The organism is Streptomyces sp. CB01580 (genome assembly GCF_001905795.1).
Taxonomy (GTDB): Bacteria; Actinomycetota; Actinomycetes; order Streptomycetales; family Streptomycetaceae; genus Streptomyces.
Genome location: NZ_LIXJ01000012.1, coordinates 115,344 through 221,511 on the forward strand (window position 1 = coordinate 115,344; position 106,168 = coordinate 221,511).

A 106,168-nucleotide genomic window follows, 5' to 3' on the forward strand; every position below is an offset into this window, starting at 1 on the left:
GAAAGTTCCTGGTTAACCCTTCGGGTAGCGGACCGTCTTCCACGATGCGTACGATCTCGAGTGCGTCTTCGGCGTGTTCCATGTACGCGGCGAGTGGGCCACGTTCATATTTTTCTGTTCGCATGGAACCATTCGCTTGGACCTGCTCCACTGTCTCGCGAACTCTGCTTTCGTATTCGGTTTCCACTTCTCCTCCGGGGGGCCACTCGTATGGTGGTTTCGTCGGGTGAAGGTCAGTCGAACCTGAGCCTCTTGCTCGCGTCGGCATTCATGAGTTCCGTGCTGAGGTGCGGCAGTCTCCGGATGGCGTCATTAAGGTCAACGAATTGTGTTTTCTTCGACTCTTTCTTGATGTTTTCTGCATCCACTCTCCCTATCCCGAGGGATGTGAATACGGTGAACTTAACTCCTCGCGCGTTGATTCTTAGCACGTCATTATGTAGCGCCTCCGGCGGGTCCTGCCTGTCGGAGAAAGAACTAGTACCGCCACCGCTGGGCGAACGTTCGTTCCATGTTCCGCCGGAGTGGTCATAGCCACCCCACTTGACCCCGATACTCTTCGGGAAACCCGCATGCGTCGCGTAGTAGCTGAGATTCACCTTGTACCAGACCATGCGCTCGAACGCCGGATCAGAGGGTGACTTGTCGAGGGATTTGCGGGCCGGGTTCTCCACGGCACGCAGGAACATCGGGTTGTTGACGAAACCCCTCGCGGGGACCAGGTTCGAGTCGACCGCGTCGCCGCCGAGGAAGGTGGGAAGCAGATGCATCTTCACCCAGGCGTTCTTGTCCGCCGATGTGTTGTAGCTGGCGGCTGTACTCCATCCGGTCAGGGTCGCACCGTCGTATGTGCTTGCTTCGGTCCCCCGCTTGATGCCCTTGTTGATATAACTCGCCTTGAAGGAGTGGGCGACGATGCCGTTCTCCATCGGCGGGAGAACCGGAGGAGGCAGCGGGGGTGTGGCGCCCGGCCGACGGGCCAGTAGTCCGGCGAGCTGGGAAAGGGCTGCGAGGAGGTCTTCGTAAGCTCTCTGGCTCCTGTTTGCCCCTGCGGGCAGGGAACGAAAACCGCGATGTAGCGACTCGACTTCCCCCTTCTTCTGCCTGGCTTCCTCAAGTGCGGTGTGGGACTCGCTTCCCCCGCTCTCGCCAGAGGCCCTCAGTTCGGCTTCCCACTCCTTCAGGTATTTACCGATCTCCTGTGGGGTGCTGTGCACCACAAGGCTGGCGTCCGCCGTCTTCCTATCGAACTGGACCTTGTGGCTCTCCTTGTCGCGCGACTGAAAGCCCTTCTTTGGGGGCGGGTACACTGAAGAAACCTTCTCGTCACTCTTCCCTGCCCCCGTGGTGCCCTTCTTCTTGAACTTGTTCTTGAGCTTTCCCCAGATCCTCTTCCCGGCCTTGGTAACGAGGCCAACGATTTTGTCGATGGCGCGATTGACGGGCCGGGAGACGGCGTGGAAGACGCTCTTCACCTTGTTGGCGAGGCTGCCGATGCCGAGGAGGGAGGCGAGGAATCCGATGAGGAGGGGGACGCTGGCGGCCAGGGCGGCCTCGATCATCTTGGGGACGCCTGCCTGACCGCCGTTGGCTATGGCGACGACGGAATCCAGGACCGCGTTGACGAATTCGACGATCTGGGCGCCCTGGTTCACGATGAACGTGACGATGTCGATGATTCCCTTGACCGCGCGGACGAAGGCGGAGGCGGGGTTGAGGAGGGAGACGATCCAGGTGATCCCGGCGATGATGACGGTGGGGATCAGATAGCTGGTGAGTTTCTGGAGAATGGTGGCCTTGAGGTCGCCGGCCTCGGCCTGGATTTCCTTGACGGCGCCCGCGGGGCCCTCGGCGGCGAGTTTCTTCGCGACGGGGAGGGAGGTCTCGACGGCGGTGAGGGCCTGGTCGGGGACGCCCTTGCGGGTGATGCGGGCGCGGATGTTGGCCCAGGTCAGGCCCAGGAGTGAGCCGATGAGCTGGATGATGCCCTTGAGGTCGAAGCGCTGGGGGAGTTCGAGTCCGGCCTTGACGGCGGTGCCCAGGAGCCAGGAGACGACGCCGGTCTTGAGATGGTCGGCGACGTTGGTGATGAAGAGCTGGAGTCCGGCGCCGACGGCGTGGACGAGGTTGTTCAGGAACCCGATGGGGTCCTTGATGATCTTCATGATCGCGGAGGCGGCCTTGGCCAGGATGCCGAGGAGGAGGTTCTTCAGCTCATTGATCGTCTTGAGGACGCCGACGATCGCGTCCTTCGCCTTGTCGATCAGGCCCTTGTTGGCTTCCTGGAGCTTCTTGATCTCCTCGTCGATCTTGTTCAGGGCGGCGGTGTACTTGTTCGCGAGATCCTGGACGAGCTGTTGGGACTTCTCGTCGACGGTCGATTCGAGATCGTCGAACTTGCCCGCGAAGTCCTTGGCCGCGTCCTGGCCGAACTGGCGCAGATCGGCGGGGAGTCTGTCGACCTCGGCCTTGAGCTCGGCGCGGCCCTTGGCGATGCGGGCCTTCGCGCGGCCGAGTTCGGTGCCGATGAGGTCGGCGACCGACGAGATGACCGCCTGCATCTTCGTGACGTAGAGCTTGCGGGCCTCCTGGTAGAGGTTGTTGGCCTCCGTCGGCAGGCCCGCGAACTTGTCCTTGACCCAGCGGGCCTTGCCCGTCAGGCCCGAGTAGCGCTTGTCCTTGTACGCCTTCATACGGCGCTTGTGGTCGGCGGTGAACGCGTCCCGCGCGGCCTTCTCCCCGGCCGTGAACGCCGTGTCGACCTTCTTGTCCAGACCGGACAGGGTCTCCTCGACGTCCTTCTTCGTGGTGTCGTAGACCTTCTGGAGCTTCGCGGTGACCTCGGCGCGCCGTTTCTCGTCCCGCGTCTTTGTCTCGCCCTTGCCGCTGTCGACCTGCTTCCCGGCGGCGCTCCGGGCCGCGGTCAGGTTGGTCATGGCCTGTGTCCCGGCCGCTGCCGCGCCCGCCTCGGCCGTGGACAGCTGCTGGTTCTCGGCGCCGCGGGCCCGGGAGGGGGCTTTCGCGGAGTCCGCCTCGGCCGTCTTCTTCGCCGACAGGGCCCCGTCGAACGCCGGCTCGTTGCCCTTGGCCAGCTGTTCCTCGGTGACGTCGGCGTCCGCGAGGGCCTTGTCGTTGGCGGCGGGACCCTGGGAGAAGTCCGTGACGGCCGCGGGCTGTCTCTCGGGGGTGGCGTCCGCGGCGGAGGGTGCGCCGGGGTTGGCGGGCGGCTGGTCCGGGGTCATCGGGGTGACCGGTTTGTCCTTGGCCGCCGCGGTGTCCGGCGGGGCCTTGGTCGCCGTTTCGATGTCCTTGGCGGAGGACTCCTTGCCGTCCGAGACCTTTCCGTCGACCTCCGACTTGATCCTGTCGGCCTTGCCGGACTTGGAGAACTTGTCGGCCTCGTCGAGGTTCTTCGGTGCCTGGGCGTCGATCGCCTTGTTCACCGCGTCGACGAACGCCTGCTTGTTGAACTCGCCCGGCTTCGCGGCGTCCATCTTCTCCGCGTTCGCCGCCTTGCCCTGGGCCTCCTTGTCGTCCGGGGGCGCGACCGCCGCGTCCTGCGCGGACTTCGACTCCGCGGCGGCCGGGGCGTGGGTGGCCAGACGGGTCTTCTTCGCCGCGACGTCCGACTGCACCCGGCGGAAGCCCGGAGCCTGGGCGGGGGAGGGCTTGACGGGGGCCGTGTAGCGCTGGGCCACCAGACGCGAGACGGCCGCGTTCCCGGCGGCGCGTTGCAGCCGTTGCAGACTCCGCGGATCAGGCCCGGGGGCCGGACGGTCGCCCGGCGGGCGCTGCGGTGGGGGAGCCGTCGTACGGGACACCCCCGTACGCGCGGGAACGGGCTGGGCGCGGGCAGCGCCGGGGTCCCGCTCCGGAACCGCCTTCATCCGCCCTCCCGGCCCACCGCTTCCCGGACAGTCGGCACTTCACGGGCACGGGACCCTGCCGCCGCCCCAGGGTGCGGGGGCGTGAATATGCGTACGAAGGCCACGGGGGCCGGTCAACGGGCAGGGCGCGGCGGCGTGCACGGGTGGGGACGTTGCCTGATCGGGCAGCGGCCCGTGCACGGGCGGGCGGCCGTGCGTCCGTTCCCGGTGATCGCGGCTGTCACGAGAATTGCGGGCGTTCCCCGGCCAAGGAGAAGCTCATATGCCGTCGTACCTGTCCCCGGGCGTCTACGTCGAGGAGATCGAGTCCGGGTCCCGGCCGATCGAAGGGGTGGGCACCTCGGTCGCCGCCTTCGTCGGCTTCGCGTGCAAGGGCCCGTTCGACGAGCCGACGCTGATCACGAACTGGAGCCAGTTCGTGGCCACGTTCGGCGACTTCGTCGACGGCACGTATCTCGCCTCCGCCGTTCACGGGTTCTTCTCCAACGGCGGAGGCGTCTGCTACGTGGTGCGCGTCGGCGACGGCACCGAACCTCCGGCGGAGGACGTGGACGACGGGTCGGCCGCCGGGAAGCTGCCACCCGGGTCGGAGACGCGGCTCGGGCCGTACGTGGTGAAGCCCCGGCCCGGCGCGGTCGGTGAGATCACCGTGGAGGTGGCCACGGCGGAGGGGGACGATCCGCCCTCCGACGTGTTCCGGCTCGTCGTGAAGCGGGACGGGCAGGTGGCCGAGACGTACCCCGACGTCACGACCAAACGCAGCAAGGAGAACGTCGCCACCCGGGTCAACGCCGCCTCGGAACTGATCGAGATACGGGAGTCGGGGCGCGGTGCCGCCCCCGCCCGGCCCGAACCGCAGACCGTCGTCCTGGCCCCCGCCGCGCCCGCGCCGGCCGACGCCGGGGCGCTGACCCCCGAGGTGTACGTCGGTGATTCCGACCGCCGTACCGGCCTGGGGGGCCTGGAGGCGGTGGAAGAGATCACCACGGTCGCCGTGCCGGACCTGATGAGCGCGTACGAGCGCGGACTGCTGGACCTGGAGTCCGTCATCGCCGTACAGCAGGGGATCATCACCCATTGCGAGCTGATGGGCGACCGCGTCGCCATCCTCGACCCGCCGCCCGGACTCTCCCCGCAGCAGATCCGCGCCTGGCGCACCGACCGGGCCAACTTCGACTCCAAGTACGCCACGCTCTACTACCCGTGGATCCGGGTCGCCGACGCCTCCTCGGGGCGCGCGCGACTCGTACCGCCGAGCGGCCACATCGCCGGGGTGTGGGCGCGCAACGACGAGTCGCGCGGGGTGCACAAGGCCCCCGCCAACGAGGTCGTGCGCGGGGCGGTCGCGCTCCAGACGCAGCTGACCAAGGGCGAGCACGACCAGCTCAACCCCATCGGACTGAACTGCATCCGGTCCTTCCCGGGCCGTGGCATCCGCATCTGGGGCGCGCGCACGCTGGCCTCCGATCCGGCCTGGCGCTACCTGAACGTCCGGCGCCTCTTCAACTACCTGGAGGAGTCGATCCTCGCCGGTACGCAATGGGTCGTCTTCGAGCCGAACGACGACGCCCTGTGGGCCCGTATCCGGCGCACGGTCTCGGCGTTCCTGGTCAACGAGTGGCGCAAGGGGGCGCTGTTCGGGCTCACCCCGGAAGAGGCGTTCTACGTCAAGTGCGACCGCGAGACCAATCCGCCGGAGAGCATCGACGCGGGCCAGGTCGTCTGCGAGATCGGGGTGGCGCCGGTCAAGCCCGCCGAGTTCGTCGTCTTCCGCCTGTCCCAACTGAGCGAGGGCAGCGGCGGCGTCGACGAGTGACGGGGCGTGATGGATGTCCTGCCCCGCCGGCGACACGCGCGGTACGGGCGGACTGAGCGGTTGAAACGGCAAGAGCGGAAAAGGAGCCTGTTGTGCCACTTCCCGATCTCGACAGCACCGTCGGCGCGTCCTTCGGCCTCGAATTCGACAGCGTCGTCATCAAGCAGATCACCGAGGTCAGTGGTCTGAAGATGGAGCAGGACGTCATCGAGCTGAAGCAGAACACCGCCGACGGCCGCTACGCCATCAAGAAGCTCCCCGGCCGGCCGAAGGCCGGTGAGGTGACCGTGACCCGGGGCCTCACCGAGGACAACAGTTTCGAACGCTGGATCAAGGACTCGCGGTTCGGGCGGATGCCGATGGCCCGGCGGAACGGAGCGGTCATCGTCTACGACCACGAGGGCGTCCCCATCAAGCGCTACAAGCTCATCAACGCCTGGCCGAAGTCCCTCGAAATCGGCACCCTCAAGGCCGGTGACACCTCGGTGCTGACGGAGAAGCTCGCCATCACGTACGAGAGCATGGAAGTCGACTGATGCGGCGTACGGCACCGGCTCCCGCCCCCGTCCACCCGCACGCCTCCGCGCCGGACACGGGCGAGGGAGCCCCTCGGCGGACGGACGGGCGGGACCCGGCCGATCGGGGCGGGGCGGCCGGTCGACGGGACACGCTGCGCACGGAGTTCTCCTTCCAGCTGCCGCGCGGGTACGTCGACGAGGCGGGCGTCGTGCACCGCACCGGAGTCATGCGGCTCGCCACGGCGCGCGACGAACTCGTGCCGCTGCGGGACGACCGGGTGCGCGAGAACTCCGCGTACCTCTCGGTCGTGCTCATCGCCCGGGTCGTCACCCGGATCGGCACGATCGACGACGTCCACCCCGGCATCATCGAGGACCTCTTCGCCTCCGACCTGGCCTTTCTCCAGGACTTCTACCGGCGGATCAACGCCGAGGGACACACCCGCGCGGCCGTCACCTGTCCGGCCTGCCAGGAGGAGTTCGCGGTGAACCTCGCCGGTGGCCGCCTGGGGGAATCGTGACGTACGCGGCCGACCTGCTCTACGAGGAGGTCGCGTACCTCGCCTACCACTTCCACTGGCCGCTCGATGAGCTGCTGGATCTGGAGCATCCGGAACGTCTGAGGTTCGTCGTGCAGGTCGCCCGCCTCAACGGGCAGTAGCGACGGACAGGAGCGAGGAACGCGGGGAGCGCGGGGAGGGCGGAGGAGTTCATGGGGCTGATGTCCTGGCTGCGCGACGGCGGTTCCCGGCTGCGCGGCGGCGCGCGTGCGGAGGACGACGGGCGTACGGAGAAGGGCGGGGCGGGTACGGACCACGACGTACGGGCGGAGTACGGTCACGACGTACGGGCGGACCACGGTCACGACGTACGGGCGGAGCACGGCGTGTCGCGCGAGCGGGCCGACCTTTCCGAACTCCCGCCGATCCAGCGGACCTTGACCGGTCAGAGCCTGATCACGAATCCGTCCGGGTTCCAGGAGACGCTCTCCACCCGGCGCGATGTCGCGCTCGGTACGCCGCTCGGCCATCTGGTCGGTCCGGACGCGCCCACGGGGCTCGTGCACGGGGTCACCGCCCCGGCACCGGCGGAACACGGTGGCGATTCTGTGCAGCGGTCGGGCCGCGTACCGGAGGAGGTGCGGGGAGGGCTGTCGGCCCGGGGCAGGCCCTTGCCGGTGGCTCCGTCCGCTTCCGTCGGCGCCACGATGCCCGGCTTGGTCGACGTGCAGCGGGCCACGGGCGCCGGGTCGGCGGCGATGACGTCGGCCGGGGAATCGGCCGCGGTGGAGCTGCCCGTACGTCGTCTGGTGGGCGAACGGGCCGTCGCCGCGCTGCCGGACGGCCCCGGCGCCGCGCCCGTGTCCGCGCCCGACGGCGTACCGGTGCCGCCGCCCGTTCAGCGTGCGGCAATGCCTCCGGCCGGTGAACGGGCCCGGCGCGCGCCCGGCCTCGGGGCGCCGCTGCAGGCCCTGCCGCCCACCGCGCAGCGCCGGGCCGCCGCGACCGACGCGGGGACGGAGCCGGGAACGGGTACACGGACGGGGACGGGCGCGGATGGCGGGGCCGTTCTGCCGGTGGTGCCCACCGGGCCTGTCGTGTCCGTGGCGCGGAGTGCGGAGAACGGCGACGGTTCCGGTGCGACCGCGGGGGCACCCGGCCCGTCCGACGCCTCCGTGCGCCGGGAGACGTCCGGCCCCGAGGCGCCCACCGCGCCGCTGCTCGGCGACGACCCCCTCCTGGCCGTCCCGGCGGAGTCCGCTCCCGCGACCGGCGGGCCGGTGCAGCGCCGCACCGACCCGCTCGTTCGCCGCACCGACCCGCTCGTTCCCGCACCTCTGTCGCCACTCCCTGCCTCCGGGCCGGTCGCACCGCTGCTGGCCGACCGGCCGCTGACACCGCCGTCCGTCCACGGGAGTTCCATCGGCGGTGGTGCGCCCCCTGCCGCCGTACAGCGTCTCGGCCCGGCGGACGGTCCCGCGGGCACCGGTCACGGACCGGGATCCGGAACCGGATCCGGAGCCACGCCCGGATCCGGGACCGGTGGCGACCCCGATGCCGTTCCGGTGCGCTGGACGTCCGAGGGGACGCGATCCCCGAGAGACCCGTGGGCGGCGACGGTGTCCTTGTCGGACGCGGTGCCGGTGCAGCGTGGGAGTACGCCGTCGCCGAATGCTCCGGGGAGCGCCTCGGGTGCCCGCTCCCGGCCGCTGCCCGGTGTGCAGCGGCAGTCGGTCGGCGGGCCGCCGGTGCCCCGTTCGGCGGGTGCCGCCGGCGGTCGTGCCGCCCCCGTCTCCTCGATGTCCGCCGACGGGTTCACGACTGCGGGGGCCGTCGCCGTCGCCGCGGGGGTGGCCCAGCGGATGGCGGACGGCAGCGTGGTGTTCGGGTCACCGGCGTCGACGTACACGTCCTCGGCGTACACCCCACCGGCGTACTCGGCGCCGGTCGTCCAGCGCGAGACGGAGAGCGAGGAACCACCCCCTCCGGAGCCGGAACCGGGGCCCGCGCCGGAACCGGAACCGGAACCAGAACCGGAACCGGCGCCCGAGCCCGCCGGCATCACCGCCGGGGGCCCCGCCCCGCCGGGGTCCCACCCCCCGGCCCCCGGCGGGGCTCCGCCCGTCGTCACCGACGAACTGGTCCGGGCCCTGTACCCGCCGCTCAGCCGCCTGCTCAAGGCCGATCTGCGGCTGGAGCGCGAACGGGCCGGTTTCCTCATCAACACCAGGCACTGAATCGCCGGGCCCTGAGGCACCCGGACCCGAGCCACCCGGCACTGAAGCACCCGGCAGCGACGAGCAGCGATGAGCAGCGATGAGCAGCGACGAGCAGCGATGACCAGCGATGAGCAGCGACGAGCAGCGATGACCAGCGATGAGCAGGGACGAACAGCAGCCGCACCACAGGGAATTGAGAGGTACGTGCCATGGCCACCGCCCCGAACGAGGACCCCGCCGTCAGCGTCTGCTTCGTCGTGACGATCGACGACATCGAGCTCGGGTCGTTCAACACCTGCGACGGGCTGGGCTGTGAGGTGGTGCTCGAAACACGGGAGGAGGGCGGCAACAACGGGCACGTGTGGCAGCTGCCGACCCGCCTGAAGTACTCTAACGTGAAGCTCTCCCGGCCGCTGACCAAGGAGACCGAGAAGGTCGCCCGCTGGTTCGCCACCATGACGACCGGGTTCAGCCGCAAGACCGCGCACATCGAGGCACGGACCGGGGACGGGCAGAAGGTGGCCCAGTGGGGGCTGCTGGAGGTGGTGCCGGTCCGCTGGACCGGACCCTCCTTCAACCCCGAGTCGCCCAAGGTCGCGATGGAGACCATCGAGATCGCCCACCACGGCTACGTGATGGAGGGCTGATCGTCGTGAGCGGTGCGGGTCCCATCGCGTTCAGCGCCGCCGGTACGTCCGGGGCCTCGGCCGCCGCGAAGGCGGGCGGGGGCGGCTTTGCCCGGCCCAAGCTGGAACACGCCTACCTGGAGCTGCGGACGCCGCCGACCGGAGGCGGGCTCACCCCCGGTGCGCCCTGCGGGCGGATCGACTTCCAGTTCAACCCGAAGGAGCTGAGCCTCACCAAGGCCGCGTCCTGGAAGCGGAGCCCTGCCAAGGGCGCCAAGAGTTCGGGCCCGCCCGAGTACCAGGGCTCGCAGCCCAGCAAGCTCACGGTCGAGATGTTCTTCGACGCGGGCGACACCCACGACACCCGGGTGGTGACGGCGGTGGAGCAGCTGTTCGCGTGCTGCGTGCCGACGAACGAGACCCGCCAGCAGCAGCGTTCGTCGCCGCCCTGGGTGGTGTTCCACTGGGGCGGACTGACCGGGTTCCCCGGATACGTCAGCCAAGTGCAGGCGAAATACACCCTGTTCACCACGTCGGGCGTGCCGATCCGGGCCGTCTGCCAGGTGACGATGGAGGAGATCAGCGGCGAGACGCCGGGACAGAACCCGACCTCGGGCGCCCTCGCGGCCCGCCGGGTCCACCGGCTGGACGCGGGCGACTCGCTGCCGTCGCTGGCCCAGCGCGAGTACGGGGACCCGGCCGCCTGGCGGGTGATCGCGGAGGCGAACGGGATCGACGACCCGATGCGGCTGGCCCCGGGGCGGCAACTGCTGCTCCCCGCGCTGGACGAGCTGAAGCGACTGGAGGAGGCGGAACGGGCCCGGGACGGGGGTCGGTCCTGATGGCGCCGCCGGGTGTCGCGACCGCGCTGGTGGTGGAGTTCGGGGGCCGTCCGCTGCCGCCGAAGTTCGTGAACACGCTGGTCGAGGGGTACGTCGACGACAGCCGAACGCTCCCCGACCTGTTCCTGCTGCGCTTCCGCGACCCGGACCGGGTGCTGCTGGAACAGGCCGGGCTGAAGATCGGCACCGAGGCCCGCCTGCTGGCCCGCGCGGGCGGCGACACGGCCCCGAAGCCCCTGCTGAAGGGGGTGGTCACCGCCCTGGAGGTGGAACTCGACGAGACCGGCACCTTCACCGTCGTACGCGGGCTCGACGAATCGCACCGGCTGTTCCGCGGGCGCCGGGTGGCCAGCTACCAGAACATGACGCTCGCCGACATCTGCGCCCAGGTCGCCCAGCGCGCCGGACTGAAACCGGGGAACGTGGACGTGGCCGGGCCGGTACTCGAACACGTCGCCCAACCCAACGTCACCGACTGGGAGTTCGTCAGCGCGCTCGCCGAGGAGGCGGGCGTCCAGGCGTACGTACTGGACGGGCAACTGCACATCACCCGCCCGGTGGAGGCGAGCGGCGCGCCCGACGGATCCGCCCGGGCCGACCGGGACCCGCTGGTCCTGGAGATGGGCAGCAACCTGCTGCGCTGCCGGGCCGGGGTGTCGTCCGCCGAGCAGGTCTCCGAGGTCGAGGTGCGCGGCTGGGACGTGAGGACGAAGCAGCCGCTCGTGGGGCGGGCACCGGCCGGGAAGTCGGCGACGCTGGAGCTGGGGGTGAGTGCCGCCGATGTGACCGCGCCGTTCGGTGAGGCGCGCTTCGTGGTGACGGACACGGCGTACGGGGCGCAGGCGCAGGTGGACCAGGCGGCGAAGGCGCTGGCGGAACGGATCGCCGGATCGTTCGCGGAGCTGGAGGCGGTGATCCGGGGAAATCCGGAGGTGCGGGCGGGCAGCGCGGTGGCGCTCAACGCGGTGGGCGCGCCGTTCGAGGGCCGGTACACGGTCACCACATCGCGGCACGTCTTCGACCCGGTGCGCGGCTACGAGACGTGGCTCACGGTCTCCGGGCAGCAGGAGCGTTCGCTGTTCGGGCTGACCGGCGGAGGTCCGGGCTCCGGCACGTCCGGTGCTGCGGCCGGGGGCGGGGCACGCTGTGCGGGGCTGGTCAACGGGACGGTCACGGACACCCAGGACCCGGACGGCTCGGGCCGGGTGAAGGTGCGCTTCCCCTGGCTGTCGGACGAGTACGCGAGCGACTGGGCGCGTACGGCGCAGTCGGGCGGGACGAGCGGCGGCGAGGCGTTCATCCCGGAGGTGGGGGACGAGGTCCTGGTCGGGTTCGAGCACGGGCATCTGGACCGCCCGTACGTCCTCGCCGGTCTGTACAACGGGAAGGACCGGCCCTCGCAGGGCAGCGGAGCCGGGAGCGGGGGAGCTGGCGCCGGCGGAAGCGGAGCAGTCGGCGGAGGTGGTGGCGGGGGCGGTGCGGGAGGCGGGCCGGGGGGCGCGGCCGGCTCCGTGTCCGGCCCGCCGGACACGTCCGGCGCCGCGGCGGGGTCCTCCGGGGCAGCCGGGCCCTCCGGCGGCACCCCGCTGGTCGACCCGACCAGTGGAGCGGTCAACCGCCGCTCGATCGCCTCCAAGAGCGGCAACCAGCTGGAGATCCTGGACGGCGCGGACGGACCGCAGGGCGTACGCCTGCTCACCGGCGACGGCAAGCTGAAGATCGACCTCGACCGCAGGGGGACCGCCATCGTCATCAACAGCGACGGCAGCGTGACCATCGAGGCCAAGCAGCAGGTGTCCATCAGAGCGGCCCGCGGCGTCGCGCTGGACGGCGGGCAGGGAGCGCTCGAACTCAGCGGCGACAGCGTCACGTTGACGTCCCGCGGCGGGGTGCGGGTGGACGGCGGCAACGGGGAGGTCGAGCTCTCCACCGGCGGCACGGTGAAGGTCCGGGGCGCGCAGGTCGCCGTCGACGGAACGCAGCGCACCGACATCAAGGGCGGCGGCTCCCTGGCCATCAACGCGCCCCTGGTGAAGATCAATTGACGTCCCGTACGGCAGCGCGCGCCCGCCGAACCGGCGGAGGCACCGACCGAACGGGCGGACACGGCGAAGAAGTCGGATACGGCGAACGAGCCGAGCGAGAGGAGCGGAGTTCCATGTCAGCAAGCGCGGCGGCAGCCGCACGGGTCGGCGATCCCACCGGACACCCGGGCATCGTCGGACCGCCCGGTGTCCCGTCCGTGCTCATCGGCGGGCTGCCCGCCGCCACGGTCGGCACCCCGCACCAGTGCGCCGCGCCCCCGCCCGCCGTGCACCCGCCGTCCGCGATCATGCCGCCCGGCAGCACCACGGTGCTGATCGGCGGGCAGCCCGCCGCCCGGGTCGGGGACCTCGCGGGCTGCGGCTCGCCCGTCGTGTCCGGCTGTCCGACCGTGCTGATCGGGGGCTGAGCGGACATGGGCCAGCAGTTCATCGGCGCGGGCTGGGCGTTCCCGCCGCGTACGGACGCCACCGGGTCCATCGCCCTGGTGCGCGGAGAGCACGAGCTGGAGGAGTCGATCCGGCTGATCCTGGCGACCTCGCCGGGCGAACGGCCCATGCGGCCGGAGTTCGGCTGCGCCATCAACGACTACGTGTTCGCCCCGGCGGACGCGGGCACGGCCGGGCAGCTCGCGTACGAGGTGCGCCTGGCGCTGGACCGGTGGGAGCCCCGGATCGAGGTCACGGAGGTCGTCGTGCGCTTCGACGAGGCCGATGAAGGAGTGCTGTACATCGACATCGGCTACACCGTGCGCGGCGCCAACGACCCCCGGAACCTGGTCTTCCCGTTCTATGTGATCCCGGAGCACGAGGAGGTGGACGGCCGGTGACGCTGTCCGTTCCGCATCTGGAGGAGGTGGACGGCGCGTGACGCTGCCCAGTCCGCATCTGGACGACCGCCGCTTCCAGGGCCTGGTCGACGAGGCGAAACGGCTCGTCCAGCAACGCTGCCCCGAGTGGACCGACCACAATGTGTCCGATCCCGGCGTGACCCTCATCGAGGCGTTCGCGACCATGGTCGACCAGCTGGTCTACCGGGTGAACCGGGTGCCGGAGAAGAGCTACCTGACCTTCCTCGACCTGATCGGGGTCCGGCTGCACCCGCCCACCGCCGCCCGCACCGACGTGACGTTCCGGCTCTCCGCGCCCCGGCCCGAACCGGTGCGGGTACGGGCCGGTACGGAGGTGGCGACCGTCCGCACCGAGACCGAGGAAGCGGTCGTCTTCACGACCGGCGACGAACTGTCCATCGTGCCCTGCGAGTTCGCGCACCTCGCGACCTGGCCGACGACGGGCGACGCCGTCGACCGCACCGAGGAGCTCGCGCTCGGCCGGACCGTCCCGTGCTTCGGGACCACGCCCGCGCCCGGCGACGCCCTGTACGTGGGTCTGTCGGTGGCCGTCCCGTCGGGCGTCGTCGTGCTGCGGCTGGACTGCGCGGTCGAGGGCGTCGGCGTCGACCCGCTGCGCCCGCCGCTGCTCTGGGAGGCATGGGACGGCAGTGCCTGGGCGGTCTGCGAGGTCGAGAAGGACGACACCGGCGGCTTCAACAGGTCCGGGGAGCTGATCCTGCACCTCCCGCGGGGGCACACCCCGGCCGTCGTCGTGCGCCGGACCGGCGGCTGGCTGCGCTGTCGGCTGGTGGAGGCCGAGCCGGGACAGCCCACCTACATGGCGCCCCCGGTGGTGCGCGGCGTCACCGCGTTCACGATCGGGGCCACCGTCGGGGCGGTGCACGCCGAGACCGTGACCGACGAGGTGCTGGGCCAGGCCGAGGGCGTACCGGGGCAGAGCCTCACGGTGAGCCGTCCGCCCGTCGTCCCCGGCGACTTCGTCGTCGAGGTGGCCGATCCGGCGGGCGGCCCGCACGGCACGGAGTGGACCCGCGTCGACGACTTCGCGCACTCCGGTCCCGGCGACCGGCACATCACCCTCGACCCCAACTCGGGCCGGGTGGAGTTCGGCCCGGCGGTACGGGAACGGGACGGGTCCATCCGCTACTACGGGGCGGTCCCGCCGAAGGGCGCCACCGTGCGCGTGCGCGCGTACCGCACCGGCGGTGGCCTGCGCGGCAACGTCGCCCGCGGCACGCTCCGGGTGCTGCGCAGCGCCATTCCGTACGTGGCCCGGGTGGAGAACCGGCGGCCCGCGCTCGGCGGGGTCGACGGCGAGACGGTGGACAGCGCCCGGGTGCGCGGCCCGATGACGCTGCGGACCCTGCACCGGGCCGTCGTCCCGCACGACTACGAGCTCCTGGCCCGCGAGGTCGCCCCGGATGCGTCCCGGGTGCAGTGCGTCCCGGCCGGTGGCGACGCGGATGTGGAGGCGGGCGGGGTGCGGCTGCTCGTCGTGCCGGCCGGGCGCAGTGACGAGCAGGGCCGCATCCAGTTCGACGAGCTGATCCCGCCCCAGCACACCCTCGCCCTGATCGCGGGCCATCTGGACGAACGGCGGCCCATCGGCGCCCGGCTGGTGGTCGAACCGCCCTACTACCAGGGGGTCACCGTGGTCGCCTCGGCCCAGGCCCGCAGGGGCGCGGTGCCGGAACGGGTGCGGGAGGAGGCACTGGCGGCCCTCTACCGCTACTTCAACCCGCTCAGCGGTGGACCGGGCGGCGACGGCTGGCCGTTCGGGCGGCCGATCCAGTCGGGTGAGGCGTTCGCCGTACTGCAGCAGGTGGCGGGGGTGGACCTGGTGGAGGACGTACGCCTCTTCCCCGCCGACCCCGTGACCGGACAACGCGGCGAACCCACCACCAAGATCGTGCTCGACCGGCACGCGCTGGTCTTCAGCTACGAGCACCAGCTCCGGGTACGGGAGGGCTGACCGCCATGCGCACAGGCGTGACCGGGCTGCCGACCCCGCACCCGCTGATCGAGCAACTTCCCGCGGTCTACCTGGACGAGGACTTCCTGCGACGGTTCCTCGCCGCGCTCGACGACGTGCTCGCCCCGGTCCTGCTCGCCATCGACAACCTGCCCGCCCACCTCGACCCGCGCAGCGCGCCGGAGGACTTCCTGTCCTGGCTGGCCCAGTGGGTGGCCGTCGACCCGCACGAGGACCAGCCGGTCGAGCGGCGCCGCGGGGCGGTGCGGGGCGCGGTCGAACGCCACAGCAGGCGCGGCACCCGGCGCGGGCTGGCGGAGGCGGTGTTCCTGGAGACCGGGATCGAACCGGACATCGTCGAGAGCGGCGGCACGGCGTGGTCGCAGACCCCGCACACCCGGTTCCCCGGCGGACCCCGGCCGTGGGTGACCGTACGGATCCGGGCCGAGCGGCCCGAACCGGTCGACCAGGTGCGGCTGGAGGAGCTGATCCGTACGGAGATACCGGCGCATGTGGGCTTCGACCTGGAGGTGTCGTGATCTGCGAGACGTGCGGCCAGAACAACGCACCGGGCACGCAGTTCTGCACGTCGTGCCAGGCGTTCCTGGAGTGGGAGGGGGGTTCGGGGAGTACGGGTGGGTCGGGTGGTCCGGGTGGTTCGGACGGTGCGGGCGGTTCTGGGGGCCCGGGTGGTTCGAGCAGTGCGGCTGGTGCGGGTGATGCGGGGCCTTCCGCTGCCGGGACGGGGACTGCTCCGCAGCCGACGCCGCAGCCCCGAACGCAACCACAGCCCCGACGTGATTCGCAGCCACAGCCGAACCCTCAGCCACAGCATCAATCCACGCCCCAGCCGTCTCTGATACCGCCACCACACCCACCGGCCTCACCGGCCTCACCGGCCTCACCGGCCTCACCGGCCTCACCGGCCTCACCGGCCTCACCGGCCTCACCGGCCCCACGGCCACCGTCCTCGCCCCCCGCCGCCACGGCCGCCCCGCGCCGCCCCGGCGACGAGAGGGACGCACACGAGCCGGGGCCCGAGGCGTTCCCCGACGTGCCGCCGACACCCGCGCCCGCGTCTTTGAGCCGGTCGCCCGGGGCTCCGATCCGCTGCCCCAACTGCCGTACGGAGAACGCCCCGGACCGCACCCTGTGTGTCCACTGTGCCCTGCTCCTCGACCCGGGCCCGCCGCCGGAGGTCCGGCCGCCCTGGTGGCGTCGGATCGTGCGGAGGCGACCGCGTCGGGCCCCCGTCGCCGGTGCCCGGCCGAAGCGCCGACTGTGGCGCCGTCCGGGCCTGGCGCTCCCGGTCGTGCTGGTCCTGGTGGCGTGCGGGATCTGGTTCGCCCTTCCGCATGTGCCGGGCTGGTTCGGCCTCGCCAAGGACGAGACGGGGGCGCCGGAGGCGGTGCCGCCCACCCGGTTCCGGGCCTCCAGCCGGGCGGCCGGGCATCCGGCGGGTGCCGCGTTCGACGGTTTCAACAACCGCTACTGGGCTCCCGCGGCGGCGGGCCCCGACACCGGCGTGGGGGAGTACCTGGAGTGCGACTTCGAGCAGCCGGTCCGGGTGCTGAAGCTGGTCGTCTTCTCCGGCACGTCGACGAAACTGGACGAATTCCTCACCCAGGCACGTCCGGCCAGGATCACCGTCCGGCTCACCTCCGCCGACGGCGACCAGGTCGACAAGGTGATCAGGGTCAAGGACCAGCCCGGTCAGCAGACCTTCGACCTGCGGGGTTCGAAGGTGGTACGGGCCCGGCTCACGATGGACGAGGCGTACGGAGCGGGCGCCGGCAAGCACCTGGCCGTCGCCGAGGTCGAGTTCTTCGGACGGCGGTCCTGAGGGCCCGCCCCGGCCCGGTGCCGAGCAGCGTGGCGCGGAATCGGGCCCCGGCGCGGCGCTATGTGGCGCGCAGCGCGACCAGGGCGTCCGCCTGGGAGAGTCCGCTCTCCTCGACCACGCCGCGCACGCTCTGCGCCTCGCGCACGAGCGCGAACCGGACCCGCCCGCCGGGGTCGGTCCGGTAGCCGTACACGGCGGGCCGGGGCAGCGAGTTGTACGAGAAGTGCGAGGAGAAGTAGTACGCCCCGGTGTCGTAGAGCGCCACCACGTCGCCCGGCTCGACGGCCGGGAGTGCGCGTGCGGTCGCGGTCAGGTCCCCGGCGAAGCAGCACGGCCCCGCGATGTCGACGACCTCGGCCGGGCCCCGCTTCGGGCGGCCCTCGGCGTCGAACACCCCGACGCGCAGCGGCCAGGCGTCGGGCATGAAGGCCGTACGGGTCGCCACCTGGGCCCCGGCGTGCGTGACCGCGATCCGCCGGCCCCCGGCCGACTTGGTGTACTCGACGACCGTGCCGATGGTGCCGCTCTTGGCGAGCAGCGACCGGCCGAACTCGGTGACCAGGGTGTATCGGCCGTCGAACAACCCGGGTGCGGCGCCGCGGAGTTCGGCCACGTAGTCCGCGTACGTCGGCCGGTCGTCCTCGTCGTCGAAGTTGACGGGCAGGCCGCCGCCGATGTCGAGTCCGGTGATCTGTGCACGGCCGAGCTCCGCGTTGACGCGCTCGGCGAGTTCGTACGCGGCCCGCACGCCCTCGGCGATGAGCGGCAGCGGGCAGCCTTGGGAACCGACGTGGGCGTGCAGCCGGTCGAGCCACGGGCGGTGCGCGAAGGCGTCGATCACCGCGTCGACGGCCCCCGGGTCGCGCAGCGCGATCCCGAACTTGGAGGTCGCGGTCGCGGTGCTCATCGCCCCGATGGCTCCCGCGCCCACCTGGGGGTTCACCCGCAGCCCGATGGGCCCGGCGGCCTCCCGCCCGGCCAACAGACGGTCGACGCGGGCCAGTTCCTGGAAGTTGTCCAGGTTGATCGCGATGCCGCGGGCGAGGGCGAACTCCAGCTCCTCGACCGTCTTCGCGGGGCTGTCGAAGACCAGCCGGTCGTACGTGAACCCGGCGGCCAGGGCCTGCTCCAGCTCCCCCGGCGAAGCCACCTCGCAGCCCATCCCCGCGTCCGCGAGCAGCCGCAGCACCGGCACCAGGCCGCACGCCTTCGCCGCGAACGTGTGGTGCACCGGGGCCGGCCCCTCGAACGCCTCGTTCAGTGCCCCGACCGCGGCGAGCACGCCGTCCACGTCGAGCAGGCCGACCAGGGGCGACCGGGGGCCGAGCAGACCGTCCTCGACGGCACGTGCCAGCGCGGCCTCGCGGGCGCGGGCCCGCCGATGGGAAGAACGCGAAGCGCCCGAGGAAGCGCCGGAAGAAGAACCGGTACTGGTAGAGGAACCGGGAGTCGACATGAACCACCCTCCAGACGTCGGTCGGGCGCGGCCTCGTCGAGCGGCCGGCCGTCGTGCACAGCTTCACCGTGCGGCACCCGGCACGTCTTCGTCCCGTACGACCACGGACGGGTGACGGCGATGTCCCGTACGACAAGGAAACGATCAGGAGGGCGGGGCGCTCACCGTGTGTGCCGGGCGAGCCGCAGCCCGATGTCCGCCAGGAGCCGCAGGGTGGGGTCGTCGAGGTCGAGGCCGAACAGTTCGCGGGCCCGTCGCAGCCGGTACCGCAAGGTGTTCGCATGCACGTTCAGGAGCCGGGCGGCCACGCCCGTGTCCCCGAACGCGTCCAGGTAGGCGGCCACCGACGCACCGTAAGCGGAACCGTGCGCGCGGTCGTGCTCCGTCATCGCGTGCACGGGCCCCGACAGGGTCTCCCACAACGGCCCGACCCGGTCGAGCACCCGCAACAGTGCCGCCTCGGGAACCACCTCGTCGTACGCCGCCGCTGCCGACACCGCCCCCGCCCCTGCCGCCGTGCCCGGCCCGTCCCCCGTGGCAGGCCCCCGCGCGGCCCGTTGCCGCAGCACCCGCACCACCAGTTCCGCGGCCTCGCGCGACGCGGGCAGCTCCGACAGGTCCGCGGCGACCGGCCCGACGCCCGTGAACACCACCCCGCGTGACACCGAGCGGGCCGCCGGCAGCAGTCCGCGCGCCGGATCGGTCTCGCCCTCGGCCGCCGGGACCAGGACGTGGAGCCGCCGCCCGGTCCGCGCGGTCACGCACCCCGGCCGATAGGCCGTGGCCTGCAACGCGAGCACGTCCAGTACCCGCTGCTCGGAGGCGCTCCCGGAAACGGGAACGGGCGAAACGGGTGGCGGGGCAGGAGCGGAAGTCGGGCTCGGGAGGGAAGACGAGCCGGGCACGGCCCGGGCCGCCCGGCCGCCGTACACCTCCGCGCCCACCACCGTGGAGGGGTCCGCGCCCATCACCGCGGACGGGTGCACCTCCGCGACCATCACCGCGTACGGCCGTCCCGGGACGAGCCCGGCCTCGCGCGCGGCCCGCGCCGCGTACGCGCTGTCCTCCGCGTACGTGCGGTGCTCCAGAAGGGCGTGCACCGCCTCCTCCCGCGCCCGCGCCGCCGCCCGGCCCCAGGTCCGGTGGTGCGACAGATGGGGTACGGCTGCCCGTGCCGCCGTACGCAGCGCCTCCGCCGCGCCTGCGGCGAGCGGCCTGCCGTCCGCGGCGGCCCAGAGCGAGCCGAGCACCTCGGAGCCGTCCCGCACCGCGATGACCAGCCGTTCGGCGTAACGGCCGTCGGCGGGCAGGCGCACCACGCCGTCGGTGTTCCACAGGGTCCGGAAGAAGCCGCTCTCCCGCAGCTCGTGGACGCGCCAACGCGGAACCTCCTGACCGAGGATCGTCAGCCGCCGCATCGGATCGGGTTCGTGCTCCAGCCGTGAGTACGCGAGGACACGGGACTGCGGGTCCTCGATCGTGATCGCTCCGCCGACCAGGTCCGCCACCGTGTTGGCCAGCCCCGGCAGATCGCCGAGCCGCAGCCCTCCCACCTCTCCCACTTCTCCTGCCTCCCCTGGCTCTCCCGGCTCTCCCGCTCCTCTTGTCACTCCCACGTCTCCCACCCCGTCCACCCTGTCCGCCCCGTCCGCCCCATTCGTTCCGTCCATGTCGTCCGGGCCGCTGAACGCCGGAGCGGTGCGCGGCCGGCCCAGCACCTCCGTCCGTCCGAGGTCCGGCCGCCGCGTCAGCAACGCCGTACGTCCCGCGCCCGCCGCCTCCGGCAACGCCGACGACGCCCCACGGGATCCCCGCCGCATCATCACGGCGGCGGCCCCGGCCCGTTCGGCGTCCCGCGGCACATCGACCGCCCCCGGCGAGCGACTTCCACGCCGACGGAGAGCAGGATCACGCCGGCCGCCACCGACCGGGCGCCGCCGCCCCGGTCCCCGACCTCGATCCCGGGTTCGGTCCCGGTTCCGGGGTTCAGTCCCGGTCCCGGCTCCGGTCCCCGACCCCGTCGAAGGCGATGTTCAGATGTCGGGGCCCGCGCAGCACGGCGTTGCGCCGGTAGGGCGGCGGGTCCTCCACCAGACGCGGGTTGTCGAGCCTGCGGACCAGCTCGGTGAGGGCGATCTGGGCCTCCAGGCGGGCGAGGGGTGCGCCGAAACAGGCGTGGATACCGCTGCCGAAACCGAGGTGCTGGTTGTCCTCACGGTCGGGGTCGAAAAGGTCCGGGTCGGCGAACCGTCGGGGGTCGCGGTTGCCGGAGGCCAGCACGAGCCAGAGGGCGGAGCCCTTGGTGATGGTGGTGCCGCACAGGTCGATGTCCGCGAGCACGGTGCGCTGCGGCAGTAGTTGAACGGGCGGTTCGAAGCGCAGGAGTTCCTCCACGACCGGACCGGCGAGCCGGGGGTCGGTGCGCAGCCGTTCCAGCACCTCGGGGTTGCGCAGCAGGGTGAGCATCCCGTTGGTGATCAGGTTGACCGTGGTCTCGTGACCGGCGATCAGCAGCAGGGAGGCGGTGCTGAGCACCTCCATGCGGCTCATCCGCCCGTCCGGGCCCTGATGGTTGACCAGTGCGGAGAGCAGGTCGTCGCCGGGAGCGTCGCCGCGTTCGTCGATGAGCTGCGACAGATACGCGCCCAGCTCGGTACGGGCCCGCTGGGTGACGCGGCGTCGCTCCTCGGGGTCCTGTCCCGGCACCGGGTCGAGCCCGGCGGCGATGGTGTCGGCCCAGGTGTGGAAGCGCGCCTCGTCCTCGCGGGGAACGCCCAGCAGTCGGCAGATCACGGTGACGGGGAACGGGTACGAGAAGTCGTCGACGAGGTCGACCTGCTTCCGGTCCCCGAACGCGTCGATGAGCCCGGAGACGATGCCGGCCAGTTCGCCCCGCATGTCGTTGATGCGCCGGGGAGTCTCCGGCGGCCCGAACGGGCGCATGGTCATACGGCGCAGCCGGTCGTGCTCGGGAGGGTCGAGCCGGAGGAAGGAGGGCGGCAGCACGGACGTGTCGTCGTCCGGGAGCAGGACCCCGGCGACGCCGGGGGAGAGGTTGCGGGCGTCCGAGCTGACCCGGGGGTCGTGCAGCAGGCCCTTGATCTCCCAGTACGTGCTGACGACGAACAGGCCGTCGCCGCCCTGGACGACCGGTGTTCTGCGGAGTTCGGAGTACAGCGGATAGGGGTCGGCACGGTTGTCGTAGGAGAGGATCTGCCGCAGGAGTTCTTCGTGCGTCATGGTGGCGGTCCTTGGGAGGGGGCTGCGGGCCGGGCCCGGGGAACGTGTCCGTCCGGTCCTGTGGGGGACGTGCCCCGTCCGGGAAACCGTGTCCGGGGCCGGTCCGGGCCCGGGGCGACGGGACCGTCCGGGGCCGAGTGCCCGGATTCAGGCCCGGGCGGGGGTGAACGTGATCTGCTGGTCGGTCGGTGAGTAGCCGCTCACGGTCACGGACGGTCCGTGCGTGGGCAGGGAGGGGTCCGGGAATTCGGCCGGGACCGGTCGCAGACCCTCGGGACGGAGGTCCACGGAGGTGTACGGCGGCGGGAACGGCGCGGCCGACTCGATCTGCCGCTGATAGAACTCCAGCCACTTCGTCTGGTCGAACGCGACGGCGGCGATGACCCGGTCCTGGTACCCGTACACGCAGGTGAAGCGGCGATCGGCGAGCGATCCCTGGGCGACGACGATCTCCTCGCCCAGGGACGGGACACCGACCGACTTGATGTTGACACCGAACTGGGCGGACCAGAACGCCGGGACCCACAGGTGCGGGCGGCGCTGCGAACTGCTGCTGATCATGTTGTGCGCCGCGGTCTCGGCCTGCGCGACGGCGTTGCCCCAGTGTTCGAGGGACAGGAACTGGTACCCGAACAGCGCGTGCGGGGACCGGGCGACGTCCCCGGCCACGAACACGTCGTCGGTGACGATGCCGCGTACGTCGAACGCCCGGCACCCGGCGTCGCAGGCGATCCCGCGCGGACCGGCGCCCAGCCCGGAACCGGCCAGCCATTCGGTGTTGCGGGACGCGCCGAGCGAGACCACCGCGACATCGGCGTCGAGAGCGGTGCCGTCGGACAGATGGGCCCGCCGCAGGCGCCCCGCCGCGTCGCCCTCCAGGGCCGTGACCATGATCCCGCAGCGCAGGTCCACCCCGTGCGCGCGTTGCAGCTCCGCGGCCACCCGGCCCACCACCCCGCCGAGCGCGCCCACGAGCGGGGCGGCACCCCGCTCGGCCACGGTCACCGGCAGCCCGCGTTCGCGACAGGCCGACGCGATCTCCGAGCCGGTGAACCCGGCGCCGATGACGAGCACCCGGCGGGGCGACGCGGCCAGTCGCCGCCGCAGCCGGGCCGCGTCCTCGCGGGTGCGCAGGACGAAGACCCCGTCGAGCCGGGCCTCCGCCTCGTGCGGCCAGGGGCGGGCGTGCACCCCGGTGGCGATCAGCAACCGGTCGTACGGCACCTCGTCCCCGTCGGCCAGGCGCACCCGTTTGGCCGCCATGTCGAGGCCGGTTGCGGCGACCCCGAGCCGCCAGTGCGCGTCGAGCGCCACGCGCCGGGGCAGCGCGGTGCGCTCGGGGGCCGCCCGGCCCAGCAGCACCTGCTTGGAGAGCGGCGGCCGGTCGTACGGCTCGTGGGGCTCGTCACCGATCAGCGTGAGCGATCCGGCGAAGCCCTCCTCGCGCAGCGTCTCCGCGGCCCGGAGCCCGGCCAGCGAGGCGCCGACGATCACGATGCGCCCCTCGCGCCTCAGCCATTCCAGCGACATGTCACCGGACACCGGACCTCCCCCCTCCCGCGCCGCCCTGTTCGAGCGCCGCGTCGCCGAGGCCGTCCTCGACCAGGATCGCCTGCACCGGGCACGCGGTGGCGGCGCGCAGCACCTGGTCCCGCTGCGCCTCGTCGGCATGCGGGTTGTACAGCAGCGCCTCGTCGCCGTGCATGGCGAAGACGTCGGGTGCGAGGAAGGCGCACTGCGCGTAGCCCTGGCACCGGTTGAGATCGACGACAAGCCTCATCAAGGGGCCGCCTTTCCGAGTAGTACCCTCGCGCCTCAGCCTGGGAGGACCGCCGTGGTTCCGCGAGCAATGGCGACCCGATGGAGTCAACGCCCCCACCGGCCGCGCTGCGCACCCACACGTGCACGCATCGTTCCGCCGCACCCGATCCCGCCCCAGAAATGCCGGAGAGGCGCAAATAAGTAGAGCAGCCCCTTGACGCGGACGGAAACGGGAGGAAAATAGTCAATACACCAGAAAACCAGAGTGAGCCGCACCGTCGGAGAAGACGTTCATCGACACGCGTGACTCACTTGTTGGCTCTGGCCAGGCCCCCGGCGGATCCGCTCGATCCCGGAGTTCTCAACGACGGTTGAAACCCGCGAGACCGAGAAGGACTACCGGGGACTGTTTATGCCCGGACCCGTTTCCCGCCCCGGGAACATTTTCCGGCGGGCGGCCATCGGCGCTCGGCCCCGACCGCGTTCCTGATCCCCCGATCCAGCCGGCTTCCCGATCTGGCCGGTTCGGCTACCGGGAATGCCGACGCATCCCGTTCCGTGCTCTGCGCCGTACCCGTACCTGCCACGGGTTCCGCGGCATCGGTCCCACATGGCCCCGGACGAGTCCGAGGGTTCCCGCGAGACCGCCTGCGAACGCCTGAAACCCATGTGTACGGTCCCGCCCGCCACAAGACGCGAGCATGCGTGCGGGCTCGACCGGAGGGCTTCCCAGGCCCACGCCAATCCGTCCCGTACGAGCCCCGTCGGGGCTTCGGGGCCGACGAACGCAGGTGCCGTCCGGCTTCGCCGACCGACCCCCGCCGCGCGAGTTTTCCTTCCACCACGTCGTAGGCCACGTACTGAAGCGCGTACGAGCGCTGACGTTCACATCTTCGACCGTGAGTGCCGCAACGGCCGGCCCTGGTCCGCGCGCTGCCGGAAAACACCACGCGCGGAGGCGCTACGCGCACGGGAAAGCAGCATGCGTACGGAAGTCCGCGTGCCGCTACCGGTGCCCGGACCATCACCGAGCGCGCGAAGCGGCGTGCGACTTCGCCGGACTCGTCGACGCCGCGTGAACGCACTGAAGGAGATTCCGCCATGCATCTGATCTTCGTGAACTATCGCACCGAGGATGAGGAGGCCACTGCCACTCTCGTCGAGCGGGAACTCTCCCGGATCTTCGGCGACGAGAACGTCTTCCGCGCGAGCAAGTCCATTGGCCCGGGAAGCCGTTATCCCCAGGAGATCCTCACCGCTGTCCGCCACTGCCGCGTGCTGCTGGCCGTTGTCGGCCCCCGCTGGCTGGAGGCGCGGTCGGCCGGCGGCGCAGCCGCGCTGGAGAACCCGGACGACTGGACACGCCGGGAGATTCTGGAGGCGTTCGTGTCCGGAGCCGTTGTCATCCCCGTCCTCGTCGCCCGCACGGAACGTCTCCGGGCCGCGGATCTCCCGCCGGAGCTCGGCGTTCTCGCGGATTGCCAGTACCGCCGCTTCGACCACCGCAACGCCGACGCCGATCTCTCGCGGCTGGCCGACGACCTCATCGGCCTGCTTCCCGAACTCGCCGAAGCGGCACGGAGGAATGGATACGCGCCGAGGGCTTCGGCGAGAGCAGAGGGCGAACGAGTCGGTGACGACCAGGAGAACGGGACCGCCCGGGTGTGTGCCGATGTGATCAACCACCGTCAGCGCGGTGGCATCGGCAACCTCAACGGTGACTTTTCCGGGACGTTCATCAGCGAGCCACAAGGGCCTGTCCATACCGGGAACGGACACATCTTCCAGACACCCGAGCCCCACCCGGACCCGAGGTTCTCCCGAGCCGGACGCGACATCGCCCATGGGGCCGACAACCGTGGAGCGAGCCGACGGCGATCGATCCGGGGCCGCCGGTCGGCGGGTACGGAGTGATGGCTGCCGACGGCCACATACGCGTCAGCGCGCCGCGAGGGCCAGTACACAGTGGCAGTGGAGACCAGTACATCACCTGGGCGAGCCGCGCGGGCGAGAGGCGGCTCGGAGCAGGGAACACACCCTTACGCATCTCGCAGGAGCACCAGCGTTACCTGACCGGATGCTTCGTTCCCCCGCGCCACTACGGCCGCGCCGCCGACGCGCTGGGGAGGGCCGGAGCGGTGGTCCTGCTGGACGGCCCTACCGGGATCGGCAGACGGACAGCCGCGACGATGCTCCTGAGGGACGTGTCGGTCGACGGCGACTCGATCGAGGAACTGCCCCTCTCCCCGTCCCCGGACGAGGAGACGCCCGAAACGCTGCCCGACGACCACTACCTGCTGGACCTGTCCAATGTAGCCGACGAGAACTATCCGGCCGCGGAACGCACCCTCATGCACTACAGGTCGAGCGTCGAGCGGAGCGGCGCCCGTATGGTCGCCGTACTCCCGGCCGGCCTGGAATGGATGCGCGACCCGGACCTGTACCCGTTGGTCGTTCACCTCGGACGGCCGCCCGCGCGCTACGTGTTCAGTCGGCATCTGCGGGCACAGGGTCTGGCCTTCGGCCCGGACGAGCTGGCGACCGACGGGCTCGTGCGCATGTTCGCCACCGCGCCCATGAGCGAACTCGCCCGCCTGGCCCGGCTGATCGCACGGGCACGGGACAGCCACCGCAACGGCACGAGCTTCGCGGAATGGCGGGACAAGGCCCTGGAGGCCGCGACCAAGTGGTCCGCCGAGGTGGCCAAGCAGCTGACGGAGCACCGGAGCATCCCGGAACGCTCCCTGCTGCTCGCCGCGGCCATGGCAGAAGGCGCGTCGGCGGACGCCGTGCACCGCGCCGCCGAACGGCTGCTGGACGTGCTGAGGTACCAGCGGGAGGACACACCCGGCCTGGGACGGGCGGACCTCGGTGAACGGCTGAAGGCGTTGTCCGTCGAGCGCGGGGACGACGGAAGGGCCGGGTTCGCCAGGCTCGCCTACGGCGGCGCGGTCCGACGGCACTTCTGGGAGAACTTCCCCGATGCCCGGCCGGATTTCCGCGACTGGGTGGGGCGGTGCCTGGAGCTCCCCGAACTCGGGGCCGAGGACCGCACGCGCATGGTCGCCAGGTTCTCGGAGCGGGCACTCGCCGCCGGCCGCCCCGACGACCTGTGCGAACTCGTCGAGCGGTGGACGCGGCCCTCCGCACCCGGGCCGTTCCGCGCCGAGGCCACGACCGCCCTGGAACTGGGCCTCATCCACGAACGGTACGGCTCGTACTTCCGCAGCCGCGTGTACGACTGGGCCTGGGCCAGGAAGTCCTCGCTGGCCCCAGATCTCGTCGCCGCGCTGACGGACGTCTGCCGGCAGGTGATCGCGGTGACCCACCCCGAACAGGCGGTGGTCAGACTGCGTCACCTGGCGCAGCGGCAGACGGGGCCGGAGGCCGAGGCCGCCCGTGCGGCACTGCTGGAACTGGCCCGGGGCAGCAGGAGGCTGTTCAGACGGCTGTCCGAACGCCTCGTGAGATCCGCGTTGTCGGCGAGCCCTGGCGTTCGCTCCGGCCTCGGTCCGGACATCCTCCTGGAACTGCTGGACCCCGTAGCCCTGCGGATCACTCCGCCCCGGCAGGAGTTCACCCGGGCCTGGCGGGCGGTCATGTCCACGAGGCCCGCGGCGGTCTGGGAGCCGACCGTACGGCGCTGGCTCACCGGGCACGCCTCGCGTCGCGTCGGGGAGTGGGCACTGAAGGCGATGGTCGACGCCGCGGCGGGGAGTTCCCTGTGGCTGAGCCACCTCTACACGACCGCGTGCGACTGGGCGGAGCGGCCCGACGCCGACGCATCACTGGAGACACGGGCACGACGCGACGTCCGCCAACGGATCTCCGAACGATTCTGCCGGAACATCGACCTGGTGCAGGGCATCGAGGACATGTGCTCGGAGCCCGGCGCGCAGGGGACAAGGGAGAGGGAATGAACCCCCGCCACCTGCTTTTTCTGTTGCTCGCGGCCGTCGTGGCCGGCGTCCTGGGAGTGGGTGCCGCACTCGCCTGGCCGGTCTGGATCTGGTTCCTCCTGCCGGCGCTCGTGGCCGGTGTCCTGCTGCTCGGCACGATAACGCCGAGCACGCCGGATACGCCGAGCGCTCCGGGCGCTGCTGAGCGAGCCTTTTCCGTGGGCCCGGAGCCGGACGAGGACACCGCTCCGCTGCCTCCGGTCGAGCCTCCCTACCTGGTGGCCGACGTGTTGTCGGTCCCGGTGGAGAGCGCGAAGGCGGACTACCCGTTCCTGTTCTCGGCCATGGTCCGGTGGCGGACGACCCCGGAGTACGTCCCCGCGTCGCACGGCAATCCCGCCGGCCTTGCGGTGGCCACCGTCCTGCAGCGCGTACGGGGCGTCGTGGCGGCCGAGCAGCCGAGCCGCTGCGAATACCTCCAGCACTGGCTGGAGGGCGCGCTCGGCTCTCCCGTCACCGATGACGCGGGGCTCGTCTCGGCCTTCGCCACCGATGTACGGCTCACGCTGAACCACACGGACCAGCAGCACCTGGACGCGCTCGATGAGCAGCGAAAGTCCGAGAGCACCTGGGAGAGCCGACGCGAGCACGAACGCAACCGCCGCGCCTATCTCGGGCGCGACGTACTGCGGAGCCCCGGGAGCGCGGTCGTCTGGTGGATGACACGCCACGAGGACCAGATCGAACGCGCGGTGGAGATGATCGCTCCTCTGACATGCCTGTCCGCCGCGGCCAACGACAGGGAGATTCCGAAAGAGTTCCGCCATCTGTTCACCACGTCCGAGGACCCCGTCATGTCCGAGGACCCCGTCCGCGACCGGTCTACGGGCGGATTCGACCACCCTGAGCCGGTGGGGGACGAAGCGGCGCCGGAAGAGGAGTCGTTCGAGACCATCCGACCCCAGCAGGCGACGTTCGGCGACCTCGTGTCCGCCATCCTGGACGAGGTGGGCCTGGAGCCGTACGGGGCCGAATGGACCGCGTTCCTGCTGCGCCTGGCCAGCATGTGCGAGAAGGCGGGTGGGAAGGACGCCGCCGACCGGATCCGCCAGGACCTGCTCCGTACAGGCGATGGCACCAGGTACGACACCCGGGGCGACACCGAGGGCGAGCGTTCGCATGCGGGAGCCGAGGAGGGCGCGTCGGCCACCGGGGTGCCGACGGCCGGGCCGGTACCGCGGGCACGCGCCGAGGACGCCCCGACGGCACACGCGAACGGGTACGACGGAGCCGGTCCCGAGAAGGCGGAACGAGCGGAACGAGTGGAGTCCGGCTGGTGGGACGGCCCGCAGGCACGCACCGCCCCCGGTGCGGAGCCGCTTGTGCCTCCCGCCCCCGACCCGCAGCCGCCCACGTACACCGGCCCGGAAACCGCGCACCGGAACGGCCTCGACGAAGAAGAACGCGACGACGAAGAAACATGGCAGTGACCGTCACACCGGCCGGTGACGTCTTCGCCCGCATCGCTTGCTGGGTCGTGTTCGGCCTGCCCGCACACGTGGATCTGCGAACGGCGGCGAAGGCACTCGGCCTGAGCCGGACCACCGCGTACCGGGGCGCCCGGACGGGCGCGTTCCCGTGCCGGTTGTGCAAGGAAGGGCGCGTCTACGTCGTACGTCTCGCCGACATCATGCGGGGGCTCGGCATCCATGACGTACGCGTACGTCATGACGACATAGAGGCGGGAGCGCGGTTCGCGGCCGGAAGGGGTGAGATGTAGCGAGCCCCCTCCTCACCGCCGCGCACGGCACACGGGCTCGGTGGTGAGGAGGAGAGGATCGGGTGGTGAGGAGGCGACGAGGACTGGTCGCCGGAAGGACACATCGGCAGGACGCGAGGCCCGCCCGTCCTCCCCCCCCCGTATCCCCGGTCAGGCCTTCTTCTCGCCGTGCTCGCCCTTCTCGCCCAGCTTCTCGACGAAGTCCTGCGCCTTGTCGACGGCAGTGTCGATCTTGTCGCTGTGCTTGCCGCCGGTCCTGTCGTCGATGAAGTCGCCTGCCTTCTCGAGCCCGTCGGAGATCTTGTCGCCGTGCTCCTCGGCGATCTCCTCGGCCTTCTCCTTGAGATTCTTCAGAGCGTCAAACATGCGGAATACCGGTTCCTTTGGTGAAGTGCCTGGTCAGGGACAGCGGAACCATGATTCCACGGAGGGCGCGGCACGGCAGCCCGACGTGTGTGCCGCCCCGGCACCAACGACGGAGAGCGTCGGGGCAGCACCACTTCCCCGGGACCGGCCACGCCCGCGCTGCACGCTAGATCCGCAACTCACCCTAAAAAAAAACAAGTTACACCTTTCTGGGCAGTAAGCCCGCCCATCCGTATATGCGTCGCGCGTGGGGACAGTCACCCCGCGCGGCCGACGACGCCCGGCTGCGCGGAGCGGGGCACCGGGCAGGGCACCCGGTGCCCCGCCGCCGGGAATCGACTTCTCGCCCCGGCCTCCCCCAGCCCGACCGCTCCCGGCACGGCCGCCCCGGAACCGCCGTCCCTGGCCCGGCCGTATCCGGAACCGGAACCGCCGCCCCCTCTGCCCTGACGGGAGCGCCCCTGGCCGAATCGGTCGGTGGGTCGTGACGGAACAGGCCTTGCAGTTCACGCACCGGGTCTACGGCGCCCGCGTCATCCCGCACGGCCGCGCCGACCTGTGGACGCGGCACCCCGAGGAGGAGCAGGCATGGCCGTGACCGACGAAGAGGCCGACGGCGTGGCGGAAGGCTTCGGATGCTCCTCCCTCCTCGCCGCCGCGGCGAGGGCCGTCGAGACCTGTCGGCCCGACGCACTGGCCCGGGACGAGTACGCGGAGCACTTCGTCCGCGCCGTCCCGGCCTGCGTGGACCGGCCGCTGCGCCCGGACCAGGTGACGGGCGGCGAAGCCGACCCGCTGAGGGGGAAGGCTGGGTTGCTACTTCAGGCTCCGGACCTGGGTGTTCGACGACTTTCTGCTCCGGCGGACCGATGCCGACGTGCGTCGGTGGTCCTGCTCGGCGCCGGGCTGGACGGCCCCGTGCGTACCGCCTGCCATGGCCGCGCGGCTGCACCGTCTTCGAGGTCGATCAGGAAGAGGTCCTCGGCTTCAAACAGCGCGCTCCGGGGACTGGACGGCCTGGACGCCCGTGCCCCGGACCCCGGGCCCGACGGGTCACCGTCGCCGCCGACCTGCGCCTGGACTCGATCCGGGCCCTGCTGGCACGCGGGGGTCTGTACCCCGTTCCACTTCACCCACCGCCTCGGCCGCGGCCCACGCCCCGAGACGCAGGACGCCCCGGCCGCCAACCGCTGGATTTTCGCCACCCGTCCGGGACCCTGACCCCGGGAAGAAACGCCAGAGGGCCGGGCCGCCGAAGCGGTCCGGCCCTCTGGACCGGCGGAGGATACGAGATTCGAACTCGTGAGGGGTTGCCCCCAACACGCTTTCCAAGTCCTCGTCTCGGGGTTCGGTGCGGGGCGAGGATGTTCTGACCTTGAGCGAGGCGGGGCACCGGATGGCTCATGGACGGTGCTGGACCAGGATGAATGAGACCAGAACTGAGACCAGTCGTACGGTCACTTACCTGGCTCAGGGCCGTACCACTGCATGGCTTGACCGGTGACAGACGCGATGCAGTCGAAGTCGTGGTCGCGGTGCAGGAGGGTCAGGCCCTGCAGTTCGGCGGTGGCGGCAACGACGAGATCCACTGCGCCCGCACTGCGGTGCTGCCCGCGCTTGGTCAGTAGTTCCTGTACCTGCCAAGCTCGGTCGTAGGCGCGGTCATCGACGGGCACCCAGCCGAACAGCATGCGCATGTCCTCGATGGCGCGTTCGCGATCCCTGGCGGAGCGGGCGCTGTAGAAGAACTCCAGCTCGGTGATCGGGCAGGTTGCGATGAGGCCGGCCGCAGCCGCCTGATCCCACCCGTACTGCTCGGCGTCGCCGTGCAGGAGTCTCGCAAGTGCGCTCGTGTCGATCAGGAACTGTGCCGCGCTCACCGTCGGTAGTTCCTCTTGTCCTCGAAGAGATCCAGATCGAAGGCACCCTCTGCGGCGGTGGCGCGCAGCCGGGTAAGCGCGAGCGCGCGCCGACGATTCTCAAGGACCTCACGCAAGGCCGTGTTGACCGTCTCCTTCTTGGTGCTGGTACCAAGGGCCCGGGCCACGTCGGCGAGTAGTTCGTCGTCGAGATCGATGACGGTGCGGCTCATCGTTCACCTCCGTTGATATCAATGCGGACATCAAGTATATCCCCATTGATGTACGTGGCGCTGGGCTTTTCGTTGTGCACATGTTCACAGAAGAGCGGGGATCCTTGAGCCCTTCGCACATGTATCGACGGTGCGCATCAGAGGAAATAGCAGCTGAAGGCCGTGTAGGAGTGTGGCCTCCGTCTGCTGGATGCTGATGACATAGAAGAGAGGGGTCTGCGCACTGCAGTGCGCACTTGTCCCCCTTCGGCATGAGCCATACGGTCGCCCCATCGCACTTCCCGAGGACGCAGTGAAGGTGGGACATGACGAGTGAGCAGAGCAGAGAAGGACGACTTGTTTCGCGAGCCGAGATCGCTGCACTGGCCGGGGTCAGGCGTTCGGCGGTCACGAACTGGGAGCGGCGCCACGCCGCCTTCCCCGAGGCGCTCCGAGCCGGAGAGGCGGAGTTCTTTCGACTCACTGACATCATCCGATGGCTGGACACCCGCCAGGTACCAAACAGGGATCGCCGCGTATCGGAACCCGAAATGGTTACGTACGGTGATCGAATCCGCGCCTCGCTGAAGCGAGGTCAGGCATCTTCGTCGAGCGGCGAGGCACCGTGCACGTCCCTCGATTCGGGCAGCGAGCGCGCCCGGTCCCTGTCTCGCGAGTCGCTGGCCGAACTGTTGGAGCTGTCGATGATGCGGCGATGGGGGGCTCGCTCCCCGGCAGGCTATCTACCCCTGCCGCTCTGCCTGACCTTCCTGAAATGGGCGGGCCCCGAGAGGTACACGGCCCTGGAGCGGCTGGCCTCGTCCCGTCCACCGTTGGAACTCAGACGTTTCCTGCAGAAAGCGGGAGAGGAGGCGGACGAACTGCTCCGGAAGCATGGCGTGGTCCCCGCGATGAAAGCCGCGCTGCGCCGGTTGGCACCCGAGCGGGACGCGGATGCGGCACAGATGCTGAGTCTGGTCGACGGGCTCGATCGGGGGGCCTTCCGAGACTTGCTCGACGCGTTCGCGGAAGACGTGGCTCTGGGCAGCCGGGAGGCGTTCACACCCAGGGGAGTGGTGGACCTGTTGAGCGGGATCTCCGTGACGGAGGGTTCGGTACGCCGGATCAACGACCCCTACCCGAGAGGGGGCGAGCTGCTCGCGGCGGCGGTGGTGGCAAGTGGCGATGCCTCACCTCCTGTCGTTCGGGCCGAGGCCCCGAACGACAGCATGCTGCGTATGACCGCCATGAACCTGATGATCCACGGTGTCGTCCCGCAGCTGAACGCCAAGGTCGAGGCCCCGTGGCTCACCACAGCCCGAGACCACCGGGCCGGGGCGGATTTCATTCTGACCAATCCGCCGTTCAATGCCGAATCCGGGAAGACCGGTTCCATCAGCTGGCGATACGGGACCCCGCCGCCGTCCAACGACAATTTCGCCTGGCTTCAGCACGTACTTTCCATGCTCAGGCCCGGCGGGCGCGCTGGCGTCATCATGGCCGACAACGCTGCCGTGTCCGACCAGCCGAAAGAGCGGGCGATCCGCCAGGCCATGGTCGAGGACGGGGTGGTCGAATGTATCGTCGCCCTCCCATCACACCTCTTCGCGGGCACTACCGTCTCGGCTTGCATCTGGTTCCTGACGACGCCGTCGACGCGTACCGAAGTGCACTTCATCAACGCTCGCCGTGCGGGGGAGATGGCCTCCCGGACTCGTCGGGAATTGCAGCCCGACGACGTACGGCTCCTGCGGCAGGTCCATCGCTCGCTGCGCGAGGGGACCACGTTGCCTGACGACGTGCGGGTGCTGGGAAGGTCCGTCTCCGTGCAGGAGATCAAGAAAAGGGGCCATTCCCTCAGCCCTGTTGACTACGTCAGCGTCGGAACGCACGCAGTGGCGACGCCCGCAGATGTGGCCGCATCCCGCGAGGAGCTTCTCGGGGCTCAGGGCAGCGCGTCGTTCCTCGATTCGACGACGCAGTCCCTCTGGGGGCAGGGCACGGCGTTCGGCCATATCCGTCAACGCCCCTCGCATGGTTGGCCGAGACGGCTCCTGGGCGATCTGTGCAAGGTCCAGGCCGGCCCTTCCCCCTCCTTGTTGAACCCGAAGATGTTCTCCCGCGGTGGGGAGGTTCCCGTTGTACTTCCCAAGCATCTGCGTAATCGACGCATCTCCGCCATCGAGGAGAGCAGGGTCTCGGATCGGGATGCGCGACGACTGGAGCGGTTCCTGTTGAGCGAGGGCGACATCCTGTGCACGCGTACGGGGACGGTCGGACCCTCGGCGGTAGTAGGAGCGGCAGAAGCCGGCTGCCTGTACATCGGCAATCTTCTCCGCCTGCACGCCTTCGAGCCTGGTACGGACTCGCGCTTCGTTCTCGCCTTCCTGTCCCTTCCGGAGGTACAGGCATGGATCAAGGACCGAGCCGAGATGACCACTGTCGCCTCGATCAAGACGAAGGCGATGCAGCAGCTTCCCGTACTGCTGCCACCCATCGAGGAGCAGCGCCGCATTGGTGATCTCCTGTGCGCACTCGACAGCCAGATCGGGGCCCACCACCAGGTAGTGGCGGCGGCGGAACGCGCGCACGGCGAACTCGCGACCCTGCTGATGGGGGGTGCTCTCTCGTCCGATGAACAGACGCCCGCACCTGACGCGATGGCGGCGGAGCTCTCTTCCCTCGGAACCGATCACCACACCTCGAAGGGAAACGCCGGTGAGTGACCTGCCCGCTGCGACGCGAATCGCCTGGCTACTCGTGGCTGCACTGGCTTCCGTGGTTGTCGCCCTGCTGGCCTTCATGCTGAAAAGGGGCTCAGGGACAGGACAATCCGAGGCTGTCTTCGTAGCCGGCACGGCGTTCGCCGGCTGCATGGTCTTGTGCCTCGGGGTGCTGAGCGCGGCCTTCGGTACCTGACCGGACGGCGAGCAGAACGCCAAAGGCCCGGACAGGCAATGCTGGCCGGGCCGCAAACGGTTCGAAGCCACCCACGACTACGAACGTCGAAGGGCCCCACCGCAAGCGGTGGGCTCTTGAACGGTCGGTAGGCGACGGCGGCCTGCGGCGACAACTGCAACCAAAACTGCAACCACGGAACGTCGAAGGCCCCCGCTGCTCGCAGCGGGGGCCTTCGACGTATTGCCCGGTGAGAGCAATGGCGGAGGATACGAGATTCGAACTCGTGAGGGGTTGCCCCCAACACGCTTTCCAAGCGTGCGCCCTAGGCCACTAGGCGAATCCTCCGCCGCAAACAATACAAGACGTTGGGGAGTGCTCGCGAACCCCTTCCCCCTCGAGATCCGTTCGGGGCCGTTCGGAGCGGACCGAAGAGGCTTCGAACGGCTCGGGGAGGACCGAAGCGGACCGGAGGCGAGGTCGAGTGGGCTGCGGCCGAGGCGGCGGGTGAAGGGGAACGGGGCACGGGCGAGGGAGACGGAACAGGGGAGGGGGCGGGGAGGTGGACCGGGAGGGGTGGGGATCGGCTAAGGTGGGCGTCAGCCCCTCACGTGGCGCTATCTGACTGAACTCCCCCAGGGCCGGAAGGCAGCAAGGGTAGGTCGGCTCTGGCGGGTGCGTGGGGGGCCCTTGTGTTTCCCTCCGGGGCCAGTGCCGACCCTGTGAGGCCTCGTGGGGGTGTGGGCGCCGGGGCGGGGCCGGTTGTCGGTGCGCCCGGATAACCTCGTATGTGTGTCGTCCCTTGCGCTGTACCGCCGCTATCGCCCCGAGTCGTTCGCCGAGGTCATCGGTCAGGAGCATGTCACTGACCCGCTGCAGCAGGCCCTGCGGAACAACCGGGTCAATCACGCGTACCTGTTCAGCGGTCCGCGCGGCTGCGGGAAGACGACCAGTGCGCGCATCCTGGCCCGCTGTCTGAACTGCGAGCAGGGGCCGACGCCCACGCCGTGCGGGGAGTGCCAGTCCTGCCGGGACCTCGCGCGCAACGGGCCGGGGTCGATCGACGTGATCGAGATCGACGCCGCGTCGCACGGTGGCGTGGACGACGCCCGTGATCTGCGGGAGAAGGCGTTCTTCGGGCCCGCGTCGAGTCGTTACAAGATCTACATCATCGACGAGGCGCACATGGTCACCTCGGCGGGGTTCAACGCCCTGCTGAAGGTGGTCGAGGAGCCGCCGGAGCACCTCAAGTTCATCTTCGCGACCACCGAGCCCGAGAAGGTCATCGGCACCATCCGGTCGCGTACGCACCACTATCCGTTCCGGCTGGTTCCGCCGGGCACCCTGCGCGACTACCTCGCGGAGGTCTGCGGCAGGGAGGACATCCCCGTCGAGGACGGCGTGCTGCCGCTCGTCGTGAGGGCCGGGGCCGGGTCGGTGCGTGACTCGATGTCGGTGATGGACCAGTTGCTGGCCGGTGCGGGCGAGGACGGTGTGACGTACGCCATGGCGACGTCGCTGCTCGGTTATACGGACGGCTCGCTGCTCGACTCCATCGTGGACGCCTTCGCGGCGGGCGACGGGGCCGCGGCGTTCGAGGCCGTGGACCGGGTGATCGAGGGCGGCAACGATCCGCGCCGCTTCGTCGCCGACCTCCTGGAGCGGCTGCGCGACCTGGTGATCCTCGCCGCCGTGCCGGACGCGGGGGAGAAGGGGCTGATCGACGCGCCCGCCGATGTCGTCGAGCGGATGCAGGCCCAGGCGTCCGTCTTCGGCGCGGCCGAGCTGAGTCGTGCGGCCGACCTGGTCAACGAGGGGCTGACGGAGATGCGCGGGGCGACCTCGCCGCGCCTCCAGGTCGAGCTGATCTGCGCCCGAGTGCTGTTGCCTGCCGCCTTCGACGACGAGCGTTCGCTGCAGGCCCGCCTGGACCGGCTGGAGCGCGGCGCGTCCTTCGCGACCGCCGGGCCGGGGCCCGCCATGGGGTACGTGCCGGGACCGGAAGCCCTGGCCCATGCCCCCGCTCCCGTCGCGCCGGCCGTCCAGCCGGGCGGCGGTCCCGCCGCCGCCCGCGCCGCCGTACGGGGAGAAGCGCCCCCGCCCTCGGCACCCGTGCCCGCTGCCGCGCCCGCGGTGCCGTCCGTACCCGCCGAGACGCCTTCGGCGCCCGTGCAGCCCGCCGCCCCGCAGCAGCCTCCGGCCGCCCCGCCGACCGGGGCCGGGGCGCCGGCGGGCGGTCAGCGTCCCGGGGCCTGGCCCACCGCCGCCGCGCCGGAATCCGGCCGCCGTCCTGGCGGCTGGCCGACCGCCGCGGCCCCCGGCCGGTCGCAGCCGCCACAGGCCGCGCCCGACCCGGTCGCGCCCGCCCCGGCCGCCCCCGCCGCAGCGGCGCCCGCCGCCGAGCCGAGCCCGGGAATGGCGCAGGGTGCGGGCCAGGTGCGGAACATGTGGCCGGACATCCTGGAAGCGGTGAAGAACCGCCGCCGGTTCACCTGGATCCTGCTCAGCCAGAACGCACAGGTCACAGGCTTCGACGGCGCCACTTTGCAACTCGGCTTCCTGAACGCGGGCGCACGCGACAACTTCGCGAGCAGCGGCAGCGAGGACGTGCTGAAGCAGGCCCTCGCCGAGCGGTTCAACGCGCAGTGGAAGATCGAGGCGATCGTCGACCCCTCGGGCGGTGCGGGCGCACCGCCGCAGTCCGGCGGCGGCCGGTCCTACGCCGCACCGCCCGTCTCCCAGCGCCCCGCCTCACCGCCCCCGCCCCAGCAGCAGTACGAGTCCCGGCCCGCTTCCGCCTCCGCCCCGGCCCCGCAGCCGAGCGCGTCCCCGGCGGCGGAACCCGCCCCGGCGTCCTACTCCTCGCAGCAGTCCTCTGCCGCGCCCGAGCCCCCGCAGCCGGTCGCTCCCGAGGACGACATCCCCGAGGCCGACGATCCCGACCTGGTCGACTCGGCGCTCTCCGGGCACGAGTTGATCGTCCGTGAGCTGGGCGCCACGGTCCTGGAGGAGTTCACGAACGAGTAGGAGACGAAACGAGTAGGAGGCGAACGGAGAAACTCGCGAGCGAGCGCGGAATCCGAGCGTGTGCGAGCGCAGGGGCAGCGCCTGTGCGAGCGCGGAATCCGAGCGTGTGCGAGCGCAGGAACAGCGCGCGGGTGAACCCAGGGGGAAGCTCGCGGGCGAGCAGGGGAGTGCGCGGGCGGCCCGCTTCGCGCCGCGTCCCCCGGTGTGTCCACGGAGCGGCGCCCGTCAAGGCCGCCGTGCCCCGGCGGCTAGGCTGCATTCCGTGAAGGTCCTCGTCATCGGCGGCGGCGCCCGCGAACACGCCCTGTGCCGCTCTCTCTCCCTCGACTCCGACGTCACCGCTCTGTACTGCGCTCCCGGCAACGCCGGTATCGCGGAGGTGGCCGAACTCCACCCGGTCGACATCCTCGACGGTGACGCCGTCGCGCGTCTCGCCACTGACCTGGGCGCCGATCTGGTGGTCGTCGGCCCGGAGGCGCCGCTCGTCGCCGGTGTCGCCGACGCCGTGCGCGCCGCGGCCATTCCCTGCTTCGGCCCCTCCGGCGAGGCGGCCCGGCTGGAGGGCTCCAAGGCGTTCGCCAAGGACGTGATGGCCTCGGCGGGCGTGCCGACGGCACGCAGCTACGTCTGCACCAACCCCGCCGAGATCGACGCCGCCCTCGATGCCTTCGGCGCTCCGTACGTCGTCAAGGACGACGGTCTCGCCGCCGGCAAGGGCGTCGTCGTCACCGAGGACATCGAGGCGGCCCGCGCCCACGCCGTGGCCTGTGACCGCGTCGTCGTCGAGGAGTTCCTCGACGGCCCCGAGGTCAGCCTGTTCGCGATCACGGACGGCACCACCGTGCTGCCGCTCCGCCCCGCGCAGGACTTCAAGCGCGCTCTGGACGGCGACGAGGGTCCGAACACCGGCGGCATGGGCGCGTACTCCCCGCTCCCCTGGGCCGACCCCAAGCTGGTCGACGAGGTCGTGGAGTCGGTGCTCCAGCCGACCGTCGACGAGCTCCGCCGCCGTGGCACCCCGTTCTCCGGACTGCTGTACGCGGGCCTCGCGATCACCTCGCGCGGCGTGCGCGTGATCGAGTTCAACGCCCGCTTCGGCGACCCCGAGACCCAGGTGGTCCTGGCCCGCCTGAAGACTCCGCTGGCCGCCGTGCTGCTGGCCGCCGCCAACGGCACCCTCGACGAACTGCCGCCGCTCAACTGGCGCGACGACGCCGCCGTCACCGTCGTCATCGCCTCGCACAACTACCCGGGCACGCCGCGCACGGGGGACCCGATCGAAGGGCTCGAAGACGTGGCGGCGCAGGATGCCCCGGACGCGTACGTCCTGCACGCCGGTACCCGGCGGGACGGCGACGCGATCGTCAGCGCAGGCGGCCGGGTGCTGTCCGTGACGGCGACCGGCAAGGACCTCGCGGCCGCCCGTGAGCGCGCTTACGCGGCGGTGGCCCGGATCCGGCTCGACGGCGCGCAGTTCCGTACGGACATCGCCCGGAAGGCCGCAGAGGCCTGAGCCGGGGCGCCCGGGGCCGACGGAGGCCCGGGGCGGCTGTTGCCGGGGCCCGTGCAGGTCACCGGAGGCCCGTACGGGCACCAGAGGCTCGGACGGCCACCGAGGACCCCGCACGGGCCGCCGATGCGCGGTCGGTACGGCCGCCCGTGCGGTCGGTACGGGCACTGCCCGCGCGTCGGCGCCCGTGCATCGGTGCCCGTACCGGCACACCGGCTCGCCCGCATCCGATTCCCGGTCTCGGCCCTCGGCCTCCGCCCGTGTCCTCTTCCTTCGGCTCTGGCCTCCCGCCCCCGCCCCCGTTCCCCTCGTCTCCGTTCCCTTCGTCCCCGACCGTCGTCCGTTCCGGCGTCTCCGACCGCCGGCTCCGGTCCGACCGCGTCGCAGCCCTCTCTTTTCGGCCACTGGCGCATCACTGCCAAAGCTGGCAGTCCGCTAGCACCTTTGCCCAAAGCCATTCCATCGAGTGACGGCTGAGCCATACGGCTGACGCCTGACGACACCCCAACTAGGGTGCGGCGCAGGCGTTCCGGCACTTGGCCCACTGACATTGCGATGTCAGTGACGGGTGCCACAGTGGGGGAGTGACCAACACCGCTGCGGGGGCAGAGGGGGTGACGTCCGGCCGTGTCCGGTATCGGTGCAAGTGAGGAGCCGGGTGCGCAGAGTGCGCGGGCCCGGGCTCTCGCTCTGCTGCGCATCCGCAACAGAGCCACCGCGGCAGCCATCCTTCCGGCCGCCGTGGCCGTCGTGCTGCTCGTCGCGGGCGCGCAGGGCCATGCCGTCGGCAGCGGATGGGACGTGGCCCGTTGGACCGTCACCGCCGGCGCGGTCGTCGTGCTGCTGGTCGCCGCGGGGGTCGCCGTCGCGGTCGTACGGGCGAGGCCGGCGGTCAGCCCGACCGTGCCGCTCGCCGAGGAGGCTGCCCCCGACCTCTACCGCCTGGTCAGGGAACTCGCCGACCGGCTGGGGGTTCCCGCGCCCTCGGCGATAGCTCTCACCCCCGACTGCGACAGCTGGCTGGAGGACCGCACCCACCCCTCGGCACAGCCCCCGTCCCGCCCCGACGCGGATCGGGAGGGGCGTTCCGCGCCCGGGAAGGGGCAGTCCGCGATCCGGAGGGGGCATTCCGGGACGCGGTCCGACGACGGCCGTGACCGCCCCGCGTCCCGGGCTCGCCGGGCCCGGACGGCCCCCGTGCTGGTCATCGGCTCGCCGTTCCTGTGGTGGATGAGGATCGCGGAGCTGCGGGCGGTGCTCGCCCCGGTCGTTGCGGGCACGGGCCCCTCGGCGCACCCCGACATAGCGGCGGCGCGCCGGTTCGTCAGAGGGCTCGACGGGGTGGTCGCGGATGCCGCCGTACCGGTGCCCGGGCCGCTGTCCACGGTGCGGAGGGCGCCCCGGGTCTTCGTCGGCTGGATCGCACGGCTGCTGCTGCGCAGCTGTCGCGGCCACGCCGCGGAGATGGAACGGGGCGTCGCCGCCGCCGCGTCCGTCCGTGCACAGGGTGTGGACTACGGCCTGCGGATCGTCGCCCAGGAGCAGGTCGGCCTCGCCTACGCGGGCTGGGACCGGTTGCTCACGCGGGTCGCGCTGCCGGCGTGGGAGATGGGCCGCTGGCCCTCCGGGCTGGACGCCGGGGTGGTGTCCGCCCTCACCGAGCTGTCCCGGCGCGACCGGCTCGCCGACGACTTCGCCTCACGGCTCGGTGAGCGCCCCGCCTGCGACCTCCTGGAGGAGCCGGGCGCGGCCGACGAGGCCACGTCCCTGCTGGCGGCCCGGCTGTTCCACGGCGGCCCGGCAGAGTCCGGCCCCGGCTGGTCGCCGGTCGACTGGCAGCAGTACCCGGAAGAGGTGGTCGACCGGAAGTGGCGCATCGAAGCGGCCCGTCTGCACCGTGTCCTCGACGCCCTCGACTCGACGCGCACGGCGTCCGCGCCCGCCCACCAGCCCGAGAACGTCCCGGCCCCCGACTGCGCCCCGGTCGCGGTCCACGTGCCCGGTTCCGCTCCCGGCCGGGCCGCTCTCCCCGCCGACGCGGGGGTGCCCACGCTGGCTCGTGTCGTCGAGTATCTGGCGGGACGGGGCGACGACGGGGAGGCGCTCGCGGCGGGCATCAGCGCCGCGGTGGCCCGTGAGGCGGCAGCCGCCCGCCGCCGCTCTTCGCCCGAGGGCGCGCCGACGGCGCAGGGCACCCATGGCGCCCTCGACGTGGGCGGGGACGTCCTGGGGTTCTGGGGGCCCGTACCCCTCCCGATCTTCCCGCTCCTGCCGCACCGGACGGGTACGGAGCTGCTCGCCGACCACGTCGCGGCGATGGTCTGCTGCGCGGCTGTCGACACGGCCGGCGCGACCCCGGGCCTCGACTGGCTCGACGGCCCGGCCCTGCTGGTCGACGGCGAGCGCCGGGCGGACCTGGGCGGGCCGGTCCTCAGCCTGGTCGAGGACGGGGACGCGGGACCACTGCGTTCCTGGCTCGCCTCGGTCGGTGTGCGGACCGACAAGCCCGTCCGTCTCGTCTGAGTGGACTCGTCCCCGAGTGGACTCGTCCCCGAGCGGACTCGTCCTCAAGTCGATTCGTCGCCGAAGCCGAGCCGTCCGAACTTTTGAGCGTCGAGTGACTGTCCGGCTGCCCGAGCCCGGTGGACCTGCGGCTTCGGTGGGACCGTGCGCCGAGGCCCCGCCCCTACCACGGGCCTCTGTGCTGGGCGGTTTCACCGCATCACCACCCGGCGCAGAGACATCAGCGGCATCGGAAGCATCGTGCCCGGGTGTGTCGATGGCTCGATATTCGGAAGGGAACGTTCCGTTCACGTCAATTCGCGACGAACGGTGATGGAGTGCATGCGTTATGTGATGTGCTGTGGATCGACGCTGACATCGGCGCGTCACTGTTGGTGCGTCGATGACGCACGGCCGAAAGCGATCAAGGTTGACGATCACCGGCGGACGACGGACAGCGAACGGCGAACGGCGGTCGGTGCGTGGGCCAACGGTCACGGGCCGGCGGTCGGGCGCCCGTCGGCGGCGCCCAGCGGCGGAGGCGTCGGCAGCGGCCGGCGGGCGGCGGTCATCGACGGAGGCCGTCGGCGGTGGTCGCCGGACGGTACGGCGACGGTCGGCCATCGAAAGTCCCACTGTTGTCGCGGGGGACCGAGGGAGGGAAGCGGTATGGGGGCGGAGCAGATTCGTCGATGGGAGTCGGGTGCCCTGGCGCACGCCGTCTCCGATCCTTTCGGCCAGGGGCCCCTGCCCTGGCTGCGCGACAGTGAGAACTACTTCGACGACACCGGGCACATGGTCCCCTGGTACGCGGACCCCACCCTGACCCGCTCCTCCGACGGCGGCACGCGCACGGCCGACGACGTGCACCGCCAGATCAAGGGTTTCGTCTCCACGGGCGCCGCCGCCCCCGGCGAGGCGATCGACTTCCACATCACCGTGGACCCGCCCCAGCAGTTCTCCGTGGACATCTACCGCATCGGCCACTACGGCGGCGACGGCGCCGCCAAGATCACCACGAGCCCCCGGCTCTCCGGCATCGTCCAGCCCGCGCCGCTCATCGCCGATCGCACGGTCTCCTGCCACCACTGGTGGCAGTCGTGGCGGCTGCAGATCCCCACGTACTGGTCGATCGGCGCGTACGTCGCCGTGCTCACCACGGCCGACGGACACCGTTCCCACATCCCGTTCACGATCCGCGACGACCGTCCGGCCGATCTGCTGCTGGTTCTCCCGGACGTCACCTGGCAGGCGTACAACCTCTACCCGGAGGACGGCCGCACCGGCGCCAGCCTGTACCACGCGTGGGACGAGCAGGGCCGTCTCCTGGGAGAGGAGGACGCCGCCGTCACCGTCTCCTTCGACCGTCCCTACGCGGGTGCGGGCCTGCCGCTCCACGTCGGGCACGCCTACGACTTCATCCGCTGGGCCGAGCGGTACGGCTACGACGTCGCGTACGCCGACACCCGCGACCTGCACGCGGGCCGGGTCGACCCGAGCCGTTACCGGGGGCTGGTCTTCCCCGGCCACGACGAGTACTGGTCGGTGCCCATGCGCCGTACCGTCGAGGACGCCCGCGACGGCGGTACCTCGCTCGTCTTCCTCTCCGCCAACACCATGTACTGGCAGGTCTGCCTCTCCCCGTCCCCGTCCGGCGTCCCGGACCGGCTGCTCACCTGCCGCAAGCGCCAGGGGCCGGGAAGACCCGCGCTCTGGCGCGAGATCGACCGGCCCGAGCAGCATCTCCTCGGCATCCAGTACGCGGGCCGGGTGCCCGACCCCCACCCCCTCGTCGTACGGAACGCCGAGCACTGGCTGTGGGAGGCGACGGGCGCCCGGGAGGGGGACGAGGTCGACGGTCTGGTCGCGGGCGAGGCCGACCGCTACTTCCCGCGCACCGCGCTCCCCGACCACGACAACCGCATCCTGCTCGCCCACTCCCCGTACCAGGACGGCGAAGGGGTCACCCGGCACCAGGAGACCTCCCTGTACCGGGCCCCGTCCGGCGCGCTCGTCTTCGCCTCCGGCACGTTCGCCTGGTCCCCGGCACTGGACCGCCCCGGTCACGTGGATCCCCGTATCCAGCGCGCCACGGCCAATCTCCTGGACCGGATCTGCAAACGGGACTGAGCGAACGGACCGAGCGGACGGGACACGGCGGGCGGGACTGGACGGGGGGACTGGACAGGGCCGGACGGACGGGACCGGACGACGGGGGTGCCCCACCTGCCCCACCTGTCCTGCGTGCCCCGCATGCCCCCGCTCCACCCCACCGCCCCCGATACGGGAGAATCGGAACGACTCCTGGATCAACCTACGCGGAGGCAGCGTGTCCGGATTCGTAGAAAAGCCCGAGCCCGTGCAGGTCCCGGGGCTCACCCACCTCCACACCGGCAAGGTGCGCGATCTGTACCGGAACGCGGCGGGCGACCTCGTCATGGTCGCCAGCGACCGCCTCTCCGCGTACGACTGGGTCCTGCCCACCGAGATCCCGGACAAGGGCCGCGTCCTCACCCGGCTCTCCCTCTGGTGGTTCGACCAGCTCGCCGACCTCGTCCCCAACCACGTGCTGTCCACCGAGCTGCCCGCCGGGGCCCCCGCCGACTGGGAGGGCCGCACGCTGATCTGCACGTCGCTGCGGATGGTCCCGGTCGAGTGCGTCGCCCGCGGCTACCTCACCGGCTCCGGTCTCGTCGAGTACAACGAGTCCCGTACGGTCTGCGGCCTCGCCCTCCCCGAGGGCCTCGTCGACGGCTCCGAACTCCCCGCGCCGATCTTCACGCCCGCCACCAAGGCGGCCGTCGGCGACCACGACGAGAACGTGAGCTACGAGGAGGTGGCCCGGCAGGTCGGCGCGGAGACCGCCGCCCAGCTGCGCCGCGCCACGCTGGACGTGTACGGCAGGGCCCGCGACATCGCGCGTGACCGCGGGATCATCCTCGCCGACACGAAGTTCGAGTTCGGCTTCGCGCCCACCGCCGACGGCGGCGAGGAACTGATCATCGCGGACGAGGTGCTGACTCCGGACTCCTCCCGCTTCTGGCCCGCCGCCGACTGGGAGCCGGGCAGGCCCCAGCCCAGTTACGACAAGCAGTTCGTCCGTGACTGGCTGACCTCGCCGGCCTCCGGCTGGGACCGCAGGAGCGAGCAGCCGCCCCCGGCGCTGCCCCAGGAGATCGTGGACGCGACCCGGGCGAAGTACCTGGAGGCGTACGAACTCCTCACCGGCATGCCCTGGAAGTGAGCAGCCGGGTACCCGGTCACCGGCCGGGTACCCGCACCGGCGTACCGGGGACCCCGCTCCGGACGCCGGGCGGAAACCCGCGCCCGAACGCCAAGAAGCCCCGGCCTCCCGGCCGGGGCTTCTTGTTCAACGGAGCGGACGACCAGGTTCGAACTGGCGACCTCAACCTTGGCAAGGTTGCGCTCTACCAACTGAGCTACGTCCGCAAGCGCCGAAGCGCGAGCACCACTATACCCATCCCCGCTCGCGTGCGAGACGCACGGCCGCATGACGGTTCTCCGCGCCGAGCTTCGAGACGGCCGCAGAGAGGTAGTTCCGTACCGTCCCCTGGGACAGCGAGGCCCGTTCGGCGATCTCCGCGACCGGCGCCCCGTCGGCCGCCAGCTCCAGCACCTCGGCCTCGCGCGTGCTGAGCGGCGAGTCCCCGGCGGAGATGGCGTCGGCCGCCAACTCCGGGTCCACGTAACGGTTTCCGGCATATACGGTGCGGATGATGCCGGCCAGCTGCCGGGCGCTGACGGTCTTCGGCACGAAGGCCCGGACGCCCGCCGCGAGCGCTCGTTTCAGATGTCCCGGCCGCCCGTGACTCGTCACGATCATCGTGCGGCAGCCGGGCAGTTCGGCCCGCAGGGATGTGGCGACACTCACACCGTCGGCGCCCGGCATCTGAAGATCGAGGACCGCCACGTCGGGGCGATGGGCCCGCGCCATGGCCAGGGCCTCCGGACCGGTGGCCGCCTCCGCGACCACCACGAGGTCGTCCTCCAGGGCGAGCAGCGCGGCCAGGGCGCCCCGGATCAGATGCTCGTCGTCCGCGAGCAGCACCCGTACGGCCGTCATCGTCGTTCCTTTGCAAGGTCCGGTGCCGCGCTCATGCCCACGCCCACGCCCATGCCCATGCCCGTGCCCGGGTCCCGGGAAGGCGGAAGGGCGGACGAAGCCGGAGAGTCGGTGGGAGCGGAAAGGGCGGAGGGAGGGGAGGGAGCAGCCGGGGCGGAAGAGGCGGGAACGGTGGGAACGGTGGGAGAGGAAAGGGTGGTGGGAGAGGCAGGAGCGGCGGTACGCGACGGGAGCGGAATCCGCGCCGTCAGCCGGAAAACCCCGCTCCCCGCCGGGCCCGCGTCCAGCGACCCGTCGAGTTCCCGGAGCCGTTCCCGCAGCCCGGCCAGCCCGGAGCCGCCCGCCCCGTCGGTGGGGCCGCCCGCCGGCCCGGCCGAGGGTGGTGCCCCGTCGTTCTCCACCTCCAGCACCGCGGCGTCCGACGCCGTCCGCAGCCGGATGGTGCAGTGCCGAGGGTCCCCGTGCCGCAGCACATTGGTCGCCGCCTCCCGGACGACCCAGCCCAGCGCCGACCGTACGGGCGCGGGCAGTTCGGCGCCCGCGCCCCCCGCGACCTCGCACTCGATCCCGGCGGCCCTCAACACCCCCTGGGCGCCGGCCAGTTCCGTGACCAGATCCGCCTCCCGGTAGCCGCGCACGACATCCCGCACCTCCTGCTGGGAGCTGCGTGCGATGCGCATCACCTCGACCATCTGGTCCACGGCCGCAGGCTTGCCGCGCTGCGCCAGTTCCACCGCCAGCTCGCTCTTCAGCGCGATCACGGCGAGGTTCCGGCCCAGGACGTCGTGCATGTCCCGGCCGAACCGCAGCCGCTCCTCGGCGACCGCCAGCCGCGCCTGCAGGTCCCGGGCCTCCTCGGCCTGCCACATCACGCTCATGCTCCAGACGCTCGGTCGTACGCAGATCAGTACCAGCAGTGCCCCGAAGAGCGTCGCCGGAGCCATCCCGGCCAGCGTGCCGCCCCGCACGCCGACCGCGGCGAACACGCCGACGTTCAGCAGGGCGAGGGCGAGCGACTGGAGCAGGAAGGTGCGAACCGGGACCAGCAGGACCTGCGTGATCACGAACGGCATCGGGACGTTCATGACCGTCAGGACCAGCCCTCCCGTCCCGATCGCGTCCAGACCGACCAGCGTCGCCAGGATGCCCAGATTCAGCAGCATCAGCGCCAGGGGCGCCGACTGCCGCCGCAGGGGGAAGGAGGCGGTCCCGAGGTAGCACAGATACGAGGGCCGGACATTCCGGTTGCTCAGCAGGCACTGCACGAGGCTCAGCAGCAGGAACGTGGCTCCGAGCGCGGTCGGCAGCGGCGTGCGGCGGAGATCCGCGCCGAAGGGCACGATCCCCCACGACAAGGTGAACAGCCAGGGGATCGCCGAGATGGTCACCCGCGAATACAGGTCGATCCGTTCCAGTTTGCTGCGTTCCCGCCAGCTGCGTCGCCAGTCCCACATACCCGCCCCCACGGCCGTCCTCCGCCGGTGAATCCTCGGTCAGCGTCGGGGCTCCCAACGGAACCACCGCTGCACAGCAAACACGGCGAAAACGGTCCAGGCCAGTGCGACGAGCCCGGCCGTGAGCAGGTCGGACCCGTCGGACCCGCCCAGCCAGCCCGCCCGCACGAGGGTCATCACGCCGGTCATCGGCAGCAGCTCGCACACGGACGCCACCCGGTCCGGCAGGACCTCCAGCGGTACGAAGAGCCCCGAGCCGATCATCGAGACGAGGAACAGCGGCAGGGTGGTGATCTGCGAGGTCTGCACCGTCCGGGTCGCGACGGAGGTGACGGCGGCCAGGGCGGCCAGCAGTACCGACCCCGACAACAGGCCCGCGAGGAACAGGTCCGGCCGTTCCGGCGCCCCGACATCGAAGGCCGCGGCACCGGCCAGCACCACCAGCACGGTCTGCGCCAGAGCCAGCGCGACCGACGGCAGCGCCGTCCCGGTGAGGATCTCCCAGTCGGCGACCTCGCCCGTGCGCAGCCGCTTCAGGACCAGGTCCTCGCGCCGTGCGACGTACGCGGAGACCAGGTTCATGTACACCACCTGCATCAGCACCATGCCGATGCCGCCGGTGAGCGCCATCCCGGTGACGGTCAGGCCGGTCCCGCCCAGGTCGATCCGCTCCAGCGTCGTCTTCATCGCCAGAACCATCGCCAGGGGCACCAGCAGTGCGACGAAGACCGCCGTCCGGTTCCGGGCCAGCAGGACGAGCTCGGCGTGCCCGAGTGCCCGCAGCCGCCCCGCCGTCGTCGTGCGCCGCCCGGCCGCCGGGGTGTGCTCTCCGGCCGTCGTCGTGCGCCGCCCGGCCGCCGGGGCGCTGCGCCCGGGTGCTGTCGTACGTCGTTCGTCCGTCGTCGCGCCGGTCATGCGGCAGCCGCCTTCCGTGTCTCGGGGTCCGACGTCCAGGGGTCCTCCGGCCCGGAGGCCGACACGCTGTGCGCGATGTCGAGGAACGCCTCTTCGAGCGAGGCCGACCGGGCGTCGAGCCCGTGCAGCGAAACGTCCGACTCCCGGGCCCAGAGCAGCAGTTCGGTGAGCGATTCCGGCAAGGCGTGGGTGCGGATCTCGATCCTGCGCCCGTCGGCCGCCGCCCGCAGCGACAGCGGGAGCCGGGCCGCCTGCACGTCCTCGGGCAGTTCGAAACGGATGCGGGCGGGGCGGGAGGCCGTCACCTCGGCGGGCGTGCCGGCCGTCACGATCCGGCCCCGGTGCATGATCGCCAGCCGGTCGGCGAGGCTTTCCGCCTCCTCCAGATAGTGCGTGGTCAGCAGGACGGTGGTGCCGCCGTCGCGCAGTTCCCGTACCAACTCCCAGGTCTCGCGCCGCCCCTCGGCGTCGAGTCCCGTGGTCGGCTCGTCCAGGAACAGCACCTCGGGCCGGCCGAGCAGCGCCAGCGCGAGGTCCAGGCGGCGCCGTTCGCCGCCGGAGAGCTGCTTGACCCGTACGCGCGCCCGGTGGGCGAGCCCGACGAGGTCCAGCGCCTCTCCCGTCGGCCGGGCGCCGCTGGTGCAGCCCGCCCACATCCGCAGGGTCTCGGTGACGGTCAGCTCGGACGGGAAGCCGCCCTCCTGGAGCATCACCCCGATCCGCGGCCGGACGGCGGCGCGCTCGCGGTACGGGTCGTGGCCGAGCACACGTACGGTGCCGCCGTCGGGAGCCGCCAGCCCCTCCAGAAGTTCGACGGTGGACGTCTTCCCGGCGCCGTTCGTGCCGAGCAGGGCGAAGAGCTCGCCGCGCCCGACCGAGAAGGAGACGCCGGCGACGGCCTCGAAGTCGTCGGCGTAGCGCCGCCGCACCCCGCTCGCCTCGATCACGGAGTCGGGCGCCGCGGCACCGGCCGCGGACGTCACGCCGGCACTGGTCGCGGCACCGCTCGCCGAAGCGGTCGCACCACCGGTGGCGGCCCCGGCGGCCGAGCGGGATGTGATGCCCGCCACGGCGTCGTTCGTCGCGGTGATGTCCGCTCCGGAGCCGCCCGCGTGGTCGCCGGCACCCGCGCGGGCGTCGGCCTCGCGGTCTCTCCTCGTACCTACAGGCTTCATGCCTACAGGCTTCCGCAGGTCCATCGCCGCGAGCAGTGCGAGCTGTCATCACTGGTCATGACAAACGTCATGGCGCTGCCGGGACTGGACGCCCGTACCGGAATCGGGTGCTTCTTGAAAGAGATCACGAAGAAGGCCCCGGTCGAAATCGACTGGGGCCTTCATTCCTATCAAGAGCGGACGACGAGATTCGAACTCGCGACCCTCACCTTGGCAAGGTGATGCTCTACCAACTGAGCCACGTCCGCATTGCTTCCGCCATTGTACTCCTCATGAGAAGTACTTCTGGACGGTGCGAGCACTACCCTACCTGATCCACCGCAATGGTCGGTAGGAGTGATGCAGAGCGGGTGACAGGAATTGCACACTGCGCCTTCCCCCTGGAAGGGGGATGTTCTACTACTGAACTACACCCGCACGCTGCTTGGGGTTTGGCTTTTCGGCCTTGCCCTTCGGCGTGCTCCAGACTTTAGCCGACCTGCGGGGGTGCAGCGCAAGTCGGTGGCCGCGAGGGCTCGTCGGAACGGCCCCGCGGGGTCGTTCCGACGGTCGCACGGGGCGGGTCCGGCGACCATTGGTCCGTCCGACCCCGGCGTTCGACCGGGCCGTGAGACCGGGCCGTGCGACCGGCCGCCGTGGGCCCCGGCTTCCCGGTCGGCCGGTCGCCCGGACGCCTCGACCGGCCGACCGGGTTTCTCAACCGGCCGCGCGGAACGCCTCGTAGACCTTCTTGGGGATCCGGCCGCGGGCCGGCACCTCCATCCGGTGCGAGCGGGCCCAGGCGCGGACGGCCGCCGGGTCGGGTTCGAGCGAGGTGTGCCGGTACGACACGGGCTTCCTGCCGCGCTTGCCAGCATTTGTCTGCTTCCGGCCCGCCGACACGTACGGCGCCAGGGCCTTGCGCAGTTTCTTCGCGTTGGAAGCATTGAGGTCGATCTCGTACGACTTCCCGTCCAGGGCGAAGGTGACCGTTTCCGTCGCCGCGCCCCCGTCGATGTCGTCGAAGAGCGTGACCACTACGCGCTGAGCCACGGATATCGGTCCTTTCCTACGGCGTCGGCGCGTTTGGCGTGCGCCGATGTCGGCCTTCCGGCCGTCGGGCGGATGTGAGCCCTTCGGGCGGATACGCGTCGACCGGTATCGCCGGTATCGACCGCTCGGCCGACCGGTGTCGACTGTTCGGGAGGCAATGCTGCATTCCCTGGTAATCATTTGTACAGCGGTCGGCGCCGCATTGTGAAGTCGGGCTAATTCTCTCCGCGTGTCACACTTCTATGTGTGTCTTCGGTGAGGAATCTTTTCGCAGATTTTTCCTCGGGTGTTGTCGTGACCGATATCCCGTCGTGATCGGGCGCTCAGGCATCTACTCGCGTAGAATTTCGGGCCAGGTACGCTGAGGGAAGCTGCGGGGGTCAGGGGAGCCCCCCGGAGAACCAGTCGCACCACACCACACGGGAGTGCCAGTGGCACGCGTCGTAGTCGACGTCATGCTCAAGCCCGAGATCCTCGACCCGCAGGGACAGGCGGTGCAGCGCGCACTGCCCCGTCTCGGCTTCGAGGGAATCGCGGACGTACGTCAGGGAAAGCGTTTCGAGCTGGAGGTCGAGGGGCCGGTCGACGACGCCGCCCTCGGTCGCATTCATGAGATGGCCGAGACATTCCTCGCCAACACCGTCATCGAGGACTTCACCGTGAAGGTGGAGAAGGCCGAGGAGTCCAAGTGACTTCCCGTCCGTCTCCCACCACCCGTGAGGGAGGCCCTTCGGGCCGCAGTAACACCCGAATCGGAGTCGTCACCTTTCCCGGCACGCTCGACGACCAGGACAGCCTGAGGGCCGTACGCGTCGCGGGCGCCGAACCCGTGTCGCTGTGGCACCGCGACAAGGACCTGCACCAGGTCGATGCGGTCATCCTGGCCGGTGGTTTCTCCTACGGCGACTATCTGCGGGCCGGTGCGATCTCGCGCTTCTCGCCCGTCATGGAGACGATCATCGAGCAGGCCCGTGCGGGGATGCCGGTGCTCGGCATCTGCAACGGTTTCCAGATCCTGACCGAGGCGCACCTGCTGCCCGGCGCGATGCTGCGGAACAACCACCTGCACTTCATCTGCCGCGACCAGAAGCTCCGCGTCGAGAACGCGGAGACCGCCTGGACCTCGGACTACGAGGCGGGCCAGGAGATCTCCGTACCGCTCAAGAACATGGACGGTCGGTACGTCGCCGACGAGCGCGTGCTCGACGAGCTGGAGGCGGAGGGCCGGGTCGCCTTCCGTTACCTGGGCATGAACCCGAACGGCTCGCTGCGCGACATCGCGGGCATCACCAACGCCGAGGGCAACGTCGTCGGCCTGATGCCGCACCCCGAGCACGCCGTCGAGCCGCTGATCGGAACCGGCCGCACCGACGGCCTCGGTTTCTTCACCTCGATCATCAAGAAGCTGGTCAACGCATGAGCCTGGATACGGTCAAGCACGCGGCCGGGACCCCGGACGTCGAGCAGCCCTGGAAGGAGCTCGGCCTCAAGGAGGACGAGTACGCCCGGATCCGCGAGATCCTGGGCCGCCGTCCCACCGGCGCCGAGCTCGCCATGTACTCCGTGATGTGGTCCGAGCACTGCTCGTACAAGAGCAGCAAGGTCCACCTCAAGCAGTTCGGCGAGAAGGCCCCCGCCAACGACGCGATGCTCGTCGGCATCGGCGAGAACGCCGGTGTGGTCGACGTCGGCCAGGGATACGCGGTCACCTTCAAGGTCGAGTCGCACAACCACCCCTCGTACATCGAGCCCTACCAGGGCGCGGCGACCGGCGTCGGCGGCATCGTCCGCGACATCCTCGCCATGGGTGCCCGCCCGGTCGCGGTCGTCGACCCGCTGCGCTTCGGCGCCGCGGACCACCCCGACACCAAGCGCGTCCTGCCGGGCGTCGTCGCGGGCATCGGTGGCTACGGCAACTGCCTCGGCCTGCCGAACATCGGCGGCGAGGTCGTCTTCGACGCCTGCTACCAGGGCAACCCGCTGGTCAACGCCGGCTGCATCGGCGTGATGAAGCACGAGGACATCCACCTGGCCAAGGCGTCCGGCCCCGGCAACAAGGTGATCCTCTACGGCGCCCGCACCGGCGGCGACGGCATCGGCGGCGTCTCGGTGCTGGCCTCGGAGACCTTCGACGACACGAAGCCTGCCAAGCGTCCCGCCGTCCAGGTCGGCGACCCGTTCCAGGAGAAGCTCCTCATCGAGTGCACCCTGGAGGTCTTCCAGGAGAAGCTCGTCGCGGGCATCCAGGACCTCGGCGGCGCCGGGCTCTCCTGCGCCACGTCCGAGCTGGCCTCCGCCGGCTCCGGCGGCATGCGCGTCGAGCTGGACACCGTGCCGCTGCGCGACTCCTCGCTCTCGCCCGAGGAGATCCTCATGAGCGAGTCGCAGGAGCGCATGTGCGCGATCGTCGAGCCGCGGCACGTCGACCGCTTCATGGAGATCTGCGAGAAGTGGGACGTCATCGCCACCGTCATCGGTGAGGTGACCGAGGGCGAGCGCCTGGAGATCTTCTGGCACGGCGAGCAGATCGTGGACGTCCCGCCGCGTTCGGTGGCCCACGAGGGCCCGACGTACCACCGCCCGTACGCCCGCCCGTCCTGGCAGGACGCGCTCCAGGCGGACGACGCGGGCGGGCTGGCCCGTCCGGCGGACGGCGCCGAGCTGCGCGAGCAGGTCCTCAAGCTGGTCGCGCACCCGAACCAGGCGTCGAAGTCCTGGATCACCGACCAGTACGACCGGTTCGTGCAGGGCAACACCGTGCTCGCGATGCCCGAGGACGCCGGCATCGTCCGGATCGACGAGAAGTCGAACCTGGGCGTGGCCATGGCGACCGACGGCAACGGCCGGTACGCCAAGCTCGACCCGTACACCGGCGCGCAGCTCGCGCTGGCGGAGGCGTACCGCAACGTCGCCGCCACCGGCGCCAAGCCGCTCGCCGTCTCGGACTGCCTGAACTTCGGCTCGCCCGAGGACCCGGACGTCATGTGGCAGTTCGCCGAGGCGACCCGCGGTCTCGCGGACGGCTGCCTGGCGCTGGGCACCCCGGTCACCGGCGGCAACGTGTCGCTGTACAACCAGACCGGCGAGACGGCGATCCACCCGACGCCGGTCGTCGCGGTGCTCGGTGTGATCGACGACGTCTCCCGGCGCACGCCGGTCGCGTTCGCGCAGGAGGGCCAGCTCCTCTACCTGCTGGGCGAGACGCGCGAGGAGTTCGGCGGCTCGGCGTGGTCCGAGGTCGTCCACGGCCACCTGGGCGGCCTGCCGCCCCAGGTCGACCTGGAGCGCGAGAAGCTGCTCGCCGAGATCCTGATCTCGGCCTCCCGCGACGGCATGATCGACGCGGCGCACGACCTCTCCGACGGCGGTCTGATCCAGGCGGTCACGGAGTCCTGTCTGCGCGGCGGGAACGGCGCCCGACTGGTCGTGCCGGATGGTCTGGACGCGTTCACGTTCCTCTTCTCCGAGTCGGCGGGACGCGCGATCGTCTCCGTGCCGCGCAGCGAGGAGCTCCGCTTCAACGACATGTGCGGGGCGCGCGGTCTGCCCGTCGCCCGGATCGGTGTCGTGGACGGCGACGAGATCGAGGTCCAGGGCGAGTTCGGCATCCCGCTGAGTGAGCTGCGCACCGCGCACGAGGAGACCATTCCGGGTCTGCTCGCCTGACGGCGGTCCGTTTCCGAGGGCTGCGGCCCCGCCCCGTCGCCGGGGGCGGGGCCGCAGCCCCGGTCCGTACGCGGGTGCGTACGAGTTCCGTACGTGCGGTGCGGGCAAGTAGAGATTTACCTGGGCAATAATTACTCTCGGTTTAACATTCATCCTGGTACAGTTACGGCATGACCGAGGGGATGAGCCTGCGGGAGCGCAAGAAGCTCCAGACGCGCCACCGTCTGCTGGCCGCGGCCACCGAACTCTTCGCCGAGCGCGGCTTCGACAAGGTGTCGGTCGCCGAGATCGCCGAGGCGGCCGAGGTGTCGAAGATGACGGTCTTCAACTACTTCGCGGGCAAGGAGGACCTGGTCCTCGCGCCGATGGCGGAACACATCGGCGACGTCGCGGGGGTGGTGCGGGACCGGGCCCTCGGCGCATCCGCCCTGTCCGCCGTGCGCGCGCAGTTCCTGGCCGCCATCGGGCGCCGCGATCCCTCGGTCGGCATGAGCGACGTGCCGATGGTGCTCGACATGCGTCGGCTGATCCAGGAGACGCCGGCCCTCCTGATCCGCGCGCACGCGCTCTCCCTGCGCTCCCACGAGCTGCTCGCCCACGTCCTGACCGAGGAGGGGGAGGAGCCGCCCATCGCCCGGATCGCGGCGGCCCAGCTGATCAGCACGCGCAACTCCCTCATCCACGCGAACCAACTGCGGCTGCTGGCGGGCGAACCGGCGGACGCGATCGCCGAGGAGGCCGTCGCGCTCGCGGAGCGGGGCTTCGACCTGCTCGCGCACGGTTTGGGCGCCTTCGCGATCCGGCGCTGAGACGGCCGCCGTTCCGGTCCGTCGCCCCTGCCCCGGCCCGTCGTCACCTGCCGTCCCTCCGCCGTCGGCGCCCGGGCCCGCGGGCCGTGGTCCTTCGTGCGCCGGTCGAGGGCCGTAGGCTCCCGGACATGCCGCCGTCCCAGAAACGTGCCCGCCGCTACGACCCGGCCCGGACCCGCGACGCGGTCCTGGCGCAGTTCGGCCATGTCCGGGAAGCCGTCCGCACCCTGACGCCCGAGCAGCTCGCGCTGCCGACCCGGCTCGGCGACTGGACCGTACGCGAACTCGCCGCCCACGTGGTCCTGGCGTTCTCGCAGGCCGCCCGGGAGCCGGAGCGGTCCGCACCCGCCGCCCCGAAACCCGCACCGACGCTCCTCGCCTGGCCGCTCACCACGGCCGGTCACGCCGAGCGGATCGCCGCCGGTACCAGGGCGCTCGCCGCCGAGCATCCCGACCTGGACGCCCTGTTCGGCGAGGCCGCCGGGCGGTTCGAGGAACGGGTGCCGCGCACGGGCGACGAACGGCTGCTGCCCACACCGGCCGGGGCGATGCGGCTGACGGACTTCCTCGTCACCCGTGCCGTCGAGCTCGTCGTGCACACCGACGACCTGAACGCGGCGACCGGCCTCGACATCCCGTACGACCGGCAGGCGCTCGCCGCCTGCACGCGGCTGCTCGCCGACGCCCTCGCGGAGAAGGCGCCGGGAGGCTCGGTCGAGGTGCGTGTCCCGCCCTTCGCCGTGGTCCAGTGCGTGCAGGGTCCCAAGCACACCCGCGGTACGCCGCCCAACGTCGTCGAGACCGATCCGCTCACCTGGATCAGGCTCGCCACCGGTCGTACGGAATGGGCGCACGCCCTCGACGAGGCGCGGGTGGCCGCGAGCGGCGAGCGGGCCGACCTCTCCGCCCTCCTGCCCCTGATGAGGTGAGGAGCCCGTTCCCCGGGACGACGGGCGGCGCGCGGGGTCCGCTCCTCGCCGGGAACCGGCCCGCCGCCCCGCCCGTCACAGGGCCATGCGCACTCGACGCACAGCCTCGGTGACCCTGGTCCTCCTCGCCGTCCTGGCCGCCTGCGGTACGCGGACGGGCAGCCCCTCCGACGACCGTGACGGCCCCGGGGCGGCGGGCGAGGGCGGCGCGACACGGACCGGCCCGCCCGTCACGGGTGTCCGGTGGAACGTGGACTCGGTGACGGTCGGGGGGAAACGGGCCGAGGTCCCGGACGGCGCCCACTTCACGATCGACACCAAGGGCGGCGCCGCGGGGAGTCTCGGCTGCAACCAGTTCCGCGCCCGCGCCGCCGTGTCCGGTTCCACGATCACGTTCGACGCCGTCGAGACGACCAAGATGGCGTGCCCCACGCCCCGGGCGAAGCTGGAACAGGCACTGCTGTCGATCCTGGACGGGCGGACGACGTACCGGGTCGACGAGCGCACCCTGACCCTCGCCTCGGAGAACGACGCGTCGCTCGGCGCCACGGCCCGGGAACCCGGCGAGTGATCCACGCGATGCGACGGGCCGGGAGGCGCCGGCCCCGGAACCGTCCGGTGCGGTGAACGCCGGTCCCGGAGCCCGTCGGCGCGGGACGCACCCGCCCCGGAACCCCTCGGCGCGGGAAGCACCCGCCCCGGAACTCCCGCCCCGGAACCGGCCGCCACGCGGGCCGACGGCCGCGGAGCGGTCCCGGACGCACCGGGATCCGACACGTCCGACCGCCTTGTGGTGTGAGCCTCGCCACGAAACGCGCGTTCGGCCGGATTCCGCGCCGGACCGTCGGCCGGTTCACCGAGCGCCACCATCCGCTTCCGGCGCACACCCGGCCCCGGTGGCCGGAAATCGCCGCTATTGCCGCGCTGATCCGCGCTGCCGCCGCCCTGTGGCCGATCCGCACCTCGTCCCGCGTACTCCTCATCAGGCCAGGTGCTCACTCCGAGTGACCGGTCGGTAGGGGCTCCGGACCACGTCCGGAAGCGCTTCCACGGTGGTCCGCCGCGGTATCCCGAATTCGGACCAGTGGTCGATCTCGCCTACACTCGGTGGCGTGCCTCGTGGTGATGGACGACTCAGCCACGACCTGCTCCCCGGAGAGAAGGGCCCCCAGGACGCATGCGGCGTCTTCGGTGTCTGGGCTCCCGGCGAAGAGGTCGCCAAGCTCACCTATTTCGGACTGTATGCCCTGCAGCACCGTGGACAGGAGTCCGCGGGCATCGCAGTGAGCAACGGGTCCCAGATCCTGGTCTTCAAGGACATGGGACTGGTCTCGCAGGTCTTCGACGAAACATCCCTGGGATCCCTCCGGGGCCATATCGCGGTCGGTCATGCCCGCTACTCCACGACCGGAGCCTCGGTCTGGGAGAACGCGCAGCCGACGTTCCGTGCCACCGCGCACGGCTCGATCGCCCTGGGACACAACGGCAACCTGGTCAACACGGCGCAGCTCGCCGAGATGGTCGCGGACCTTCCCCGCAAGGACGGCCGCGCCACCCAGGTCGCCGCGACCAACGACACCGACCTGGTGACCGCGCTGCTCGCCGGCCAGACCGATGACGACGGCAAGCCGCTCACCATCGAGCAGGCCGCCGCGAAGGTGCTCCCGGACGTCAAGGGCGCGTTCTCGCTCGTCTTCATGGACGAGCACACCCTCTACGCCGCCCGTGACCCGCAGGGCATCCGTCCGCTGGTCCTCGGCCGCCTGGAGCGCGGCTGGGTGGTGGCCTCCGAGACCGCCGCCCTCGACATCTGCGGCGCCAGCTTCGTCCGCGAGATCGAGCCGGGCGAACTCGTCGCCATCGACGAGAACGGACTGCGCACCTCGCGTTTCGCGGAAGCGAAGCCCAAGGGCTGCGTCTTCGAGTACGTCTACCTGGCCCGTCCCGACACCGACATCGCCGGGCGCAACGTCTACCTCTCCCGCGTGGAGATGGGCCGCAAGCTGGCCGCCGAGGCCCCGGTCGAGGCCGATCTGGTCATAGCGACCCCGGAGTCCGGCACCCCCGCCGCCATCGGCTACGCGGAGGCCAGCGGCATCCCCTTCGGCGCCGGTCTCGTGAAGAACGCCTACGTCGGACGGACCTTCATCCAGCCGTCGCAGACCATCCGCCAGCTGGGCATCCGCCTCAAGCTGAACCCGCTCAAGGAAGTCATCAAGGGCAAGCGTCTCGTCGTCGTCGACGACTCGATCGTCCGCGGCAACACCCAGCGCGCCCTGGTCCGGATGCTCCGCGAGGCGGGCGCCGCCGAGATCCACATCCGGATCTCGTCCCCGCCGGTCAAGTGGCCCTGCTTCTTCGGCATCGACTTCGCGACCCGTGCCGAGCTGATCGCCAACGGGATGACGGTCGAGGAGATCGGCGCGTCGATGGGCGCGGACTCGCTCGCGTACATCTCCCTCGACGCAATGGTGGAGGCGACGACGATCGCCAAGCCGAACCTGTGCCGCGCCTGCTTCGACGGTGAGTACCCGATGGAGCTGCCGGACCCGGAACTGCTCGGCAAGCAACTGCTGGAGACCGAGCTGGCGGCAGGCCCTGCGGCGACCGCCGCGTCCGACGCCCTGCGTCGTCCGTGACGGCCGGTCGTACCCCCTGGCCCACCAGCCCCGTATCTCCACACGAAAGATCCCACGCCATGTCTGAGACAACAGGTGCTTCCTACGCGGCAGCGGGCGTCGACATCGAGGCCGGCGACCGCGCCGTCGAGCTGATGAAGGAGTGGGTGAAGAAGACCCGCCGTCCCGAGGTCGAGGGCCTCGGCGGCCTCGGCGGGTTCGCCGGCCTCTTCGACGCCTCCGCCCTCAAGCGCTACGAGCGTCCGCTGCTCGCCTCCGCCACCGACGGCGTCGGCACCAAGGTCGACCTCGCCCGCAAGACGGGCGTGTACGACACCATCGGCCGCGACCTCGTCGGCATGGTCGTCGACGACCTGGTCGTCTGCGGAGCCGAGCCGCTCTTCATGACCGACTACATCTGCGTCGGCAAGGTGTACCCCGAGCGGGTCGCGGCGATCGTGAAGGGCATCGCCGAGGGCTGTGTCCTCGCGGGCTGCACCCTGGTCGGCGGCGAGACCGCCGAGCACCCCGGACTGCTGGGCCCGGACGACTTCGACGTCGCGGGCGCCGGTACGGGCGTGGTCGAGGCCGACCGGCTGCTCGGACCGGATCGCATCCGCAAGGGTGACGTGGTGATCGCCATGGCGTCGTCCGGTCTTCACTCCAACGGGTACTCGCTCGTCCGGCACGTGTTCTTCGACCGGGCCGGCTGGGCGCTGGACCGCGAGGTCGAGGAGTTCGGCCGCAGCCTCGGCGAGGAGCTCCTGGAGCCCACCCGGATCTACTCGCTGGACTGCCTGGCCCTCACCCGCACGACCGAGGTGCACGGCTTCAGCCACGTCACCGGCGGCGGCCTGGCCAACAACCTGGCCCGGGTCGTCCCCGACCACCTGCACGCCCGGGTGGACCGCTCCACCTGGACGCCGGGCGCGGTCTTCGACCTGGTCGGCAGCCTCGGCCGGGTCGAGCGGCTGGAGCTGGAGAAGACGCTGAACATGGGCGTCGGCATGATCGCCGTCGTCCCCGCCGAATCCGTCGACGTGGCCCTGACCACACTGGCCGACCGCGGGGTCGACTCCTGGGTCGCGGGCGAGATCGTCGAACGCGGTGAGCACACCTCCGGCGCGGAGCTGGTGGGTGACTACGCAGCGTAGTGCGGGAGCGGGCCGGTGACCGGGGCCACCTGGTCACCCGGGCGGCCGTCGCGCCCATGGCCGCCGGGTCCCGGCAACCGCCGAACCGGCGATTCCCGGATCGGCGGTCACCGAACCGGCGGTCTCCGGATCGGGGTAGCACAGAACCCGGTCCGGGAAACCCGGACCGGGTTGATGTGTCAGCGCGAGGTCAAGCGCCGCGGCGCTTTGACGCAGGACCGGACTTGTCGTCCTCGTCCTCGTCCTCGTCATCGGTGTTGTACAGATCCGCGTACCGCGCGTACGGGTCGTCTTCCTCGTCCTCGAACGGCTCCGCGTTCGGTGGCTGACTTGAAGACGATGCGCCCAGCTCATTGGCCAGACGCGACAGGTCAGTCCCGCCGGTGCTGTACTTCAGCTGGCGGGCGACCTTTGTCTGCTTGGCCTTTGCCCGGCCGCGCCCCATGGCTCGACCCCCTCGGTGACGGGGCTCGACGGCCCCAGAGTCTTGACACGCGTTCATGTTTCAGGACGGACTCTCATCCGAGAGACCGTGCCCGTAGGGCTTTAACGGTACCTGCTTCCGCGGCCATACGGTACGCCGCCCGTATCGAGCGCCCCGGAAGAGGACCTGCGAGAAGCCCCGTCCTCGCTGGTCAACTGCGATTTTAACCTCTTCCTGGCATGCGACCCGCCGACCGGCGAGAGAAGTCTCACGCCGGCCGACGGATCGCAGGCCGCAGGACGCCGCGTCATGCCCTCGTCACGCCTCGTCACCTCGTGTCGGGCTCTGCCGCCCCACGCCGTTCCCGGTCGTCAGGCGCGGCGCGCCTCGGCCATCCGCTGCTCGGCGATCCGGTCGGCCGCGGCGGCCGGCGGAATGCCGTCCGCCTTCGCACGTGCGAATATGGCGAGCGTGGTGTCGAAGATCTTCGACGCCTTGGCCTTGCACCGGTCGAAGTCGAAGCCGTGCAGTTCGTCCGCGACCTGGATCACTCCGCCCGCGTTCACCACGTAGTCGGGTGCGTACAGGATCGACCGGTCCGCGAGGTCCTTCTCCACGCCGGGGTGCGCGAGCTGGTTGTTGGCCGCGCCGCACACCACCTTGGCGGTGAGCACGGGCACGGAGTCGTCGTTCAGCGCGCCGCCGAGCGCGCACGGGGCGTAGATGTCCAGGCCCTCGGTGCGGATCAGCGCCTCGGTGTCCGCGGCGACGGCCACCTCGGGGTGCTTGTCGGTGATACGGCGCACGGATTCCTCGCGCACGTCCGTGATCACGACCTCGGCACCGTCCGACAGCAGGTGCTCGACCAGGTGGTGACCGACCTTGCCGACTCCGGCGACCGCTACTTTTCGGCCACGGAGCGTCGGGTCGCCCCAGAGATGCTGCGCGGAGGCCCGCATGCCCTGGAAAACACCGAACGCGGTGAGCACCGAGGAGTCGCCGGCGCCGCCGTTCTCGGGGGAGCGGCCGGTGGTCCAGCGGCACTCGCGGGCGACGACGTCCATGTCGGAGACGTAGGTGCCGACGTCGCAGGCGGTCACGTACCGGCCGCCGAGCGAGGCCACGAACCGGCCGTAGGCCAGCAGCAGTTCCTCGGACTTGATCCGTTCGGGATCGCCGATGATCACGGCCTTGCCGCCGCCGTGGTCGAGACCGGCCATGGCGTTCTTGTAGGACATGCCGCGCGACAGGTTCAGCGCGTCCGCGACGGCCTCCTTCTCGGAGGCGTACGGATAGAAGCGGGTACCGCCGAGGGCCGGGCCCAGGGCGGTGGAGTGGATGGCGATCACGGCCTTGAGGCCGCTGGCACGGTCCTGGCAGAGCACGACTTGTTCGTGGCCCCCCTGGTCCGAGTGGAACAGGGTGTGCAGTACGTCGACAGGCGCGCCGGTCACATCGGTCACTGTGGTGACTCCCAAGTACGAAGCGGCGGAGGACCCTCCTGAAGGTGGGGAGGGCCGTGGACCGGCCGGCAGGCGGGTCCGACTGGGCAAGAGCGTAAGTCCTACGCGTAGGTAGATCAGGTCCGGTGCCGAGGATCACCCCCTGGAGGAGTACGGGCATGACACGATCTACGGCATGTCGGTGGTGTCCTCGGTGCTCGTCCCGTACGCGTCCTACCTCCGGGTGTACGAACCGCTCGCCGCCTTCCCGGAGCCCGAGCGGAGCCACTGGGCCCGCTACGCCGGGCGCGCCCGTATCCCCACGGCCCAGGACGAACTGCGCCGTTCGCTCGCGGACTTGGTGGCCACGCCGCCGGTCGGGGTGCCGGCGCACGAGAGCGCGGACGCGTTCGTCGCCGAGGCGGACGGCGTGGTGTGCGTCTGCCCGTGGCGGACCAGGCTGCGCGGCTGGCTGGCCCTGGGGGAGCTGGCGGACCTGTTCCCGGAGCCGGTGCTGGACGCGGTGCTGCCGCCGGTGGTGCGCGGACAGGCGGTCGCGGACCACGAGCGGTGGGCGGAGCGCAACCCGGATGCCAGGCCCTGGATCCTGACCGCGCTGTGGCAGGTGCCGGTGCGCTGGTTCGTGCTCTTCTCCGACGAGGAGCGGGAGTACGCGGCGGCGGGCAAGGGCGGCGAGCCGCCGGTGCTGCGCTACCGGACGCCGATGGTCCAGGCCCGGCGTCGGCTGGCCAGGGCGCTGCGGACCCTGCGCGAGACCGTGGACGAGGGGCCGCTGACCGAGGGCCTCGTGGAGGTGGGGCGCTGGCTGGAGGAGTTCCATCCGCGGGCGCTGGTGGAGCTGGACTACGCGGGGCTGGTGCATGCCCTGCCGGCGGAACGGCTCGCCGCGGACCACTCGGCCGCCGACGTGGCCGAGGGGGTGGAGGCGCTGCGGGCCGGTGACACCGATCGGGCGAGCGAGGCGTACGGGAGGCTGGCGGAACGCTGGCGGGCCGTAAGAGATCGTCAATTCGCGAACTGAATGCGACCTTGCCGCGTCTGAACCTTTGTGGCGTGTGACACGTGGGGATGAAGAGGCGGGACAATACCTCAAAGGCTGGTGGGACCTACGTCCTGAACCGGGCCTTTTTCTCAAGCGTGATGGATTGCACTAACTGGGCCCTTGCGCCCTTCCCTACCCCTCGTGCCAAAATAGGACAAGGAGTCCGGGGAGGGCTCCTTCCGCCCAACTGGGGGTGGATCGCTCTGCATTGCACGCTATGGGGGGTCTGGTGACTCCTGATCGCTCTGTGACTGATCGTCACGGTGGCGTGACTGTCCGCTATGGCATGGTCCATCGGCTTCCGTCGCTGATGAACACCTGGGAGGGCAATTCCATCGGTTTGGCCGACGCGGCTGGACGGATGGTGTAGTTGTAGTGCCGAGGACAAGCCGTTCGTCCTATAACCGACTCGGCCCGCGTCTGCCATTTCGGGCAACACGGGTCAAGGTGCAGAATTTAGAGGAAAGAACCGAGATTGGTTCGGTTCTCCCGAGGAGGCCGCTCATGACCGCTCGCACCCCTGATGCCGAGCCGCTGCTGACCCCGGCTGAGGTCGCCACGATGTTCCGCGTGGACCCGAAGACGGTTACCCGCTGGGCGAAAGCGGGGAAGCTCACGTCCATCCGCACGCTCGGTGGACATCGCCGCTACCGCGAGGCAGAGGTCCGCGCACTGCTGGCGGGTATTCCGCAGCAGCGCAGCGAGGCCTGACACGCCCCCTGCCGTCGCGTCACAACCGGGCTCCCGGGTCCCCCAGCCCGTACAGACCCGCCTATGGCTCCACATGACGGGCGCCCGCCCCAACGGGCGCCATACCTGTGCAATACGGGTACGTCGTTCGATCGCGCTGGACTCCGCCGGGTCCGGCGCGATCTCTTTTTGTGCTCCGCCGCCTCGGGAGAGGCCCCTTCGGGCTTCTCCCGAGGCGGCGTCGTGCGCTCTGCCCGTGCCGCTCCCGGGGTTCCCGGGTCTCGGAACCGCGCGGGCCCGGAGTTCTGGAGTCCCGTGAATCCTGAGGCGCCGGCCGTTGTGCCGGTGCCGGATCGCCCGGGGCCGTTGGAAACCGGGCGGCCGGTTGGCTACGGGGCGGGAACGCGGGTCGGCCCATGTGCCTCCGTACGGGATTCCGGGGGGTCGTTGCCGGGCTTTCCGGAGAAGTCGGGCCGGGGTGGTCGGGGGTATTCGGTGACATCTCCGGGCGGCTTTCGTGTCGTGCCCGCCGCTCTCCTTCGTCGCCGCCATCAGACAAGTGCAATTGCACATATTAAATTCGGCAGTTGTAGGAAGGGTGTAAGGTCACCTCTTCGCGAAACTCATTTAGTGACTCCCGTCACACCATATGAGTCGCGTCACTTCGAGCCTGCCACCTTCGGGGTGTGGATTGCCCTGCTGTTGGTCACTCGGTCGGGGGACTTTCGTCCTGGATCCAGGAATCGCCGTTCTGGCGCCCCGCGAGGGCAGGGTGGAGGAATTCTGCCGACCCGCCCTCAAAGGCCGTCAGAGGCCCCGTGGCGGGCTTCAGGCGGTCCTGACGGTGCGTCGGCTACCGCTGCGACCGCGACCGGGGTTGTGGCTGTGGCCGCGGCCGGTCGGCGTGGTGGCTCATGGCCGATGCGGTGGGGGCGGGGAGTGGCGGATGACGGGGCGGTGGGGTGGATCCGTCGGCCGGGTGGTCGTCGGTGGCGACCGCGCCGGGACGCGCGAAAGCCCGGATCCGAGGGATCCGGGCTTTCGTACTGCGGTCCTGACGGGATTTGAACCCGCGGCCTCCACCTTGACAGGGTGGCGAGCACTCCAAACTGCTCCACAGGACCAGGTTTTCGCTGCTGCCTTGCGGCTGGCTGCGAAGACAGACTGTACAGCAGGTCGGAGGGTCCGGTCGACTTCACTCCTGGTGATCACCTCGTCACCGCTCCGGCCGCCCGGTCCGGATCAGGGGCCGCGGCGGATCAGGGGGCCGCGGCGTCGATCGCCTTCACGATCCGCTTGTCGGAGACGGGGTAGGCCGTCCCCAGGGCGTGCGCGAAGTAGCTGACCCGGAGCTCCTCGATCATCCAGCGGATGTCCAGGACCTCCTGCGGAACCGGCCTGCCCTGCGGCAGCTGTTCGAGCAGCCAGGCGTACTCGTCCTGCATCTCGTGGACCTTCTCCATGCGCGTGGTGTCGCGCTGGACGGCCGTCGGCATCTGCTGGAGCCGACGGTCGGCGGCGACCAGGTAACGCATCAGGTCGGGCAGCCTGCGCAGCCCGGTCGCGGTGACGAAGCCCGCGGGCACGAGGCCCGCGAGCTGCTTGCGCACGTCGGCGACGTTGGCGGCGAGGACCAGGCTGTTCGTGGCCTTCAGCCGCCGTTCGCACGCCTGCCAGGCGGCCAGTACCTGCTGCACCTGCTTGACCGTGTGCTCGGTCAGCGCGACGAGGTCGGCGCGCACCTTGTCGTACAGCTTGCGGTACGACTCCTCGTCCCAGGCGGGGCCGCCGTGCGCGCCGATCAGCCGGTCGGCGGCAGCCGTCGCGCAGTCCTCGAACAGCGCCTGCACGGAACCGTGCGGATTGGCGGACAGCGCCAGCTTCTGCTGGTTCGAGAGCCTGTCCGAGGCGAACTTCGCCGGGTTCACCGGCACGTTCAGCAGGATCAGCCTGCGGGTGCCGAGCCACATCGCGCGCTGCTGCTCGGCCTCGGTGTCGAAGAGACGCACGGCCACGGTCGCGCCCTGGTCCACCAGGGCCGGGTACGCCTTGACCGGCTGGCCGGCCCTCCGGGTCTCGAAGACCCGGTTCAGCGTGCCGATCGTCCAGTCCGTGAGGCCCGAACGCTCGACCGACTCGCCCGAGGGGCCCGCGGTGGCCGCCGCGGCCTTGGAGAGCGCCTGGCGGGCCCTGGGGCGCAGTTGGAGCCTCAGCGCCTCCAGGTCCTTGTCCTCGGCCACCTTGCGGCGCCGCTCGTCGACGATCCGGAACGTGATCTTCAGGTGGTCCGGGACGCGGCTCAGGTCGAAGTCGTCCGCCGTGACCGGGACGCCGACCATCCGCTGGAGCTCGCGCGCGAGCGTGACCGTCAGCGGCTCCTGCTGTGACGTCGGGCCGCCAGAGGCGGACGGAACGGCCCGGTCCAGGAACTTCTCCGCGTAGTTCGGCGCGGGGACGTAGTGCCGGCGTATCGGCTTGGGCAGCGAGCGGATCAGCTCCGTGACCACTTCCTCGCGCAGGCCCGGGATCTGCCAGTCGAAGCCCTCGGCGGTGACCTGGTTGAGCACCTGGAGCGGGATGTGGACGGTCACGCCGTCGGCGTCCGCGCCGGGCTCGAACTGGTACGTCACCCGGAACTTGAGCTTCCCCTGCCGCCAGGAGTCCGGATAGTCGTCCTTGGTGACGGCCCCGGCCTTCTCGTTGATGAGCATCGAGCGCTCGAAGTCCAGCGCGTCCGGCTCGTCGCGGCGCTTGTGCTTCCACCAGGAGTCGAAGTGCGCCCCGGAGACCACGTGCTCGGGGATGCGCCGGTCGTAGAAGTCGAAGAGCGTCTCGTCGTCCACGAGGATGTCGCGGCGGCGGGCGCGGTGCTCCAGCTCCTCGACCTCGCCGAGCAGCTTGCGGTTGTCCTGGAAGAACTGGTGGTGCGTCCGCCAGTCGCCCTCGACCAGGGCGTGGCGGATGAAGAGATCGCGGGAGGTCTCGGCGTCGATCCGGCCGAAATTAACCTTGCGCTGGGCGATGATCGGCACTCCGTACAGCGTGACGCGTTCGTACGCCATCACCGCCGCCTGGTCCTTCTCCCAGTGCGGCTCGCTGTAGGTGTGCTTCAGCAGGTGCTGGGCCAGCGGTTCGATCCACTCCGGCTCGACCTTGGCGTTGACCCGCGCCCACAGCCGGGACGTCTCGACCAGCTCGGCCGACATCACGAACCGCGGCTGCTTCTTGAAGAGCGCCGAGCCGGGGAAGACCGCGAACTTGGCGTTGCGGGCACCCAGGTACTCGTTCTTCTCCGTGTCCTTGAGCCCGATGTGCGAGAGCAGCCCGGCCAGCAGCGAGACGTGCACCGACTGCTCGGGCGCGTCCTCCGTGTTGGGCTGGACGCCCATCTGCTTCACGACCGTGCGCAGCTGCGCGTAGATGTCCTGCCATTCGCGAATGCGCAGGAAGTTCAGGTACTCCTGCTTGCACATCCGGCGGAAGCTGGACGAGCCGCGCTCCTTCTGCTGCTCGCGGATGTACCGCCACAGGTTCAGGAACGCGAGGAAGTCGGAGGTCTCGTCCTTGAAGCGGGCGTGCTGCTGATCGGCCTGAGTCTGCTTCTCCGCGGGCCGCTCGCGCGGGTCCTGGATGGAGAGCGCGGCGGCGATCACCATGACCTCGCGTACGCAGCCGTTGCGCTCGGCCTCGATGACCATGCGCGCCAGACGCGGGTCGACCGGCAGCTGCGAGAGCTTGCGGCCCAGCGGGGTGAGCCGCTGCCCCTTCTTCCCCTCGGGCCGTGCCTCCCGCTCGCCCGCGCGGACCTCCCGGGCCGGCTTCTCGCCCTGCTCCAGCGCGCCGAGCTCCTGGAGGAGCTGGATGCCGTCGCGGATGTTGCGGTGGTCCGGCGGGTCGATGAAGGGGAACCGCTCGATGTCGCCGAGGCCGGCCGCGGTCATCTGGAGGATGACGGAGGCGAGGTTCGTGCGCAGGATCTCGGGATCGGTGAACTCCGGACGGGTGAGGAAGTCGTCCTCGGAGTACAGCCGGATGCAGATGCCGTCCGACGTACGGCCGCAGCGGCCCTTGCGCTGGTTGGCGCTGGCCTGCGAGATCCGCTCGATCGGGAGGCGCTGGACCTTGGTGCGGTGGCTGTAGCGGGAGATCCGGGCGGTGCCCGGGTCGATCACGTACTTGATGCCGGGGACGGTCAGCGAGGTCTCGGCGACGTTCGTCGCCAGCACGATCCGCCGGCCGGTGTGGCGCTGGAAGACGCGGTGCTGCTCGGCGTGCGAGAGGCGGGCGTAGAGCGGCAGCACCTCGGTGTGGCGGAGGTTCCGCTTGTTCAGGGCGTCCGCGGTGTCACGGATCTCGCGCTCGCCGGAGAGGAAGACCAGGATGTCGCCGGGGCCCTCGGACTGGAGCTCGTCGACGGCGTCGCAGATCGCGGTGATCTGGTCCCGGTCGGCGTCGGCAGAGTCTTCGGTGACCTCCTCCAACAGCGGGCGGTAGCGCACCTCGACGGGGTACGTGCGCCCGCTGACCTCGATGATCGGGGCCTCGCCGAAGTGGCGCGCGAACCGCTCGGGGTCGATCGTCGCCGAGGTGATGACGACCTTCAGGTCCGGACGCCTGGGCAGCAGCCTGGCCAGATAGCCGAGCAGGAAGTCGATGTTCAGCGAGCGCTCGTGGGCCTCGTCGATGATGATCGTGTCGTACGCGCGCAGCTCGCGGTCCGTCTGGATCTCGGCGAGCAGGATGCCGTCCGTCATCAGCTTGACGAACGTCGCGTCGGGGTTCACCTGGTCGGTGAACCGGACCTTCCAGCCGACCGCCTCGCCCAGTGGGGTCCGCAGTTCGTCGGCGACGCGCTCGGCGACCGTGCGGGCCGCGATCCGGCGCGGCTGCGTGTGCCCGATCATGCCCCGGACGCCGCGCCCCAGCTCCATGCAGATCTTCGGGATCTGCGTGGTCTTGCCGGAGCCCGTCTCACCGGCGACGATCACGACCTGGTGATCGCGTATCGCCTCCAGGATCTCGTCCTTCTTCTGGCTGACCGGGAGCTGTTCCGGGTACGAGACGGCGGGGACCCGCCCGGCGCGCAGCACGAGCCGTTCGGCCGCTTTTCCGGCCTCGGTGGCGATCTCGTCCAGCACCGCCTGCCGGGCCTCGGGCTTGCGGATGCGGCGCGCCCCTTCGAGACGGCGGCCGAGCCGGTGGGCGTCGCGGAGCGAGAGCTCTTCGAGCCGGGACTGGAGATCGGCGAAGGAAGTAGACATACGGACCCCAGGATCTCATTCGGGCCCGAGGAACGGCGAACGTATTTCGTGCGGTCCGGGTCACGGTGTCGGCATCGGTACCGGCACGGCGCGGCGGCGCGCGAGCCGGAGCAGGTTGGCGGTGCGCGAGCCGGGGGGCGGGTGGCGGCATGCGAGCCGGGCGGCGGCGCGCGAGCGGACGGTCCGGCGGAACGGGAGCCGTACAGCCCGGCGGTGCGGGAGCCGTACGGTACGGCACGGGGGCGTGGCACCGCAGCACGTACCATTTCGGCAGCTGATCACCTGTTGCCGCGCGTCGCCCCCGTCGCCCCCGTCGCCCCCGTCGCCCCGTCCGGAAAGGCCGGTCGCCGTGTCCGTGTCCGTGTCCCGTGCGCAGTGGTGCTGCCTGACGGCGGTGCTCGCGGTCGTACTGGTGCTGTTCTGCGGCCAGGGAAGGACTGCCGCGGGCGACGGCCGCCCGGTCGCGCGGGCGGCCATGGGTGCGGAGACCGTCGCGGACGCAGGGGCTTCCGCAGGCGCGAGGGCTTCCTCGGACGCCGAGGCGGTGGACGCGGCCGCGACTGTCACTGTCACCCCGAGTGACACTGACACTGACGTGGTCGTCGCCCCGGACTCGGCTTCGTACCCCGGCCCTGTCCCCGGATGCGGCAAGAGCAGGAACACGGACGACGCGCCCGCCCTGCCGGGGCGGGCCCGCGCCGGGGTCGACCAGGCGCCCGGCCTCGCCCAATGGGGGCTGTCCGCCGCCACCGGCCCGGAGTCGGTCGGTCCGCGCATCCGGATACGACCGAGAGGCCCGGCAGCTGCCGCGCCCACCCTCGTGGAGCTCTCCGTACTGAGGGTGTAGACGGCGGCCCCGCCCGCCGTCCTCGTTCTCCTTCCACGCCACCCGTACGGAGTTCTGCATGTCCACGTCCAGTTCGAATTCCAAGCCGAAGCCCAAGCCCGCGTCCAAATCCGCTCCCCGGTCCGGAGCCAAGTCGTCGCGCACGTCGTCGTCCAGGAAGCCGCTGCTCTACGGGGCCGCGGTCGTGATCGCCGCCGCGGCGCTCGGCTTTGTCTCCTACCGGGCCACCGCCCCCGACCACTCCAAGTCCTCTTCGTCCTCGTCGGCCGCCGACGTCACCACGGACCCGGACACCGAGGTCTACCCGGAGCTGGAGAAGCTCGCCCGGCGCGACGCCGACGACCGGCTTGCGCTGGGCCGGGCGGACGCGCCCGTCGTCCTCGTCGAGTACGCCGACTTCAAGTGCGGCTACTGCGGCAAGTTCGCCCGCGACACCGAACCCGCCCTGGTGAAGAAGTACGTCGACAACGGCACGCTGCGCATCGAGTGGCGCAACTTCCCGATCTTCGGAGCCGAGTCCGAGGCTGCCGCCCGCGCGGCCTGGGCCGCCGGGCAACAGGGCCGCTTCTGGCAGTTCCACAGCGCCGCGTACGCCGAGGGGGCTCTGGAGAAGGGGTTCGGCAAGGCCCGGCTGAAGGCCCTCGCCCAGCAGGCCGGAGTCCCCGACCTCGAACGGTTCGCGCGCGACGCGGACAGCCCGGCCGCCTCCGAGGCAGTGAGCAAGGACCAGGAGCAGGGGTACGGGATCGGCGCGACCTCCACCCCGTCGTTCCTGGTCAACGGCCGTCCGATCGCCGGGGCCCAGCCGACGGAGACCTTCGTCCAGGTCATCGAGGCGGCGGCCGAGAAGGCCCGCGCCTCCACGCCCCGACCCGGGAGCACCGGGACCGACAGCACCGGAAGCGGCACGGAATGACGGCCGACATCGGCTACTTCGCGGCCTTCCTCGGCGGGCTGCTCGCCCTGGTCAGTCCGTGCAGCGCCCTGCTGCTGCCGGCCTTCTTCGCGTACTCCATCGATTCCGCCTCGCGGCTGCTGGCCCGCACCGGCATCTTCTACGCAGGGCTCGCCACCACCCTGGTCCCGCTCGGTGCCGCGGGCTCGTACGCCGGACGGCTCTTCTACGGCCACCGCGACGCGCTCGTCCTCGGCGCCGGATGGCTGATCATCGCGCTCGGTGTCGCGCAGATCGTCGGCCTGGGCTTCGCCTCGCGCCGGATCGCCGAGCTCAGCGGCCGGATCCGTCCGACCACCGCCGTTTCGGTGTACGCGCTGGGCGCCGTATACGGACTGGCCGGTTTCTGTGCGGGACCGATCCTCGGCAGCGTCCTCACCGTGGCGGCGGTCAGCGGCAGCCCGGTCTACGGCGGGCTGCTGCTCGCCGTCTACGCCCTCGGCATGGCGGTCCCGCTCTTCCTGCTCGCCCTGCTCTGGGAGCGGTTCGAGCTGGGCCGCCGGGCCTGGCTGCGTGGCCGCGCCTTCCGGCTCGGCCGTTTCGAACTGCACACCACGACGCTGCTGTCCGGGCTCTTCTTCATCGGTCTCGGCGTGCTGTTCCTGGTGTACGACGGGACGACCGCGCTGCCCGGGCTGCTGGGCGTGGACCAGTCGTTCGCCGTCGAGCAGTGGGCCCAGCGCGCCGGGGAACGGGTGTCGGACGGGTCGGCCCTGGTCGCCGTGGTCGTGGTGGTGCTGCTGATCCTGGCGGTACGGGTCCGGCGCGGCCGACGTACGGCCGGCGGGACGGGACCGGCCGACGAGGCCGGACAGGGAGGTGGGACCGGACCGGGCGGCATGAACGCGGCCGACCACGAAGAGGCGTGACACGGCGAAGGCCCCGTCCATCGGACGGGGCCTTCGGGTGGTGGCTGGGGCCGGGATCGAACCGGCGACCTATCGCTTTTCAGGCGATCGCTCGTACCAACTGAGCTACCCAGCCACGCAGCTCACAGGAGCTGCAGCGGTCCTGACGGGATTTGAACCCGCGGCCTCCACCTTGACAGGGTGGCGAGCACTCCAAACTGCTCCACAGGACCAAGCTGTTGTGCGACTAAGTGTCGCACAAGGTTGTGCGTGCCCCCAACGGGATTCGAACCCGTGCTACCGCCTTGAAAGGGCGGCGTCCTGGGCCACTAGACGATGAGGGCCTAACGACTGGCACTGCTGCTTCACCCCAAGGGGTTCCGCTTCTTCTTCGATCTTCGGCAGGTGATCTCCGGGATCTCAGAACGGTCAAGCCCTGACCGGCGCCCTTGGGCACGACGCAGACTGTACTACGGCGTTTCGGCGTCGGCCAAACCGAATAGGCGTGGCAGCGGTCCGGCGGTGGACGGCCGCTGACCTCGTCCGTCGTCCGCCGCCGTCGTCCGCCGCCGCATGTCGTCGTCGCGTGCTGTCGTCCGTCCGGGGCGCGGTGGGCGGCCGTACAGGAGAACCGGGAGAATGGCGGCGTGCTGGAGATGACGCGCGAGGAGTTCGAGGAACTGGTCGCCGAGGCCCTGGACCGGATCCCGCCGGAGCTGACGCGGCTGATGGACAACGTCGCGGTGTTCGTCGAGGACGAACCGGACCCGGCCGATCCGGAACTGCTCGGACTGTACGAGGGCACGCCGCTCACCGAGCGCGGCGAGTGGTACGCGGGAGTGCTGCCGGACCGGATCACGATCTATCGCGGGCCGACGCTGCGGATGTGCGAGTCGCGTGACGACGTGGTCGCGGAGACCGAGATCACGGTCGTCCACGAGATCGCCCATCACTTCGGCATCGACGACGAGAGGCTGCACGCGCTCGGTTACGGGTGAGCACGCGTCCGCCGGGTGCGTGTCCGCCGAGAGAGTGTCCGCCGGGCGCGCCGAGGCGTACCGCGTCGCGCATGCGGGCGTACTGCTGTGACCGGGAAGGTTCACCGGCTCGCGACGCCCGGCACGGCACCTCGCGGTGTTGTCGCATCACCCGCGTACGTCCAGTACGCGGACGATGCTCCGCCTTGCGATGCACCGCACCGGACGCCGCGAGCCACCCGGCAAACCTTCCCGGTCACAGCAGTACGCGCGGTGCGTGGTGCGTACGGACGAGCGCGTGCGGGCGCGCGTCGAGGTGGTCCGGGGTGTGTTGCGTGCGGTGGGTGCGCGTCGCGAGTGGTCGCGGCACGGCGGGCAGGCGGTGAATGCGCGCGGGGCACCGGTGAAACACGCGTGCGGTGCGGGTGACGTGCGAGAGGCACGTGGGCGGGGTGAGAGGCGTGTCCCCGGCGGGGCAACGGGAGTTGGGCACGTTGGGCGCGGGGCCGGGGCTCCGGTCGTGCCGCTCGGCCCGTGCCTCCTTCCTCTTCCTCCTCTTCCTCCTCGGCCTTCTTCCCTCCCCGTCCCGCTTCTTCTTCCGTGTCTCCTCCTTCTCGCCTCTCCCCGCACCTCCGGAGGTACCGCCCGTGCGCCAGTTGTCCCCTTCCGCCCGTTGGGCGGCCGTCATCGCGGTGACGGTCGCCACGTCCACCGGCTGCATGAGCATCGGCGACGACGGGGGCAAGCCGCCGTCGAAGCCCTCGTCCGATCCGAAGGGGAGCGCGGCCGAGCCGGACGGCGACACGGTGTCCGGCACGGGCGGCTCCCGTACCAAGGGCGGGCGCGCCGAGGCGCACTCCGAGCGGGAGGCGGCCGAGTCCGCGCGGCCGAGCGGTTCCGCCGCCCCTTCGGGGTCGCCGGGTGCCCGGCCCAGGGCGGAGCGGAGCGAGGAGGCGGGCGCACCGGCCGAGCCGGGCGCTCCGGCGCCGGGGCGGGGCGGCGGACAGCCGGAGCCCGAGCCCTCGCAGCCGGGCTCCGAGGTGCCGCAGCGGCCCGAGCCCACGCCGTCGCCGTCCGAGCCGCCGGCCCCCGAGCCGCCTGCCTCGCCCCGACCGGAGCCCTCGGAGCCGGCGCCGCAGCCGTCCGCCTCCTCGGCGGTCGAGCTCCGCGCCTACGCGATGAGCCTGCCGAGCGAGGCGGCGCAGGCGCGGACGCCGGAGGCCGCGGCCCAGGAGGAACCGGCGTAGCCGGGGCGTCCCGAAGGGGCGGATGTCCCGGAGAAGCCGCCGTTCCGGGGGAGTGGGCGGCCGGGAGCGAGGAGGCGCGGCGGGGGCGGAGGGAGGGCGGTTTGCGTGATGTGGGGGTGAGTGCGTATGGTGGTAGATCGTTTGATCCCATTGCCCGGCGCCGAAACAGAAGCGCGCCGTGTGGCGCGTACTCTCCCTTGCCGTGGCTGGACCGCATTGAGGCGGTCGAAATTGCGAATCACGGAGTTACGGGCGCGTGCCGAGACTCCGGAAGGTTTCGCATTTCGCATGTCAATTTCCAGTTCTGACCGCACCGTCATGCCCGAGAGCGTCGAGAACATCCAGGACGTCGAGAACGTCGCTGACGAGGAGTTCGCCGACGCCGACGAGTTCGTCGAGAGCGGCGAAGGGCTCGTCGAGGAAGCCGCCGACTCCCGCGCGCAGCGGGCCGACGACGACTCCGCCGACGAGGCCGGGTCGACCGTCACCTTCGCCGACCTGGGCCTGCCCGAGGGCATCGTCCGCAAGCTCGCGCAGAACGGCGTGACCACGCCCTTCCCGATCCAGGCCGCGACCATCCCGGACGCCCTGGCCGGCAAGGACATCCTGGGCCGCGGACGCACCGGTTCCGGCAAGACCCTCTCCTTCGGTCTGCCGACGCTGGCCGCGCTGGCCGACGGCCACACGGAGAAGAAGAAGCCCCGCGCGGTCATCCTCACCCCGACCCGTGAGCTCGCGATGCAGGTCGCGGACGCGCTCCAGCCGTACGGCGACGTGCTCGGGCTGCGGATGAAGGTCGTCTGCGGCGGTACGTCGATGGGCAACCAGATCTACGCCCTGGAGCGCGGCGTCGACATCCTCGTCGCCACCCCGGGCCGACTGCGCGACATCATCAACCGGGGTGCCTGCTCCCTGGAGAACGTCCAGGTCGCCGTCCTCGACGAGGCCGACCAGATGTCCGACCTGGGCTTCCTGCCCGAGGTCACCGAGCTGCTCGACCAGGTCCCGGCCGGCGGCCAGCGCATGCTCTTCTCCGCGACGATGGAGAACGAGATCGGCACCCTGGTCCAGCGCTACCTGGACAACCCGGTGAGCCACGAGGTCGACAGCGCCCAGGGCAACGTCACGACCATGACGCACCACGTCCTCGTCGTGAAGCCGAAGGACAAGGCGCCGGTCACCTCCGCCATCGCCGCCCGCAAGGGCCGCACCATCATCTTCGTCCGCACCCAGCTGGGCGCCGACCGCATCGCCGAGCAGCTCGTCGCGGCGGGCGTCAAGGCGGACGCCCTCCACGGCGGCATGACGCAGGGCGCCCGTACCCGCGTGCTCGCCGACTTCAAGGACGGTTACGTCAACGCGCTCGTCGCGACCGACGTCGCCGCCCGCGGCATCCACGTCGACGGCATCGACCTGGTGCTGAACGTGGACCCGGCCGGTGACCACAAGGACTACCTGCACCGTTCGGGCCGTACGGCCCGGGCCGGCAAGTCCGGTGTCGTCGTCTCGCTGGCGCTGCCGCACCAGCGCCGCCAGATCTTCCGGCTCATGGAGGACGCGGGCGTCGAGGCTTCGCGCCACATCGTGGGCGGCGCGGGTGCCTTCGACTCGGAGGTTGCCGAGATCACCGGCGCCCGTTCGCTGACCGAGGTCCAGGCCGATTCCGCGAACAACGCCGCCAAGCAGGCCGAGCGCGAGGTCGTCGAGCTGACCAAGCAGCTGGAGCGCGTCCAGCGCCGCGCCGGCGAGCTGCGCGAGGAGGCGGACCGCCTGGTCGCGCGGGCCGCGCGCGAGCGGGGTGAGGACCCCGAGACCGCGATCGCCGAGGCCGCCGCGGAGGCCGAGGCCGCGATCGAGGCCGCCGTCTCCGTACCGGAGCAGCCCACGGCGCGGGACGACCGTCGCGACGAGCGTGGCAACTTCGAGCGCCGGGACAACCGGGGCGGCGACCGCGGCGGGTACCGCGACCGGCGTGACGACCGCGGTGGCGACCGTGGTTTCCAGCGTCGTGACGACCGTTCGTCGGGTGGTTTCCGTCGTGACAACGACCGTCCGTCCTTCGGCCGCGACCGGCGTGACGACCGTGGCGGTGACCGTGGTTTCCAGCGTCGTGACGACCGTTCGTCGGGTGGTTTCCGTCGTGACAACGACCGTCCGTCCTTCGGCCGCGACCGTCGTGACGACCGTCCGTCGGGCGGCTACCGCTCCCACGACCGTCGCGACGACCGCGGTGGCCGCTCGTTCGAGCGTCGTGACAACGACCGTCCTTCCTTCGACCGCCGTGACAACGACCGCCCGTCGTTCAACCGGGACCGTCGCGACGAGCGTCCCTCCGGCGGCTTCCGCTCGGGCGGCAGCGACCGCCCGTTCAACCGGGACCGTCGCGACGACCGTCCCTCGGGCGGCTTCCGGTCCGGCGGCGACCGTCCGTACGGCCGGCGCGACGACCACCGCGGCGCCGGTTCCTTCGGCCGCCGCGACGACAAGCCGCGCTGGAAGCGCAACGGCTGAACGCGCCGAACGCGTCGGCTGTGCTGAACGCGCTGAACGATGAGGCGGACCGCTGAAGGTCCGCCGCATCGACCGGAGTTCTCCGGAAGGCGGGCCCGCTCTTCATGAGCGGGCCCGCCTTTCTTTTCGCTTTCCCCGCATGCGCAACCGCTGTCAGGATCCGGCGACTCGGGGCAGGAGGAGGGGCGCTGCCGGGGGCGGGGAGGGGGCTCCACGCGAACGGCGCACAGGCCGAGCGGGTCCCGTGCGACGCCGGTGACCGCGTGCCGCTGCGCGCCACCGGCAACGGCCACGTGGGCCGGTTCTTCGTGAACGACGGTCAGGAACGCGCCCAGATCCGGCTGACGGGGAACAGCTACCACTCCGCCGCCGAAGCCGCCGTGACGGGCGGCCGGTTCGTCGACGCCACGGGACGCTTCTCGTCCACGAAGCGGCCTCGACCGGCAAGCAGTACGTCGACGCCGTCTCCGAGCACCGCTCGGCGAACATATGGACGCCCCGGTCCATCGCCGCCGCCTCCGTGCGGGGACAGGTCCTGTGGGCGGCGCGTTCACGAAGATCGTCGGCGCGGTGACCTCGACGGCGACGGACACGGCGACGTGCCGGCCCGCCGCAAGGAGGGCCCGCTCTACCGCTACGACGGCAACGCCAACGGTAAGGGCTCCTTCGGCTCGCGCACGAAGATCGCCAAGAGCCGGCAGGGGTACAAGGGTGCCTTCTGACCCACCCCGTTCCCACCCCCGTCCCCACCCCCTCGATCCCGCCACGACGGGGGCGATCCCGCCACGACGGGGCCCGGCTGCCGATACCCGATCGGCGGCCGGGCCGCGGCGGGCTATGCTCAGGGGTGGTTCGGCGAGGGCCGTTAGCTCAATTGGCAGAGCAGCGGACTTTTAATCCGTTGGTTGTGGGTTCGAGTCCCACACGGCCTACCCTCTCAGCCCCGGCTCGGAGTACATCCGGTCGGGGCCGAATCCGTTTCAGGACCTCCCGCCCACCGTGCCTCGGCCTCGCGGTCCGCGGGCTTCCCGGTCTCCGAACCTCCTGAGTTCTCCCGATCTCCCGGGTTCTCCGAACTTTCCGGCTTCACGGCTCCGTGGTGGCCCGGTCCGGGCGTGGGCGTCTCGGTTGAGGGGGCGCCTCGGTTCAGGCCAGAAGTTTCGTCTTCGCCCGCTGGTACTCCTCGTCCGTAAGGGCGTTCCGGTCCTTCAGTTCGGCGAGTCTCGCCAGGTCGTCCACATGGCTGCCGTGCTTCGGCTCGCCCCCGGCGGCTTCGCGTACGTATGCCTTGAAGGCTGCCTCGCGTTCCCGCGCCGCCTCGATGTCCCGTCCGCCCATGGACCTGCCGCGCACGATCACGTACAGCAGCACGCCGATGTACGGCAGCAGCAGTGCCACGATCAGCCAGCCGGCCTTGCCCCAGCCGCCCAGGTCGTCGCTGCGGAAGATGTCCGTGACGACCTTGAACAGCAGGAAGAGCCACATGATCCAGAGGAAGAACCAGAGCATGGTCCAGAAGAGATTGAGCAAGGGATAGTTGTCCACGGTCGCTCCCGGTCGCCGCTGTCCCATCGCATCGACCCATTGGTGGGTAAATCAGTCATATCACCGCATATTCGATCCCGCCTGTCACCTCGGGGTGGTCACGAGCGCGCCGGACATGGCGTAGAGTTGTGTTCACCGACGCGGGGTGGAGCAGCTCGGTAGCTCGCTGGGCTCATAACCCAGAGGTCGCAGGTTCAAATCCTGTCCCCGCTACTGAAGACCCGGGCCCGGCGCGTACAGCGTGCCGGGCCCGGGGTTTTTTCGTGCCGTCGCTGGATGGCACGAGGTGCGTGGGTGGCGTGTGAGGTGTGCCACGCGTGTACCTCTGTTGGGCGATGCGGAGTCGCCGCGCGGCTGAGCTCCGGTGAGCCTGGGGCGGGGCGCGGTACCGTCCGCAGCCGTGCGTGTACCGGGCAGGAGACCACAGGTGTGGAAGCGGCTGAAGCGGCGCGGCGGACATGCCGGGGGCGGGCACGCCGGAGGGGTTGCCGGCGGCGCCGGTGCCCGTCGGTTCGTGCGCATGCTGCCGACCCTGATGATCGTCGGCGGGCTGCTGTTCGGCCTGCTCACCCCGCCGGTCTTCACCGCCATCCCGCTGTTTGTCGCGGCGCCGCTGATCGCCGCGCCGTTCTTCTCGTTGTCCAGCACCGTGCGCACCGGCATCGCCTCGATGCTGGCCGTCATCGCGCTCCGGCTGGCCACCGAATCGCTGCCGACGGCCGTGGCGCTGATCGAGCTGCTCACACTGGCGACCGTCTCGGTGCTCGCGGTGGTGATCAACCGGGTCGTGTGGCGGAGCAACGAGCAGCTGGCCTCCGCGCGGGTCATCGCGGAGCGGGCCATGCGGGCGGTGCTGCCGAAGCCGTTCGACCGGATCGGCGGGCTCCATGTGGCGGCGCGGTACGAGGCCGCGCAGGCCGACGAGTTCGTCGGCGGTGACCTGTTCGCGGTGACGGACACCCCGTACGGGGTGCGGCTGGTGGTCGGTGACGTACGGGGGAAGGGGCTCGACGCCGTGGAGACGGTCGCCGTGGTCATCGGGGCGTTCCGGGAGGCGGCCGAACAGGAGCGCTCGCTGGAGGGTGTGGCGCGTCGGCTGGAGCGGGCGCTGGTGCGGGAGAGGAGGGCGCGCCGGGGCGGGCCCGACATCGTCGAGGGCTTCACCACCGCAGTGCTGGCCGAGATCCCGGCCGGCCTGTCCCGGGTCCGGATCGTCAACCGCGGCCACCCCGAGCCGATCCTGCTGTACCCGGACGGGGCGCTGGACGTGCTGGCGCCCTCGATGTCCGCGCTGCCGCTCGGGATGGACCTGGGCGCGTGGCCCGACCGGACGGACGAGTGGGATCTGCGGCCGGGGGTGACGCTGCTCCTCTACACCGACGGCCTCTCCGAGGCGCGGAGCGCCCAGGGGGACTTCTACGATCCGGCGGCCCGGCTGCGCGGGCGGATCTTTCCCGGGCCGGACGAGCTGCTGTCCGCGCTGACCGACGACGTACGGCTGCACACGGGGGGCGAGTCGACCGACGACATGGCCCTGCTCGCGGTCGTGCGCCCCGCGGAGGGGCAGCCGGAGCGGCGCAGGACCGTCCGGATCGTGGGGCCGGACCCGGCATGACGGACGGTCCGGGGCGGCCGGGCGTGTGCGGGAGGGGCCGGGGCGTCCGGGCGGTCGGGCGTGTGCGAGAAGGCTGCGAGGGGTTCGGTCCGGTGCGCCCGTGAGGCCGTGGATGTCCGTCCGGGCGGCCGGGTGTGCCCGAGCGGACCCGGGTGCCACCGTACGTAATCGAAAGACGCCGCTCCGCATAACATTTGACGCAACGTCAGTTACACGGTATTGACTGAGACTCGATCAAGTCGTCTGAATACGCCCCGAGATGTCCAGTAAAGTCCAGGCCAAAGACGTGAACGATCAGTGGGAGCGGCTTGGAATCAGGGCCCGGTGTCTATTAACGTTCGATAACGCAGCGCGGTCGTCCCAGCCGTCGTCAGAGGCGGCACCGTGCGCCAGCGCCGAATCCCGAAAGGGAACCGGGGAACCACCACCCTGGGGTGAATCGGACATCCGGGTCTCGTGAGAGACGCGGTGTCCGTAGGAGACCTTCCTGCTCCGAACCCGTCAGCTAACCCGGTAGGCGAGAAGGAAGGAAAGGAGTGCGCCCCCGTGGCGTCCAACAAGCCTGCCCCCGAGGCCCCTGCCCGGCTCGACTCCGCGTACGGTTCCGAGTTCGGCACCGACTTCGGCCCCGGTTACGGCGCGGGCCCCGGCTACGGCTCCGACTACGGAACGGCCGGGATGACGACGGTGTCCGGCACCGCGGATCGCATGGACCACGGCATCGGACCGGACATGACCGCCACCGCGACCCTGCCCGGCGCCGACTTCGGTGTCGACGGTGAGCGCGGCTGGGACGAGTGGAACCCCACCGAGGAGACCGTCCGCCCCGTACGCGGCAAGCACCGGGTCGCCAAGCAGCGCAACGGACTCGCCCGCAGTTCCGCGGTGCTCGGGGTCGGCGTCATCGCGGCGGTCGGCGCGGGCGGCATGGCCTCCGCGCAGGGCAAGCCGCCGGTGTCCATCTCCCTTCCCGACTCCATCGCGGACAACCTGCCCGACGCCAAGTCCCTTCCTGGCGTGGGCGCCCTCCTCTCCGACAAGTCCGAGGACGACGGGGCCGCGCCCGCCACCGCCCCGCTCACCACCGCGGGCATCACCACCGCCGAGGCCGAGCAGGGCACGACCGACGCGGGCGAGGCGCTGCGCGCCCGCATCCTCCAGCAGGCCGAGCAGCAGCAGGCCGCCGCCGCCGCGGAGGCCAGGGAGGCCCAGGAGAAGGCCGCGGCGGAGAAGGCCGCGGCCGAGGCCAAGAAGCAGCAGGACGCCGCCGAGGCCAAGGCCGCCGCCGAGAAGAAGAAGGCGGAGGAGAAGGCGAAGGAGGAGGCGAAGAAGAAGGCCGAGGCCCTGCGGCTCGCCAAGCTCGCCGCCAGCTACGCCGTCCCGACCACCTCGTACACGATCACCTCGACGTACGGCCAGGCCGGCACGATGTGGTCCTCCGGTCACCACACCGGCCTCGACTTCGCGGCGCCGACGGGCACCCCCGTCAAGGCCGTTCACGGCGGCACCATCAAGTCGGCGGGCTGGTCCGGCTCGTACGGCTACCGCACGGTGCTGGAGCTGGAGGACGGTACGGAGGTCTGGTACTGCCACCAGTCCTCGATCGGCGTCGGGGTCGGTCAGAAGGTCTCCACCGGGGACACCATCGGCCGGGTCGGCGCGACCGGCAACGTGACGGGTCCCCACCTCCACCTGGAGATCCACACCGCCGACGGCACGGGCGTGGACCCGATGGGCTGGCTGCGGAGCAAGGGCCTCAACATCTGAGGCACCCGCGTCGGCGTCGCGCGGGCGGACAACGATGCGCAGGCGGACGGCGCGGACAACACCGAACGGCCGTCCGCCGAACGATGGATGCGCGGAATACCGTTCTGGCGGGAACACGTTGATCGATTCATGACTTCCCTTCGCAAACTGGGCTCTTCCGATCTTCAGGTGTTCCCGCTCGCCCTCGGCGGCAATGTCTTCGGCTGGACGGCCGACGAGGCGCAGTCGTTCGCCGTGCTCGACGCCTACACGGAGGCGGGCGGCAACTTCGTCGACACCGCCGACGCCTACTCCGCCTGGGTGCCGGGGAACGAGGGCGGCGAGTCGGAGACCGTCATCGGCAAGTGGCTCGCGTCCCGGCCCGGCCGGTCCGACGTCGTCGTCGCCACCAAGGTCGGCGCCCACCCCTCCTACAAGGGCCTCTCCGCCGCCACCGTCAAGGCGGCGGCGGAAGAGTCGCTGCGCAGGCTCGGCAGGGACCACATCGACCTCTACTACACGCACTTCGACGACGAGACCGTGCCGGTCGAGGAGATCATCACCACCCTCGACGAGCTGGTGAGGGCCGGCAAGGTGCGCGAGATCGGCGCGTCCAACATCAGCCCCGAGCGGCTCCGGGCGTCCCTGGACTTCTCCGAGCGCGAGGGGCTGGCCCGATACGTCGCCCTGCAGCCGCACTACAACCTCGTCTCCCGCGACACCTACGAGGGCGCGCTCCAGGACACGGCCGCGCGGGCCGGGCTCGCCGCCGTCCCGTACTACGCCCTGGCCTCCGGATTCCTCACCGGCAAGTACCGCCCGGGCGCCCCGGTGGAGAGCGCGCGTGCGGAGAGCGCGGGGAAGCACCTGGAGTCGGAGCGGGGGCGGAACGTCCTCGCCGCCCTGGACCGGGTCGCCCAGGCCCATGACGCACAGATCGCGACCGTGGCGCTGGCCTGGCTCGCGTCCCGGCCGACCGTCGTCGCGCCGATCGCCTCGGCCCGTACGGTCGAGCAGCTGCCCGCCCTGACGGCCGTGGCCGACCTCCGGCTGACCGAGGGGGAGCTGGCCGACCTCACCGAGGCGTCCGCCTGACGGACGCCACCGGCGGGCAGGGCAGCCCCCGGCAGGCCGACCGGCGGACGGGGTGGCGGACTGTTCCGGTTCCGGCGGCGGATCGTGCTCGGGTTTGGCCGCGCTCCGGTCGCTCCGTCGAACCGCCCCTGTCCACGAACGCCCCGGAAGCGTCGCGTTCCCGGGGCGTTCGCGCGTCCGCGGCGCGCGCCCGGGGCTACCGGGGCGGCAGCCGGTACGGGTTGTAGCCGCCGTACGCCTGGTGCGGCGGCGGGAACGCGGCCGGGGCCGGCGCCGGCCAGTACGGGACCGGGGCGGGTGGGAACGGGTAGGGGCGTAGGAGGCCCGCCGCCTGCGCGGCATAGGCGAGGGCGGGAGCGGCCACGTCCCTGCGCTGCCAGAGGTGGTGCAACAGCTCCAGTTCACGAGCCGCGAAGTCGGGGCCTGCCGTCCCGAGGCGGGCCTGGCGGCGGAGCGAGGCCAGTGACATCGCGAACGACTCGTACTCGGCGACGGTACGGGCGGCGGCCTTGCCCCGGGCCTTGGCCTGGGCCTGAGCCTTGCGGCGCTCCTTGCGGGGCGCCCCGCCCTGCGCCTGCGCCACGGCCTGCACCGGGGGCAGGGCCTGGACCGGTGCGCCGACCGGGGCCACCGCTCCGTGGCCCGGACCGTGCACCGCTCCGGTGCCCGGTGCATGGCCCGGTGAGTGGCCTGGGCCGTACGGGTTGCCCCAGCCGGCCCCGGCGTCGAAGGAGTGGTGCCGGCGGGCCGCGTCGCGGGCCAGGCCGCGGGCCCGCATGGAGGCGAGGGCGAGTGGTTCGGCGGGGGTCAGCCAGCCGGCCGCCGCGTAGCCGGGCAGCTCTGCGGCGAGTGCGCGCAGCTCGCGTCGGCGTGCCCAGATCACCAGCCAGGTCAACACGCCGAAGAGCGGAACCATGAACACCGCGTACACGGCGTAGAAGGCGAGTGGTCCGAAGAAGGAGGCCGACCCGTTCCACAACGCGTGCATGCCCATGGCGAGGACGAGCCCCAGCAGCGGCAGCGCGATGCGGCGGAACCGCCGGTTGCGGGCACTGGCGGCGGCGAGACCGAAGCCCGTCCCCGTCAGGATCGTGAAGAGCGGGTGTGCGAACGGGGACATCACCGCCCGCACGAAGAACGTCGCGGCGGTCATCGAGGCGACGCCCGAGGCCCCGGCCTGCTGGTCCTCCCCGAAGGCGTTGCCCAGATAGAGGATGTTCTCGGTGAAGGCGAAACCGCTCGCGGTGAAACCGGCGATCACGACGCCGTCGACGATTCCGCTGAACTCACGTCTTCGGAACAGGAAGACCAGCAGGATCGCGACGGCCTTGGCGCTCTCCTCGACGACCGGTGCTATGACCGTCGCACCGAGGTTGTCCGCGTTCGTCGGGTCGGCGGTGGTCGTGGCTATCCAACGGGTCGCGAACGAGTTCGCGAGGATCGCGATCAGGGCGGCCGCGAACGCGCCCCAGGCCAGGGCGAACAACAGGTTCCGCCAGGGCGCGGGGTCGACCCGGTCCAGCCAGCGGAACGCCGCCATCAGGAGTGGCACGGGCAGCACCGCGAGGCCGAGACCTACGAGGAAGCCCTCGGTGCCCGTCTGGTCGCGGACCAGGGCCAGGATCGCCAGAGCGCACACCGCGAGCACCGTGCACACGGCCGCGACGCGGAACGTCCTGCTGCGCCACACCATGCCGACGCGCCGCGGCCGGTACCTCCAGTGCCGTCGCTCCGGCACGGCGGCCAGGATCTCGCCGACCCGCTGCTCCTCGAGCACCGGGACGGCCGGATGCGGCTGCCGCTGCTGGACAGACCCTTCGTATACCACCCCATGACCCTAACGAGCGGTACCGACACCGGCCACGGGGAATGGCCAGTGGCGGCCCTTCGCCGGACCTCGGCGGTGGTCGGGGGAGGCACCATCTGCGGCGGGCTCGGCGGTGGGGTCGGGCGGGTTCGGCGACGGATCAGCGGCGAGTGAAGAGCAGGTCGTGCACGACGTGGCCCTTGTCGAGTCCCTGGCCCTCGAAGCGGGTCAGCGGCCGGAACGCGGGCCGTGGCGCGTAGCCGCCCTCCGGCAGGGTGTTTTCGAAGAGGGGGTGCGCGGTCAGCACCTCCAGCATCTGCTCCGCGTACGGCTCCCAGTCGGTCGCGCAGTGGACCAGGGCGCCCGGCCTCAGCCGCTGGGCCGCCAGGTCGAGGAATTCCGGCTGGATCAGCCGACGCTTGTGATGACGCTTCTTGGGCCACGGATCGGGGAAGTACACCCGCAGCCCGTCCAGCGAGTCCGGCTTCAGCATCTCGCGCAGCAGGATGATCGCGTCGCCGTTGGCGACACGGATGTTGGACAGGCCGTTCCGCTCCGCGAGGCCGAGCAGATTGCCCTGGCCGGGGGTGTGGACGTCGACGGCGAGAATGCCCGTCCCCGGATCGTCCGCGGCCATCTGCGCGGTGGCCTCGCCCATGCCGAACCCGATCTCCAGCACGACCGGGAGCCCGTCGAACAGCTCGGGCAGGTCGAGGACCCGCTGCCCGTCGATGTCCAGGCCCCACGCGGGCCAGAGCCGCATCAGGGCGTCCTCCTGGCCGGGCGTGACCCGGCTCCGGCGCGGCTGGAAGCTGCGGATGCGGCGCTCGTGGTGCGATCCGGCCGGGTCGACGGCGGGCCCGCCGGGGAAGCGCGGCTCCTGGCGCAGCCGGCGCTGGCGCTCGAAGGACGCGGCGCGCAGATCGTCCGGAATCCCGGAGCCGGTCCCGGAGGGGGTCTGGGACGGGGCGGCTCCGGCGGAGGTTTCGGCGGGGGCTCCGGAAACACGGGTCGCGGAGGCGGCCTCTGCGGCGGAGGTCCCGGAGGTGGCCTCGGCGGAGGTCCCGGCTGCGGGGGACGAGGGCGCCCCCGAGGGGCCCGCGGTGAGGTCTGCGGGAGGGGTCGCGGAGGGGTTCAAGGGCTCAGACACAATGACCCGATTCTACGGCGGGCGGCTTCCACCCCGTCTCCCGCGCCTGGAGCAGCGCCCTGCGTGCCACCTCCCGCCCGATGGGCAGGGAGGCCGTCGCGGCGGGCGACGGGGCGTTCAGCACGTGGACGGTGTGCGGGGCCTCGCGGATCAGGAAGTCGTCCACCAGGGTGCCGTCGCGCAGCACCGCCTGGGCCCTGACCCCGGCCGGGGCGGGCCGCAGATCGGCCTCCGTGACATCGGGCAGCAGTCGTCGCACCGCCGCCGTGAACGCGTGCTTCGACAACGAGCGGCGCACCTCGCCCGCCCCGTACCGCCAGTGTCTGCGCGCGATCCGCCAGGTGCCCGGCCAGGTCAGGGCGTCCGCCAGCTCGCGGGGGCGCACGACGGGCCACGCATATCCCTCGCGGGCCAGCGCCGGCACCGCGTTCGGACCGACGTGTACACCGCCGTCGTGGCCGCGGGTCAGATGCACGCCGAGGAACGGGAACGCCGGGTCGGGCACCGGGTAGACCAGACCGCGCACCAGCTCCGGCCGCGTCAGCTCGTAGTACTCCCCCCGGAACGGCACGATCCGCATCCCCGGCTCGTCGCCCGCGAGCCGCGCCACCCGGTCGCAGTGCAGCCCGGCGCAGTTGACCAGCACCCGGGCCCGCACCACCGCGCCGTCCGCCGTGCGCACCGCCACGCCCCAGGGGCGCCGGTCGACCGAGACGACCTCCGAGCCGTGACGGATCACGCCGCCCGCGGCGACCACCTCGGTGGCGAACCGTGCCGCCACCGCCGGGAAGTCGCACACCCCGGTCGTCCCGACGCGGATCGCGGCGAGCCCGCGCACATCGGGTTCGTACGCGGCGATCTGGGCCGGCCCCAGCTCGCGCACAGGTAGCCCGTGCTGCCGTCCGCGCTGGACCAACGCGTGCAGCCGAGGCAGCTCGGACCGCTCGGTCGCGACGATCAGCTTGCCGGTCACCGCGTGCGCGATGCCGTGCTCGGCGCAGAACTCGACCATCTCGGCGGCACCGCGCACCGCGTAGCGGGCCTTGAGCGAGCCGGGAGGGTAGTAGATGCCGCTGTGGATCACGCCGCTGTTGCGCCCGGTCTGGTGACGGGCGGGGCCGGACTCCTTCTCCAGCACCGTCACCCGGGTGCCGGGAGCGGTGCGCGTGAGGGCGTACGCCGTCGACAGGCCGACGATCCCGCCGCCGATCACCAGCACGTCGCAGTCGTACGCCGCGTGCGTCATCACCACGCCACCTCCCACCCCGATAGTGCACTGACCCACTGACACCGCACTCAAACCAGTGGGACCAGCGTGGCGCGTACTTTCGTCGCTCATTCTTTCGTCGAGCGCCTGTTCAAGCAGTCTCGACCAGCAACGCCGGCCAGCAACGCCGGCCAGCAACGCCGGCCAGCAACGCCGGCCAGCAACGCCGGCCGGGAACGGCGGATATGGGAGATCGGTGCGGGGACGCGGTACGCGGACGTTCGCGCGTGTCCGGCCGCCACCCCGGTCATGCGGAACGTGCGGAGCACGCGGGGCGACGGCCGGGCGGAGCGGCGGCCGGGACGGCGGGCCGGTCAGGCGGGTGCCACCAGCAGCGGCCGGGCCCGTTCGCGCAGCTCGGCGACGCGTGGCTCGTGCCCGTACGGTTCGAGCCGGTGCAGCAGGTCCCGTACGTACTCCGTGGTCCTGGCGGAGGAGATGCGGCCCGCCACCTCCACCGCGCGCGTCCCGGCCGCGCAGGCCGCGTCGAGGTTCCCCGACTCCAGCTCGGCCACCGCCGAGACCACGAGCCGCAGTCCGTGCGAGCGGACGAACTCCTCGGTGGGCCGGGACAACGCCTGCTCGGTGAAGCGCCGCACCTGCCGGGGCGCCTTCAGATCGAGGTGGCACTCCGCGGCGTCGGCCGCGAACCTGTCGTACGAGTAGAAGCCCAGCCACGACGGGTCCGCGTCGCCGTCCCGGGAGCGCTCCAGCCAGCCCTCGGCGGCCTTCAGCGCGGCCCCGGCGGCCGGCGCGTCGTTCGCCTTGGCGTGGGCGCGGGCCTCCACCAGGCGGAAGAAGCTCATGGTGCGGGCCGTGGCGAGTCCCCGGTTGCGCTCGACGGCCGCCTGGGCCAGATCGACCCCCTCGTCGGCGAACCCGCGGTAGGTCGCCTGCAACGACATCGACGCGAGGACGTATCCCCCGAGGGGGACGTCGGCCGCGGCCCGCGCGAGTCTGAGTGCCTGGATGTAGTAGCGCTGGGCGGCCTCCTGCTGGCCGGTGTCGAAGGCCATCCAGCCGGCGAGCCGGGTCAGCTCGGCCGCCGCGCCGAAGAGGGCCCGGCCCACCTCGTCGCTGTACGAGCCGAGGAGCAGGGGGGCCGCGTCGACCCGTAAGCACTCGGGAACCATGGAGGAACGCCAGTCCCCGCCCCCGTACTTGGAGTCCCACCGGCGGGCGTCCTGGGCCGCCTCGCGCAGCTTGGCGACATCGCTGTGGCCGACCCGCAGGGGGGATATGTCACTTGTGACGGGGGGCGCGACCGGGGCCGTGCCCGTGCCGGTGCCCGTGGTCGCGCTCGTGCCGGCGCCGTTGTGCCGGGGCCCGGCCGACGGCGCCGGAGCACCCTTCGCGGCCCGGTCGCTCCTGACGGCCCTGGCGGAGGCGGCGGGGGGCGCGGTCCTGGATGCGGACGCGTTCTGCGGGCCGGGCTGGGCGGGGATGGACGTCGCGCGCGGGGTTCCCGGACCCGGGCGGCCTGTCGCCTGCGCCCCGGCTGCCGGGCGCGTACCGGTCGCGGCCGGTACCCCCGGCCGCCCCCGCGCCCCGGAAGCCCCGGCCGAACCCGCCGAACCCGCCGAACCCGCGGAATCGGTCGTTCCAGCCGTATCGGCGGCCGGTCCGGTGGAGGACGTGGTGGCGGACTCGGCGGTCGCTTCCGTGTCGGTGCCCCCGGCCGCCGCGCCCGCAGCGCCGTGCGCCCCCGCGCCGGTGTGTGCGCCCTCTGCTCCCTGGGGGCCGAGAACGGCCGCCCGGGCGGCGTTCGCATCCCGCTCCACCGACGGGTCGGCGGGGGATATCAGCCAGCGGGACGCGGGGGTCGCGTACGCGCTCACCGAGAACGAACCCGCGAGTGACTGCCAGATACCGCCACTGCCCGCCCGGCGCCCGGCCAGATCCAGCCGGTACAGCTCGGTCGCGGAACGGACCGCTTCGGCCACGTCGCGAGGGAAGGCCAGCCCGACCTCCGGAGCCGGATCGGCGTCCGCGAGTCCGATCTCGTGCAGCGGGACCGGACGGCCGAGCTTGGCGCCGATCGCCGCCGCGATGAGATGGGGCGCGGCCCCCTGCGGCACCATGCCCTTGGAGACCCACCGGGCCACCGAGGTCTTGTCGTACCGGAGCGTCAGACCGCGCTGCGCCCCCAGGTCGTTGACCCGCCGGGCGAGTCCGGCGTTGCTGATTCCCGCGAGGGCGAGAACGGTTCCGAGCTTCTCGTTCGGTCCTCGTTGCTCCCTGGACATGCGTCACCCCTCGACACACAGACGGCCGCCGCGTCACCGTTGCGGCGCGCGGCATTCGTACCGTGTCCTCCCCAGGGACGACCCTCGGCACTCCGGCCGCACACGCATGTGGCGGAGCCCCGAGGAATATGCCTCCTGCCGAGAACCTCAGTGAACCCAGCGTAGTTCGCCGCATCCCTACCGTTAAGGGGCAGACGTCCGTATGGCGGGATTGTTGTCCGTGCGGACGGAAGCGCGGACAGGAGTGCCGCCGACCGCCCCGCCGACCGCCCCGGCGGGTGCCCGCGGGGGCGCCCCCGGGAGCCGGTGCGGAGCCTGCGCGGAGGTCTGAGCCGGGGCGCGCGGAACGGGCGCGGGGCCGTCGTGCGCGCCGGTACGGGGGCGTCGCGCGACGCGGTGGGCGGGCTGTGGAGGACGTGTGCTCCCGGGCTCGTGCGGCGCCGCGCGAAGATCGGTCCCGTGTCCGCCGATGCCCCGTCCGTGCGCTCCCGCGAGCGGCGTCCGCGCAGCGTGGGCGTGGTGTTCGCACAGCGTGGAGGCGGTGTCCGACGGGTTTCACGCGTGCTCCTGGTGTGTGGCCGTGCGCCCGGCCGTGCGCTCTCGTCCGGCCGTTTCGGAAGGGCTTCCATGGGTGCTGCGTGGGTCGGCCCACTGCGATGGAACCAGTGGGCTGGGGGACACTGCCGCCTCATTCCCCGCAGGCGGTGGACCGGTCCGGGAGGCGTCGGAACGCCTCCCGGACCGTGCGTGGAAGCCGGTCCGCGGCCGTCGGCCGGGAACGGCGCGGGGAGCGGTGCGGCGGCGGTACGGGGCGGTGCGTGCCCGGTGCCGGCCGCGCGCGGCGCGGGGCGTGGGTACGGGCCCGGAAACGGGCCCCGAGCAGGTGTCGGGCCGTCGGCGACCTCTCCGGAGGCATGTGCCGACGGCATGCCGCCGCGAAGGGAGATTTCCGGAGAAGCCGGGAGGAGTGTTTCGGGAGAGAGGCCGGGGAGAGAAGCCCGGGAAGGGCCCGGGAGCGAACCGGGGTGAAACAGGGCGTCCGGGGCGGCGGGTACCCCGCTGCCAGGCTCCGTCATGCCCTGAGAATGGCCGAAAATCATCGATCGGCCGAGGTTGGCCCGATCGATTCGCGGACATCCCCGCCGACGCGTCCCTGACTGCCCGCCGCGGATCCGCGAACGCCACGGAGAGTGGCCGGATATCGGCCGCGTGATCCGGCTCGCGCATGGTAGGCAACACGCCCGGGACGTAAGGCTGTTGATGCCCGTACCGCCGCGCGCGGACCGCGCGCCGCCCGTACCGCCGAGCCTCCTGTGCAGGGCCGCCGGCTGCTGGATGTCCGCCCGGACCCGGTCGTCGTCCGCCCCGGTCCGGCCCCCGGCGGGGGCGCATGCCCGTACGACGTGCGCCCTCCGCAGCCCCTCCGGCACGTGTCCGTCGTGGCAGCATGTTCGCAACGACGGCGCGCACCACCGGAGTTCTCCCGATGCGTTTCCGCTGCGCCGTTTCGTCCACAGTCCGTGGAGGCGGCGATGCGTTGGTTGGTGGGGTGGAGCAGTGTCGCCGCGCGCTCCGGTGCCGCCGGTACCGCCGGTGCGGTCGGTGGCATCGACGCGGGGCGCACCGTACAGCCGGTGGGCTCCCAGCTCCTGTGGGGCGACCCGGATCCGCTGTGGGCCGTCGGCGACTGGCGCCCGGACGAGATCCGCGTCAGCACGGTCGAGACGGCCGAGGGTGCGCCCACCGCGCGGCTCGCCGTCCTCGGCTGCTGCGGCGCCACGGACGAACAACTGCGGGTCGGCCTCCTCGCCGCGCGCGGCGGGGCCCTGCGCCATCTCACCTCCTGGCCCGGCAGTTACACGGCCGTCGTCCAGGTCGGCCGGAGGATCGGCGTCATCGGAGACCTGGCGGGAGCCCGCCCGGTCTTCCACACCCCCTGGGCGGGCGGCACCGCGTACGCCACCGCCGCGCTCCCGCTCGCCGACCTCGTCGAGGCCCAGCTGGACATCGGCCACCTGGCCGCGCTGCTCGCCTGCCCCGAAACCCCGGAGGCGCTGCGCGACGGCACCCCGTACGAGGGGGTGAAGCGCATCCCGCCGGGGCACGCGCTCATCCTTCGCGAGGGTTCGCGCGAGATCACGGGCTACGAGGCGGTGGCCTCACTGGCCGTCGCCGCGCCCGAACTCGACCCGGTGAGCGCCGTCGACGGGGTGCGGGACGCGCTGGTCGACGCCGTGCGCGCCAGACTCGCCGCGCCGCGTCACGCGCCCGGAACCCTGCCGTCCGATCCCGGGCCGGTCCCCGGAATGGGGCCCGCCGACCGGCGCGCCGCGCGGGGCGCGCCCGTTCCCGGCATCGGTGCCGACCTCTCCGGGGGCAGCGCCTCCGCAACGCTCGCCCTGCTCGCCGCCGGACTGCCGGGGCTGCCCGGTCTGCCCGGAAGCCTCCTCGGCCACGGCGCGGGCGCGGGGGAACGGCTGCTCGCCGTCACCTTCAACGACCTCACCGCGCACGGGCACGAGGACGAACTCGAACGCGCCCGCGTCATCGCCGCCGACCCGCGCCTGCACCACGTCGTCGTCACCGGAGGGGAGGAGGCCCTGCCCTACGCCGAGCTGGGCGGCCCGCTCACCGACGAACCCGCGCCCTGTCTCGTCGTCGCCGAGCGACACCGCCGCCGCCTCGCCTCGGGCAGCGCCGACCACTTCGTCGGCGGCGGGGCCCGGCAGGTCCTCGACGCCCATCCCGCGCGCCTCGCCGACCTGCTCATGGACCGGCGCAGGCGCCACCTGCTGCGTCCGGTCGCGGCACTCGCCAAGGCCGAGGGCCCGAGCGCGCACTCCTTCTTCGTCCCGTTCACCGTGTACCGCGCGGCCCGGCGCCTGTCCCGTACCTCGTACCGCACGGGACTGGAAGCGGCGGCCGACCGGCTGCCGGGCGCCAACCGCCACGCCCCCGACCTCGACACCCCCGCCGACGCCTCGCTCGCCGCCCTCGCCTGGTCACGGCCCGGCCCCGCCGCGCACTGGCTGACGGGGGAGTCGCTCGCCGAAGTATCCGTTCGTCTCCAGGAGGCGGCGGTCCGGCCGGTCTCCGTCCAGCGGCCGGGCGAGGCCCGGGCACGGGCGGCGCTCGCCCGGTACGCCGCAGACCACCGGATCCTGGAGCAGGCCGCCGAGAACCGCAGCCAGCGCCTGCACGCCCCCTTCCTCGACAACCAGGTCGTACGCGCCGCCCGCGCGCTCCCCGAATCGCTCCGGGTGCAGCCGGGCGCCCGTGGCGCGATCCTGCGCCGGGTGCTCGCGGGCGCGGGCGTCCACGACCTGCCGCCCGGCTGGGGAACCCCCTCGCACGCCACCTCCCAGGCGACCGCCCGCACCGGTCTGCGCGCCGCGCTCCCCGAACTGATGGCCCTCTTCGACGCCCCGCTGCTCGCCGACGCCGGTCTGGTCGAGGCGCGCGTCGTGCGCAAGGCCCTGCGCGCCGCCGCCGACGGCGAACCGCTCCCGCTGGACGGCCTGGCCCACCTGGCGTCCATGGAACTCTGGCTGCGCCGCCTCGTGTCGCGGCGCGGCACGTGCTGGACGGGTACGGAGGCGCCGCGCCGTCGCGCGGTCGCGCACGGTGTCGTCCCGGCACGGCGGAGTCTGCAGCCGTAGCGGGGCTCCGGTCCGCCGCGAAGCCCAGGGCGGCCGGGGCCGGTCCGCCCCGAAGCCCAGGGCGGCCGGGGCCGGTCCGCCCCGAAGACCGGGGTGACGGGATTCCGGATCGCCTCGGGGCATGGTGGGGTTTCTGCCGTCCGGCGTGTCCGGTGCCTCTTCGGTGCCGCTCCTCGGCCGGCCCGGGGCCAGAATGGCCCGGTGCGGTACTCGATCCTGGGCGTCACCGAAGCGCGAGACACGAACGGCGACGTGCTGCCCGTGGGCGGTACGCGGCTGCGCGCGCTCCTCACCGCCCTCGCCCTGCGCGCCGGGCGGCCCGTGCCCGTGGACGTCCTCGTCGACGACATCTGGGGCGATGAACCCCCGTACGACGCCCCCGCCGCGCTCCAGGCGCTCGTGGGCCGGCTGCGCCGGGCGCTGGGCAGGGACACGATCACCCGTACCCGGGGCGGCTACCGCCTGGAGGCGACGTCCGACGAGGTCGATCTGCACAGGTTCGAGCGGCTGTCCCGTCGGGGTGCCGAGGAGCTCGACGCGGGGGACCCCGTCGCGGCCGCCCGGACGCTGCGCACCGCGCTCGCGCTGTGGCGCGGTCCCGCCCTGGCCGACCTGCCGGACGGGGGCCACGGGCACGGACTGCGCCCGGAGGCCCACCGCCTGACCGCGCTGGAGCGCCGTATCGAGGCCGATCTGCGGTGCGCCACCGGGGACGGTGGCGCGGCCGGGACCGGGACCGGGGCAGTTCGCGTGGCCGGGGACGGTGGTGCGGCTCTCGGCGAGAGGCCCGCTTCGGGTCCGGGCCGGGACCACGGCCCGGGCCCCGGACCCGGGCCGGGGCAGGGACCGGGCGCTCTCGTACCGGAGTTGAGGGAGCTGATCGTCACCCACCCGTACGACGAGCGTTTCCGGGGCAAGCTGATCCGTGCCCTGCGTGCCGAGGGCCGCCGGGCCGACGCGCTGGCCGCGTACGAGGAGACCCGCCGCGCTCTAGCCGAGGGGCTCGGCGCCGACCCCGGTCCGGAACTCCGTGCCCTGCACCGGGAGTTGCTCCGTCCTCCGGACGTCTCGCCGGATCCGGTACGAGCCCCCGCCGCTTCCGGTTCCGCGCCGGTCCCGGGCAACATCCGTCCACGGCTCACCTCGTTCGTCGGCCGTGAGCCGGAACTGCGATCCATACACGAGGAGTTGAACCGGTCCCGGCTGGTGACCCTGACCGGGCCCGGAGGCTCCGGAAAGACCCGTCTCGCCGAGGAGGCCGCGATCCGGTCGAGCCCGCCGGGGGCCGACCAGCGGTTCCCCGGCCCCTCGCTCCCGGACCTCCCGCCCCTGGAAGCCTGGATCGCCGAACTGGCCCCCGTGGACGACCCGGCCGATGTTCCCGGAGCCGTGCTCTCCGCCCTCGGGCTGCGCGGCACGACACTTCTGCTGGACAACGCCCGCGACGGGCAGCCGCCGCGCAGGGACCCGGTCGAGATCCTCGTCGACCATCTGGCGCACCGCTCCCGCGTCGGTCCCGTCCTGCTGATCCTGGACAACTGCGAGCACGTCGTCGACGCGGCTGCCACGCTCGCCGAAACGCTGCTCACCCGCTGTCCGCGGCTGCGTGTCCTCGCCACCAGCCGCGAACCCCTCGGCGTCCCCGGAGAATCGATACGCCCGGTCGGGCCGCTCCCGGCCGACCCCGCCCACCGACTGTTCGCCGAGCGCGCCCGCGCCGTACGCCCCGACTTCGACCTCGTACGGGAGTCCGCGCGCGACCCCGACGCGGTGGCGGAGATCTGCCGACGGCTCGACGGCCAGCCGCTCGCCATCGAACTCGCCGCCGCCCGGCTGAGGATGCTCGGCCCGCGCCAGATCGCGGACCGGCTCGACGACCGGTTCCGTCTGCTCACCGGCGGAGCCAGGACCGCCCTGCCACGTCAGCAGACGCTGCGTGCCGTCGTCGACTGGTCCTGGGACCTGCTCGACGAGGACGAACGCACCCTGCTGCGGCAGATCTCGGTCTTCGCGGGCGGCTGGGACCTGGCCGCGGCGGAAGCCGTCGCCGAGAGCCCGGCCGTGACGGCAGGTGTCGTCGGGAGCCCGGGCATGGCGGAGGACGGTGTCGGGAGCCCGGTCGGGGCGGAGGACGCCGCCGAAGCGATCGGCTCGACCGGTTCGTCGGCCGGTTCGACCGCCTCGTTGATCGGCTCGCTCGTCGACAAGTCCCTCGTCGTCGCCGCGCCGACCGCCACCGGTGGGATGCGCTACCGCCTCCTGGAGACCATCCACGAGTACGCAGGCGAGCGTGCGGCCGAGACCCCCGCCCTGCGGGCCGCCGCGGCGAACGCGCACACCGCCTACTTCGCCGCGCTCGTCGAGGAGGCCGATCCCCGCCTGCGTTCCGGCGAGCAACTGCACTGGATAGCACGCCTGGAGACCGACCTGGACAACATCCGGGCCGCCCTCACCCGCACCGTCGTCACCGAGCCGTCGGAGGCGGACGCGGCGCGACTGGTCCTCGGCATGGGGTGGTTCTGGTGGTTGCGCAACCACCGCACGGAGGGCCTGAGCTGGTGCGAGCGGGCCATGACGCTCGGACCGGAGCCGCCGCACGACGGCGATCCCCGCTTCTGGCCGCGCATGCGGCTGCAGATGCTGAGGTTCTTCCTCACGGTGGAGAACGGTCCGGCCGATGACTTCGACCATGCCGACGGGTGGTGGGAGCTGATGGAGCGGGTGGCCGACGTCTTCATGTCCTCCGGCCCGCAGGGTGCCCGCTTCCCGGGGCTGCTCTGGCCGATGACCGCGTTCGTGACCCGCACCACCGCCGAAACGCGTGCGAGGGTCGAGGCGGCGGTCGCCAACGCCCGGGTCCATGGGGGCGCCTGGGAGTACGGCGTCATGCTGATGTTCCGTACCCACATGACCGTGGACATGCCGGGCGGCATGCCCGGGGTCGACGACGATCTCGCCGAACTGCGCGAGCTGGCCCAGCGGGTCGGCGACCGCTGGCTGCGGGCCCAGGTCGCGAGCGCCACCGCCGAGGCGGGCGTCATGCGCGGTCGGTACGAGGAGGCGGCCGCGGCGTACGAGGAGGCGCTGACCCTCGCCCGCGAGGTCGGGGCGCACGCCGAGGTGCCGTTCCTGCTCGCGCGCCTCGCCGAACTCGCCCACCGGACCGGTGACATGGCCGGGTTCGAACGGCTGCTTGCCGAGGCCGAGGCCGGGGCGGAGCACCTCCAGGTGCACGACGCCCGCGCCTACGCCCGCTTCCTGCGCGCCACCCTGGCCCTGGACCGCGGTGAGATCGCGGAGGCGCGACGGCTGATCACGGAGGTGGAGGAGGCGGCCGGGCGGGGCAGTCCGCCGTCGCACTTCACGACGGTGATCAAGGGACTGGACGCGCGGATCTCGGTGCACGAGGACGGACCGGGGCGCGGTCCGGAGGCCGGGGTACGCGGCCTGACGCAGGCACTGAGCGAGGCGCGGGACGCCCAGTGCGCCGAACTCGTCACCGGACACCTGGTGGACGGCGTGGCGGCCGTGCTGCCGAAGCTGGGCCGCCACGGCGAAGCAGTACGGATACGGGCGGCGGCCGACGGCTGGCGGCCCACCGACACCCGGACCGGTGCGCAACGGGCCGAGGCGGACGAGGCCGAGCGGTCGGCCCGCGCGGAACTGGGGGTTCAGGCGTACGAGTCGGAGCGCGCCGTCGGCCGGACGCTGACGGTCGACGACGTCATCGACCTGCTGACCCGTATCTGCGCGGAGCTCCCGGACACCTCGACGAAGCTCCGGGACGATCGTCTCAGCGGCAGTTGAGGCCCGAATCCGCCCAGTCGGCGAGTGCCGCGCCGCTGCCGTGCTGCATCCGCTCGACGACGAGCCGGATCCTGGTCTGACCGGTGATGCCGACATCGACGGGTACGGCCGGGGCGCCGCCGTGCAGCACCGAGGACCGCCACAGCAGCGAACCGTCACCGCCGAGGACGGAGAAGCGCACCGCGCCCAGCCCCAGCGACATGTCGTCGAGCCCGACCATGGCCTCGTACCGCGAGCACTGCCGGTTCAGCTGGATCGTGACCGAGGACTTGCTGTGAACGGTCACGCCGTGGGCGTACTGCCTGCCGCCGATCCACAGGCCGGAGCGCTGCCAGAGCCAGTTGCTCTCGTTCACCACCACTTCGGGTTCGGTGTGGTCGCCGGTCGTCGAGTAGCGCAGCTCGCTGAGCCGGTAGACGGTGGGCGGTGGGGTCGGGGTCGGGGTCGGGTCGGGGGGCGACCCGGGGTCGGTCGGCGTGGGCTTCCCGGTCGTGGTCGCCGTCGCCGTCGGTCCGGGCGCGGGAGGCGGCGCGGTCGGCGGACGCGTGGGGTCCGGAGCCGTCGTCGTGGTCGGCTTGGACGTGGGCTTCGACGGGGGATTCGGCGCCGGGGCCGAGGGCGCCGATGCCGACGGGGGCGCGGCGGGCGACGCGGCGGCGGGCGGCACCGGTGCGGAGGGCGCCGACGGCTTGGAACGCGAGGACGATGTCGGATTCGGCGGGGCGGGCGGCGGCATTGCGGGTGCCGCGACGGCGGGCTGGGTGGCGTGCCCGGCGTCGGGCCCCGGCTGGTCGCTGCCGACCATGGCCCAGGCCAGCCCGGCCGCCGCGGCCACGACGACCGCCGTCACGATGCCGGCCTTCACCGGCGTGCCGAGCCCTTCCGAGAACGCGCCACCGCCGCCCGCGCCCCCGGAGGAGCCCCCGCCGGTCGCCGCCGCGGCGGCTCCCGCGCCGGCCGCCCCGGCAGCCCCACCGGCGGCGATCCCAGCGGCCTTGAGCGAGTACCCGGCAGCGATCCAGCCGATGACCGCAACGGGCAGCAGCGCCGGAATCCCGGCATTGACATGGGCCAGTTCGCCCGCCGCGAGCCTGCACTTCGCGCACTCGTCGAGATGCCCGCGCAGCCCGCGCTCGGCCCGCATCCGGAGCCCGCCCCGGGCATACGCCCCGAGCCGGTCGGCGTAGCGCGCGCAGTCGCCGCCGGAGGTGAGCGCCTGACTCACATGAGCCTGGAGGTACGCCTGCTTGAGCCCCTCGCGGGCCCGACTGGCCAGGACTGCGGTGGCGTTGGCGGTCAGCCCGAACAACGGGGCGATCTCGCCGGGCGACTCCTCCTCGACGGTGGTGTGCCACAGCACCGCCTGCCAGCGCTCCGGCAGGCTGCGGAAGGCCCGCATCGCCATCGAACGCTCGGCCTCGTGCATCGCGTGCACATCCGCGCCGAGGTCGAGCGTCTCCAGGTCCGACACCTGCGAGGACGCGGCGGCCTGCGTGGCGAACACGGCGAAGTCCTCGACCAGTTGCTCCCGCTTCGCGGTCTTGGTCCAGGCGGCCGCGACATGCCGGACGGCCGTCATGAGGTAGGCCCGCACCGCTTCCTCGGGGCCCTTGCCCCTCCGTACCGCCTGCAGCGTGCGTGCGAAGACCTCGGCCGTCAGGTCGTCGGCGGTGTGCGCGTCCCGGCAGCAACTGCGCGCGTAGCGGCGCACCGCGTCCGAGTGCCGTCGGAACAGCTCCTCGTACGCGTGGTCGTCGCCGCTGCGCATCTGCCTGATCAGATCGGCGTCGGAACCGGCACCGTCGGTGGCGCTGCCGCCCTCCCGCTGCATCGGCACCGCGGCCTCGACACCCGCGTCGACGCCGGTGTCGCGCGCCCCCGGCCACGGGCCCGGCAGGACGGTGCCGGCATCGGCGCCGCCTCCCGATCGTCCCGGGCCGCCCTGATGCGGCACCTGGCGGGCGAACGGGCCATCGGCCTCCGACAGACCGCCCGCGGCGGCGACGTCGTCGAAGGACTCTTCCTGCTGCCCGTCACCGCTCATCGCGATAGCCCCCGTATGCGCTGTCGGACCCGAACATCGGGCAAGCGTGCCACATGGCGCAATCACGCCGGACCCTCAGCCCCGGCAACCACTCATCCGGGGTGTTCTCTCGAATATGAGCTCTGATCACCGCTCATTCGGGGAAGAGTATCCGAGCGCCTTTTCACGCGGGCAGGGCGGGCATCGGGCAAAGACCCCGTCGACGAGGGCCGTTCAGGCCCGTACGGCGATGAGGAACCACCGGGGAACGCCAGGCATTCGATCGAGATTCGGCCGGGATTCGGCCGTGAAATGGTCGCGGGTCAAACGGAATTCGGCCACGAGCGAGCCGCCGATCAGCCGTGGACCGACCGTGCGACGAGCTCCGGAAAAGCCGCGCGACGAGCCGGTAACGGCCGTGCGGAGACTGCGGATCGACTGCGGAAGCACCGTGGAACGGCGGCGGAACGGCCGCGGACGGGTGGCGCATCCGTAGTGGACCGGTAGTGGACCGCCAGTGGCTGGGCCACGGACCGGCGGTGGGTCCGTGGCGAAAGGCTGGGAACGGCAGGGCGGCGCCTCAGCGCTCCCGATCTCCGAAGCGCGAGCCGGCCTCGGACGGCTGCCCGGACCTCCGGTGGCCGCCCCCGCCCTCCGACGGACCGGGGGCGGCCCCGGCTCAGGCGGCGGGCCGGGAGCGCAGCCCCTCCAGCAGGATGTCCAGCAGCCGGCTCGAAGCCGCCGCCTGCTGAGCCGCGTCGGGTAGCGAAGGCGCCGCCGTCGCGATGACCAGCAGCACATCCGCCACCGTCACGTCACGGCGCAGCTCACCGGCCGCACGCGCCCGGTCCACGAGTTGTCCGACGACCTCCAGCAGCTCACCGGCCCCGGCGTCGTCCATGCCGCCGTGCCCGGCCTCCGGAACGGCACGCGCCTCGGCCGGCCGGAGGTCGTCCGGACCCGTGCCCTGCCGCTGCTGGGGCACCCACGTGGTGCCCGAGCCCGGCAGGATCACCGCGACGGCCCCCGCCTCCCCGATCGGCGCCGAGCCGCCCGCGCCCGCGTTCCCGGCCCCGGAAGCGGCTTCCGCCCCGGCAGCTGCGGACTCGGCCGCCGAACCGGCGTCGGAACCGACGACCGCGTCCGCGTCGACGCCGACCCGGAGCACCTGCGGCGGCAGCAGCCGGCCCGCGCCCGAGGCGACGGACGTGCGCAGGAAGCGCGACAGCGCCGACCACGGCTCCTCCTCCTGCCCCAGAGCGGTCCGCGCCTGGTCCGTCAGCCGGGCGGTCTCCTCCTCGGCTATCCGCCGGACCAGCACGTCCTTGCTCGGGAACCGTCGGTACACCGTGCCGACGCCGACCCTGGCGCGACGCGCCACGTCCTCCATCGGGGCCCCGTACCCCAGCTCGCCGAACACCTCGCGCGCGGCGCGCAGCACGTGTTCCAGGTTGCGCTGGGCGTCCACACGGAGCGGGGTCGACCGGCCGTTCGTTCCGTTCGCCCCGTTCGTCACGCCCGTCGTGGTCGTCGCCGTCATGGTCGTCCCCGTCGTACCGACCGGCGTCACCTCGTCGATGGTCGCCACGGTTCCGACGGCGCCGCCTCGGCCGTTTCCATCGGACGAATGGGGCGTAACCGCCGCAGCGGTCTGCCAATGAGGATCCTGAATATGCATGATGTTCCCCCGGTAATGGCGTCTCCCCCCGGAGACTTCCCGCAGTCTGAGCCAGAGAGTGGATCTTGGTCCCGACCCGGCACTCCGACGACATACGAACATAGTTGAGCCCGCGTCAATTCAGAAGAGGGTAGTTCCGCACGGAGCGTCTCCGATCGGTGCGAGGACCGGCCGACCGTCCGGGCGACCCCGGCCCGCAGCCCCACCCCGGCCCCTGACCTGCGCGGCTCATGCGACATCGCGGCCACCGACGGCGCCGCCCCTCCGAGATCTCCGGTCACACAATTTGCCGGGGCTGTGGACAAACCCTTGAGCCCGTTGCGTCATGGGGTGGTGATGGCTTCAGATTCCGGGGGAACACCCCCCGGCCCCCCGGCGTGCGTACGCATTCTCGTCGTCGGCGGCGGCTACGTCGGGATGTACACGTCGCTGCGTCTCCAGCGGAAGCTGAAGCAGCGGCTCAGGGAAGGCCGGGCCGAGATCGTCGTCGTCACCCCCGAGCCCTATATGACGTACCAGCCGTTTCTGCCCGAGGCGGCCGCAGGCTCGATCTCGCCGCGCCATGTCGTCGTGCCGCTGCGCCGGGTCCTGGCGCACTGCCGGATCGTGATCGGCGAGGCGCGGCACATCGACCACTCCGGGCGCACGGCCACCGTGGCCGCGCGGCACATCGACCACTCCGGGCGCACGGCCACCGTGGCCACGCTCGCCACCATGGAGGACGGCACGGGCGCCGTCGAGATCCCGTACGACGAACTCGTCCTCGCGCCCGGTTCCGTCTCGCGCACCCTCCCGGTGCCCGGCCTCGCCGACCACGGCATCGGCTTCAGGACCGTCGAAGAGGCCATCGGGCTGCGCAACCACGTCATCGAGCAGATGGACATCGCCTCCACCACCCGCGACCCGGCCCTTCGCGCCGCCGCCCTCACCTTCGTCTTCGTCGGCGGCGGCTACGCGGGCGTCGAGGCGCTGGCCGAGCTGGAGGACATGGCCCGTCACGCCTCGCGGTACTACCGCAACATCAAGGCGGAGGACATGAAGTGGATCCTCGTCGAGGCGTCCGGCCGCATCCTTCCCGAGGTCGGCGAGGTGCTGGGGCTGTACGTGATCCGCGAGCTGCGCGGCCGCAACATCGACGTGCGCCTCGACACCCGGCTGGAGTCCTGCGAGCACCGCGTCGCCGTGCTGAGCGACGGTTCCCGCATCCCGACCCGCACCCTCGTGTGGACCGCGGGCGTCAAACCGGCACCGGTCCTCGCCGCCACCGATCTGCCGCTCGACGAGTGCGGCCGGCTCAGATGCACGGCGGAACTCGCCGTCGAGGGCGTCGAGCACGCCTGGGCGGCCGGGGACGCCGCGGCCGTACCCGACCTGACGGCCTCCGAGAAGGGCGTCAGCACCGCCCCCAACGCCCAGCACGCCGTGCGCCAGGCCAAGGTCCTGGCCGGGAACGTCCTCGCGTCGCTCGACGGCGGCCCCCTCAAGGAGTACCGCCACGCCTCCATGGGCTCCGTCGCTTCTCTGGGCCTCCACAAGGGCGTGGCCCAGGTGCGCGGTCGCGCCCTCAAGGGGTGTCCGGCATGGCTGCTGCACCGCACATACCACCTCAGCCGCGTCCCGACGCTCAACCGGAAGGCCCGGGTCCTGGCGGAATGGACGCTCGCCGGTCTTTTCAGGCGCGAGGTCGTCTCCCTCGGCTCACTGGAACATCCGCGGGCCGAATTCGAACGTGCCGCGGGAGGGGGACGGCCCGGACCGGGCGGCCCGCCGACCACCGGAGGCCCGCCGGGCCCCGGTCGGCCCATGGGGCCGGGCGGCCCACCGGGCCCCCGGCGCCCCGCCGGACCCGACGGCCCACCGGGGCACGGAAGCTGACCGGCCGTCGGCCCGCAGCCTCACCCGACCGCGGCATCGCCGTACCGACAACTGTCAGTACGGTCCGCCACACTGGACGTGTGACCATAGGTGGGCCCACACCTGCGCAGAGTGACCCCGGCCGGCAGCGACGAGACAGTGAACAGCAGCGACATCCCCGATGTCCGAGACGCATCAGAGACATCAGAGGTATCAGAAGCACCAGAGGCATCACACGCGTGTGATGCGCCGGGGAAACCGGGCGCATCACGGGCGCCGGACACCTCTGACGCCTCCGGCACCTCTGACGCCTCGAAGGCACGATCAGCGCGATGAGGCCCGGCTGCGCTCTCCCGGGTCCGCCCCCGACAGAACCGCCGGAACCACCGGATCCGCCCGCACCGCCAGAACCGACGCAACCGCCGGATCCCACGGAACCGAGGGACCGGCCGGGACGGCCGGATCCGGCAGGGGGAACCGGGACCGGCAGAGGAATCAGCCCGCCCGAGCGGACCACACCGACACACGAGGCCAGAAATTCCGTGAACTTCACGCGTTGGAGCGCCCGCCTACCCGGAACGCAGCGCCGCGCCGCCGCTCGGGACGACCGCAGCTCCGTACCCCCGGCGCGCGCCGAGTACGGGCACCCCGAGTCCGGACCCCGCCCGCCGGACGACGACCCGGGCACGGTCACGCCCGACGGCCTGTCCGGCGTCCTGCCCGACGGCGGGCAGGACGGGACGTGCGACGGCGTGGGCGACGAGACGCGGGACGACGCGCACGACGGCCGTCCCGCCGGGACCGGCGGCCCCGCCCTGGAAGACCTCTCCGCGCGGGACCTGCTGGGCAGGCTGCCCGCTCTCGTGGCCCTGGTGCACGGCCCCGACCACCGGATCGAGTACGTCAACGACGCCTACGTCGCCGCCTTCGGCCCGCGCCCGATCGGTGCCACCGCCGCCGAGGCCATGCCCGAACTCGCCGAACTCAGCCTGCTGCCCCTCATGGACCAGGTCCTGCGCAGCGGCACGCCCCGCACGGTCAAGTCCCGCAAGGTCCGCAACGGCAATTCGTACACCGTGACCTGCACCCCCGTGCACCGGGACGGCGACGCCGAAGCGGCCGACGACGCGAGCAGGACCCCGGGCAGGAACCGGAGGAAGGACAAGGACAGGGGTACGAACCGCGGCAGGGCCGGAAGCAGGAGCAGGAACGGGAACGGGAGCGCGGGCGACGACGCCGGGCGCGGAGTGCTCGTGTACGCCGCCGACGTCACCGACCACGCCGAAGCGGCCGAACGGCTCCGCGCCAGCGAGCGCCGCCACCGCGAAACGGCCGTCACCCTCCAGCGCTCGCTGCTCCCGCAGGAACTGGAACAGCCCGACGACCTGCGGATCGCCGCCACCTACCAGCCCGGCGGCACGGACGCGGCGGTCGGCGGCGACTGGTACGACGTCATCACGCTCGGCGCCGGCCGCACCGCCCTGGTCATCGGCGACGTGATGGGCCGCGGGGTGCGGGCCGCCGCCGTCATGGGGCAGCTCCGCACCGCCGTACGCGCCTACGCCCGGCTCGACCTCCCGCCGCACGAGGTGCTCCAGCTCCTCGACGGTCTCGCCGCCGAGATCGACGCCAGCCAGATCGCCACCTGCGCCTACGCGGTCCACGATCCGAACGAGGGCCGGCTCGTCTACGCCTCCGCCGGGCACCTGCCGATCCTGGTGTGCCACGAGGACGGCACGGTCCACCGCGCCGAGGACCCGACCGGACCACCGCTCGGCACCGGCGGCTGGATCCACACATCGGGCACGATCGAGCTGCCGCCCGGCTCCACCGCGGTCTTCTACACGGACGGCCTGGTCGAGCGCCGCAGCGAGGACATCGACGAGGGTGTCGCCGCGCTGGAGCGCGCCCTCTCGGGCGCCAAGGGCTCGCCCCAGGTCGTCTGCGACCGGCTGATCCGTTCCCTCGGCGTCACCGCGGAACACGACGACGACGTGGCGGTGCTGGTGGTCCAGCATCCCGCCCGGACCGGGGCCGACGCGGAGCTGTTCCACAACGCCTCGCTCGATCTCCTCGGCGGCATCGAGGCCGCCCCGCGCGCCCGCGCCTTCGCGACCGGTGTCCTGACGTCGTGGCGGTTCCCGGTCGAACTCCGCGACCTGGGCGTCCTGGCCGCGGGTGAACTCGTCGCGAACTCCCTCAAGCACGGCACGCCACCGATGCGCCTGGGACTGCGCCGCACCGACCGCCGCCTGATCATCGAGGTGACCGACGGCGACGACCACCTGCCCCGCCGCCGTCGCGCCGATCCGGCGGACGAATCGGGGCGCGGCATCTCCATCGTCGCGACGATCGCCACGTCCTGGGGTTGCCGTCGCAGGCCGGGCGGAGGCAAGGCGGTCTGGTGCGAATTCGCCCTGCCGCAGGAGCGGTGAGCGCAGACCTGCCGCAGGAGAGATGAGCACGAACAAAGGGGCCCTGTTGTGCACAGGGCCCCTTTGTTCCAGCGCGTCCGGTCCGCTCCCGCTCGGGCCGACCCGGTGAATCAGTGGCAGCTGGGCGCGGGCGCGGGCTCGGCCTCCGGCCTCGAGACGGCCACCACCCGGGACGGCGTGACCTCGGCCGACGGCTGGTCCTGCGCCGGGGTGAGCCGTCGGCCCAGCCGCAGCGCCAGCACCGTGATGCCCAGTGAGAACAGCACGAACGTCACGATGTACGGACCGTGCAGCGTGGCCCCCATCGGCCCGCCCACGGCCGGACCGACCGCCAGCGCGAGCTGCTTGCACAGGGCGAACGCGGAGTTGTACTGCCCGACCATCGACTCCGGAGCGAGATCGGCGACCAGCGGCGCGACGGTCGGCGACAGCATCGACTCACCGAGCCCGAAGAGGGCGTACGTGGAGATCATCGCGGCCGTCGCCATGGTCTGGCTGCCGTGCCCGAGGCCCGCGAAGCCCGCCACGACCCAGGCGAACGCCCAGATCAGGCCGACCAGCGCGATGACCCGGCTGCGGCGGCGGCGCTCCACCATCCGCAGCACGACGAACTGCGCCACGACGATGACGGCGGTGTTGGCGGCCAGCGCGACACCGAGGGTCGAGGGCTGGATCCCGGCGGCCTCGGTGCCGTACGCGGCGAGACCCGACTCGAACTGCCCGTAGCAGGCGAAGAACAGCACGAAACCCAGCACGCACAGCTGCACCATGGCCCGGTGCGACAGCAGCGCCCGCAGCCCGCCCGCCGATCCGGACCCGTCGGTGGGCCGCGCGCCCGAGAAGGACGGCGTACGGGACAGCCGCACGGTGCAGGTGATGACACCCAGCACCACGAACATCGCGGCCTCGATGAGGAACAGCAGGGTGAAGGTCCCCGGCCGGGACGTGTCCACGATCTGCCCGCCGACCAGCCCGCCGATGCCGAGCCCGAGGTTCTGCAGGAAGAACTGCGTGGCGAAGGCGCGCGTGCGGGAGGCGGTGCTGGAGCACCACACGAGCATCGTGGCGAGCGCCGGCTGCATGACCGCCGTACCCGCGCCCAGGACCGCGGCCGACAGCACGGACGCGGTCACACCGGACGACAGACCGAGCGCCACCGCGCCCAGAGAGGCGACGGCCGAGGCGACGACCAGTACCGGCAACGGCCCGCGCCGGTCGATGGCACGGCCCGTGAACGGCAGAACGGCCAGCGCCGCCATGGCGAAGACCGCCAGCACGACTCCCGCCGTACCCGCACCCAGATCCCGCACCTGTGCCACGTAGACGTACAGGTACGGAACGGTGAACCCCAGCCCGAACGCGCTCAACGCGCTTCCCAGCTGGATCCGCCGCAGCGCTGCCCCCATCTCCCTGGTCACACTCACCTGCCTCAAGCTCTCGAACCGGCATGCCGACATGCCGGGCCATACCAACGACTCGAACCCGAAGACTTTAGCACTAAAGTTAGAAGGTCAACAATTCAGGTCGAAGGACTTCGATGACTTTGGCGGGCGTGCCATACTGCCCGCCATGTCTGACACCACCGAGCAGCCCGGCCCGCAGGAGCCGAGCCTCGACGAGCAGATCGCCGCGTATCAGCGGGAGTTCCGCGACCTCGACCCACAGGTCGAACAGGTCGTCTCGGCCCTCGGCCGACTGAACCGCCGGATGAACGTGGCGTACGGACGCCAGCTGGCCACCCTCGGCATCAGCAACGCCGAGTGGGAGGTCCTCAAGACCCTGGTGCTGGCCGGCTCCCCCTACCGTCTGGGTCCGGGCGAGCTCGCGAAGCGCCTCGGCCTCACCCCGGCCGCGATGACCCACCGGATCGACCGCATGGCGGCCGAGGGCCTGGTCACCCGCGACCGGGACGAGAACAACCGGGTGCGCGTGATCGTCGAGGTGACCGACGAGGGCCGTACGAAATGGCTGGAGGCGATGCGCATGGCCACCGCCTTCGAGGAGGACCTGCTCCAGGACTTCACGGCGGAGGAGCGGGGTGCCCTCGGCGACATGCTGATCCGCGTCCTGCGCCGAGTGGAGCACGCCCAGCCGGACGCCGGCGGCCGCCTCACCGACCTGGACTGACCCGGCGGTCGGCCCGACGGCCGACGCGATGACCGCCCCGACGGCAGCCGGGGCGGTCGGCCGCCCGGAAACCGCTTGACCTGGTGGGGTTGACATGCCCCACCCCGATCCGTAAAGTTCTTCGAGTTGTCACGGAGCCGGAACGGTCCTGCGACAACCGATCCTGTCGCGGACGCGGCAACCAAAACTCAGCACGATCTCCCACTCGGGGCAATTTCGGCATGCCGAAATTAATTTCGAGGACTCGATTATGAGTCGCCGGGAAAATCCGCTAGAGTTTCGGCGTCGGAACGGCCCAACGGCCGGGAAGGCGAATCCCGCTGACTGGGAATCAGGCCCGAAAGGATCTGATAGAGTCGGAACCGCCGAAAGGGAAAAGCGCGA

At 71.7% G+C, this 106,168-nt stretch carries 75 protein-coding genes, 10 tRNA genes, 1 other RNA gene and 1 riboswitch (1 of these 87 running past the window's edge); of the genes, 52 read left to right on the top strand and 34 right to left on the bottom strand.

The genetic code is table 11. The features are described 5' to 3' along the window. Both AMK22_RS19095 and AMK22_RS19100 read right to left on the bottom strand, forming a co-directional pair. Positions 1 to 187: the beginning of a hypothetical protein gene (locus AMK22_RS19095; RefSeq protein ID WP_143203586.1), read on the bottom strand. 509 nt of this gene lie to the left of the window's left edge; only the first 187 of its 696 coding nucleotides appear in the window; it begins with the start codon at positions 185 to 187; its stop codon lies beyond the left edge, outside the window. A gap of 46 nt (positions 188 to 233) precedes the next feature. Further along, positions 234 to 3,887, bottom strand: a complete 3,654-nt coding sequence (locus tag AMK22_RS19100) for a hypothetical protein (protein WP_242434042.1) — start codon at positions 3,885 to 3,887, stop codon at positions 234 to 236. Positions 3,888 to 4,149: 262 nt separating this feature from the next. On the opposite strand from AMK22_RS19100, the gene AMK22_RS19105 reads away from it, so the two are divergent. The 13 genes from AMK22_RS19105 to AMK22_RS19165 all read left to right on the top strand — a co-directional run bounded on the left by AMK22_RS19105 (position 4,150) and on the right by AMK22_RS19165 (position 17,119). Then, the gene (locus AMK22_RS19105) at positions 4,150 to 5,703 is read left to right on the top strand and encodes a phage tail sheath family protein (RefSeq protein WP_073786574.1); all 1,554 of its coding nucleotides are present in this window, start codon (positions 4,150 to 4,152) and stop codon (positions 5,701 to 5,703) included. Between the two features lie 92 nt (positions 5,704 to 5,795). Then, complete coding sequence (locus AMK22_RS19110) at positions 5,796 to 6,239, top strand: phage tail protein (RefSeq protein ID WP_073786575.1); 444 nt, start codon at positions 5,796 to 5,798, stop codon at positions 6,237 to 6,239. Next, complete coding sequence (locus AMK22_RS19115; protein WP_073786576.1) at positions 6,239 to 6,742, top strand: hypothetical protein; 504 nt, start codon at positions 6,239 to 6,241, stop codon at positions 6,740 to 6,742. Before AMK22_RS19110 ends, AMK22_RS19115 begins: the two co-directional genes overlap by 1 nt. Further along, positions 6,739 to 6,882 (top strand): DUF6760 family protein, encoded by a 144-nt coding sequence (locus AMK22_RS40130; RefSeq protein WP_199883268.1) that lies wholly within the window; start codon positions 6,739 to 6,741, stop codon positions 6,880 to 6,882. Before AMK22_RS19115 ends, AMK22_RS40130 begins: the two co-directional genes overlap by 4 nt. 51 nt (positions 6,883 to 6,933) lie before the next feature. After that, a complete protein-coding gene (locus tag AMK22_RS39550) occupies positions 6,934 to 8,958 on the top strand; it encodes a hypothetical protein (RefSeq protein ID WP_073786577.1) in 2,025 nt (674 codons plus the stop codon). A 191-nt stretch (positions 8,959 to 9,149) separates the two neighbouring features. Further along, positions 9,150 to 9,587, top strand: coding sequence for a phage tail protein (locus AMK22_RS19125; RefSeq protein ID WP_073786578.1), 438 nt, complete (start codon positions 9,150 to 9,152; stop codon positions 9,585 to 9,587). Between the two features lie 5 nt (positions 9,588 to 9,592). Beyond that, positions 9,593 to 10,408, top strand: a complete 816-nt coding sequence (locus AMK22_RS19130; RefSeq protein WP_073786579.1) for a CIS tube protein — start codon at positions 9,593 to 9,595, stop codon at positions 10,406 to 10,408. Continuing rightward, the gene (locus AMK22_RS19135; protein ID WP_073786581.1) at positions 10,408 to 12,453 is read left to right on the top strand and encodes a VgrG-related protein; all 2,046 of its coding nucleotides are present in this window, start codon (positions 10,408 to 10,410) and stop codon (positions 12,451 to 12,453) included. Before AMK22_RS19130 ends, AMK22_RS19135 begins: the two co-directional genes overlap by 1 nt. A gap of 113 nt (positions 12,454 to 12,566) precedes the next feature. Continuing rightward, entirely contained in the window at positions 12,567 to 12,860 is a 294-nt protein-coding gene (locus tag AMK22_RS19140; protein ID WP_073786583.1) for a PAAR domain-containing protein, read from the top strand. Positions 12,861 to 12,866: 6 nt separating this feature from the next. Beyond that, positions 12,867 to 13,280 carry a GPW/gp25 family protein gene (locus AMK22_RS19145; RefSeq protein ID WP_073786585.1) on the top strand — a complete coding sequence of 138 codons (414 nt, stop codon included), beginning with the start codon at positions 12,867 to 12,869 and terminating at the stop codon, positions 13,278 to 13,280. A 37-nt stretch (positions 13,281 to 13,317) separates the two neighbouring features. Next, positions 13,318 to 15,276 (top strand): putative baseplate assembly protein, encoded by a 1,959-nt coding sequence (locus AMK22_RS19150; protein ID WP_073786586.1) that lies wholly within the window; start codon positions 13,318 to 13,320, stop codon positions 15,274 to 15,276. A 5-nt stretch (positions 15,277 to 15,281) separates the two neighbouring features. Then, entirely contained in the window at positions 15,282 to 15,815 is a 534-nt protein-coding gene (locus AMK22_RS19155) for a phage tail protein (RefSeq protein WP_073786588.1), read from the top strand. 686 nt (positions 15,816 to 16,501) lie between these two features. Next, the gene (locus AMK22_RS19165; RefSeq protein WP_073786592.1) at positions 16,502 to 17,119 is read left to right on the top strand and encodes an NADase-type glycan-binding domain-containing protein; all 618 of its coding nucleotides are present in this window, start codon (positions 16,502 to 16,504) and stop codon (positions 17,117 to 17,119) included. Positions 17,120 to 17,177: 58 nt separating this feature from the next. Here the strand turns inward: AMK22_RS19165 and AMK22_RS19170 are convergent, their stop codons facing one another. The 5 genes from AMK22_RS19170 to AMK22_RS19190 form a co-directional block, all read right to left on the bottom strand. Next, positions 17,178 to 18,575: a diaminopimelate decarboxylase gene (locus AMK22_RS19170; protein WP_073786594.1), complete on the bottom strand. Its 1,398-nt coding sequence runs from the start codon at positions 18,573 to 18,575 to the stop codon at positions 17,178 to 17,180. A 161-nt stretch (positions 18,576 to 18,736) separates the two neighbouring features. Further along, positions 18,737 to 20,137 carry a PucR family transcriptional regulator gene (locus AMK22_RS19175; protein WP_242434043.1) on the bottom strand — a complete coding sequence of 467 codons (1,401 nt, stop codon included), beginning with the start codon at positions 20,135 to 20,137 and terminating at the stop codon, positions 18,737 to 18,739. A 424-nt stretch (positions 20,138 to 20,561) separates the two neighbouring features. Continuing rightward, entirely contained in the window at positions 20,562 to 21,815 is a 1,254-nt protein-coding gene (locus tag AMK22_RS19180; protein ID WP_073786598.1) for a cytochrome P450, read from the bottom strand. A 147-nt stretch (positions 21,816 to 21,962) separates the two neighbouring features. Beyond that, on the bottom strand, positions 21,963 to 23,345 hold the full coding sequence (locus tag AMK22_RS19185) for an NAD(P)/FAD-dependent oxidoreductase (RefSeq protein WP_073786709.1): 1,383 nt from the start codon (positions 23,343 to 23,345) through the stop codon (positions 21,963 to 21,965). A 1-nt stretch (position 23,346) separates the two neighbouring features. Further along, positions 23,347 to 23,595 (bottom strand): ferredoxin, encoded by a 249-nt coding sequence (locus AMK22_RS19190; protein ID WP_073786600.1) that lies wholly within the window; start codon positions 23,593 to 23,595, stop codon positions 23,347 to 23,349. A gap of 1,082 nt (positions 23,596 to 24,677) precedes the next feature. On the opposite strand from AMK22_RS19190, the gene AMK22_RS19195 reads away from it, so the two are divergent. From AMK22_RS19195 to AMK22_RS19210, 4 genes are read left to right on the top strand one after another with little or no spacing between them, the layout of a single operon-like run. Continuing rightward, the gene (locus tag AMK22_RS19195) at positions 24,678 to 25,490 is read left to right on the top strand and encodes a toll/interleukin-1 receptor domain-containing protein (protein WP_073786602.1); all 813 of its coding nucleotides are present in this window, start codon (positions 24,678 to 24,680) and stop codon (positions 25,488 to 25,490) included. Continuing rightward, a complete protein-coding gene (locus tag AMK22_RS19200; protein ID WP_143203587.1) occupies positions 25,490 to 27,496 on the top strand; it encodes a hypothetical protein in 2,007 nt (668 codons plus the stop codon). The genes AMK22_RS19195 and AMK22_RS19200 overlap by 1 nt, the downstream gene beginning before the upstream one ends. After that, positions 27,493 to 28,965 carry a hypothetical protein gene (locus AMK22_RS19205; protein WP_073786606.1) on the top strand — a complete coding sequence of 491 codons (1,473 nt, stop codon included), beginning with the start codon at positions 27,493 to 27,495 and terminating at the stop codon, positions 28,963 to 28,965. The genes AMK22_RS19200 and AMK22_RS19205 overlap by 4 nt, the downstream gene beginning before the upstream one ends. Next, positions 28,962 to 29,255, top strand: a complete 294-nt coding sequence (locus tag AMK22_RS19210) for a helix-turn-helix transcriptional regulator (RefSeq protein WP_242434045.1) — start codon at positions 28,962 to 28,964, stop codon at positions 29,253 to 29,255. Before AMK22_RS19205 ends, AMK22_RS19210 begins: the two co-directional genes overlap by 4 nt. 150 nt (positions 29,256 to 29,405) lie before the next feature. Here AMK22_RS19210 and AMK22_RS19215 read toward each other — a convergent pair whose 3' ends face one another. Beyond that, positions 29,406 to 29,621 carry an antitoxin gene (locus tag AMK22_RS19215; RefSeq protein WP_073786610.1) on the bottom strand — a complete coding sequence of 72 codons (216 nt, stop codon included), beginning with the start codon at positions 29,619 to 29,621 and terminating at the stop codon, positions 29,406 to 29,408. A gap of 869 nt (positions 29,622 to 30,490) precedes the next feature. Between AMK22_RS19215 and AMK22_RS42375 the strand changes: the two genes are divergently transcribed. Beyond that, positions 30,491 to 30,994, top strand: coding sequence for a class I SAM-dependent methyltransferase (locus AMK22_RS42375; protein WP_443333302.1), 504 nt, complete (start codon positions 30,491 to 30,493; stop codon positions 30,992 to 30,994). 84 nt (positions 30,995 to 31,078) lie between these two features. On the opposite strand, the gene AMK22_RS19225 is transcribed toward AMK22_RS42375, so the two are convergent. Beyond that, positions 31,079 to 31,501: a PIN domain nuclease gene (locus AMK22_RS19225; RefSeq protein ID WP_073786612.1), complete on the bottom strand. Its 423-nt coding sequence runs from the start codon at positions 31,499 to 31,501 to the stop codon at positions 31,079 to 31,081. Further along, positions 31,498 to 31,713 (bottom strand): type II toxin-antitoxin system VapB family antitoxin, encoded by a 216-nt coding sequence (locus AMK22_RS19230; protein WP_073786614.1) that lies wholly within the window; start codon positions 31,711 to 31,713, stop codon positions 31,498 to 31,500. Before AMK22_RS19230 ends, AMK22_RS19225 begins: the two co-directional genes overlap by 4 nt. Positions 31,714 to 32,018: 305 nt before the next feature. Here AMK22_RS19230 and AMK22_RS19235 point away from each other — a divergent pair, with 305 nt between their 5' ends. Further along, positions 32,019 to 34,418 (top strand): type I restriction-modification system subunit M/S, encoded by a 2,400-nt coding sequence (locus AMK22_RS19235; protein WP_079186269.1) that lies wholly within the window; start codon positions 32,019 to 32,021, stop codon positions 34,416 to 34,418. A 432-nt stretch (positions 34,419 to 34,850) separates the two neighbouring features. On the opposite strand, the gene AMK22_RS19245 is transcribed toward AMK22_RS19235, so the two are convergent. Further along, positions 34,851 to 34,938, bottom strand: a tRNA-Ser gene (locus AMK22_RS19245). Positions 34,939 to 35,189: 251 nt separating this feature from the next. Between AMK22_RS19245 and ffs the strand changes: the two genes are divergently transcribed. From ffs to AMK22_RS19275, 6 genes are all read left to right on the top strand, one after another. Continuing rightward, positions 35,190 to 35,284, top strand: an RNA gene (gene ffs / locus AMK22_RS19250) — signal recognition particle sRNA small type. A 98-nt stretch (positions 35,285 to 35,382) separates the two neighbouring features. Beyond that, positions 35,383 to 37,617 (top strand): DNA polymerase III subunit gamma and tau, encoded by a 2,235-nt coding sequence (locus AMK22_RS19255; RefSeq protein ID WP_073786620.1) that lies wholly within the window; start codon positions 35,383 to 35,385, stop codon positions 37,615 to 37,617. Positions 37,618 to 37,879: 262 nt separating this feature from the next. Further along, positions 37,880 to 39,130 carry a phosphoribosylamine--glycine ligase gene (purD, locus tag AMK22_RS19260; protein WP_073786622.1) on the top strand — a complete coding sequence of 417 codons (1,251 nt, stop codon included), beginning with the start codon at positions 37,880 to 37,882 and terminating at the stop codon, positions 39,128 to 39,130. Positions 39,131 to 39,754: 624 nt separating this feature from the next. After that, on the top strand, positions 39,755 to 41,650 hold the full coding sequence (locus tag AMK22_RS19265; RefSeq protein WP_073786624.1) for a hypothetical protein: 1,896 nt from the start codon (positions 39,755 to 39,757) through the stop codon (positions 41,648 to 41,650). Between the two features lie 648 nt (positions 41,651 to 42,298). After that, positions 42,299 to 43,759, top strand: a complete 1,461-nt coding sequence (locus AMK22_RS19270; RefSeq protein ID WP_073786626.1) for a N,N-dimethylformamidase beta subunit family domain-containing protein — start codon at positions 42,299 to 42,301, stop codon at positions 43,757 to 43,759. A gap of 199 nt (positions 43,760 to 43,958) precedes the next feature. Beyond that, the gene (locus tag AMK22_RS19275; RefSeq protein ID WP_073786628.1) at positions 43,959 to 44,873 is read left to right on the top strand and encodes a phosphoribosylaminoimidazolesuccinocarboxamide synthase; all 915 of its coding nucleotides are present in this window, start codon (positions 43,959 to 43,961) and stop codon (positions 44,871 to 44,873) included. Between the two features lie 133 nt (positions 44,874 to 45,006). Here the strand turns inward: AMK22_RS19275 and AMK22_RS19280 are convergent. The 8 genes from AMK22_RS19280 to AMK22_RS19315 form a co-directional block, all read right to left on the bottom strand. Then, positions 45,007 to 45,079, bottom strand: a tRNA-Gly gene (locus tag AMK22_RS19280). 22 nt (positions 45,080 to 45,101) lie between these two features. Next, the gene (locus AMK22_RS19285; protein WP_073786630.1) at positions 45,102 to 45,713 is read right to left on the bottom strand and encodes a response regulator transcription factor; all 612 of its coding nucleotides are present in this window, start codon (positions 45,711 to 45,713) and stop codon (positions 45,102 to 45,104) included. Continuing rightward, positions 45,710 to 47,167, bottom strand: coding sequence for a sensor histidine kinase (locus AMK22_RS19290; RefSeq protein ID WP_079186271.1), 1,458 nt, complete (start codon positions 47,165 to 47,167; stop codon positions 45,710 to 45,712). The genes AMK22_RS19285 and AMK22_RS19290 overlap by 4 nt, the downstream gene beginning before the upstream one ends. A 39-nt stretch (positions 47,168 to 47,206) precedes the next feature. Beyond that, complete coding sequence (locus AMK22_RS19295; RefSeq protein ID WP_079186272.1) at positions 47,207 to 48,082, bottom strand: ABC transporter permease; 876 nt, start codon at positions 48,080 to 48,082, stop codon at positions 47,207 to 47,209. Further along, positions 48,079 to 49,257: an ABC transporter ATP-binding protein gene (locus AMK22_RS19300; protein ID WP_242434046.1), complete on the bottom strand. Its 1,179-nt coding sequence runs from the start codon at positions 49,255 to 49,257 to the stop codon at positions 48,079 to 48,081. Before AMK22_RS19300 ends, AMK22_RS19295 begins: the two co-directional genes overlap by 4 nt. Before the next feature lie 175 nt (positions 49,258 to 49,432). After that, a tRNA-Gly gene (locus AMK22_RS19305) sits at positions 49,433 to 49,505 on the bottom strand. Between the two features lie 97 nt (positions 49,506 to 49,602). Further along, a tRNA-Gly gene (locus AMK22_RS19310) sits at positions 49,603 to 49,674 on the bottom strand. A gap of 279 nt (positions 49,675 to 49,953) precedes the next feature. Next, on the bottom strand, positions 49,954 to 50,289 hold the full coding sequence (locus AMK22_RS19315) for a histone-like nucleoid-structuring protein Lsr2 (protein ID WP_079186273.1): 336 nt from the start codon (positions 50,287 to 50,289) through the stop codon (positions 49,954 to 49,956). Between the two features lie 431 nt (positions 50,290 to 50,720). Here AMK22_RS19315 and purS point away from each other — a divergent pair, with 431 nt between their 5' ends. The 8 genes from purS to purM all read left to right on the top strand — a co-directional run bounded on the left by purS (position 50,721) and on the right by purM (position 59,465). After that, positions 50,721 to 50,981 carry a phosphoribosylformylglycinamidine synthase subunit PurS gene (gene purS / locus AMK22_RS19320; RefSeq protein WP_037695153.1) on the top strand — a complete coding sequence of 87 codons (261 nt, stop codon included), beginning with the start codon at positions 50,721 to 50,723 and terminating at the stop codon, positions 50,979 to 50,981. Continuing rightward, on the top strand, positions 50,978 to 51,709 hold the full coding sequence (purQ, locus tag AMK22_RS19325) for a phosphoribosylformylglycinamidine synthase subunit PurQ (protein WP_073786636.1): 732 nt from the start codon (positions 50,978 to 50,980) through the stop codon (positions 51,707 to 51,709). Before purS ends, purQ begins: the two co-directional genes overlap by 4 nt. Then, the gene (purL, locus tag AMK22_RS19330; protein ID WP_073786638.1) at positions 51,706 to 53,955 is read left to right on the top strand and encodes a phosphoribosylformylglycinamidine synthase subunit PurL; all 2,250 of its coding nucleotides are present in this window, start codon (positions 51,706 to 51,708) and stop codon (positions 53,953 to 53,955) included. Before purQ ends, purL begins: the two co-directional genes overlap by 4 nt. Positions 53,956 to 54,125: 170 nt before the next feature. Then, positions 54,126 to 54,764, top strand: coding sequence for a TetR/AcrR family transcriptional regulator (locus AMK22_RS19335; protein ID WP_073786640.1), 639 nt, complete (start codon positions 54,126 to 54,128; stop codon positions 54,762 to 54,764). A 128-nt stretch (positions 54,765 to 54,892) separates the two neighbouring features. Beyond that, positions 54,893 to 55,693, top strand: coding sequence for a maleylpyruvate isomerase family mycothiol-dependent enzyme (locus AMK22_RS19340; RefSeq protein ID WP_073786642.1), 801 nt, complete (start codon positions 54,893 to 54,895; stop codon positions 55,691 to 55,693). Positions 55,694 to 55,778: 85 nt separating this feature from the next. Then, positions 55,779 to 56,264, top strand: a complete 486-nt coding sequence (locus AMK22_RS19345; RefSeq protein ID WP_079186274.1) for an META domain-containing protein — start codon at positions 55,779 to 55,781, stop codon at positions 56,262 to 56,264. Between the two features lie 541 nt (positions 56,265 to 56,805). Further along, positions 56,806 to 58,332: an amidophosphoribosyltransferase gene (purF, locus tag AMK22_RS19350; RefSeq protein ID WP_073786646.1), complete on the top strand. Its 1,527-nt coding sequence runs from the start codon at positions 56,806 to 56,808 to the stop codon at positions 58,330 to 58,332. Between the two features lie 59 nt (positions 58,333 to 58,391). Then, the gene (gene purM / locus AMK22_RS19355) at positions 58,392 to 59,465 is read left to right on the top strand and encodes a phosphoribosylformylglycinamidine cyclo-ligase (protein ID WP_073786648.1); all 1,074 of its coding nucleotides are present in this window, start codon (positions 58,392 to 58,394) and stop codon (positions 59,463 to 59,465) included. A gap of 190 nt (positions 59,466 to 59,655) precedes the next feature. Here purM and AMK22_RS19360 read toward each other — a convergent pair whose 3' ends face one another. Then, positions 59,656 to 59,910 carry a DUF3073 domain-containing protein gene (locus tag AMK22_RS19360; protein ID WP_073786650.1) on the bottom strand — a complete coding sequence of 85 codons (255 nt, stop codon included), beginning with the start codon at positions 59,908 to 59,910 and terminating at the stop codon, positions 59,656 to 59,658. 350 nt (positions 59,911 to 60,260) lie between these two features. Further along, positions 60,261 to 61,352 (bottom strand): Leu/Phe/Val dehydrogenase, encoded by a 1,092-nt coding sequence (locus tag AMK22_RS19365; protein WP_073786652.1) that lies wholly within the window; start codon positions 61,350 to 61,352, stop codon positions 60,261 to 60,263. Positions 61,353 to 61,527: 175 nt separating this feature from the next. Between AMK22_RS19365 and AMK22_RS19370 the strand changes: the two genes are divergently transcribed. Further along, complete coding sequence (locus AMK22_RS19370) at positions 61,528 to 62,373, top strand: hypothetical protein (RefSeq protein ID WP_073786654.1); 846 nt, start codon at positions 61,528 to 61,530, stop codon at positions 62,371 to 62,373. Between the two features lie 525 nt (positions 62,374 to 62,898). Next, a complete protein-coding gene (gene bldC, locus AMK22_RS19375; protein WP_003949541.1) occupies positions 62,899 to 63,105 on the top strand; it encodes a developmental transcriptional regulator BldC in 207 nt (68 codons plus the stop codon). Between the two features lie 1,028 nt (positions 63,106 to 64,133). Here the strand turns inward: bldC and AMK22_RS19380 are convergent. Both AMK22_RS19380 and hrpA read right to left on the bottom strand, forming a co-directional pair. Next, a tRNA-Asp gene (locus tag AMK22_RS19380) sits at positions 64,134 to 64,208 on the bottom strand. Positions 64,209 to 64,343: 135 nt separating this feature from the next. Then, positions 64,344 to 68,345, bottom strand: coding sequence for an ATP-dependent RNA helicase HrpA (gene hrpA / locus AMK22_RS19385; protein ID WP_073786656.1), 4,002 nt, complete (start codon positions 68,343 to 68,345; stop codon positions 64,344 to 64,346). Positions 68,346 to 68,694: 349 nt separating this feature from the next. Between hrpA and AMK22_RS19390 the strand changes: the two genes are divergently transcribed. Genes AMK22_RS19390 through AMK22_RS19400 form a run of 3 tightly spaced genes read left to right on the top strand, consistent with a single transcriptional unit; the run spans position 68,695 to position 71,016 of the window. After that, entirely contained in the window at positions 68,695 to 69,192 is a 498-nt protein-coding gene (locus AMK22_RS19390) for a hypothetical protein (protein WP_242434047.1), read from the top strand. Between the two features lie 58 nt (positions 69,193 to 69,250). Further along, positions 69,251 to 70,108: a DsbA family protein gene (locus tag AMK22_RS19395; RefSeq protein WP_073786657.1), complete on the top strand. Its 858-nt coding sequence runs from the start codon at positions 69,251 to 69,253 to the stop codon at positions 70,106 to 70,108. Next, positions 70,105 to 71,016, top strand: a complete 912-nt coding sequence (locus AMK22_RS19400; RefSeq protein ID WP_073786659.1) for a cytochrome c biogenesis CcdA family protein — start codon at positions 70,105 to 70,107, stop codon at positions 71,014 to 71,016. Before AMK22_RS19395 ends, AMK22_RS19400 begins: the two co-directional genes overlap by 4 nt. A gap of 38 nt (positions 71,017 to 71,054) precedes the next feature. Here AMK22_RS19400 and AMK22_RS19405 read toward each other — a convergent pair. The 3 genes from AMK22_RS19405 to AMK22_RS19415 form a co-directional block, all read right to left on the bottom strand. Then, positions 71,055 to 71,131 (bottom strand) — tRNA-Phe (locus AMK22_RS19405). Positions 71,132 to 71,153: 22 nt separating this feature from the next. Then, positions 71,154 to 71,228 (bottom strand) — tRNA-Asp (locus AMK22_RS19410). Between the two features lie 38 nt (positions 71,229 to 71,266). Continuing rightward, positions 71,267 to 71,339: transfer RNA gene (locus AMK22_RS19415), tRNA-Glu, on the bottom strand. Positions 71,340 to 71,642: 303 nt separating this feature from the next. Here AMK22_RS19415 and AMK22_RS19420 point away from each other — a divergent pair. The 5 genes from AMK22_RS19420 to AMK22_RS19435 all read left to right on the top strand — a co-directional run bounded on the left by AMK22_RS19420 (position 71,643) and on the right by AMK22_RS19435 (position 76,662). Continuing rightward, entirely contained in the window at positions 71,643 to 71,993 is a 351-nt protein-coding gene (locus AMK22_RS19420; protein WP_199883269.1) for a metallopeptidase family protein, read from the top strand. A gap of 626 nt (positions 71,994 to 72,619) precedes the next feature. Further along, positions 72,620 to 73,219: a hypothetical protein gene (locus tag AMK22_RS19425; protein WP_073786721.1), complete on the top strand. Its 600-nt coding sequence runs from the start codon at positions 72,620 to 72,622 to the stop codon at positions 73,217 to 73,219. A 318-nt stretch (positions 73,220 to 73,537) separates the two neighbouring features. Next, positions 73,538 to 75,730 (top strand): DEAD/DEAH box helicase, encoded by a 2,193-nt coding sequence (locus AMK22_RS19430; protein WP_073786661.1) that lies wholly within the window; start codon positions 73,538 to 73,540, stop codon positions 75,728 to 75,730. 599 nt (positions 75,731 to 76,329) lie between these two features. Continuing rightward, complete coding sequence (locus tag AMK22_RS41820) at positions 76,330 to 76,452, top strand: hypothetical protein (protein WP_274535430.1); 123 nt, start codon at positions 76,330 to 76,332, stop codon at positions 76,450 to 76,452. A gap of 137 nt (positions 76,453 to 76,589) precedes the next feature. Next, positions 76,590 to 76,662 (top strand) — tRNA-Lys (locus AMK22_RS19435). A gap of 214 nt (positions 76,663 to 76,876) precedes the next feature. Here AMK22_RS19435 and AMK22_RS19440 read toward each other — a convergent pair. Next, complete coding sequence (locus tag AMK22_RS19440) at positions 76,877 to 77,275, bottom strand: SHOCT domain-containing protein (RefSeq protein WP_073786663.1); 399 nt, start codon at positions 77,273 to 77,275, stop codon at positions 76,877 to 76,879. 139 nt (positions 77,276 to 77,414) lie between these two features. Here AMK22_RS19440 and AMK22_RS19445 point away from each other — a divergent pair. The 4 genes from AMK22_RS19445 (at position 77,415) to AMK22_RS19460 (ending at position 81,731) form a co-directional block, all read left to right on the top strand. Continuing rightward, a tRNA-Met gene (locus AMK22_RS19445) sits at positions 77,415 to 77,488 on the top strand. Positions 77,489 to 77,714: 226 nt separating this feature from the next. Then, positions 77,715 to 78,890: a PP2C family protein-serine/threonine phosphatase gene (locus AMK22_RS19450; RefSeq protein ID WP_073786723.1), complete on the top strand. Its 1,176-nt coding sequence runs from the start codon at positions 77,715 to 77,717 to the stop codon at positions 78,888 to 78,890. Positions 78,891 to 79,273: 383 nt separating this feature from the next. Then, positions 79,274 to 79,425, top strand: a riboswitch (cyclic di-AMP (ydaO/yuaA leader). 197 nt (positions 79,426 to 79,622) lie between these two features. Beyond that, entirely contained in the window at positions 79,623 to 80,657 is a 1,035-nt protein-coding gene (locus AMK22_RS19455; protein WP_073786725.1) for a M23 family metallopeptidase, read from the top strand. Positions 80,658 to 80,786: 129 nt separating this feature from the next. After that, positions 80,787 to 81,731, top strand: coding sequence for an aldo/keto reductase (locus AMK22_RS19460; RefSeq protein WP_073786665.1), 945 nt, complete (start codon positions 80,787 to 80,789; stop codon positions 81,729 to 81,731). A gap of 196 nt (positions 81,732 to 81,927) precedes the next feature. Here AMK22_RS19460 and AMK22_RS19465 read toward each other — a convergent pair whose 3' ends face one another. The 4 genes from AMK22_RS19465 to AMK22_RS37620 form a co-directional block, all read right to left on the bottom strand. Then, on the bottom strand, positions 81,928 to 83,508 hold the full coding sequence (locus tag AMK22_RS19465) for a PrsW family intramembrane metalloprotease (RefSeq protein ID WP_079186275.1): 1,581 nt from the start codon (positions 83,506 to 83,508) through the stop codon (positions 81,928 to 81,930). Between the two features lie 190 nt (positions 83,509 to 83,698). Then, the gene (gene trmB / locus AMK22_RS19470; RefSeq protein ID WP_242434050.1) at positions 83,699 to 84,688 is read right to left on the bottom strand and encodes a tRNA (guanosine(46)-N7)-methyltransferase TrmB; all 990 of its coding nucleotides are present in this window, start codon (positions 84,686 to 84,688) and stop codon (positions 83,699 to 83,701) included. Beyond that, positions 84,681 to 85,937: an L-2-hydroxyglutarate oxidase gene (lhgO, locus tag AMK22_RS19475; protein ID WP_073786670.1), complete on the bottom strand. Its 1,257-nt coding sequence runs from the start codon at positions 85,935 to 85,937 to the stop codon at positions 84,681 to 84,683. Before lhgO ends, trmB begins: the two co-directional genes overlap by 8 nt. Positions 85,938 to 86,269: 332 nt before the next feature. After that, a complete protein-coding gene (locus AMK22_RS37620) occupies positions 86,270 to 88,201 on the bottom strand; it encodes a sporulation protein (RefSeq protein WP_079186276.1) in 1,932 nt (643 codons plus the stop codon). A gap of 1,532 nt (positions 88,202 to 89,733) precedes the next feature. On the opposite strand from AMK22_RS37620, the gene AMK22_RS19490 reads away from it, so the two are divergent. Further along, complete coding sequence (locus AMK22_RS19490) at positions 89,734 to 91,860, top strand: asparagine synthase-related protein (RefSeq protein WP_107430594.1); 2,127 nt, start codon at positions 89,734 to 89,736, stop codon at positions 91,858 to 91,860. A 201-nt stretch (positions 91,861 to 92,061) separates the two neighbouring features. Further along, on the top strand, positions 92,062 to 95,667 hold the full coding sequence (locus AMK22_RS19495) for a BTAD domain-containing putative transcriptional regulator (RefSeq protein WP_073786672.1): 3,606 nt from the start codon (positions 92,062 to 92,064) through the stop codon (positions 95,665 to 95,667). On the opposite strand, the gene AMK22_RS19500 is transcribed toward AMK22_RS19495, so the two are convergent. Continuing rightward, positions 95,654 to 97,711 (bottom strand): sigma-70 family RNA polymerase sigma factor, encoded by a 2,058-nt coding sequence (locus AMK22_RS19500; RefSeq protein ID WP_079186277.1) that lies wholly within the window; start codon positions 97,709 to 97,711, stop codon positions 95,654 to 95,656. The two genes, AMK22_RS19495 and AMK22_RS19500, sit on opposite strands and share 14 nt — an antisense overlap. 658 nt (positions 97,712 to 98,369) lie before the next feature. Continuing rightward, complete coding sequence (locus tag AMK22_RS19505) at positions 98,370 to 99,368, bottom strand: TetR/AcrR family transcriptional regulator (protein WP_073786674.1); 999 nt, start codon at positions 99,366 to 99,368, stop codon at positions 98,370 to 98,372. Between the two features lie 336 nt (positions 99,369 to 99,704). Between AMK22_RS19505 and AMK22_RS19510 the strand changes: the two genes are divergently transcribed. Next, entirely contained in the window at positions 99,705 to 101,243 is a 1,539-nt protein-coding gene (locus AMK22_RS19510; protein ID WP_073786676.1) for an NAD(P)/FAD-dependent oxidoreductase, read from the top strand. A gap of 521 nt (positions 101,244 to 101,764) precedes the next feature. Beyond that, complete coding sequence (locus AMK22_RS19515) at positions 101,765 to 103,657, top strand: ATP-binding SpoIIE family protein phosphatase (RefSeq protein WP_073786678.1); 1,893 nt, start codon at positions 101,765 to 101,767, stop codon at positions 103,655 to 103,657. A gap of 110 nt (positions 103,658 to 103,767) precedes the next feature. Here AMK22_RS19515 and AMK22_RS19520 read toward each other — a convergent pair whose 3' ends face one another. Continuing rightward, complete coding sequence (locus tag AMK22_RS19520; RefSeq protein WP_073786680.1) at positions 103,768 to 105,063, bottom strand: MFS transporter; 1,296 nt, start codon at positions 105,061 to 105,063, stop codon at positions 103,768 to 103,770. Positions 105,064 to 105,226: 163 nt separating this feature from the next. Between AMK22_RS19520 and AMK22_RS19525 the strand changes: the two genes are divergently transcribed. Further along, positions 105,227 to 105,784 (top strand): MarR family winged helix-turn-helix transcriptional regulator, encoded by a 558-nt coding sequence (locus AMK22_RS19525; RefSeq protein WP_073786682.1) that lies wholly within the window; start codon positions 105,227 to 105,229, stop codon positions 105,782 to 105,784. Positions 105,785 to 106,168 lie beyond the last annotated feature (384 nt).

Coding starts and splice junctions, on each gene's coding strand:
- AMK22_RS19300 (WP_242434046.1), bottom strand. CDS start 49,257: ATGAAGCCTGTAGGTACGAGGAGAGACCGCGAGGCCGACGCCCGCGCG.
- AMK22_RS42375 (WP_443333302.1), top strand. CDS start 30,491: ATGCCGACGTGCGTCGGTGGTCCTGCTCGGCGCCGGGCTGGACGGCCC.
- AMK22_RS19115 (WP_073786576.1), top strand. CDS start 6,239: ATGCGGCGTACGGCACCGGCTCCCGCCCCCGTCCACCCGCACGCCTCC.
- AMK22_RS19345 (WP_079186274.1), top strand. CDS start 55,779: ATGCGCACTCGACGCACAGCCTCGGTGACCCTGGTCCTCCTCGCCGTC.
- AMK22_RS19360 (WP_073786650.1), bottom strand. CDS start 59,910: ATGGGGCGCGGCCGGGCAAAGGCCAAGCAGACAAAGGTCGCCCGCCAG.
- AMK22_RS19295 (WP_079186272.1), bottom strand. CDS start 48,082: ATGACCGGCGCGACGACGGACGAACGACGTACGACAGCACCCGGGCGC.
- AMK22_RS19230 (WP_073786614.1), bottom strand. CDS start 31,713: ATGAGCCGCACCGTCATCGATCTCGACGACGAACTACTCGCCGACGTG.
- AMK22_RS19185 (WP_073786709.1), bottom strand. CDS start 23,345: ATGTCGCTGGAATGGCTGAGGCGCGAGGGGCGCATCGTGATCGTCGGC.
- AMK22_RS19290 (WP_079186271.1), bottom strand. CDS start 47,167: ATGTGGGACTGGCGACGCAGCTGGCGGGAACGCAGCAAACTGGAACGG.
- AMK22_RS19510 (WP_073786676.1), top strand. CDS start 99,705: ATGGCTTCAGATTCCGGGGGAACACCCCCCGGCCCCCCGGCGTGCGTA.
- AMK22_RS19455 (WP_073786725.1), top strand. CDS start 79,623: ATGACCGCCACCGCGACCCTGCCCGGCGCCGACTTCGGTGTCGACGGT.
- AMK22_RS37620 (WP_079186276.1), bottom strand. CDS start 88,201: ATGTCCAGGGAGCAACGAGGACCGAACGAGAAGCTCGGAACCGTTCTC.
- AMK22_RS19270 (WP_073786626.1), top strand. CDS start 42,299: ATGGGGGCGGAGCAGATTCGTCGATGGGAGTCGGGTGCCCTGGCGCAC.
- AMK22_RS19200 (WP_143203587.1), top strand. CDS start 25,490: ATGGCTGCCGACGGCCACATACGCGTCAGCGCGCCGCGAGGGCCAGTA.
- bldC (WP_003949541.1), top strand. CDS start 62,899: ATGACCGCTCGCACCCCTGATGCCGAGCCGCTGCTGACCCCGGCTGAG.
- AMK22_RS39550 (WP_073786577.1), top strand. CDS start 6,934: ATGGGGCTGATGTCCTGGCTGCGCGACGGCGGTTCCCGGCTGCGCGGC.
- AMK22_RS19370 (WP_073786654.1), top strand. CDS start 61,528: ATGTCGGTGGTGTCCTCGGTGCTCGTCCCGTACGCGTCCTACCTCCGG.
- AMK22_RS19190 (WP_073786600.1), bottom strand. CDS start 23,595: ATGAGGCTTGTCGTCGATCTCAACCGGTGCCAGGGCTACGCGCAGTGC.
- AMK22_RS19395 (WP_073786657.1), top strand. CDS start 69,251: ATGTCCACGTCCAGTTCGAATTCCAAGCCGAAGCCCAAGCCCGCGTCC.
- AMK22_RS19100 (WP_242434042.1), bottom strand. CDS start 3,887: ATGAAGGCGGTTCCGGAGCGGGACCCCGGCGCTGCCCGCGCCCAGCCC.
- AMK22_RS19155 (WP_073786588.1), top strand. CDS start 15,282: ATGCGCACAGGCGTGACCGGGCTGCCGACCCCGCACCCGCTGATCGAG.
- AMK22_RS19195 (WP_073786602.1), top strand. CDS start 24,678: ATGCATCTGATCTTCGTGAACTATCGCACCGAGGATGAGGAGGCCACT.
- AMK22_RS19140 (WP_073786583.1), top strand. CDS start 12,567: ATGTCAGCAAGCGCGGCGGCAGCCGCACGGGTCGGCGATCCCACCGGA.
- AMK22_RS19285 (WP_073786630.1), bottom strand. CDS start 45,713: ATGACGGCCGTACGGGTGCTGCTCGCGGACGACGAGCATCTGATCCGG.
- AMK22_RS19505 (WP_073786674.1), bottom strand. CDS start 99,368: ATGCATATTCAGGATCCTCATTGGCAGACCGCTGCGGCGGTTACGCCC.
- AMK22_RS19170 (WP_073786594.1), bottom strand. CDS start 18,575: ATGTCGACTCCCGGTTCCTCTACCAGTACCGGTTCTTCTTCCGGCGCT.
- AMK22_RS19525 (WP_073786682.1), top strand. CDS start 105,227: ATGTCTGACACCACCGAGCAGCCCGGCCCGCAGGAGCCGAGCCTCGAC.
- AMK22_RS19400 (WP_073786659.1), top strand. CDS start 70,105: ATGACGGCCGACATCGGCTACTTCGCGGCCTTCCTCGGCGGGCTGCTC.
- AMK22_RS19500 (WP_079186277.1), bottom strand. CDS start 97,711: ATGAGCGGTGACGGGCAGCAGGAAGAGTCCTTCGACGACGTCGCCGCC.
- AMK22_RS19105 (WP_073786574.1), top strand. CDS start 4,150: ATGCCGTCGTACCTGTCCCCGGGCGTCTACGTCGAGGAGATCGAGTCC.
- AMK22_RS19215 (WP_073786610.1), bottom strand. CDS start 29,621: ATGTTTGACGCTCTGAAGAATCTCAAGGAGAAGGCCGAGGAGATCGCC.
- purM (WP_073786648.1), top strand. CDS start 58,392: ATGTCTGAGACAACAGGTGCTTCCTACGCGGCAGCGGGCGTCGACATC.
- hrpA (WP_073786656.1), bottom strand. CDS start 68,345: ATGTCTACTTCCTTCGCCGATCTCCAGTCCCGGCTCGAAGAGCTCTCG.
- AMK22_RS19335 (WP_073786640.1), top strand. CDS start 54,126: ATGACCGAGGGGATGAGCCTGCGGGAGCGCAAGAAGCTCCAGACGCGC.
- AMK22_RS19145 (WP_073786585.1), top strand. CDS start 12,867: ATGGGCCAGCAGTTCATCGGCGCGGGCTGGGCGTTCCCGCCGCGTACG.
- AMK22_RS19180 (WP_073786598.1), bottom strand. CDS start 21,815: ATGACGCACGAAGAACTCCTGCGGCAGATCCTCTCCTACGACAACCGT.
- AMK22_RS19205 (WP_073786606.1), top strand. CDS start 27,493: ATGAACCCCCGCCACCTGCTTTTTCTGTTGCTCGCGGCCGTCGTGGCC.
- AMK22_RS19430 (WP_073786661.1), top strand. CDS start 73,538: ATGCCCGAGAGCGTCGAGAACATCCAGGACGTCGAGAACGTCGCTGAC.
- purL (WP_073786638.1), top strand. CDS start 51,706: ATGAGCCTGGATACGGTCAAGCACGCGGCCGGGACCCCGGACGTCGAG.
- AMK22_RS19125 (WP_073786578.1), top strand. CDS start 9,150: ATGGCCACCGCCCCGAACGAGGACCCCGCCGTCAGCGTCTGCTTCGTC.
- AMK22_RS19460 (WP_073786665.1), top strand. CDS start 80,787: ATGACTTCCCTTCGCAAACTGGGCTCTTCCGATCTTCAGGTGTTCCCG.
- AMK22_RS19520 (WP_073786680.1), bottom strand. CDS start 105,063: ATGGGGGCAGCGCTGCGGCGGATCCAGCTGGGAAGCGCGTTGAGCGCG.
- AMK22_RS19235 (WP_079186269.1), top strand. CDS start 32,019: ATGACGAGTGAGCAGAGCAGAGAAGGACGACTTGTTTCGCGAGCCGAG.
- AMK22_RS19135 (WP_073786581.1), top strand. CDS start 10,408: ATGGCGCCGCCGGGTGTCGCGACCGCGCTGGTGGTGGAGTTCGGGGGC.
- AMK22_RS19490 (WP_107430594.1), top strand. CDS start 89,734: ATGCGTTGGTTGGTGGGGTGGAGCAGTGTCGCCGCGCGCTCCGGTGCC.
- AMK22_RS19340 (WP_073786642.1), top strand. CDS start 54,893: ATGCCGCCGTCCCAGAAACGTGCCCGCCGCTACGACCCGGCCCGGACC.